At 70.3% G+C, this 114250-nt stretch carries 102 protein-coding genes (2 of these 102 cut by a window edge); 60 read left to right on the forward strand and 42 right to left on the reverse strand.

What is annotated here, in order from left to right; genetic code table 11:
* The 3 genes from AC1DZA_RS01050 to AC1DZA_RS01060 all read right to left on the reverse strand — a co-directional run.
* On the reverse strand, positions 1–2626 hold the 5' portion of the coding sequence (locus tag AC1DZA_RS01050) for an aminotransferase class III-fold pyridoxal phosphate-dependent enzyme (RefSeq protein ID WP_476771350.1). It extends 344 nt beyond the left edge of the window; 2626 of the gene's 2970 nt are visible here — the first part of the coding sequence; the start codon lies at positions 2624–2626; its stop codon lies beyond the left edge, outside the window.
* A gap of 333 nt (positions 2627–2959) precedes the next feature.
* The gene (locus AC1DZA_RS01055; protein WP_476771351.1) at positions 2960–3802 is read right to left on the reverse strand and encodes a tryptophan-rich sensory protein; all 843 of its coding nucleotides are present in this window, start codon (positions 3800–3802) and stop codon (positions 2960–2962) included.
* A 141-nt stretch (positions 3803–3943) separates the two neighbouring features.
* A complete protein-coding gene (locus AC1DZA_RS01060) occupies positions 3944–4978 on the reverse strand; it encodes an FUSC family protein (protein ID WP_476771352.1) in 1035 nt (344 codons plus the stop codon).
* A gap of 109 nt (positions 4979–5087) precedes the next feature.
* Here AC1DZA_RS01060 and AC1DZA_RS01065 point away from each other — a divergent pair, with 109 nt between their 5' ends.
* A complete protein-coding gene (locus AC1DZA_RS01065; protein ID WP_476771353.1) occupies positions 5088–5876 on the forward strand; it encodes a transglutaminase-like domain-containing protein in 789 nt (262 codons plus the stop codon).
* A gap of 34 nt (positions 5877–5910) precedes the next feature.
* On the opposite strand, the gene AC1DZA_RS01070 is transcribed toward AC1DZA_RS01065, so the two are convergent.
* Complete coding sequence (locus tag AC1DZA_RS01070) at positions 5911–6558, reverse strand: NAD(P)H-binding protein (RefSeq protein WP_476771354.1); 648 nt, start codon at positions 6556–6558, stop codon at positions 5911–5913.
* A gap of 212 nt (positions 6559–6770) precedes the next feature.
* On the opposite strand from AC1DZA_RS01070, the gene AC1DZA_RS01075 reads away from it, so the two are divergent.
* Both AC1DZA_RS01075 and AC1DZA_RS01080 read left to right on the forward strand, forming a co-directional pair.
* Positions 6771–7220 (forward strand): Hsp20/alpha crystallin family protein, encoded by a 450-nt coding sequence (locus AC1DZA_RS01075; RefSeq protein WP_476771355.1) that lies wholly within the window; start codon positions 6771–6773, stop codon positions 7218–7220.
* A 102-nt stretch (positions 7221–7322) separates the two neighbouring features.
* Entirely contained in the window at positions 7323–9020 is a 1698-nt protein-coding gene (locus AC1DZA_RS01080) for a DUF885 family protein (protein WP_476771356.1), read from the forward strand.
* Between the two features lie 30 nt (positions 9021–9050).
* On the opposite strand, the gene AC1DZA_RS01085 is transcribed toward AC1DZA_RS01080, so the two are convergent.
* The gene (locus tag AC1DZA_RS01085) at positions 9051–9329 is read right to left on the reverse strand and encodes a hypothetical protein (RefSeq protein WP_476771357.1); all 279 of its coding nucleotides are present in this window, start codon (positions 9327–9329) and stop codon (positions 9051–9053) included.
* 99 nt (positions 9330–9428) lie between these two features.
* Here AC1DZA_RS01085 and AC1DZA_RS01090 point away from each other — a divergent pair, with 99 nt between their 5' ends.
* Positions 9429–9917, forward strand: coding sequence for a nucleoside deaminase (locus AC1DZA_RS01090; protein WP_476771358.1), 489 nt, complete (start codon positions 9429–9431; stop codon positions 9915–9917).
* 194 nt (positions 9918–10111) lie between these two features.
* Entirely contained in the window at positions 10112–11407 is a 1296-nt protein-coding gene (locus tag AC1DZA_RS01095; protein WP_476771359.1) for a serine hydrolase domain-containing protein, read from the forward strand.
* A gap of 26 nt (positions 11408–11433) precedes the next feature.
* On the opposite strand, the gene AC1DZA_RS01100 is transcribed toward AC1DZA_RS01095, so the two are convergent.
* Positions 11434–12462 carry a LacI family DNA-binding transcriptional regulator gene (locus AC1DZA_RS01100; RefSeq protein ID WP_476771360.1) on the reverse strand — a complete coding sequence of 343 codons (1029 nt, stop codon included), beginning with the start codon at positions 12460–12462 and terminating at the stop codon, positions 11434–11436.
* Between the two features lie 170 nt (positions 12463–12632).
* On the opposite strand from AC1DZA_RS01100, the gene AC1DZA_RS01105 reads away from it, so the two are divergent.
* The 4 genes from AC1DZA_RS01105 (at position 12633) to AC1DZA_RS01120 (ending at position 17853) form a co-directional block, all read left to right on the forward strand.
* Positions 12633–13925: an ABC transporter substrate-binding protein gene (locus tag AC1DZA_RS01105; protein ID WP_476771361.1), complete on the forward strand. Its 1293-nt coding sequence runs from the start codon at positions 12633–12635 to the stop codon at positions 13923–13925.
* Positions 13926–14051: 126 nt separating this feature from the next.
* Entirely contained in the window at positions 14052–14984 is a 933-nt protein-coding gene (locus AC1DZA_RS01110; RefSeq protein WP_476771362.1) for a carbohydrate ABC transporter permease, read from the forward strand.
* On the forward strand, positions 14984–15910 hold the full coding sequence (locus AC1DZA_RS01115; RefSeq protein ID WP_476771363.1) for a carbohydrate ABC transporter permease: 927 nt from the start codon (positions 14984–14986) through the stop codon (positions 15908–15910). Before AC1DZA_RS01110 ends, AC1DZA_RS01115 begins: the two co-directional genes overlap by 1 nt.
* 2 nt (positions 15911–15912) lie before the next feature.
* Positions 15913–17853 carry a glycoside hydrolase family 127 protein gene (locus AC1DZA_RS01120; protein ID WP_476771364.1) on the forward strand — a complete coding sequence of 647 codons (1941 nt, stop codon included), beginning with the start codon at positions 15913–15915 and terminating at the stop codon, positions 17851–17853.
* Between the two features lie 71 nt (positions 17854–17924).
* On the opposite strand, the gene AC1DZA_RS01125 is transcribed toward AC1DZA_RS01120, so the two are convergent.
* The 5 genes from AC1DZA_RS01125 to AC1DZA_RS01145 form a co-directional block, all read right to left on the reverse strand.
* On the reverse strand, positions 17925–18953 hold the full coding sequence (locus AC1DZA_RS01125; RefSeq protein WP_476771365.1) for an SDR family oxidoreductase: 1029 nt from the start codon (positions 18951–18953) through the stop codon (positions 17925–17927).
* A 29-nt stretch (positions 18954–18982) separates the two neighbouring features.
* Positions 18983–19381 (reverse strand): hypothetical protein, encoded by a 399-nt coding sequence (locus tag AC1DZA_RS01130; RefSeq protein WP_476771366.1) that lies wholly within the window; start codon positions 19379–19381, stop codon positions 18983–18985.
* A gap of 83 nt (positions 19382–19464) precedes the next feature.
* Positions 19465–21756, reverse strand: a complete 2292-nt coding sequence (locus AC1DZA_RS01135) for an immune inhibitor A domain-containing protein (protein WP_476771367.1) — start codon at positions 21754–21756, stop codon at positions 19465–19467.
* Between the two features lie 229 nt (positions 21757–21985).
* Positions 21986–23107, reverse strand: a complete 1122-nt coding sequence (locus AC1DZA_RS01140) for a flavin-containing monooxygenase (RefSeq protein ID WP_476763068.1) — start codon at positions 23105–23107, stop codon at positions 21986–21988.
* 112 nt (positions 23108–23219) lie between these two features.
* Positions 23220–24839: a LuxR C-terminal-related transcriptional regulator gene (locus AC1DZA_RS01145; protein ID WP_476771368.1), complete on the reverse strand. Its 1620-nt coding sequence runs from the start codon at positions 24837–24839 to the stop codon at positions 23220–23222.
* Between the two features lie 107 nt (positions 24840–24946).
* Between AC1DZA_RS01145 and AC1DZA_RS01150 the strand changes: the two genes are divergently transcribed.
* The 6 genes from AC1DZA_RS01150 to AC1DZA_RS01175 all read left to right on the forward strand — a co-directional run bounded on the left by AC1DZA_RS01150 (position 24947) and on the right by AC1DZA_RS01175 (position 30326).
* Positions 24947–25909 carry a GlxA family transcriptional regulator gene (locus AC1DZA_RS01150; RefSeq protein WP_476771369.1) on the forward strand — a complete coding sequence of 321 codons (963 nt, stop codon included), beginning with the start codon at positions 24947–24949 and terminating at the stop codon, positions 25907–25909.
* Positions 25910–25979: 70 nt separating this feature from the next.
* The gene (locus tag AC1DZA_RS01155) at positions 25980–26804 is read left to right on the forward strand and encodes a potassium channel family protein (protein WP_476761322.1); all 825 of its coding nucleotides are present in this window, start codon (positions 25980–25982) and stop codon (positions 26802–26804) included.
* A gap of 46 nt (positions 26805–26850) precedes the next feature.
* Positions 26851–27372, forward strand: a complete 522-nt coding sequence (locus tag AC1DZA_RS01160; protein WP_476761321.1) for a metallophosphoesterase family protein — start codon at positions 26851–26853, stop codon at positions 27370–27372.
* Between the two features lie 121 nt (positions 27373–27493).
* Positions 27494–28492 (forward strand): type I glyceraldehyde-3-phosphate dehydrogenase, encoded by a 999-nt coding sequence (gene gap / locus AC1DZA_RS01165; protein ID WP_476761320.1) that lies wholly within the window; start codon positions 27494–27496, stop codon positions 28490–28492.
* Between the two features lie 147 nt (positions 28493–28639).
* Positions 28640–29596, forward strand: a complete 957-nt coding sequence (locus AC1DZA_RS01170; RefSeq protein WP_476761319.1) for a DMT family transporter — start codon at positions 28640–28642, stop codon at positions 29594–29596.
* 46 nt (positions 29597–29642) lie between these two features.
* Positions 29643–30326: a VOC family protein gene (locus AC1DZA_RS01175; protein WP_476761318.1), complete on the forward strand. Its 684-nt coding sequence runs from the start codon at positions 29643–29645 to the stop codon at positions 30324–30326.
* Between the two features lie 29 nt (positions 30327–30355).
* Here the strand turns inward: AC1DZA_RS01175 and AC1DZA_RS01180 are convergent, their stop codons facing one another.
* Both AC1DZA_RS01180 and AC1DZA_RS01185 read right to left on the reverse strand, forming a co-directional pair.
* Positions 30356–31396 (reverse strand): NAD(P)H-dependent flavin oxidoreductase, encoded by a 1041-nt coding sequence (locus AC1DZA_RS01180; protein WP_476761325.1) that lies wholly within the window; start codon positions 31394–31396, stop codon positions 30356–30358.
* A gap of 26 nt (positions 31397–31422) precedes the next feature.
* Positions 31423–31593 (reverse strand): hypothetical protein, encoded by a 171-nt coding sequence (locus AC1DZA_RS01185; RefSeq protein WP_476761317.1) that lies wholly within the window; start codon positions 31591–31593, stop codon positions 31423–31425.
* A gap of 135 nt (positions 31594–31728) precedes the next feature.
* On the opposite strand from AC1DZA_RS01185, the gene AC1DZA_RS01190 reads away from it, so the two are divergent.
* Complete coding sequence (locus tag AC1DZA_RS01190) at positions 31729–32280, forward strand: dihydrofolate reductase family protein (RefSeq protein ID WP_476761316.1); 552 nt, start codon at positions 31729–31731, stop codon at positions 32278–32280.
* Between the two features lie 65 nt (positions 32281–32345).
* On the opposite strand, the gene AC1DZA_RS01195 is transcribed toward AC1DZA_RS01190, so the two are convergent.
* A complete protein-coding gene (locus tag AC1DZA_RS01195) occupies positions 32346–33440 on the reverse strand; it encodes a LacI family DNA-binding transcriptional regulator (protein WP_476761315.1) in 1095 nt (364 codons plus the stop codon).
* 225 nt (positions 33441–33665) lie between these two features.
* Between AC1DZA_RS01195 and AC1DZA_RS01200 the strand changes: the two genes are divergently transcribed.
* The 5 genes from AC1DZA_RS01200 to AC1DZA_RS01220 all read left to right on the forward strand — a co-directional run bounded on the left by AC1DZA_RS01200 (position 33666) and on the right by AC1DZA_RS01220 (position 38481).
* The gene (locus AC1DZA_RS01200; protein ID WP_476761324.1) at positions 33666–34544 is read left to right on the forward strand and encodes an ABC transporter substrate-binding protein; all 879 of its coding nucleotides are present in this window, start codon (positions 33666–33668) and stop codon (positions 34542–34544) included.
* Positions 34545–34633: 89 nt separating this feature from the next.
* A complete protein-coding gene (locus AC1DZA_RS01205; protein ID WP_476761314.1) occupies positions 34634–35422 on the forward strand; it encodes an amino acid ABC transporter permease in 789 nt (262 codons plus the stop codon).
* The gene (locus tag AC1DZA_RS01210) at positions 35419–36189 is read left to right on the forward strand and encodes an amino acid ABC transporter ATP-binding protein (RefSeq protein ID WP_476771370.1); all 771 of its coding nucleotides are present in this window, start codon (positions 35419–35421) and stop codon (positions 36187–36189) included. Before AC1DZA_RS01205 ends, AC1DZA_RS01210 begins: the two co-directional genes overlap by 4 nt.
* The gene (locus AC1DZA_RS01215) at positions 36189–37241 is read left to right on the forward strand and encodes a Gfo/Idh/MocA family protein (RefSeq protein ID WP_476761312.1); all 1053 of its coding nucleotides are present in this window, start codon (positions 36189–36191) and stop codon (positions 37239–37241) included. The genes AC1DZA_RS01210 and AC1DZA_RS01215 overlap by 1 nt, the downstream gene beginning before the upstream one ends.
* Positions 37242–37305: 64 nt before the next feature.
* Positions 37306–38481, forward strand: coding sequence for an NAD(P)/FAD-dependent oxidoreductase (locus AC1DZA_RS01220; RefSeq protein WP_476771371.1), 1176 nt, complete (start codon positions 37306–37308; stop codon positions 38479–38481).
* Positions 38482–38491: 10 nt separating this feature from the next.
* Here AC1DZA_RS01220 and AC1DZA_RS01225 read toward each other — a convergent pair whose 3' ends face one another.
* Together AC1DZA_RS01225 and AC1DZA_RS01230 are read right to left on the reverse strand one after the other, a co-directional pair.
* Complete coding sequence (locus AC1DZA_RS01225) at positions 38492–39406, reverse strand: NADP-dependent oxidoreductase (RefSeq protein WP_476761310.1); 915 nt, start codon at positions 39404–39406, stop codon at positions 38492–38494.
* 216 nt (positions 39407–39622) lie between these two features.
* Positions 39623–40822 carry an FAD-dependent monooxygenase gene (locus AC1DZA_RS01230; protein ID WP_476761309.1) on the reverse strand — a complete coding sequence of 400 codons (1200 nt, stop codon included), beginning with the start codon at positions 40820–40822 and terminating at the stop codon, positions 39623–39625.
* Between the two features lie 106 nt (positions 40823–40928).
* Here AC1DZA_RS01230 and AC1DZA_RS01235 point away from each other — a divergent pair, with 106 nt between their 5' ends.
* Complete coding sequence (locus AC1DZA_RS01235) at positions 40929–41492, forward strand: TetR/AcrR family transcriptional regulator (RefSeq protein WP_476761308.1); 564 nt, start codon at positions 40929–40931, stop codon at positions 41490–41492.
* Between the two features lie 185 nt (positions 41493–41677).
* Complete coding sequence (locus AC1DZA_RS01240; protein ID WP_476771372.1) at positions 41678–45478, forward strand: rhamnogalacturonan lyase family protein; 3801 nt, start codon at positions 41678–41680, stop codon at positions 45476–45478.
* Positions 45479–45499: 21 nt separating this feature from the next.
* Here AC1DZA_RS01240 and AC1DZA_RS01245 read toward each other — a convergent pair whose 3' ends face one another.
* Both AC1DZA_RS01245 and AC1DZA_RS01250 read right to left on the reverse strand, forming a co-directional pair.
* A complete protein-coding gene (locus AC1DZA_RS01245; RefSeq protein ID WP_476762141.1) occupies positions 45500–46321 on the reverse strand; it encodes an NAD-dependent epimerase/dehydratase family protein in 822 nt (273 codons plus the stop codon).
* A 26-nt stretch (positions 46322–46347) separates the two neighbouring features.
* Positions 46348–47064: a hypothetical protein gene (locus tag AC1DZA_RS01250; protein WP_476762140.1), complete on the reverse strand. Its 717-nt coding sequence runs from the start codon at positions 47062–47064 to the stop codon at positions 46348–46350.
* 15 nt (positions 47065–47079) lie between these two features.
* Between AC1DZA_RS01250 and AC1DZA_RS01255 the strand changes: the two genes are divergently transcribed.
* Positions 47080–47874, forward strand: coding sequence for an NADPH-dependent F420 reductase (locus tag AC1DZA_RS01255; protein WP_476771373.1), 795 nt, complete (start codon positions 47080–47082; stop codon positions 47872–47874).
* A 6-nt stretch (positions 47875–47880) separates the two neighbouring features.
* Here the strand turns inward: AC1DZA_RS01255 and AC1DZA_RS01260 are convergent, their stop codons facing one another.
* Positions 47881–48996 carry an epoxide hydrolase family protein gene (locus AC1DZA_RS01260; RefSeq protein WP_476771374.1) on the reverse strand — a complete coding sequence of 372 codons (1116 nt, stop codon included), beginning with the start codon at positions 48994–48996 and terminating at the stop codon, positions 47881–47883.
* A 57-nt stretch (positions 48997–49053) separates the two neighbouring features.
* Here AC1DZA_RS01260 and AC1DZA_RS01265 point away from each other — a divergent pair, with 57 nt between their 5' ends.
* A complete protein-coding gene (locus tag AC1DZA_RS01265) occupies positions 49054–49779 on the forward strand; it encodes a M23 family metallopeptidase (protein ID WP_476771375.1) in 726 nt (241 codons plus the stop codon).
* Positions 49780–49814: 35 nt separating this feature from the next.
* Here AC1DZA_RS01265 and AC1DZA_RS01270 read toward each other — a convergent pair whose 3' ends face one another.
* Positions 49815–50786 carry a DUF2510 domain-containing protein gene (locus tag AC1DZA_RS01270; RefSeq protein WP_476771376.1) on the reverse strand — a complete coding sequence of 324 codons (972 nt, stop codon included), beginning with the start codon at positions 50784–50786 and terminating at the stop codon, positions 49815–49817.
* Positions 50787–50923: 137 nt separating this feature from the next.
* Between AC1DZA_RS01270 and AC1DZA_RS01275 the strand changes: the two genes are divergently transcribed.
* Complete coding sequence (locus AC1DZA_RS01275) at positions 50924–51388, forward strand: pyridoxamine 5'-phosphate oxidase family protein (protein ID WP_476771377.1); 465 nt, start codon at positions 50924–50926, stop codon at positions 51386–51388.
* 167 nt (positions 51389–51555) lie between these two features.
* Complete coding sequence (locus AC1DZA_RS01280; RefSeq protein WP_476771378.1) at positions 51556–52833, forward strand: hypothetical protein; 1278 nt, start codon at positions 51556–51558, stop codon at positions 52831–52833.
* 79 nt (positions 52834–52912) lie between these two features.
* Here AC1DZA_RS01280 and AC1DZA_RS01285 read toward each other — a convergent pair whose 3' ends face one another.
* Entirely contained in the window at positions 52913–53791 is an 879-nt protein-coding gene (locus AC1DZA_RS01285; RefSeq protein WP_476771379.1) for an SDR family oxidoreductase, read from the reverse strand.
* A 94-nt stretch (positions 53792–53885) separates the two neighbouring features.
* Between AC1DZA_RS01285 and AC1DZA_RS01290 the strand changes: the two genes are divergently transcribed.
* From AC1DZA_RS01290 to AC1DZA_RS01300, 3 genes are all read left to right on the forward strand, one after another.
* Positions 53886–54251, forward strand: a complete 366-nt coding sequence (locus AC1DZA_RS01290; protein ID WP_476771380.1) for a winged helix-turn-helix transcriptional regulator — start codon at positions 53886–53888, stop codon at positions 54249–54251.
* A 35-nt stretch (positions 54252–54286) separates the two neighbouring features.
* Positions 54287–54766: a DUF4190 domain-containing protein gene (locus AC1DZA_RS01295; RefSeq protein WP_476771381.1), complete on the forward strand. Its 480-nt coding sequence runs from the start codon at positions 54287–54289 to the stop codon at positions 54764–54766.
* A gap of 122 nt (positions 54767–54888) precedes the next feature.
* Complete coding sequence (locus tag AC1DZA_RS01300) at positions 54889–56652, forward strand: hypothetical protein (protein WP_476771382.1); 1764 nt, start codon at positions 54889–54891, stop codon at positions 56650–56652.
* A gap of 13 nt (positions 56653–56665) precedes the next feature.
* Here the strand turns inward: AC1DZA_RS01300 and AC1DZA_RS01305 are convergent, their stop codons facing one another.
* Entirely contained in the window at positions 56666–57121 is a 456-nt protein-coding gene (locus AC1DZA_RS01305) for a hypothetical protein (protein WP_476771383.1), read from the reverse strand.
* Positions 57122–57340: 219 nt separating this feature from the next.
* Between AC1DZA_RS01305 and AC1DZA_RS01310 the strand changes: the two genes are divergently transcribed.
* Both AC1DZA_RS01310 and AC1DZA_RS01315 read left to right on the forward strand, forming a co-directional pair.
* Positions 57341–57907, forward strand: coding sequence for a DUF1697 domain-containing protein (locus tag AC1DZA_RS01310; RefSeq protein ID WP_476771384.1), 567 nt, complete (start codon positions 57341–57343; stop codon positions 57905–57907).
* A gap of 26 nt (positions 57908–57933) precedes the next feature.
* Entirely contained in the window at positions 57934–58275 is a 342-nt protein-coding gene (locus tag AC1DZA_RS01315) for a gamma-glutamylcyclotransferase family protein (RefSeq protein ID WP_476771385.1), read from the forward strand.
* A gap of 62 nt (positions 58276–58337) precedes the next feature.
* Here AC1DZA_RS01315 and AC1DZA_RS01320 read toward each other — a convergent pair whose 3' ends face one another.
* Together AC1DZA_RS01320 and AC1DZA_RS01325 are read right to left on the reverse strand one after the other, a co-directional pair.
* On the reverse strand, positions 58338–59213 hold the full coding sequence (locus AC1DZA_RS01320; protein WP_476771386.1) for a hypothetical protein: 876 nt from the start codon (positions 59211–59213) through the stop codon (positions 58338–58340).
* On the reverse strand, positions 59210–59482 hold the full coding sequence (locus AC1DZA_RS01325; RefSeq protein WP_476771387.1) for a hypothetical protein: 273 nt from the start codon (positions 59480–59482) through the stop codon (positions 59210–59212). The genes AC1DZA_RS01320 and AC1DZA_RS01325 overlap by 4 nt, the downstream gene beginning before the upstream one ends.
* Positions 59483–59740: 258 nt before the next feature.
* Between AC1DZA_RS01325 and AC1DZA_RS01330 the strand changes: the two genes are divergently transcribed.
* Entirely contained in the window at positions 59741–60172 is a 432-nt protein-coding gene (locus tag AC1DZA_RS01330) for a DUF1761 domain-containing protein (protein WP_476771388.1), read from the forward strand.
* A gap of 192 nt (positions 60173–60364) precedes the next feature.
* Here the strand turns inward: AC1DZA_RS01330 and AC1DZA_RS01335 are convergent, their stop codons facing one another.
* A complete protein-coding gene (locus tag AC1DZA_RS01335) occupies positions 60365–60715 on the reverse strand; it encodes a nuclear transport factor 2 family protein (protein WP_476771389.1) in 351 nt (116 codons plus the stop codon).
* Positions 60716–60783: 68 nt separating this feature from the next.
* Positions 60784–61725, reverse strand: coding sequence for a hypothetical protein (locus AC1DZA_RS01340; protein WP_476771390.1), 942 nt, complete (start codon positions 61723–61725; stop codon positions 60784–60786).
* Between the two features lie 184 nt (positions 61726–61909).
* Here AC1DZA_RS01340 and AC1DZA_RS01345 point away from each other — a divergent pair, with 184 nt between their 5' ends.
* The 4 genes from AC1DZA_RS01345 (at position 61910) to AC1DZA_RS01360 (ending at position 65499) form a co-directional block, all read left to right on the forward strand.
* A complete protein-coding gene (locus AC1DZA_RS01345) occupies positions 61910–63031 on the forward strand; it encodes a sensor histidine kinase (RefSeq protein WP_476771391.1) in 1122 nt (373 codons plus the stop codon).
* A complete protein-coding gene (locus tag AC1DZA_RS01350) occupies positions 63028–63684 on the forward strand; it encodes a response regulator transcription factor (RefSeq protein WP_476771392.1) in 657 nt (218 codons plus the stop codon). Before AC1DZA_RS01345 ends, AC1DZA_RS01350 begins: the two co-directional genes overlap by 4 nt.
* 160 nt (positions 63685–63844) lie before the next feature.
* Positions 63845–64228, forward strand: a complete 384-nt coding sequence (locus AC1DZA_RS01355) for a YciI family protein (RefSeq protein ID WP_476771393.1) — start codon at positions 63845–63847, stop codon at positions 64226–64228.
* Complete coding sequence (locus AC1DZA_RS01360) at positions 64225–65499, forward strand: RNA polymerase sigma factor (protein ID WP_476771394.1); 1275 nt, start codon at positions 64225–64227, stop codon at positions 65497–65499. Before AC1DZA_RS01355 ends, AC1DZA_RS01360 begins: the two co-directional genes overlap by 4 nt.
* Here the strand turns inward: AC1DZA_RS01360 and AC1DZA_RS01365 are convergent.
* Positions 65483–66691, reverse strand: coding sequence for a DUF2510 domain-containing protein (locus AC1DZA_RS01365; protein ID WP_476771395.1), 1209 nt, complete (start codon positions 66689–66691; stop codon positions 65483–65485). The genes AC1DZA_RS01360 and AC1DZA_RS01365 overlap by 17 nt on opposite strands.
* A gap of 103 nt (positions 66692–66794) precedes the next feature.
* On the opposite strand from AC1DZA_RS01365, the gene AC1DZA_RS01370 reads away from it, so the two are divergent.
* Positions 66795–68141: a hypothetical protein gene (locus AC1DZA_RS01370; RefSeq protein ID WP_476771396.1), complete on the forward strand. Its 1347-nt coding sequence runs from the start codon at positions 66795–66797 to the stop codon at positions 68139–68141.
* 45 nt (positions 68142–68186) lie between these two features.
* Here AC1DZA_RS01370 and AC1DZA_RS01375 read toward each other — a convergent pair whose 3' ends face one another.
* Positions 68187–68660 (reverse strand): nuclear transport factor 2 family protein, encoded by a 474-nt coding sequence (locus AC1DZA_RS01375; protein ID WP_476771397.1) that lies wholly within the window; start codon positions 68658–68660, stop codon positions 68187–68189.
* A gap of 45 nt (positions 68661–68705) precedes the next feature.
* On the opposite strand from AC1DZA_RS01375, the gene AC1DZA_RS01380 reads away from it, so the two are divergent.
* A complete protein-coding gene (locus AC1DZA_RS01380; RefSeq protein WP_476771398.1) occupies positions 68706–69947 on the forward strand; it encodes a hypothetical protein in 1242 nt (413 codons plus the stop codon).
* Between the two features lie 14 nt (positions 69948–69961).
* On the opposite strand, the gene ppk2 is transcribed toward AC1DZA_RS01380, so the two are convergent.
* From ppk2 to AC1DZA_RS01395, 3 genes are all read right to left on the reverse strand, one after another.
* Entirely contained in the window at positions 69962–70777 is an 816-nt protein-coding gene (gene ppk2, locus AC1DZA_RS01385; RefSeq protein WP_476771399.1) for a polyphosphate kinase 2, read from the reverse strand.
* A 125-nt stretch (positions 70778–70902) separates the two neighbouring features.
* On the reverse strand, positions 70903–72699 hold the full coding sequence (locus AC1DZA_RS01390; RefSeq protein ID WP_476771400.1) for an acyl-CoA dehydrogenase: 1797 nt from the start codon (positions 72697–72699) through the stop codon (positions 70903–70905).
* 109 nt (positions 72700–72808) lie between these two features.
* Positions 72809–73519, reverse strand: a complete 711-nt coding sequence (locus AC1DZA_RS01395) for a hypothetical protein (protein ID WP_476771401.1) — start codon at positions 73517–73519, stop codon at positions 72809–72811.
* Between the two features lie 229 nt (positions 73520–73748).
* On the opposite strand from AC1DZA_RS01395, the gene AC1DZA_RS01400 reads away from it, so the two are divergent.
* From AC1DZA_RS01400 to AC1DZA_RS01430, 7 genes are all read left to right on the forward strand, one after another.
* Positions 73749–76193 carry a type I restriction-modification system subunit M gene (locus tag AC1DZA_RS01400; RefSeq protein WP_476771402.1) on the forward strand — a complete coding sequence of 815 codons (2445 nt, stop codon included), beginning with the start codon at positions 73749–73751 and terminating at the stop codon, positions 76191–76193.
* Positions 76190–77329: a restriction endonuclease subunit S gene (locus AC1DZA_RS01405; protein WP_476771403.1), complete on the forward strand. Its 1140-nt coding sequence runs from the start codon at positions 76190–76192 to the stop codon at positions 77327–77329. Before AC1DZA_RS01400 ends, AC1DZA_RS01405 begins: the two co-directional genes overlap by 4 nt.
* Before the next feature lie 155 nt (positions 77330–77484).
* On the forward strand, positions 77485–80571 hold the full coding sequence (locus AC1DZA_RS01410) for a type I restriction endonuclease subunit R (protein WP_476771404.1): 3087 nt from the start codon (positions 77485–77487) through the stop codon (positions 80569–80571).
* A 28-nt stretch (positions 80572–80599) separates the two neighbouring features.
* Positions 80600–81280, forward strand: a complete 681-nt coding sequence (locus tag AC1DZA_RS01415) for a M48 family metallopeptidase (RefSeq protein WP_476771405.1) — start codon at positions 80600–80602, stop codon at positions 81278–81280.
* 100 nt (positions 81281–81380) lie between these two features.
* Positions 81381–82637: an SIR2 family protein gene (locus AC1DZA_RS01420; RefSeq protein WP_476771406.1), complete on the forward strand. Its 1257-nt coding sequence runs from the start codon at positions 81381–81383 to the stop codon at positions 82635–82637.
* The gene (locus AC1DZA_RS01425; protein ID WP_476771407.1) at positions 82630–84627 is read left to right on the forward strand and encodes an ATP-binding protein; all 1998 of its coding nucleotides are present in this window, start codon (positions 82630–82632) and stop codon (positions 84625–84627) included. The genes AC1DZA_RS01420 and AC1DZA_RS01425 overlap by 8 nt, the downstream gene beginning before the upstream one ends.
* Positions 84628–84932: 305 nt before the next feature.
* Positions 84933–85145 (forward strand): hypothetical protein, encoded by a 213-nt coding sequence (locus tag AC1DZA_RS01430; protein ID WP_476771408.1) that lies wholly within the window; start codon positions 84933–84935, stop codon positions 85143–85145.
* A 131-nt stretch (positions 85146–85276) separates the two neighbouring features.
* On the opposite strand, the gene AC1DZA_RS01435 is transcribed toward AC1DZA_RS01430, so the two are convergent.
* Both AC1DZA_RS01435 and AC1DZA_RS01440 read right to left on the reverse strand, forming a co-directional pair.
* Positions 85277–86140: a copper chaperone gene (locus tag AC1DZA_RS01435; RefSeq protein ID WP_476771629.1), complete on the reverse strand. Its 864-nt coding sequence runs from the start codon at positions 86138–86140 to the stop codon at positions 85277–85279.
* 32 nt (positions 86141–86172) lie between these two features.
* Positions 86173–88008 (reverse strand): tyrosinase family protein, encoded by a 1836-nt coding sequence (locus AC1DZA_RS01440; protein WP_476771409.1) that lies wholly within the window; start codon positions 88006–88008, stop codon positions 86173–86175.
* A 153-nt stretch (positions 88009–88161) separates the two neighbouring features.
* On the opposite strand from AC1DZA_RS01440, the gene AC1DZA_RS01445 reads away from it, so the two are divergent.
* Positions 88162–89667 carry a DUF2868 domain-containing protein gene (locus AC1DZA_RS01445; protein WP_476771410.1) on the forward strand — a complete coding sequence of 502 codons (1506 nt, stop codon included), beginning with the start codon at positions 88162–88164 and terminating at the stop codon, positions 89665–89667.
* Complete coding sequence (locus tag AC1DZA_RS01450; protein ID WP_476771411.1) at positions 89664–91205, forward strand: DUF3482 domain-containing protein; 1542 nt, start codon at positions 89664–89666, stop codon at positions 91203–91205. Before AC1DZA_RS01445 ends, AC1DZA_RS01450 begins: the two co-directional genes overlap by 4 nt.
* Positions 91206–91305: 100 nt before the next feature.
* On the opposite strand, the gene AC1DZA_RS01455 is transcribed toward AC1DZA_RS01450, so the two are convergent.
* Together AC1DZA_RS01455 and AC1DZA_RS01460 are read right to left on the reverse strand one after the other, a co-directional pair.
* Positions 91306–92844: a DUF429 domain-containing protein gene (locus AC1DZA_RS01455; RefSeq protein WP_476771412.1), complete on the reverse strand. Its 1539-nt coding sequence runs from the start codon at positions 92842–92844 to the stop codon at positions 91306–91308.
* A gap of 108 nt (positions 92845–92952) precedes the next feature.
* Positions 92953–93228, reverse strand: coding sequence for a dsRBD fold-containing protein (locus tag AC1DZA_RS01460; RefSeq protein WP_476771413.1), 276 nt, complete (start codon positions 93226–93228; stop codon positions 92953–92955).
* Positions 93229–93446: 218 nt separating this feature from the next.
* On the opposite strand from AC1DZA_RS01460, the gene AC1DZA_RS01465 reads away from it, so the two are divergent.
* Complete coding sequence (locus AC1DZA_RS01465) at positions 93447–93692, forward strand: hypothetical protein (RefSeq protein ID WP_476761910.1); 246 nt, start codon at positions 93447–93449, stop codon at positions 93690–93692.
* Between the two features lie 307 nt (positions 93693–93999).
* Here the strand turns inward: AC1DZA_RS01465 and AC1DZA_RS01470 are convergent, their stop codons facing one another.
* A complete protein-coding gene (locus AC1DZA_RS01470) occupies positions 94000–94935 on the reverse strand; it encodes an NADP-dependent oxidoreductase (RefSeq protein WP_476771414.1) in 936 nt (311 codons plus the stop codon).
* Positions 94936–95044: 109 nt separating this feature from the next.
* Here AC1DZA_RS01470 and AC1DZA_RS01475 point away from each other — a divergent pair, with 109 nt between their 5' ends.
* Complete coding sequence (locus tag AC1DZA_RS01475) at positions 95045–95545, forward strand: MarR family winged helix-turn-helix transcriptional regulator (RefSeq protein ID WP_476771415.1); 501 nt, start codon at positions 95045–95047, stop codon at positions 95543–95545.
* 50 nt (positions 95546–95595) lie between these two features.
* Here the strand turns inward: AC1DZA_RS01475 and AC1DZA_RS01480 are convergent, their stop codons facing one another.
* A complete protein-coding gene (locus AC1DZA_RS01480) occupies positions 95596–95796 on the reverse strand; it encodes a hypothetical protein (RefSeq protein WP_476771416.1) in 201 nt (66 codons plus the stop codon).
* A gap of 316 nt (positions 95797–96112) precedes the next feature.
* Here AC1DZA_RS01480 and AC1DZA_RS01485 point away from each other — a divergent pair, with 316 nt between their 5' ends.
* A complete protein-coding gene (locus tag AC1DZA_RS01485; protein ID WP_476771417.1) occupies positions 96113–96748 on the forward strand; it encodes an NADase-type glycan-binding domain-containing protein in 636 nt (211 codons plus the stop codon).
* An 18-nt stretch (positions 96749–96766) separates the two neighbouring features.
* On the opposite strand, the gene qcrB is transcribed toward AC1DZA_RS01485, so the two are convergent.
* The 3 genes from qcrB to AC1DZA_RS01500 form a co-directional block, all read right to left on the reverse strand.
* On the reverse strand, positions 96767–98482 hold the full coding sequence (qcrB, locus tag AC1DZA_RS01490; RefSeq protein ID WP_476771418.1) for a cytochrome bc1 complex cytochrome b subunit: 1716 nt from the start codon (positions 98480–98482) through the stop codon (positions 96767–96769).
* A complete protein-coding gene (locus tag AC1DZA_RS01495; protein WP_476771419.1) occupies positions 98472–99794 on the reverse strand; it encodes an NAD(P)/FAD-dependent oxidoreductase in 1323 nt (440 codons plus the stop codon). The genes qcrB and AC1DZA_RS01495 overlap by 11 nt, the downstream gene beginning before the upstream one ends.
* 83 nt (positions 99795–99877) lie before the next feature.
* Positions 99878–100522 carry a DUF4232 domain-containing protein gene (locus AC1DZA_RS01500; protein WP_476771420.1) on the reverse strand — a complete coding sequence of 215 codons (645 nt, stop codon included), beginning with the start codon at positions 100520–100522 and terminating at the stop codon, positions 99878–99880.
* 174 nt (positions 100523–100696) lie between these two features.
* On the opposite strand from AC1DZA_RS01500, the gene AC1DZA_RS01505 reads away from it, so the two are divergent.
* The 4 genes from AC1DZA_RS01505 to AC1DZA_RS01520 all read left to right on the forward strand — a co-directional run bounded on the left by AC1DZA_RS01505 (position 100697) and on the right by AC1DZA_RS01520 (position 104569).
* On the forward strand, positions 100697–100912 hold the full coding sequence (locus AC1DZA_RS01505; RefSeq protein ID WP_476771421.1) for a hypothetical protein: 216 nt from the start codon (positions 100697–100699) through the stop codon (positions 100910–100912).
* Between the two features lie 420 nt (positions 100913–101332).
* Positions 101333–101551, forward strand: coding sequence for a hypothetical protein (locus AC1DZA_RS01510; RefSeq protein ID WP_476771422.1), 219 nt, complete (start codon positions 101333–101335; stop codon positions 101549–101551).
* Between the two features lie 89 nt (positions 101552–101640).
* Positions 101641–102987 (forward strand): hypothetical protein, encoded by a 1347-nt coding sequence (locus AC1DZA_RS01515; RefSeq protein ID WP_476771423.1) that lies wholly within the window; start codon positions 101641–101643, stop codon positions 102985–102987.
* Positions 102988–103162: 175 nt separating this feature from the next.
* A complete protein-coding gene (locus tag AC1DZA_RS01520; protein WP_476771424.1) occupies positions 103163–104569 on the forward strand; it encodes an HNH endonuclease signature motif containing protein in 1407 nt (468 codons plus the stop codon).
* Positions 104570–104659: 90 nt separating this feature from the next.
* On the opposite strand, the gene AC1DZA_RS01525 is transcribed toward AC1DZA_RS01520, so the two are convergent.
* Together AC1DZA_RS01525 and AC1DZA_RS01530 are read right to left on the reverse strand one after the other, a co-directional pair.
* Positions 104660–106861, reverse strand: a complete 2202-nt coding sequence (locus tag AC1DZA_RS01525; protein WP_476771425.1) for a glycosyl hydrolase 53 family protein — start codon at positions 106859–106861, stop codon at positions 104660–104662.
* Between the two features lie 171 nt (positions 106862–107032).
* Positions 107033–109150, reverse strand: coding sequence for a beta-galactosidase (locus AC1DZA_RS01530; protein WP_476771426.1), 2118 nt, complete (start codon positions 109148–109150; stop codon positions 107033–107035).
* Between the two features lie 197 nt (positions 109151–109347).
* Between AC1DZA_RS01530 and AC1DZA_RS01535 the strand changes: the two genes are divergently transcribed.
* The 5 genes from AC1DZA_RS01535 to AC1DZA_RS01555 form a co-directional block, all read left to right on the forward strand.
* Positions 109348–110655, forward strand: a complete 1308-nt coding sequence (locus AC1DZA_RS01535; protein ID WP_476771427.1) for an ABC transporter substrate-binding protein — start codon at positions 109348–109350, stop codon at positions 110653–110655.
* A 93-nt stretch (positions 110656–110748) separates the two neighbouring features.
* A complete protein-coding gene (locus AC1DZA_RS01540) occupies positions 110749–111732 on the forward strand; it encodes a carbohydrate ABC transporter permease (RefSeq protein ID WP_476771428.1) in 984 nt (327 codons plus the stop codon).
* Between the two features lie 144 nt (positions 111733–111876).
* Positions 111877–112704, forward strand: coding sequence for a carbohydrate ABC transporter permease (locus tag AC1DZA_RS01545; protein ID WP_476763095.1), 828 nt, complete (start codon positions 111877–111879; stop codon positions 112702–112704).
* 80 nt (positions 112705–112784) lie between these two features.
* Complete coding sequence (locus AC1DZA_RS01550; protein WP_159606313.1) at positions 112785–113801, forward strand: LacI family DNA-binding transcriptional regulator; 1017 nt, start codon at positions 112785–112787, stop codon at positions 113799–113801.
* Positions 113802–113982: 181 nt separating this feature from the next.
* On the forward strand, positions 113983–114250 hold the start of the coding sequence (locus tag AC1DZA_RS01555; protein ID WP_476771429.1) for a methylated-DNA--[protein]-cysteine S-methyltransferase. The gene runs 269 nt beyond the window's last position; 268 of the gene's 537 nt are visible here — the first part of the coding sequence; its start codon is at positions 113983–113985; its stop codon lies off the right edge, out of view.

A 114250-nucleotide genomic window follows, 5' to 3' on the forward strand; every position in this document is an offset into this window, starting at 1 on the left:
CGCGGAAGGCGTCGAGCACCGCGAGGCCGGCCGCGCTCGACGCCGGGCTGCCCCCGGTCGACGAGAAGAACGGGCCCTGGGACCCGAACCGCGCGGCGATCTCGCGGGTCGTGACGACCGCACCGAGCGGGTACCCGTTGCCTGCCGCCTTCGCGACTGCGACGACGTCGGGCACGACGCCCTGCTGCTCGAAGCCCCAGAACCAACGGCCGAGGCGGCCGTATCCGGCCTGCACCTCGTCGGCCACGGCGAGGCCGCCAACCTCGCGCACGGCCGCGTAGACCTCGGCGAGGTAGCCGTCGGGCAGCGGGATGCCGCCGGCGTTGCCGAAGAACGTCTCGGCCACGAACGCGGCGGGCGGGCGGTCCGATGCGGCGAGCCGGCGGATCGCGGCGGCGGCCTCGGGCGCGTAGCGCGCGGCATCCGCCCCTCGATGCGCGCCGCGGAACGGGTTGGGCGCCTCGACGACGTGCACCCAGTCGGGCCGGCTCGCGAGTGCGCCGGGGTTGTCGGCGATCGAGGTCGACACGGCATCGGAGGCGTACGTCCAGCCGTGGTACGCCTCGAGGACCGACACGACGTCGCGCCGTCCCGTCGCGGCGAGCGCGATGCGCAGGGCGAGGTCGACCGCCTCCGAGCCCGAGTTCACGAGGAACACGGTGTCGAGCGGGGCTGGCAGCATCGCGGCGAGTCGCTCGGAGAACTCGACGACCGCTCCGTAGTTGAAGCGCGAGTTGGTGTTGAGGGTGCGCAGCTGTCGCGTCACAGCCGCGGCGAACTTCGGATGCCCGTGGCCGAGGGGCGTCACGTTGTTGACCATGTCGAGGTACACGCGCCCGTCGGTGCCGATGAGGTGCTCGCGCCAGCCGCGCTCGATGCGCGGCGGGGCGTCGTAGTAGTGCTCCTGCACCTCGGCGAAGGCACGGTCACGACGGGCGACGAGCGCGGTCGCGTCGGCCGAGGGGTCGAGGTCCACGGATGCCGCGGGCGGCTCCCCTGCGCGGAGTCCGAGCAGCGGGGCGGGGTCGAGGGTCAGCGCGAGCCACCCCGGCGCGTACTCGGGACGCAGGAGGTGCGGCACGGGCGGCGCGCCGTCGCGCTCGACGCGGAGGCGGATGCGCGTGCGGGCCGGTGCCGTGCCGTCGACGGCGCCCTCTGCGACGAGGCGTGCGCCGTCAAGGGGAGCATCAGCGAGGGCCAGCGCGTGCGGCTCGGCGAACCACACGTCGATCCCGGTCGGGATCGTCGCCGACGAGACGGCCGAGTGGATGCGGCTCTCGGTCAGTCGCGCGGTTCCCCGCTCGAGCCACGCGGCGGAGGCCCCCGCGTCGAGCGCCGCGAGCGCGAGCCGGTCCTCGAGGCCGGGGTCGAGCCATGCGCCGGCGTCGACGTCATCGGACTCGATGGAGACGTCGAGGCGCACCGCCGTCGCCGCGTCGAACCCGGGGAGGGGCCGGAGCGTCGACGTCGCAGCGGTCATGTCGCTCGCCGCGTCGCCTGCCGCCGAGGGCGACTCGACGCCGATCGCCGCCGCGATCACGCCCGTCATCACCTCGATCGGCACCGAGGTCGCCTGCTCGAAGATCCGCCACTCGCGGTCGATGCCCTCTGCGGCATACGCGTTGTCGCCCCCGTCGAGCTGCACCTGGTGCTCGCCGCTGACCACGAGCACGGCGCCGCGCAGCACGACGAGCGGCCAGATCGCCGCGACCTCGGCGGCCGACAGCGGGCGCAGCGCGTGAAAGGCCGTGATCGCCGGGAGCACCGAGACCGGCTCTGCGCCCGCGTGGTGCAGCACCGACGAGACGGTGATCGCCGGCTCCGCGACGGCCCAGGTGCGCGTGACGTCACCGAAGTCGATGAGCCCGTCGGGGATCCGCATGCCGCGCTCCGAGGTGCAGACCACGTTGTCGTCGGTGAGGTCGAGGTGCACGGCCTGGCGCGGCAGGTCGGATGCGACGGCGGCGACGTGCGCCCAGGCCGCCGCCGCGGCATCCGTCACCCGCTGACGTTTCGTGGGGTCGGGGTGATGCCGGGCCAGGAGTTGGACGACCTCGAGCGCGAACCGCGGGTCCCACTGCAGTACGCGGTCGAGCCCCGGGTGGTCGAAGTCGGCGAGGGCGAGGCTCGTCTCGGCGGCGAGCCGTCCGAGTCGCGCGACGACCGTGGGGGAGAGATACGAGCCGCCCGTGAGGGTGCCGCCGGGGAGGTACGCGATGAGGCGGATGCCGAGCGGGCCCTCGCTCGTGTCGGCGAGGATCGAGCGCGGCGCGCCCGTGGCATCCGCCGTCGTCGTGGCGATGCGCAGGTGCGGGGCGGCCGACGCGATGCGCTCCGCGGCGAGCTCCTGGGCGGCGAGCTCCACGGCGGTGAAGGCGGGGTTCGTGACCTTCACGACGCCGATGGTCGCAACGCCGCCAGCGCCCGTGCCGACCTCGGCGGGCTGCGCGCGCGCGAGGAAGTTCTGGTCCTGCTGGCTGCCGAGGGGAGTGAGCTCGACGTCGAGGCCCCACGCCGTGCGCACGATCTCGACCACCTCGTCCGACGGCAGCTGCGGCGCGGGCAGCTCGCCGGCGTCGAAGAAGTCGAATCCGCGTGCTGCGACGCCCTCGCCCGGCTGCGACATGGTGCCCCTCTCCGCTTCGACGATAGCCACTCGCGTCGCCGCTCCGGCATGGCCGCCGAGGCGAAGTCGTCGTTGCCGGATCGCCGCGGGCGCGGGCGCGGGGCGTGGCAACTGAGGCGTTCGCCATCGGAGACATGATTCCCTTTGGAAAATCGGTGCCGAAGAGCCGAAGTGCCGAAGTGCCGAAGTGCCGAAGTGCCGAAGTGTGGCGGAAGGAATGATGTCGTGGAACGCGCAGCAAGCGGCTGGCGCCGGCCGCCCACGAGGCAGAAGGCGTGACGCTCGAGCGCGCGGCCGCTGGCCAGCGCGAGACCCGCGGAGTGAGCCGGGGCGCTACGAGCGCGCGGCCACCGCCCGGCGGCGCCGCAGCTCGACCGCCACACGGACGGCGACCGTGACGAGCACGACGGCGACCGTGGCAATGATCGCGGTCACGCCGACGACGGTCGACGCGGGCGCGTCGGTGAGGCGGGCGACGGCGATCCACGCGAGTCCCCAGCCCAGCGAGAGCGTGGGGGCGATGCGCCCGCGGTCCCAGACGGCGAGGGCGATGCCGATGAGCCCCGCGACGGCGACCACGACCACGGCCCACGTCTCGGGCGGGATGCCCCAGCCGTCCCAGCCGGTGGCGGTGAGGGCGGCGGTGACGTTCGCCGCCGTCGCCACCATCACCCAGCCGAGGTAGAGGCCGATGGTGCCGTCGGTCACGAGGGCGTCGAGGGCGTTCTTCGGCGGCATCGCGAGGCAGATGCGGAACGCGACGATGAGCACGATGAGCAGCGCCACGATCACCGGCACGCTGAGCCAGAGCAGGTCGAACTGGATGCTGAGGATCCACGCGGCGTTCAGCAGCAGCGACGCCGCCACCGGGTAGCCGAGCCGGCGGTGCCGGGCGTCGGTGCGCTGGCCGGGCAGGAACTGCCACACCGCGTAGGCGAGCAGCCCGAAGTAGATGACCGACCAGATGCTGAACGCGCCGGTGCCCGGTGCGATCAGGGTGGCGTCCGCCGCGAGCGCGCCGCCCGCGGCATCCTGAATCGGCTGCCCGCCCGCGGCGCCCGAGCCGATGAACGAGCCGATGACCGCCAGCACCGCGCTCACCGCCACCGTGAGCTGCCTCGCGAGGTCGCCGCGGGTGGTGCCGGTCGTCGTCGTGGTCGAGGACGTCGTGGTCATGGTCGCTCCTGCCGTCGTCTGGTGGATCCCGGTCGGGTTGCGTCGCCAGCCTAGGCAGGGGCTCGCCGCGCGCGCGTCGAACCTTCGGTTGATGCCGTCGCCGGTCGCCGTCGGCCATCCCGGCCGCGCGCATCCGCGCGGCTAGGCCGACCCGGCGCCGAGTTCCTCGCGGATGCGGCGCAGGTCTTCCATCAGCGAGCCCACGAGGATCCAGTGGCCCGACGTCGGCGGGGCGATGACGAGCGCCGACGTGAGCGCCGGCGTCTCGGACGTGACCGGCTCGGGCTCGGGCTCGGCGACGCGCACGGCGAGCCGCACGTCGTGCGCGACCCGGCGCAGCTGCTCGGCGATGGCGCGCACGGTCGGTTCCCGGTGCAGCGCGTCGTCGTAGTGGTCGGCGAAGGCCCGCGTCATGCCGATCAGCTGCGTGACGATCGGGCTCAGCAGGTCGAGCAGGTCGCGCAGCGCCGCGAGCTCCTCTCGGTGCGCCGACCGGCGGGGGTTCAGGGTGAGCGACTCCTCGCCGGCGTCGATCGCGGCCTCGGCGGCATCCCGCATCGGACGCAGCAGCCGCGCCTCGATCATCAGCGTCTCGACGTCGGCGGCCGCCTGCGGCCCCTCGAGCGCCGCCGCGAGTCGATCGACGGATGCCGCGAGCTCAGCGCCGAGCCGGGCGATGTGCTCGCGCGCGGGCGCCACCGCCACGGGTGGCACGATGGCCACGTTGACGACGATGCCGATGGCCGCGCCGATGAGCGTCTCGAGCACCCGATCGAGGGCGTACTCGGGCGAGGACGCGCCGAGCGCGAGCACGAGCATCGCGCTGATCGCGACCTGGTTGGACGTGCCCGGCGTCATCTTCAGCGCCCAGGCGACGAGCATGGCGATGACGATCGCCAGCAGGATGATCCAGGTGCTCTGCCCGAACACGAGCGAGATGCCCGTGGCGATCACGACGCCGAGGATCACCCCGATCGAGCGCTCGACCGCCTTGCCGAGCGACTGGTTCACGCTCGGCTGCACGACGAGCAGCGCCGCGATCGCGGCGAACACGGGCAGCGGCCCGGGGATCAGCCAGCCCGCGATGAGCCAGGCGGCGATCGTCGCGACCGCCGACTTCGCCACCTGCAGCAGCGGGACCCGCTTCGTGGCGCGCAGCGTGGCCGAGATGCCCATGCCCCTCAGGCTAGCCGCGCGCCGGAGGGCTGGGCAGATGGGTCGCCCGCGGGTGAGAATGGGACGGTGCCACCCGGCACGCCCTTCGAGGACGAACGAGGTGTCACGCATGCAGCGATCCGTCTCCGCCCAGCTCACCCTGCAGGTCGCCGCTCCGGCGCGGCTCGCGTTCATCGTCGCCGTGGCGGCCCGTCCGCCGGCCGAGCGACTCGCCCTGCGGCACGACGGCGAGGCGATCCAGCCCCGTGAGGTGACGGATGCCGCGGGCACGCGCATCCACGTCGTCGACGTCGCGCCCGGCACGGTCACGCTCGACTACGGCGCCACCGTCGAGGGGCGCGCCGACGCGGCATCCGGAACCGAGCTGGAACTGCTGGAGTACCTCCGGCCCAGCCGCTACGGCGAGGCCGACCGGCTCGCGCCGACCGCGCACGCGGAGTTCGCGGGGTTGGCCGGTGCCGACCTGCTCGCGGCCGTGAGCTCGTGGGTGGGCACGCGCCTCAGCTACGTGCCCGGTTCGAGCCAGCCGACCGACGGCGCGGTGCAGACGCTGCTCGCGGGCCGGGGCGTGTGCCGCGACTACGCCCACCTCGTGATCGGGCTGCTGCGCGCGCTCGACGTGCCGGCTCGCCTCGCCGCCGTCTACGCGCCGGGCCTCGACCCGATGGACTTCCACGCGGTCGCCGAGGCGCATGTCGACGGCGCGTGGGACGTCGTCGACGCCACCACGCTCGCGCCGCGGTCGACGCTCGTGCGCATCGCGACCGGGCGCGATGCCGCCGACACGGCGTTCCTCAGTTCGTACGGCGGCAACGTGACGCTCGAGTCGATGCTGGTCACGGCGGTCGCCGACGAGCTGCCCGACGACGACGTGACGCGCCTCGTCCGGCTCGGCTGAACGGCAGCAGTGAGTCTCGCGCGCTCGGGCCGGCTCAGAGCGAGGCCAGCGCCTCGTCGATGGGATCGTCCCCCGAGACGAGCTCGAACTGGGTGCGGGATGCCGCGCCCGAGGTGAGCAGGGCGGCGATCGTCGCCGCGACATCCGCCCGGGGGATCGAGGCGCGAGGCACCGTCGTCGCGGCACGCACACGCCCGGTGCCCGGCTCGTTCGTGAGCCCGCCGGGCCTCACGATGGTCCAGTCGAGGTCGCGCTCGCGCACCGAGGCATCCGCTTCGCTCTTGGCACGCAGGTAGAGCTGGAAGACGTCGTCGGACTCGGCGTCGAACTCGTCGGTGGCGATGGCCGAGACGACGACGAGCCGGGGCACCCCCGCAGCCTCGGCGGCGTCGGCGAGCAGGATCGCCGCGTCACGGTCGACGGTGAACTTGCGTTCGGCCGAGCTGCCCGGGCCGGCGCCCGCGGCGAACACCGCGGCATCCGCGTTCTTCAGCACCTGGCCGACCTCGTCGACCGACGCGTGCTCGAGGTCGAGCACCACGGCGACCGCGCCGGTGGCGTCGACGTCGTCGCGATGGTCGGGGTTGCGGATGATCGCCACGGGTTCGTGGCCGGCCTCCGCGAGCAGGCGTTCGAGGATGAGGGCGATCTTGCCGTGACCTCCGGCGATGACGACGCGCATCGCCCCAGTCAACGCGGTGAGCGCCGCTGCCGCAAGCGCTCCGGGCGGCGACACAGTGACGATCGGGCACCCCGAATTCCGGACGGATGTCACGCGCTGCGCTCTTGGCACTCTCGCGGTGCGAGTGCTAATCTGAACCTACTTGAGCGAGATCGACTCAAGTCTTGGACACCGGCCCGAAGAGGGCCGCGACACAGGGAGGAATGCCGATCATGGCCATGTACTGGGACCCGTTCCGTGACCTCGACCGCCTCGCTGCGACCATGCTCGACTCGAGGCAGGGGCCGCGCGTGATGCCGATCGACCTGCACCGCGATGGCGACCACTACGTGCTGAACGCCGACCTGCCGGGCGTCGACCCCGGCTCGGTCGACGTCGACATCGACGGACAGCTGCTCACCATCCGCGCCGAGCGCACGCTCCGCTCCGACGAGCAGGCGCAGTGGCTCGTGCGCGAGCGTCCGAGCGGATCGTTCCTGCGCCAGCTCACCCTCGGCGACGGGCTCGACACCTCGGGCATCAGCGCCCACTACGAGAACGGCGTGCTGAGCGTCGTCATCCCGGTGAGCGAGCAGGCGAAGCCGCGCAAGGTCGAGGTGCAGTCCGTCTCCCGTGGCGAGCAGGCCGTCACGGCCGGCCGCGGCAACGGCAGCGGCAGCTGACGCGACCGACCAACCCGGGGAGCCCGCACCGCCGCCCGGCGGGGCGGGCTCCCGCCATGTGCACCGCCGTTCCCGTCGGTGGCCGGGTCTAGCGTGGAGGGCATGACGTCGCTCGCAACCGACCTCGCACGACTGGGCGCCGAGTTCTCGGAGTGGCGCGACGCCACCTCGTTCCGCACGTCCGACGACATCCCGCGCGTCGAGCGCCCGGCCGGGTGGCTGCCGCGCTTCGACCGTGCCGCGATCCACGAGTTCACGCTCACGCTCGCCGGCTTCGCCGACCGCTGGAAGGCAATCGACGCCGAGGGGCTCGGCGCGCTGCCCGTCGGCACGCAGGTGGACCACCGGCTGCTCGGCGCCGCGTTGGCGCGCGTGCACTGGGAGCTCGAGGTGCTCCGCAACTGGGAGCGCGACGCCGTGTTCCTCACGTCGCAGGTGCTCGGTCCGTGGTTCGACCTGCTGCTGCCGCCACCGCCGTTCGACGAGCGGCGACAGGCCGACCTCGTCCGCGTGCTCGAGGCCATCCCCGCCGCCGTCGAGCAGGCGATCACGAACCTCGAGCGCGCCGGCGTCGCGACCCTCGCCCGGGTGGCGGCGGCCGACCTCCACGAGATCGGCGCGCGGCTCGAGCGCTCCGTGGCCGAGGTCGTGCCGCTGACGGATGCCACGACCGCCGCCGCGCTGCGGGCCGCGCAGCCCGGGGCGAGCGCGGCCCTCGAGCGGTTCCGAGGCTGGCTCGCGGCATCCGCCGATCGGCTCGGGCCCGACGTGCCCGTCGGACGCGAGGCCTTCACGTGGTACCTGCGCCACGTCGCGCTCGTGACGCACGATCCCGAAGAGCTGGTGCGCGCCGCGATGCAGGACGCGAACCGCAGCATCGTGGCCGAGGTGGCGACCCGCGCCCGCCTCCGCGACGTCGCCGAGCCCCCGCTTGCCGCCTCAGCCGAGGCCGAGTCGACGGCCGAGGCCGCCGCGGAGGCCGAGGTGCGCGCCTTCTACGAATCCGCGGGCCTGCTCTCCCAGCCCGAGACGCTGCGCCGCTACCGCTTCGCGCCGACGCCGCCCTACCTCGAGCCCCTCGCGTTCCTCGGCGTGAACGACGACCTCACGAGCGTCCGTCGCGTGGCGGACGACGCCACCTCGTACGTGCCCGAGCCGTCTGCCGAGCTGCCCTACTTCGACGCGGCGAACGCGCGCGACCCGCGCCTCGGCATCATCCACGAGGGCGCGCACAGCCAGCAGCTCGCGCTGTCGTGGGCGCAGCCGAATCCGCTGCGGCGGCACTTCATCGACTCCGTCGCCAACGAGGGCATCGCGCACTACAACGAGGAGCTCATGCTCACGGCGGGGCTCTTCGCCGACGCCCCGCACTCGCAGGTCATCGTGCACAACTTCATGCGGCTGCGAGCGTTGCGTGTCGTCGTCGACGTGAACCTCGCCACCGGGGCGTTCAGCCTGCCCGAGGCCGTCGACTTCTTCGTGCGCATGGTGCCGATGGACGTCGGCACCGCCACCGAGGAGACCGCCTACTACGTGGCGACGCCCGGCCTCGCGATGTCGTACCTGGTCGGCAAGCACGAGGTCATGCGGCTGGTGGCGGATGCCGCGGTCGCGGCCGCGCTCGACGGCGCCGAGTTCTCGCTCCGCGAGCTGCACGACGTCGTGTGGCGCAACGGCAACGTGCCGATGTCGCTGCTGCGCTGGGAGCTGCTCGGCGACCGCGGCGACGTCGACGCGCTCGATGCCGCCGGCGCGTGGTGGGAGTCGGCGCCCGGGGGTGCGGGGGTCAGCGGGAGCTGAGGTCAGCGGGACCGAGGCAGGCGGGGCGCGTCAGAACGCGACGCCCTCCGCCGCGTCGGGGCCGTCCACGTCGGACTCGTCGGGGTCGGTCGCGGCTGGGCCGGTCGCGTCTGTGCGGGTCGCATCCGGGCCGGGGGCGTCCGGGTCGCGCTGCGACGCGGCATCCGGATCCTCCTCGGGCTCGAACGTCGTCGGCTCGCCCGCGCCGACGCCCACGCCGTCGGGTTCGTTCGGGATCGTGCCCTCGCCGCCGAGGCCGTCGGGCTTCTTCGTGCCCTCGGGGTCGTGGTGCGCGGTTGCGTCGCTCATGGTGTCCTCCCCTGACCTCCTCACGATCACACGCCCGTCGGCGCGCCGGCGCGGGGTTGACACGCACGACAATGGACTCAGCGACGAGGGAGGGCCCGCATGACCGACGGAACCGTGGTGACCGAGGCCGACCTGGCGTGGCTCCGCCGATGCGTGGACCTCGGCACGGCCGCCCGCCAGCGTGGTGACCACCCCTTCGGGTCGCTCGTCGCCACCGCCGACGGACGCACCGTCGAGGCGATGAACTCGGTCGTCACCCACGCCGACCCCACCGGGCACGCCGAGACGAACGTCGTGCGTGCCGCGGCATCCGTGCTGCCCGCCGAGGTGCTGGCGACGAGCACGCTCTACACGAGCACCGAACCCTGCGCGATGTGCGCCGGCGCGATCTACTGGAGCGGCATCGCCCGGGTCGTGTACGCCCTCGGCGAGGACGGGCTGCGCGACATCGTCGCCGAGCAGGAGGGCGTGCCCACCATGGCGCTCCCGTGCCGCGAGGTGTTCGCCCGCGGCGGCCGGCCCGTCACGGTCGCCGGCCCGGCCGACCTGCCCGAGGCCACGACCTTGCACGACGGCTTCTGGGGCTGAGGGCGCCCCTCGGACGGGAGGAGAACTGCGCCGGAGGAGGTCTCCACCCCGCATCCCGTCCGCCCGCGGCGCAGATCTCCTCCTTCGGCGTCAGCGCCGCGGGAACGGCCAGCAGTCGCCCGGAGCAGGCCACGGGTACCCCCCGAACGGGCCGAAGTGTTGCGGTTTCGATTTGCGCGGCGGGAGACTCGCGTATGTCGAGTTCACGGCGCGCACCGGTGTTCGCGAAGGTCCTGGTGGTGGCATCCGCGTTCGTACTCCTGACAGGATGCACCACGGGCGGCCCCTCATCATCGACGGCCCCCGGTTCCGGCGGCCCGCCGACGCAGGCGGCCGACCCCGCGAACCTCGAGACCTCCGATCCCGAGAAGGCCGAGGCCGTGATGGCGATCGTGCGCGACTACATGGAGGAAGCGCACCTCAAGGCGGTCATCGTGCGCGTGTCGGTCGACGGCGAGGAGATCGTCAGGGCGGCCGAGGGCGAGTCGATGACCGGGGTGCCGGCCACGCCCGACATGCACTTCCGCAACGGCGCCGTGGCGATCTCGTACGTCGCGACGCTGATGCTGCAACTCGTCGACGAGGGGAGGATGACGCTCGACGACCCGGTGTCGAAGTACCTGCCCGACCTCCCGCATGCCGACGAGGTGACCGTGCGCCAGCTCGCGCAGATGACCTCGGGCTACCAGGACTACGTGCTGGGCAACGACGCGTTCGCCCAGATCGCCTACGGCGACGTGTTCAAGGCGTGGTCGACCGAGGACCAGCTCGCGCTCGCCGTCGACAAGCCGCTCTGGTTCGAGCCGGGCACCAACTGGGCCTACGCGCACACCAACTACGTGATCCTCGGGCTGGTGCTCGAGGAGGTCACCGGGATGCCGCTCGAGGACGCCCTGCAGCAGAGGGTGCTCGACCCACTGGGCCTCGCGGACACGGTCGCCTCGCTGACCGCCGAGATCCCCGAGCCGGCGCTGCACGCCTACACCTCGGAACGTCGATCCTTCTTCGACATCCCCGCCGGCACGTCGTTCTACGAGGACTCGACGTACTGGAACCCGTCATGGACGATCAGCCAGGGCGCCATCGAGACGAGCACGATCGACGACCTGCTCGAGAGCGCGATCGCGATCGGCACGGGAGAGCTGCTCTCCGACGAGTCGTACGCGGCGATGACGTCGACCGACCTGCGGGGCCGGACGACCGCGATCGACGGGTGCGTCAACTGTCGGCCGCTCGACGAGTTCGCGACGTACGGGCTCGGGTTGTGGATCTCAGGCGACTGGCTGCTGCAGAATCCGCTCTTCTACGGCTACGCGGCGGTCAACGCCTATCTGCCGTCGGAGAAGGTGGCGATCGCGGCCGCCGTCACCTATGACGAGGAGGCGTTCGACAGCGAGGGCGGGTATTCGAACGGCGGAGACGAGCTGTTCCGGAGGATCGGTGCCTACCTCGCGCCCGACGACGCGCCGCCGGTGCGGCCGGGGCAGTAGCGACCCCCGAGCGCTCCGCAACCGGCTCAGCGCCGCGCGATGGTCGAGCCGCGGATGACGAGCCGCACGGGCAGGTACTCGGTGCCCGAGCGCAGCTCGTCGTCGAGGGCGGTGAATACGCGCTGCGCCGCGGTGCGCCCGAGCTGCTGCAGGTTGGCGTCGATGCTCGTGAGCTCGGGGCGCGAATTGGTGGCGAGCACCTCCCAGTTGTCGTAGCCGATGACGGCGACGTCGTCGGGCACGCTGCGGCCGAGGTCGCGGAGCGTGTCGAGCACGCCGCGGGCGATCTGGTCGGAGCCGCACACGATGCCGTCGACCTCGGGATGCTGCGCGAGGAGCATCGCCGCCGCGTCGCGGCCCCAGTGCTCGCTCCACGCCGAGAACATCGGCTCGCCGACCAGCTCGAGGCCGGCGGCCTGCAACCCGTCGCGCACGCCGAGCAACCGGTCTTGCGCCGCGGCGTAGGCCGGGTCTCCGGTGATGTGCGCGATGCGCGAACGACCGCACGAGACGAGATGCTCGACGGCCAGACGCCCGCCGGCGAGGTTGTCGGGCGTGATCGACAGGTCGGCGGGGTCGTCGGACGGGGCGTAGGCGTACACCACCGGCACCGGCAGGTCGTGCCCGAGCGACGGCCGCGGGTCGGTCTGACGGCCGACGACGATGATCCCGTCGACCCTGCGGTTCAGCAGCGCCTTCAGGTGGTGCTGCTCGCGGATGGCGTCGCCGCGCGCGTCGCAGAGGAACACGTTGACCTGGCCGGCGCCGAACGCGTCCTCGGCGCCCATGAGGATGGGGATGACGAACCGGCCCTCGAGGTCGCTCGTGAGGAGGCCGACGGTGCCGGTGCGCCCGGCGAGCAGGCTTCGGGCGAGCTGGTTGGGCGTGAACGAGATCTGCTCGGCGGCCTCGAGCACCCGACGGCGGGTGGCCGGCGCGACCTCGTCGCGGCCGTTGATGGCCTTCGACGCGGTGGCGATCGAGACGCCGGCGAGCTTGGCGACGTCGCTGAGCGTCGACGCCCGCCCGCTGCCCGGGTGTTCCCCTCGCGCCATCGCGGCCCCCTTCCGTGTCGGAAACGTTACCGGATTCTGCTCTTGACGCCTCCGGATTCCCCAGAGTAACGTGCCGAAAAGCATTTCGGAATTTTCGCAGCACCGCTGAGCCGGAGTGTCGCAGCACCGGGCTTCCCCAGCCCGCTCAACGACGAGTCAGAGGAGAGACCATGAGCAGCACCACCCGCCGGATGCGAAGAATCGCCGGCGTCCTGGCCGCCGGCGCACTGCTGGTCGGCGTGTCCGCCTGCGCGGCCGACAGCGAGCCCGCGAGCAACCTGTCGGATGCCGGCCCCGAGGGCGTCGACGACGGGTCGACGCTCACCCTCTGGACCCGCGCACCCCTCGAGAAGCAGGCCAACCTGCTCGTCGACGCCTACAACGAGAGCCACGAGAACCAGGTCGAGCTCACCGTCGTGCCGAACGACGACTACGTCGCCAAGGTCGGTGCCGCGGCGGGATCGAACGGCCTGCCAGACCTCTTCGCCGCCGACATCGTCTACGTTCCGAACTGGGTCGAGCAGGGCCTCTTCCAGGACCTCACGGCGAACATCGACGGCCTCGACTTCAAGGACGAGATCAACCCCGGCCACCTCTCGGCCGGCACGGTCGACGGCAAGGAGCACGTGCTGCCGTTCGTGCTCGACCTCTCGATGCTGTTCTGGAACAAGGAGCTCGCGACGGAAGCGGGCCTCGACGCCGAGGCGGGCCCCGCGAACCTCGAGGAGTACGCCGAGTGGGCGAAGGCCATCCAGGCGCTGAACAAGCCCGACACCTACGGCACCGCCACGGGCCTGAACTGCGGCGGATGCCTCGTCTTCACGTGGTTCCCGAGCGTCTGGGCCGACGGCGAGCAGGTCATGAACGAGGACGGCACGGAGTCGCTCCTCGCGAGCGACACCGCGAAGGAGATCTACAGCACTTGGAAGGACCTCTGGGACTCGGGCGCCGTGCTTCCCTCGTCGCAGGACGAGGCCGGTCCCACGTGGACCGCGGGCTTCACCGAGGGCAAGGTCGGGCTCATGTTCTACCCGGCGACGCTGCTCTCGTCGACCCCGTTCGAGGCCGGCGTCTCGGGCATCGTCGGCCCTGAGGGCGGCGCCTCCACGTTCGTCGGCGGCGACGGCATCGGTATCTCGAAGGACTCGAAGAAGTCGGCGCAGGCGTGGAACTTCCTCAACTGGATGATGTCGGAGGAGGCCCAGGTCGGCGTGCTCGCGAAGGACAAGGACGTCGTCTCGCGCGGCGACCTCTCGAGCAACGAGTACTCCGACGCCGACCCGCGCCTCGTCACGATCAACGAGGTGGCCGCGAACGGCGACACCCCGGTGGCGATCCACTTCCAGGAGGCGTTCAACGCGCCGAACAGCCCGTGGCTGACCCTGGTGCGCGACGCCGTTCTCGGCGACGGGGCATCCGTCGACGCCGACAACGACGAGATCACGGCGGTGCTCTCGCAATAGGACGGATGCGGGCAGCCGGCGCCGATCGCGAGGTCGGCGCCGGCCGCCCGCACGAGGCGCCACCCCGGCACCACGCAGGCACCCCGGCACCACGCAGGCACCCCGCACCACACGAAAGGCCCGACCATGACCGCCCTGGCCCCTCCCGCCGAGACGGCGTCGCCGCCGAGGCGCTCTACGCGCCGCAGGCGCCGTGCCACGCACGGCGGCGCGATCGCCGGCTGGCTCTACGCCACCCCGACCGCGCTCTTCGTCCTCCTCCTGTTCGTGCTGCCGCTGCTGCTCGTGCTGCAGATGTCGGGCTCGGACTGGCCGCTGCTCGGCGGCAACCAGGGCTGGAACATGCCCGACAACTACGAGGACGCGGTGACGAACCGGTTCTTCACCGACTCGGTCGTGTTCACCCTGAAGTACACGATCCTCACCACCGTGATCCTGCTCGCCCTGGCGCTCGGGCTCGGCCTGCTCGTGCAGGAGTCGTCGCGGTGGAAGGGGCTGCTGCGCACCTCGTTCCTCATCCCGAGTGCGCTCGGACTGGCATCCGCGTCGCTGCTCTTCTACGTGCTCTACTCGCCGATCGCCGGGCCGTTCGCCGACCTCATGGCGGCGTGGGGCTTCACCTTCCTGGGCACCCCCGACGGCGCCCTCTGGTCGACCATCTTCCTCATCGTCTGGCGGTACGCGGGCTTCTACATGCTGCTCATGCTCGTGGGCCTGCAGGGCATCCCCGACGACGTCTACGAGGCCGCCCGCATCGACGGCGCCTCACGGTGGCAGACGTTCCGCAGCGTGACCCTGCCCCTGCTGCGGCCCACGCTCGCGCTCACGACGGTGCTCTGCGTCACGGGCTCGCTGCTCGCGTTCGAGCAGTTCTACATCCTCACCAAGGGCGGGCCCGATAACTCCACGATCACGATCGTGCAGCTCATCTACAGCGTCGCGTTCCAGGGCCCGAACAACCTCGGCGTGGCCGCGGCGCTCTCGGTGATCGTGCTGCTGGCCCTCGTCGTCATCAACGTCGCGCAGATCCGCGCGTTCAGCAGGAAGGCCGAGGACTGATGAGCATCGACACCGCGCCCGACACCACCCGGGCGATCGTGACGGATGCCGCGGCGCACGGCCCGCGCAGCCGGTATGGCGTGGCGCGGAAGCATCCGCCGACCTCGTTCGCGGGCATCGCACTGCGCACCCCCTACTGGGTGGTCACCGGCGCGCTCGCCGTGCTGTTCCTCTACCCGCTGATCTGGACGACGGTGGCGTCGTTCTCGCCGCGGGCGGGCACGAACCAGGTCGACGGCTGGGGCCTCGGCAACTACGTGACGCTCGCGAACTACCAGGCGGGCATCTGGGTCTACCTCTTCAACTCGGTGTTCGTGTCGCTGCTCACCGTGGCCCTGACCCTCGTCATCTCGCTGCTCGGCGGCTACGCGTTCGCGCGGTTCTCGTTCCCGGGCAAGAACGCGCTGTTCCTCGCGACGCTCGCGATCCTGATGGTGCCGTACACGACGCTGTTGATCCCGCTCTACGTGCTGCTCAACCTGGTCGGGCTGTCGAACTCGCTCGTGGGCGTCGCGCTGGTGCTCACGATGTTCCAGCTGCCGTTCTCGATGTTCATGATGCGCATCTCGTTCGAGGCCGTGCCCCGTGAGCTCGACGAGGCGGCCATGGTCGACGGATGCTCCAGCTTCACGGTGCTCTGGCGTGTGCTGATCCCCGCCGTGAAGCCGGGCCTCATCACGGTGGCGCTCTTCGCGTTCCTCGCAGCGTGGAACGACTTCATGGCGCCGCTGATCCTCATCAACGACTCGAACAAGATGACGCTGCCGCTGGCCGTCTCGAACCTCCGCGGGCAGGTGCAGGGCGTCGTCGACTACGGCGCCACCGAGGCCGGCGTGGTCGTGCTGGCCGTGCCGTGCATCCTGCTCTTCCTGATCCTCCAACGTCACTACGTGCGCGGCTTCATGTCGGGCGCCTTCAAGGGATGACCATGACGCTCACCACCAACACCACCACCACGACCCATGCGGTGCCCGTCGCGCCGAGTGCGGGAGTACTGCGCCCGCTCGGCCTCGACGAGGTGACGATCACCGGCGGGTTCTGGGGCCGCCGGCAGGCCGTCAACGGCACCGCCACGATCGACCACATCGGCGCGTGGCTCGAGCGCGAGGGCTGGCTCGCGAACTTCGACCTCGCGGCATCCGGAGCACTTCCAGAGGGACGCCGCGGCCGCGAGTTCTCGGACTCGGAGGTCTACAAGTACCTCGAGGCGATCGCCTGGGAGATCGGCCGTCGCGACGCGGTGGGCGAGCCCGCGGACGAGCTCGAGGCGCGGTTCCGTGCGGTCGTGGCGCGGGTCGCGGCGGCGCAGGAGCCCGACGGCTACCTGAACACGCGGTTCGGGCGGCCCGGTCAGGGCGCGCGCTGGTCGGACCTCGAGTGGGGCCACGAGCTGTACTGCCTGGGACATCTCTTCCAGGCGGCCGTCGCCCGGGTGCGCACGCGCCCCGATGCCGACGACGGCCTGGTCGGCATCGCCCGCCGGGCGGCCGACCTCGTGTGCGGGGTCTTCGGCGCCGGCGGCGACGAGCGCATCTGCGGGCACGCCGAGGTCGAGGTGGGCCTCGCCGAGCTGGGCCGCGCGCTCGGCGAGCCGCGCTACGTCGAGCAGGCCCGCCTGTTCGTCGAGCGGCACGGCCGCGGCACCCTGCGCGACATCGAGTGGGGCCGCTCGTACTACCAGGACGACGTGGCCGTGCGTGAGGCCGGCGTGCTGCGCGGGCACTCGGTGCGCGCCAACTACCTCGCGGCCGGGGCGGCCGACGTCGCGGTCGAGACCGGCGACGACGAGCTGCTCGGTGCGCTCGACCGGCAGTGGGAGACCACTGTGGAGCGTCGCACCTATGTGACCGGCGGGCAGGGCTCGCACCACCAGGACGAGGCGTTCGGCGAGGACTGGGAGCTGCCGAGCGACCGGGCCTACTCCGAGACCTGCGCGGGTGTGGCCTCCGTGATGTTCAGCTGGCGGCTGCTGCTCGCGCAGGGCGACCCCCGCTTCGCGGACCTCATCGAGCGCACGCTGTTCAACGTGGTCGAGACCTCGCCGTCCGAGGCTGGAACCGCCTTCTACTACGCGAACACGCTGCACCAGCGTCGCCCGGGCGCCGTGGCCGACGCCGACACGGTGTCGCCGCGGGCGCAGTCGTCGTTGCGCGCGCCGTGGTTCGACGTGTCGTGCTGCCCGCCGAACACGGCCCGCACGTTCGCGAGCCTCGCCGCCTACGTGGCAACGGCGGATGCCTCGGGCGTGCAGCTGCACCAGTACGCGCCGGCCGCCATCCGCACCACGCTCGAGACCGGCCAGGAGGTCGCGCTCGAGGTCGCGACCGAGTACCCCCGTTCGGGCGCCGTGCGCGTGACGGTGCTGACGGATGCCGCGGAGCCATGGACGCTCTCCTTGCGGGTGCCGGCGTGGGCGGCGGGCGCGCGGCTCACCCTGCGGCCCGCCGGCGCCGACCTCGTGCAGGCGCAGGACGCGGAGCCGGGAATGGTGTCGTGGACGCGCGCCTTCGCCGCCGGCGACGTCGTCGAGCTCGAGCTTCCGGTCGAGCCGCGGTTCGCCGCTCCCGACCGCCGCGTCGACGCGGTGCGCGGATGCCTCGTGGTCGAGCGCGGCCCCGAGGTGTTCGCCCTCGAGTCGGTGGACCTCGTCGGCACGCCGCTCGCGGCATCCGACTTCGCCGACCTGCGGGTCGACCCGACGGCCGGCCTGCGCGACGCCGCGGGTCCCGAGGGCGGCGCGGGCGTGCTCGCCACCATCGTGGATGCGCGCACCGGCACGCGGGCCGAGGTGCCCCTCGTGCGGTACCACGAGTGGGCCGAGCGCGGGCCGTCGCAGATGCGGGTGTGGGTGCCGGTCGTGGGGGCGTAGGGGCGGGGAAGCGCGCCCCGACGCCGCCGGGCGTCGCGGCACCCGGCCTCCGGCGGGAAGGGCCCAACGCCTCAGGGCTTGACGAGCCCGAGCTCGAGGAGGCTCCGCGCCGAGGCGAGGATCGCCTCCTGCGGGGTGCGCGGGTTCCAGCCGAGCATCCGGGTGGCCTTCTCGTGCGAGGCGCCGCGCGCTCGCCGCAGCTGCGGTGCGATGGCGCGCAGCTCGGGGCTCACGAAGGCGCCGGCCCGCACGAGCCAGCGCGGCAACGTGCGCGTCGGCACGTGCCGGGCGTCGGCGCCGAGGTGACGGCGCAGCAGCATGGCCATGTCGTGGAAGGAGATCGGGTCGCCGGCGACGGCGAGGAACCGCTCGCCCGCGGCATCCGGATGCCGCATCGCGAGCACGTGCAGGTCGGCGACGTCCCGCACGTCGACCCCCGTCGTGGTCCCCGGCGGCACCGCGGGCACCTTCCCGTTCAGCAAGCGCAGCAGCACGTGGATCGACGTCGAGAAGTCGACGCCGAGCGCGGGCCCGAAGATGACGACGGGGTTCACCGTGGCGAACTCGAGGCCCGCGCCCTCGCGCTCGATGAACTCCCACGCCGCCCGCTCGGCGAGCGTCTTCGACTGGATGTACGGGGTGAGGTGCGGCGCCGTGAGGTCGGTCCAGTCCACCTCGGTGAACGGGCGGCCGGGGTCGGTGCCGTAGCCGATGGCCGCGAACGACGACGTCTGCACCACGCGTCGCACGCCCGTGTCGCGGGCGGCCCGCAGCACGCGCAGCACGCCCTCGCGGGCCGGCTCGATGAGCTCGTTCGCGTCCTTCGGCTGGCGAACGGGCAGGGGGGATGCCACGTGCAGTACGTACCGGGTGCCGTCGACCGCGTCGAGCCAGCCGTCGTCCTGCATGAGGTCGGCGACGACGAACTCGATCCCCACGGGATCCTGCCCGCCCGCACGCACGAGATCGCGGACCTCGCCGGCCCGGTCGAGCGATCGCACCGTCGTGCGCACGCGGTAGCCCTCGCGCAGGAGCGCGACGATGCAGTGCGCGCCGACGAAGCCCGTTCCGCCGGTCACGAGCACGAGTTCCCCGCTCATCCAGCCCCCACGGGTGGGACTCTACTCCGTCAGCTCGCGACGCCCGGTGGGGACTGCGGCGGGGCGCCGGAGGGCGCCAGCCAGATCGCGGGCGCAGGCCAGGCGATGCCGTACGAGGCGAGCACGAGCACCGTGAACGCGTAGATCATCACGGCCATGGTGAGGCATCCGAGCACGATGCCGACGATGGGGAGGGGCGCCCGGCGACGCCCGAGCGAGCGGTACCTCGATGCCGACATGCCGCCGAGCCAGACGGCCAGCGACCCGAAGAGCACGAGCCACGCCGTGCGCTCGTACTGGCCCTCGAGCGGCACGAAGAAGCAGGTGAGCGTGGTGATGACGCCGATGCCGACGGAGGACCACCCGAAGAACCGGGCCCAGCCGAGGCCCTCGGCTGCGTCGCCGCCCCATCGCATCCACTCGCTCATCGGCTCGATCATCGCACGCCGGCCGGGAACGCGAGTGGGCCCGCCTCCGAGGAGACGGGCCCACCGTGGTGCGAGCGGTTCGGCTACTGCGGGTTGACGACGTCCACCGTCATGGCGCCGCCGGTGACCTGGCTGGTCACCGTGGCGGTCACGCCGTGGCCGGCGACGAGGACCCCGCCCAGCGGGTTGAGCGGGCTCATGAACGCGTCCTTCACCGCATCCGTGAACGTCGCGGTCTGCTGCCGCTGCGTGCCGTCACCGACGACCGCCGCGGCGGACTCCACGTGCTGGTTCTTGCCCTTGCCGACGAGGACCTCCTTGTGCAGCGCGACCTGGTCGATCGCCTGGATGCCGAAGGTGGCGTCGTACGGCTGGCGCCGGTTGCTCGGCTTGGTGCCGTCGGGGTAGGTCATCGGCACCACGCCGGCGTCGATCGGCAGCGCGAGGCCGTGGCCCTGGTGGTCGATCGTGTTGTTGTCGGTGTAGGTCTCGTCGACCGCCCACACGAGCATGCCGTCCTGGAACGGGAAGCGCTCGACGTGGTCAGGCGCCGTGTACGGCTTGTCGAACTGGTAGGGGCCGTTGCGCAGCGTGTCGTCGTAGCCGACGTAGGTGCGGTTCTCGACCAGGTAGTAGGCGTCGCCCGAGCTGACCTCGGAGCCGGTGCTGATCTTGAAGCCTCCCGCGGCGGTCCAACCGTTGGCGCCGCCCTCGACGCTGTCGCTCAGCACCGTGGTGCCGCCGCTCTTCACGACGATGTCGTCGAGGAATGCGCCGGCGAGGTGCACGCCGCCGTCGGACTGGTAGCGGAAGCGGAACAGGGTGTTCGCGTTGCCGCCGGGCACCGAGTACTTCAGCGTCGTCCACTTGCCGTTCGACGTGTCGGAGAGGCTGCCGACCGTGATCCAGTGGGCGCCCCCGTCGGTCGAGTACTCGCCGTAGAGGTAGTCGAAGCCGGCCTCGATGTCGTACCAGGCCTTCGCCGAGACGGTCGCGGTCTTGACCTTCGACAGGTCGAGCGTGCGCTCGAGCGTCGTGTTCAGGTCGTCGGCGCTCGAGGTCCACCAGGCGTGTCCGCCGTTCGGCGTCACGTAGTCGTTGGTGACGGGCGCGTCGGGCACGTCGACGACGAGGGCCTGGTCCTGGCCGTCGGCCTGGAGGGCGGCCGGGCTCAGCGTGTAGGAGCCGCTCTGGCCGGGGTCGACCACCGAGTAGTCGAGCCAGCCGAGCTGGAGCTTCTCCCACGGGCCCATGTAGCCGGGCGTGGTGCCGATGTCCTCGGTGCCGTGGTTGAGCCACGAACCGCTCGACATGAGCGTCCAGAAGGCGGTCGAGTTCTCGCCGCCGTTCGTGTCGTAGAAGTCGGGCAGCCCGAGGTCGTGGCCGAACTCGTGCGCGAACACGCCGAGGCCGCCGTTCTCCGCCTCGACCGTGTAGTCGCCGATCCAGAAGCCGGTGTCGCCGATCTGCGCGCCGCCGAACTTCGCGCCGTCGGGACCGGTGGTGCCGTAGTCGGTCGAGTTGACGTACCAGCGGTGCGACCAGATGGCGTCCTCGCCCTGCGCGCCGCCGCCGGCGTCCTCGCCCTCGCCGGCGTGCACGGCCTGGAAGTGGTCGAGGTAGCCGTCGGGCTCGTCGAAGTTGCCGTCGTTGTCGGCGTCGTAGCGGTCCCACACGTCGAACGACGCGAGCTCGGCCTTGATGTCGGCGTCGCTCTTGCCAGCCGCAACCTGCGCGTCGTACCAGGCGTTGCCGGTGTCCTCGATGAACTGCCAGGAGCCGCCGAAGTCCTCGACGGTGTTGTCGCCGTAGGTCGAGGCGTTGCCGGGCACCGTCACCCAGTCGCTGACCTCGCCGTCGATCGTGTAGTTGCCCGACGACTGCTTCTCGTAGAAGTCCTTGAACGACTCGCCGTCGCCGAAGAAGAGGTCCTCGTAGGTGCCCTGGTTGAAGTCGGGCTGCCAGTGGGTGCTGTTGTTCACCGTGCGGTCGGGCTGCGGGATCTCGTTGTGCAGCGGCCCGGGCGTGGAGCCGAGCTTGCCGGCGGTCTGGTCGCCGAACTGCGAGAGGATCGTGAACACCCGGTCGGTGCCGGTCACGGCCGCCTGGTAGTACTTGTCGGTGTCGAGCTGCACGACGCCGTCTTCGCCGGGCGAGGCCTGGCCCGAGAGGATGAGCTTCTGGGCGGCCTTGCGGCGCTGGTTCTGCCGCTCGGTGAGCGGGCCGGGGCGGTTGTCGAGCCGCTGGGCCGCGGCCGTGTCCGAGGTGGGACCGTCGGCGGGGGCGGCGACGGCTGCAGGCCCGAAGGCCGCACCCGCCATGACCGTCATGCCCGCCGCCGCGACGGCGACCATGCCGCGCATACGTCGATTCACGAGTTCTCCTTACATGGAAATGCGCCCGGGATCGCCGGGCACGGTGCGGGAAACCTAACACCGGCGTCCCCCTCGGGGAAGAGGTTGACCTCGGTCATGTTCCGAAACGACCCGAATCGTTATCGGGCGCTGCATCCGCGTCGCACCACCTGCGAACGACGCAACGAATCCGAGGGCGCGACCTCTTGTGCAGATCCCGCCCCCGGGTGAAAATACGCGCCGATTCCGATCAGGCGGCGACCTCCGGTGCGGCCTCAGCCGCGACCGTCGCCGCCGCACGGCCGCCGAGCAGCGCGTCGACCACGAACGCGGCGTCGCGGTCCATGCCCATCAGGGTCTCGGATGCCACGGAGTACTGGAACGGCATGCCCACGAACCCGAGCCCGCGGCATCCGCTCGCCACGCCCCGCACCTCGATGGGCAGCCCGTGCACGTCGACGACTCCGTCGACGTCGATCCAGTCGAGCTCGGGTCGCGACCCGGTGCACCAGACCACGGTGGCCGCGTCGATCGCCGTGCCGTCGGCGGTGACGGGGCGCCCGGCCTCGACGCCCTCGATGCGGCCGACCTGCACGACACCGGCGCGAGCCAGGTCCTTCAGCGAGTTGCGCACCAGCATCACGCCATGGCCGGCGCCCTCGGCCCTGGCGGCCCGGCCCTTCTCGGTGTCGATCGTGATCCCCCGCAGCCGGCGGATGAAGATGCCGGTCATGAGGTTGCCGATCGGACGGTCGATGTCGATGGGCACGTGCCCCGGATGCCGTCCGGCGAGCGTCACGGCATGACCCGCCGCCGCGGCCTCGAGCGCGACATCCGTGCCCGAGTTCGCCGCGCCCACGACCAGCACCGGCCCCTCGGCCAGCTGCTCCGCCCCGCGATAGTCGAGCGAGTGCAGCTGCCGGGTCGACGGATCGAGCCGAGCTGCGAGGTCGGGCGTGACCGGCCGGCGGTGCGCGCCGGTCGTGACGATCACCCGCGAGGCGAACACCTCGCCGCCGTCGCCGAGCGCCAGGCGGAACCGGCCGTCGGCGCCGCGGCTCAGCGACACGACGCGGACGCCCGTGCGCACCGGCAGGCGGAAGTGCGCGGCGTACCGCTCGAGGTAGTCGCCGAGCTGCGCGCCGGTCGGATAGCGGAACCGGCCGATCTCGATCGGCAGCCCGGGCAGGCTGAGGTACCGACGCGGCGTGAACAGGCGCAGCGAACGGTAGCGCTCGCGCCACGCGTCGCCGACGCGGGCGTGCTCGTCGAACAGCTCGAAGTCGACGCCGCGGTCGGCGAGGTGCGTCGCGACCATGAGCCCCGCGGCTCCGGCGCCGATGACGGCGGTGTCGATGACGGTGGTGGACATGAGGGCCTCCTGGAACATCCGAGTCGCTGATGCCCGCGACGCTACGGATGCCGCGGCGCGGCCGCGTCGGCAGAAATGACCAGTTCCCGTGGTGCCTCGGGTGGGCGCCGGCTCAGGATGCCGCGGCGAGCCCGTGCTCGAAGGCGAACGCCGTGGCGCCCGAACGGTTGGCGAGCCCGAGCTTGCCGAGGATGTTGCTCACGTGCCGCGCGACCGTGCGTTCGCTCAGGAAGAGCTGCTGGGCGATCTGCCGGTTGGTGCGCCCGCCCGCGATGAGCCGAAGCACCTCGACCTCCCGCCTCGTGAGGCCCGCGGATGCCGCGGCCGCCGGTTGCCCCGCCGCACCGGCGAGGCGCTCGAGCCGGTCGAGGTCGGCGACGGCGCCGAGGTCGGCGAGCACGGTGCGCGCCGCGTCGAACTCGAGCTGCGCCGCCTCCTCGTCGCCGGCCGCGCGGCTCGCCCGGCCGAGCAGCACCCGGGTCACCGCCGACTCGTAGGGCGCCTCGAGCTGACGCCACGCGGACCACGAGCGGCGGAGGAGCGGGAGCGCGCGGTCTGCGGCATCCGCATGCAGGAGCAGGCGGGCGTCGGCACGATCGGCCTGCGCGCCGAGGTAGGCCGTTCCCAGCAGGTCGGCCATGGCGCGGAGCTCGGCGGCGGCCCGGGTGGCGACGGCCGCGTCGCCGTGCTCGACCTCGAGCTCGACCTGTGCCGCGAGCAGCTCGGCGCGGATGCTCGGCACCGGCCCGGACTCGAGCGCCCGCACGAGGCCCGACCTCGCCGCCGTCAGGCGACCCTCGTCGCGTCGCAGCCGCGCGAGGCCCGGCTGCACCTCGCGGCCCAGCTCGGCGGCGCGCCGGTACGCAGCCTCGGCCTCGGCGCGCCGGCCGGCCAGCCGGTGCAGCTCACCGACGCCGTAGTAGGCGTTCTCGAGGGTGAGCGCGCGGCGTTCGCGCTCGCACACGACGGCGAGGGTGGCGGCGGCCTCGTCCCACTCGCCGAGCAGCTGCAGCACGGTCGCCCGGTGCACCGAGCATTCGCCGCGGAACAGCTCCAGGCCGCGCTGCGCGTCGCACCACTCGCTCAAGTCGCGGGTCCACACCCGTGCCCGGTCGATGTCCCAGCGGTCGATGCAGCTGGCGATGACGCCGCAGTACGCCGGGCCGGCCGCGCGATCGCCGACGCGCCCCGACGAGACGGCGAGCATGACCCGGTCCATGGTGGCGAAGCCGTCGACGACTCGTCCGCTGAAGACGAGCGACCGCGCCAGCGACATGGTGGCCAGCACCTCGACGTCGAGGTCGCCCGCAGCCCGGGCCGACGCCGCGGCCCGCTCGCAGAGGCCGACGGACTCCTCGATCCGACCCTGCGCGTAGGCGGCCGAACCCTGCGCGAGCGCGAGCACGGCGTCGCCGAGCGGCGAGGGGTCGCCCATGCCGCCGAGCTCGGCGAGGCGCGACATCCACGCCATGGCGCGCACGCCCTCGCCGCGGTCGGCGAGCGTGAAGCCCAGCCAGAACACGCACCGCATCGCGGCATCCGTCTGACCGGCGTCGGCATACGCCTGCTGCGCGGCGTCCCACGCGCGTTCGCACTCGCCGTCACGGCCGATGAACCAGGCGGCGAGCCCCAGTTCGTCGAGCTCGGCGGCAGTCAGCGCGTCGCGACGGGCGCTCAGCTCGTCGTACGTGGAGGTCCAGTCGGCGACCTGCGCCGGGCCACCTGTCGGCATGTGGCCATTGTGCGCCCGACGCCCGACCTCGGCAAGGACCGGCGGCACGCCCGCTCGCCCTGCCCACGGGCTGGCGGGATGCTTGCGCAGCGTGCCATTCTGGCCGGATGACGCGCAGGCATCACCGGGTCGCCGTGCTCGTGCTCGAGGGCGCCAAGCCCCTCGACGTCGGCATCCCCGCACAGGTGTTCACGACCCGGCAGAGCATGCCGTACGAGGTGCGCGCGTGCGGCGCTGCACCGGGACTCGTGACCGGCGGCGACGGCCTCTCGTACCATGTGGCCGACGGACTCGAGGCGCTCGAGTGGGCGGAGACGGTCTTCATCCCGGGCTACCGGCACCCCGACCGCGAGGACCCGCCCGGCTCGGTCATCGATGCGCTCCGCGGCGCGCACGAACGGGGTGCCCGGCTCGCCGCGATCTCGACCGGCGCGTTCGCGCTCGCCGCGACCGGGCTCCTCGACGGACGCCGGGCCACGACGCACTGGCACTACACGAAGGCGCTCGCGGCGCGGCATCCGCTCGTGCACGTCGACGAGAACGTGCTCTTCGTCGACGAGGGGCGCGTGCTCACCTCGGCGGGCGCGGCATCGGGCCTCGACCTGTGCCTGCACCTCGTGCGACGCGACCACGGCGTGGCCCTGTCGAACCACGTCGCGCGGCGGCTCGTCGCGGCGCCGTATCGCAGCGGCGGCCAGGCGCAGTACGTGCCGCGCAGCGTGCCCGAGCCGCTCGGCGCGGTGTTCGCAGCGACCCGTGAGTGGGCGCTGGTGCGCCTCGAGCAGCCCCTCACGCTCGCCGACCTCGCGCGGCACGCGAATGTGTCGCCGCGCACGTTCTCGCGACGCTTCCTCGAGGACACGGGCTCCACCCCCATGCAGTGGATCCTGCGCGCCCGCGTCGACCTCGCCCGCGAGCTGCTCGAGCGCACCGACCTCGGCATCGAGCAGATCGCCGACCGCGTCGGCCTCGGCACGGGCGCGAACCTGCGGCTGCACTTCCACCGCATCCTCGGCACCTCGCCGAGCGAATACCGGCACACGTTCGTGCAGCCGGGGGAGTCGGGGTGATTCGCACCCGCCCCGCTGTGCGCCGTCGTGGCGGACGGGCCGCACGGGTGCGGCGTGCCACAATCCACGCATGGCCAAGGCGGCGCGGAGCGAACTGAAGAGCACCGGATACGAGATCTTCATCGGCGTGCTGTCGATCCTGTCGATCGTCAACCTGGTGCTCATGTACGCCGTCGACGACGAGGCGCTGACGACCGTGATCTGGGTCATGAACGTGCTGTTCAGCGGCATCTTCCTCGTGGACTTCACCTATCGCCTCGCGACCGCGCCGAGTCGCAGCGGGTACTTCTTCCGGCACTTCGGGTGGGCCGACCTCCTCGCCAGCCTGCCGTTCCCGCAGTTCAAGGTCCTGCGCCTGTTCCGCGTGGTCCGCGTCGTCCGCCTCATGCGCCAGGTCGGACCGCGCACCATCTGGCGCACGCTGGTGAAGGATCGGGCCGGGAGCGCGCTGTATGCGCTGCTCCTCATGGGCGTGCTCGTGCTCCAGTTCGGCAGCCTCACGATGCTCTTCCTCGAGGAGCACGCCCCCGGCGCGAACATCACCACCGCGTCCGATGCGCTCTGGTACACGCTGGTCACCATCTCGACCGTCGGCTACGGCGACTACTACCCGACCACCAACCCCGGCCGGATCGCCGGCGTCGTCATCATCATCGTGGGCGTGGGCATCTTCGGCACCTTCACCGGCTACCTGGCGAACCTGTTCCTGGCTCCGCGGAAGGAGGATGCCGACGAGCCAGCGCCCGCATCGGGGACTGATGCTGAGGCTGGTGCGGCTGCGAATGCCGCAGACGGGACCACGCTCGACGAGATCCGCGCGTTGCTCACCTCGTCGGAGGCGAACCTCGAGTCGATCAAGCTCCTGCTGGGCGGCCCCGACCGGCCCGCGGCCTGATCGTCGGACACTGCTCCGGATGCCGCCGGCGCGCCATGATGGGACGGTGGCGACGCGGCTCCTCCTCATCTCCGACACCCACGTGCCCGCTCGGGCCCGGCGGCTGCCCGACGACGTGTGGCGCGCGATCGACGACGCCGAGGTCGTGGTGCACGCGGGCGACTGGGTGGACGTCGCCACGCTCGACGCGATCGAGGCGCGGGCCGCGCGGCTCGTGGGCGTGGCCGGCAACAACGACGGGCCCGAGCTGCACAGGCGGCTGGGCGAGTTCGGCCGGTTCGAGGCGGGCGGCGTGCGGTTCGGCGTCGTGCACGAGACGGGCGCCGCGGGTGGCCGCGAGGCGCGCATGGATGCCGCGTACGCCGGCCCCGATGCATCCGACGGGATGGACGTGCTCGTGTTCGGGCACAGCCACATCCCGTGGGACACGACGACGCCCCATGGCATCCGACTGCTCAATCCCGGCTCGCCGACCGACCGGCGCCGGCAGCCGATGTGCACGATGATGACGGCGCTCGCCGACGCCGGGGTGCTGCGCGACGTGACGCTCGTGCCCGTGTCGCGCTGAGCGGATGCCGCCGCAGGGCGGCGCAGGCATGGCGCGAAGCTTGCGCACACTGTCGTTCCAGCCACTCGCCCGCAAGCAGCCGAACGACGATGGTGGAGGGGAACGAAAGGATCCACCCTTCATGACTCGCATCGCCGTCAACGGATTCGGCCGCATCGGCCGCAACGTGCTCCGCGCCCTCCTCGAGCGCGACTCCGACCTCGAGGTCGTCGCCGTGAACGACCTCACCGACCCCAAGGCGCTCGCACAGCTGCTGCGCTTCGACAGCACCGGCGGCCGGCTCGGCCGCCCCGTCGAGGTCGACGGCGACACGCTCGTCGTCGATGGTCGCCGCATCAAGGTGCTCGCCGAGCGCGACCCCGCGAACCTGCCGTGGGCCGAGCTCGAGGTCGATATCGTGCTCGAGTCGACGGGCCGGTTCACGTCGAAGCAGGCCGCGTCGGCGCACCTCGACGCGGGGGCCAAGAAGGTGCTGGTGAGCGCACCGGCCGACGGCGCCGACGTCACCCTCGCCTACGGCGTGAACACCGAGGCGTATGACGCATCCGCCCACACGATCATCTCGAACGCCTCGTGCACCACGAACGCGCTCGCCCCGCTCGCCAAGGTGCTCGACGACCTGGCCGGCATCGAGCACGGGTTCATGACGACCGTGCACGCCTACACGCAGGAGCAGAACCTGCAGGACGGCCCGCACCGCGACCCGCGTCGCGCTCGCGCCGCCGGCGTGAACATCGTGCCGACCACGACCGGCGCCGCGAAGGCCATCGGCCTCGTCCTGCCGGGCCTCGACGGCAAGCTGTCGGGCGACTCGATCCGCGTGCCCGTGCCCGTCGGCTCGATCGTCGAGCTCAACACGACGGTCGCCCGCGACGTCACCGTCGATGAGGTGCTCGCCGCTTACCGCGCGGCGGCCGAGGGGCCGCTCGCCGGCATCCTCGAGTACTCCGAGGACCCGCTGGTGTCGTCGGACATCACGGGGAACCCGGCCTCGTCGATCTTCGACGCCGCGCTCACCCGCGTCGACGGCAAGCACGTCAAGGTCGTCGCCTGGTACGACAACGAATGGGGTTTCTCGAACCGCGTGATCGACACGCTGGAGCTGCTCGCACAGGGCTGATCGGGCGCGATAAGCGGATGCCGCGGCGGCAGCGTCGCGGCATCCGCTGCGTCGTCCCCGACGCCCGGCCGTGCGGTTGGCGGGATTTCGCGCGCAGTCGGCAGGCGCAGGTCGGCCGCTGTCGGCGGCAGCCGCCAGAATGAGCTGGTGACTCGTCGTGGGCTGATCCTCTTCGTCGCGCTCGGCATCGCGTGGGGCATCCCCTACCTGTTCATCAAGGTCGCGGTGAGCGAGCTCGATCCCGGCATGGTGGTCCTCGGGCGGTCGGCGCTGGCCGCAGTACTGCTGCTGCCGCTGGCGTTCTTCCGCCGCGAGGTCTGGTCGGTGGTGCGTCGGTGGAAGCCGATGCTCGCCTACACGATCGTCGAGATCATCCTCCCGTGGTACTTCCTCAGCTCGGCCGAGCAGCACCTGCCGTCGTCGACCGCGGGCCTGCTGCTCGCCACGGTGCCGCTCGCCGGCGTGGCGATCGCGTTCCTGATGGGGCGCCCCGAGCGGCTCTCGCGCGTCAACTGGCTCGGCATCGCCCTCGGCATGCTCGGCGTCGCGGCCCTCGTCGGCCTCGACATGGCCGGATCCGACCTCATCGCCGTCGCACAGATGGCGGTCGTGGTGGTCGGCTACGCGCTCGGTCCGGCGATCCTGTCGCGGTGGATGTCCGATTTGCCGGGCGTCGGCGTCGTCGCCGTGTCGCTCGCGGCAACCGCCGTCGTGTACGTCCCGTTCGTGCTGTTCACCGGCGGGTGGCCGACCGAGGTGCCGTCCACGGCGGTCATCGTGTCGGTCATCGTGCTCGCGGTGGTCTGCAGCGCACTCGCGTTCCTGCTCATGGTCGGCCTCGTCGCCGAGATCGGGCCGGTCAAGGCGACCACGATCACCTACGTCAACCCGGCGGTCGCGATCATCGCCGGCGTGGTGGTGCTCGGCGAGCGGGTCACGATCTGGACCATCGTCGGGTTCGCGCTCGTGCTCGCCGGCTCCTACCTGGTCACGCGGAAGCGGCACGACGCCGTCGTCGCCGAAGGGGCCGAGGCCGCCGCGGCGGAGCAGACGGGCGCCGAGTCGACGTCGGCCGAGCAGACGGGCGCCGAGCGGGCGACGTAGTCGGCTGGTTCTTGCCCGTGTCGGCGGTGCCCGACACCATGGGGTCATGGACGCCGAGCCGATCACTCCCGAGCAGTTCCACGCGGCCGCGGGCGTCGACGACTGGCGGGTGCTGTTCTGGGGCGCGCACGCGTTCTTCCGGGCGACGTCGTACGCGCAGGGCGCCGCCCTCGTCGCCACGATCGCCGAGCTGGTGGCGCCCACCCGGCACGACCCCGACGTCGACCTGCGCCGCGAGGGCGTCGCGGTGAAGCTCATCACCCGCGGCATCCGGGACCTCAGCGAACACGATGTCGACCTGGCGCGTCGTATCTCGGAGGCGGCGGGCGACCTCGGCCTCGAGGCCGACCCGTCGGTGCTGCAGGTCGTGCAGACCGCCGTCGCCTCGCCGCCGTCGGCCGAGGTATCCCCGTTCTGGGCCGCGGTGCTCGGCTACGTGCGGCCGAACGACACGCATCTCGTCGACCCGCTGCGGCGCAACTCGTCGTTCTTCCTCCAGCCCGAAGACCGGGTCGCCCCCGGCCGCGGCCGCATCCACGTCGACGTGTGCGTGCCCCACGACCAGGTCGAGGCCCGCATCGCGGCTGCGCTCGCCGCCGGTGGTCGCCTCGCCGACGACTCGAACGCGCCCGAGTGGTGGACGCTCGCCGACGCCGAGCAGCACGGCGTCGACGTGACGACGTGGTGGGGGCGCGACAGCACGCGCCTCGAGGAGGCGCGCGACGGCTGACGCTCGACCGCCGACCGCCCCTGTGCGCGTCAGTCGGGAAGCCCGGCCACGAGCTCCTCGAAGACCGCACGCACGTCGTCGTGCTTCGCGAGCGGCGCCGACTGGCCCATCCACAGCGACTGCAGGTCGCCCCGCCCCTGGCGCACGGCCTCAGCGCGGAACTTGCCCGTCAGCCAGTTCTGCACCGGGAACGGCGCGATGGTGCCGGATGCCTCGATCTCGCGCACGACCCGGTTGCGCGCTCCCCGGGCGAGCCGACCGCTCATCGCGCGGGTGAGCACCGTCTCATGGGCCGCGGTGCTGCCGATCGCCGCACGGTGCGCGTCGTTCGTGGCCGACTGCCGCGTGCGGAGGAACGCCGTGCCCACCTGCACGCCGGCTGCGCCGAGGGCGATGGCCGCGGCGACGCCCCGCCGATCCGCGATGCCGCCCGCCGCGATGACCGGCACGGACACCGCGTCGGCCACCTGCGGGATCAGTGAGATCGACCCGATGAGCGACTGCTCGGCCGGACGCAGGAACGACACCCGGTGCCCGCCGGCCTCGAGCCCGGTCGCCACGATCGCGTCCACGCCGCTCGTCTCGAGGGCGACCGCCTCGTCGACCGACGTCGCCGTGCCCACGAGACGGATGCCGCGCGCCCGCGCGCGCTCGACCACCTCGGCGGGCGGCACGCCGAACACGAAGCTCGCCACCGCAGGGCGTGCCTCGAGCACGGCGGCCCACTGCTCCTCGAACGACGGGAGGTACGCGGCCGGCGGCTCCGTCGGCACGGGCAGGCCGACCTCGTCGAAGTACGGGCGCAGTGCGCCGACCGCCGCCGCGAACCCACCAGGTGCGAGCGGTGCGTCGGCCGCGGCATCCGCCTCGATGGGCAGCCACACGTTGAGGTTGAACGGTCGGCTCGTCGCCGCACGGATCGCCGCCGCGGCCTCGCCGATTCGGCCCGCGTCGAACCCGTAGAGGCCGAACGAGCCGAGCCCGCCGAGCCCGCTCACCGCCGCGGTGAGTTCGACCGACGACAGCCCGCCGAAGGGGCCGAGCACGATGGGGTGGTCGATGCCGAGCATCGTCGTGAGCTCGGCCGAGCGATCCGTCACGTCAGTCCTCCGGTCTCTCCGTCCACGGTGCGCCGGGCACCGCAGTTCCAGCAGGTGCCGCCCTCGATGAGCGCGCCGCACTCGGCGCAGGTCGCGGCCAACCAGCACACGGCCCCGTCGAGCTCTCCGCCGTGGCGAGGCTCGTCCTGCTCGGGGTCGGGTCGCATGATTCCACGCTACGCCCGCGGACGCGACCCCGGCCGAGACGAGTTTCCCGGCGATGTCGATCTGCCGCGGCATCCGTTCGACGTCCAGAATGAGAGGCGGACCGCCCGCCTCGAACGATCAGCGAAGGAACCATCATGCGCACCCTCATCGTCACCGAGTTCATCACCCTCGACGGCGTCGTCGACTCGCCCGGCGGCGGCGAGCACCCGCGGGCCGGCTGGACCTTCAAGGAGGTGCCGTTCGTCGCGGACGCCTACGAGATCAAGGGCCGCGAGCAGGTCGAGGCGGGCGCGATGCTCATCGGCCGCCAGAGTTACGACGAGTTCGCGCCGGTCTGGCCGAAGATGGCGGAATTCGAGGACTACAACGCCATGCCCAAGTACGTCGTCTCGACCACGCTCAGCGATCCCGAGTGGAACAACACCTCGGTGCTGCGATCGCTCGACGAGGTGGCTGAGCTCAAGCAGGGCGACGGCGGCAACATCCTCGTGCACGGCAGCCCGACGCTCGCGAAGGCGCTGGGCGAGGCCGGCCTCGTAGACCGCTATCACCTGCTCGTCTTCCCCGTCGTGCTCGGCGAGGGCAAGCGCCTCTTCAGCGGGCACGAGCAGGGCACGCTCAAGCTCGTCGAGCACGAGGCCTACTCGAACGGCGTGGTGAAGTCGGTCTTCGACGTCGAGCACTGAGCCCGTGCGCGGGTGACCTCACCTGAGCCGAGCGGATGCCGCGGGCGCGGGCTCGCGGCATCCGCTCAGCGCTGCGCCGGCGGCGCCACCGAGTCCCGCTCGATGAGGTGCTGGGGCAGCGTGCGGGTGACGACGGGCCCGCCGTCGCCGCCGATGCGCCGGATGAGCAGGCGCGCCGCCTCGGCACCGATCTCGTGGATGGGCTGCGCCATCACCGTGACCGCGGGCGTCGTCACCGCCGTCCAGTCGGCGTCGTCGAACGCGACGAGCGACAGGTCGTGAGGGATGCTGCGGCCGAGGGCTCGGGCGGCACGGAAGACTCCGAGCGCGATGAGGCTGTCGGAGGCGACGATGGCGGTGATGCCGCGGTCGCGGTCCTCGAGGAGGCGCCGGGCGAGCGGCTCGACGCCCTCCTGCCGGGCGTTCAGGTGCACGAATGACTCGGGGTCGGGCACGCCGGCGCCGTCGAGCGTCTCGATGAAGCCCTGCACGCGGTCGGCGACCGAGGACGAGCCGAGCGCGTCGCCGCGACGGTAGCCGCCGGGGTGGCGGATGGTCGAGATGAACGCGATGCGACGGTGGCCGGCCGCGGTGAGCAGGCCCGTGAGCTGTGCGGCGCCGCGATGGTTGTCGGCGATGACGGTGTCGACCTCGAGGTCGGGCGCGGCCCGGTCGAAGAGCACGAGGGGGCGGCCGGCGTCGATGATCGTGCGCAGGTTGTCGAGGTCGACGGATGACGCGGGCGCGACGAGCAGCCCGTCCACGCGCTTGGCCAGTTGCACGCCGATGGCCTTCTCCTCGGTCTCGGCCTCCTCGTCGGAGTTCGAGAGGATCAGGTCGAATCCGGCGGCGTTCGCGACATCCGCCGCCCCCCGCGTGGCCTGGGCGAAGAACGGGTTCTCGATGTCGCCGACGACGATGCCGAGCGTGTTCGAGCGGCCGGTGCTCATGGTGCGGGCCAGCGCATTGGGGCGGTAGCCGAGCTGTTCCGCGGCCGCCTGCACGCGGTCGCGCACGGCCTCGCTGACCGCGCCGTAGTCGCCGAGCGCGCGTGCGGCCGTGGCCTTGGAGACCTTGGCCGCGGCCGCGACGTCGCTCACGGTCACCTCGCGTCGGCCGTTGCCGTTCGCCTGGCCGTGGCCGTTGGGGGGTTCGCCCACCGCTCCTCCAGCAAAAGTGAGAAAAGTGTTGACGCGAGCGGGAATCGTCGCGTACTGTCCCAGAAAACGCATTGAGACCGGTCTCAACCTACCGGATTGAGACCGGTCTCAACAAGATCAGATCCACACGGCCGTGATTCGCAGCACGCGAAGCCGCCAGGCCGCAACGGGATACCCGCAACCGCAGCACCGCACGACAATCACCGCAACGAGAGGATCATCGTGATCAACCGCACCACCTTCCGCCGGGCCGGCATCGCCGCCGCGGCCGCGGCGGCCGCCCTCGCCCTCGCCGCCTGCTCCTCGGCCGGCGCGAGCACGGGCGGCGCGTCCGCCGAGGACAACCCCTACCACCTCATCACCCCGGGCCAGATCCGGGTCGCGAGCCTCGGCGACGCGAAGCCCTACACGTTCACCGACGAGAACGGCGAATTCACGGGGTTCGACGTCGAGCTCTTCACAGATGTCGCCGACCGTATCGGCATCGACGACGTCGTGTTCACCGGCCAGGACTTCTCGGGCCTGCTCTCCGCGGTCGCCAACGGCCAGTTCGACGTCGGCGTCGCCGCCATCGGCATCACCGATGAGCGCAAGCAGACCGTCGACTTCTCCGACGGCTACCTCGCGGGCTACCTCACCGTGATGTCGAGCCCCGACGCGAACATCTCCGACGAGGACGACCTGGCCGGCAAGCGGCTCGGCGTCGTGCAGGGCACCCTGCAGGAGGCGTACGCGGTGAAGCACTTCACCGACACGGAGCTCGTGCGCTTCCCCGACAACAACGCCGCCATCTCGGCCGTGAACAGCGGCGCGATCGACGCCCACTTCCTCGACTACGAGGCGGCGAAGGAGTACTCGGCGCAGTACGGGCTCGAGAACGCCATCGACATCCCCTCCTTCGACGCGCCCGCCGGGTTCGCCATCGCGAAGGGGAACACCGAGTTCAAGGCGGCACTCGACGAGGCGCTCGCCGCCGCCATGGAGGACGGCACGTGGAAGGAGCTCTACCAGAAGTGGTTCCCGGGCTCGCCGATGCCCGAGCAGTACCTCCCCAAGGCCGAGCAGACCTCGGCTCCGACCGAGTCGGAAGCCCCGGCACAGTAGCCGGGCCCGCGGTGCGGGTCGGCCGTCGGCCTCGCACGTCGGCCCGGTCGGCCCGCACCGCCCCACCCCTCCTCTGAAGGAAGCGAACCATGGACTGGCTCGACAACATCATCACGACCTTCTTCGACTTCGATGCGATGCTGCAGGTGCTCCCGCAGCTGTTCGCCGTCGGACTCGTCAACACGTTGGTCATCTCGATCTGGGCGACCGTCATCGGCATCGTCCTCGGCATGGTCATCGCCATCATGGGCATCTCGCCCTCGCGGTGGCTGCGGATCCCCGCGCGCATCTACACCGACATCTTCCGCGGACTGCCCGCGATCCTCACGATCCTGCTCATCGGCCAGGGCTTCGCCCGGTTCAGCCAGCAGATCTTCGGGCCCTCGCCGTACCCGCTGGGCATCCTGGCCCTCAGCCTCATCGCGAGCGCGTACATGGGGGAGATCTTCCGGGCCGGCATCCAGAGCGTCGACCGCGGTCAGCTCGAGGCCTGCCGGGCCCTCGGCATGAGCTACGGCAAGGCGATGCGGCTCGTCGTCGTGCCGCAGGGTGTCCGCCGGGTGCTCCCCGCCCTCGTCAACCAGTTCATCGCCATCGTGAAGGACTCGAGCCTCGTGTACTTCCTGGGGCTGCTGGTGTCCGAGCGCGAGCTGTTCCGCGTCGGGCAGGATGCCGCGGTGCTGACGGGCAACCTGTCGCCGCTCGTCGCGGCCGGCCTGTTCTACCTGGCCATCACCGTTCCGCTCACGCACCTCGTGAACTACTTCGACAACCGCTTCCGCACCGGACGGCGCAAGGCCGCGCCGCCGAAGAGCGGCCTCGACGAGGTCGAGGAGCAGAACCCGACTCCGACGCTGACCTACGGAGAGAACTCATGACCTACACGTCCCCGATGCCCGTCACCGATGGACACTTCTACGCGGGCTCGAGCCTCGAGCTCATCGACCTCACCATGGCGTACGGCGAGATCGACGTGCTCCGCGACGTCAGTCTCACGGTCGCGCCGGGCACGACGACCTGCATCATCGGGCCCTCGGGTTCGGGCAAGTCGACGCTGCTGCGTGGCGTGAACCGCCTGCACGAGCCGAAGTCCGGCGACGTGCGACTCGCCGGCGAGAGCGTGCTGACCCAGAAGCCCGACGCCGTGCGCAAGCGCATCGGCCTGGTCTTCCAGCACTTCAACCTCTTCCCCGACCACACGGCGGAGCAGAATATCGCACTCGCCCTCCGCAACGTGAAGGGCCTTTCGAAGGCCGAGTCGGTGCGCATCGCCCGCGAGCGACTCGACGAGGTGGGGCTCGCCGAGCGCGCCGACCACCGGCCCCGCGACCTGTCCGGCGGCCAGCAGCAGCGCGTGGCGATCGCCCGGGCGCTCGCCATGGAGCCCGAGGTCATGCTCTTCGACGAGGCCACGAGCGCCCTCGACCCCGAGCTCGTGAAGGGCGTGCTGAACCTCATGGCGGGCCTCGCACAGCGCGGCATGACCATGCTCGTCGTCACCCACGAGATGGGCTTCGCCCGCAAGGTCGCCGATCAGGTCGTCTTCATGGACGAGGGTCGCGTGGTCGAGTCCGGCAAGCCCGGCGACCTCTTCGACCGTCCGCAGAGCCCCCGCCTGCAGCGCTTCCTCTCGGAGGTGCTGTGATGACGGATGCCGCGCGCCGCCCGATCCGCGCGGCCGTCATCGGCTTCGGCGTCTCGGGCCGCATCTTCCACGCGCCGTTCCTCGCGGCGAGCCCCGACTACTCGCTCGACGTGATCGTCACGCGCGACCCGTCGCGGCGGGCGGCGGCCGCGGCGCGGCATCCGCTGGCCCGGGTCGTCGCGACGCCCGAGGAGCTGTGGGCGGATGCCGCCGAGCTCGACCTCGTGGTGATCGGCTCGCCGAGCGGCACGCACGCCGCCCTCGCCGATTCGGCTCTCGACGCCGGGCTCGACGTGGTCGTCGACAAGCCGTTCGCCGTGACCGCGGAGGAGGGTCGTGCACTCATCGCGAAGGCCGAGCGCCTCGGCCGGCGCCTCACCGTGTTCCAGAACCGGCGGTGGGACGGTGACTTCCTCACCCTGCGCGAGCTCGTCGGTGCGGGCGCGCTCGGCGAGGTGCGCCGCTTCGAGTCGCGGTTCGAGTGGTGGCAGCCCGAGCCGGCCGCGTCGTGGAAGACGGAGGCGACGGCCCGCGAGGGCGGCGGCATCCTCTACGACCTCGGCACGCACCTCATCGACCAGGCGATGCAGCTGTTCGGGCCGGTGTCCGACCTGTACGTCGAGCTCGCCCGCCGCCGGCGCGAAGCCGCGGCCGACGACGACGTGTTCCTCGCGCTCGAGCACGCGTCGGGCGTCACCTCGCACCTGTGGATGAGCGCCGTCGCGCCCCTCTTCGGACCGCGGTTCCACGTGCTCGGCTCACGCGCCGGCTACGCGACCTGGGGGCTCGACGTGCAGGAGCCGTCGCTGCTCGCCGGCGCGCTGCCCACCGATCCCGGGTTCGGTGAGACGCCCGAGGCACGCTGGGGCGTGCTCGGCGCCGACGGCGACACCCGCCCGGTGCCGACGAAGCGCGGCGACTACGGCGAGTTCTACCGGCTGCTCGCGGTCGCCCTGCGCGACGGCGGCCCGCTGCCGGTCGACCCGGCCGACGCCGTCGCGGTGCTCGAGGTGATCGAGCACGCGCACGCCGCGGCATCCGTCACCGCCTGACGCCCGTCACCGCCTGACGCCCGTCACACGACCTGACTTCATGACAAGGAAGAGAACCATCAGCATGCCCACCACACAGTCCACCCGCGTCGTCGTCATCGGCGGGGGCATCCTCGGCGCCTCGACCGCCGCGCACCTCGCCAGAGGCGGCGCCCAGGTGACACTCGTCACCGCCGGGTCGCTCGCCGACGGCGCATCCGGCCGCTCGATCGCCTGGCTGAACTCGTCGGGCGACCGCTCGGCCGAGTACCACTACCTGCGCCTGCTCGCGCTGGACCGCTACCGCACGTGGAGTGTGCGCCACCCCGAGAGCCGGGCGTACCTGCGGTTCGACGGCGCACTGAAGTGGGCCGCGCCGGGCGAGAGCTTCCGCGAGACCTTCGGGTTCGAACGCGCCGGCGGCTACGACGCCGTCTGGATCGACCGTGCCGACGTGGCCGCGATCGCGCCTGACGTGAACCCCGACGCGGTCGCCGACGAGGGCGCGATCTTCAACCCCGGCGAGGGCTGGGTGAGCCTGCCCGACCTCATCGCGGCGCTGGTCGAGGAGGCCATGGCCGACGGCGCGCGCGTGATCGAGCACGCCGGCGACGCCCGCGTCAACGTGCAGGACGGCTCGGCGACCGGCGTGGTCCTCGGCGATGGCACGCGGGTCGCGGCCGACCGGGTCGTGCTCGCGACGGGTCCCGCGGTGCCGGCCCACCTGGCGACCCTCGGGGTGACGGTTCCGGATGCCACGCCCGCGGCGTTCGTGCTCTTCACCGACCCCGTGGACGTCGAGGTGACGACCGTGCTGAACACGCCGCGCGTCGCGATCCGCCCGACGCCCGACGGCCGGCTCGTGCTCGACGCCGACTGGGCGGAGCAGTCGATCGTCGTCGGTGACGACGGCGCGCTCACGGTACCCGAGGAGTCGGTCCAGGGGCTGCTCGACGAGGCCTCGAAGGTGCTCGCGGCCAACCCGCGGCTGACCGCGCAGCGAGTCGGCGCCGGCCTGAAGCCGATCCCGGGCGACGGCGAGCCGGTCGTGGGCGCGGTGCCCTCGGTCGACGGCCTGTACGCCGTCTTCACGCACTCGGGCGCGACGCTCGGGCTCATCCTCGGCGAGCTCCTCGCCGAGGAGATCCTCACCGGATCGCCGTCGCCGGTGCTGACGTCGTTCCGTCTCGACCGGTTCGGGGCAGATGCCGCGCCTGCGGCCGTGCCGACCGGCGCGTGGGCGCCGGTGCCGCAGCGGTAGGGGCGCGAGGTCACGCCACGGCGATGATGGTGGAACCCCGCACCCGAGTGCCGGGCGCGAACGCCTCTGCGGCGTCGGCGAGCGATCGGACGGCGCCGACGAGGGGCTTCAGCCGCCCGTCCTGCAGGCGCCGGGCCAACTCGGCGAGCTGGGCTCGGTCGGGCTCGACGACGAAGAAGATCGCCTGGCCGTCCTCCGGTTGACGGGGTGGCGGGGCCGCGATGGTGATGATCCGCCCCCCGGGTCGCAGGACGTCCAGGGACCGCTCGAAGACCTCGCCGCCGATGACGTCGAACACGAGGTCGACCGGGTCGAAGGCCTCCAGCCGGTCGGACTCCAGGTCGACGAACTCGTCGGTACCGAATGCGAGGACCGAGTCCTCGTGCTCGGCGCGCCCGGTTCCGATGACCCGCGCGCCGACCTCATGTGCGAGCTGGACGGCGATGGAACCGACCGCACCACCGGCCCCGTGGATCAGCACGGACTGTCCCGTCTCCAGGCGGCCGTGCTGGAACAGCCCCTGCCACGACGTGAGTCCCGAGATGGGCACGGCGGCCGCCGTGACGAAGTCCACGTTCGCGGGCAGGGGAGCGAGGTTCCGCGCCTCGACCGCGGTGTACTCGGCGAGCGCGCCGTTGCGCGTCCAATCCGCCAGCCCGAACACGCGCTGCCCGACGGTGAGCCCGGTGGTGCCGTAGCCGAGCTCGGCCACGACCCCGGCGAGTTCGTGGCCCGGCACGCTCGGCGTGCGGTCGCGTCCGGCGCGGTCGGTCCAGGTCGCGGGCCAGGTGAGTTCGCCGGTCGTGAATCCCGCAGCGTGCACGCGCACGATGACGTCGTTCTCGGCGGCGTGCGGGTGGGGGAGGTCGGTCAGGGTCATGCCCTCCACGCCCTGGCCCTGCTCGGTCACGATGACGGCCTTCATGAGATCCTCCTCCGGCTGCGCTGTCCGTCGTCTCGCTCTGTAATGGGTCGGCGGGCGAAAGCTCGAACGCTACTCCGCGGCTGCAGCGGCGGCAATGACCGCGGGCGCGCGCGTCACTCGAGCCGAAACAGTTTCTCCTCCCCGAAACCGGTGCCGAAGTGCCGAAGTGCCGAAGTGCCGAAGTGCCGAAGTGACACCATCGCGCGGCATCCGTCGTCACACCCCGACGGCGTCGTACGCGGGCAGCGGCACGTCGTGCCGGCTGCTCATGGCCTTCTCGACGACCGTGAGCAGCGGCCGGCGCGCCGACAGGCGGATGTAGCCGTGCAGCACCCGGATGCCGAGGCGCGACTTCGGGGTCGCGAACGAGCCCGATCCGGGCGGCAGCTCGCGTCCGGCCTCGATGTGCGGCGCCATCTCGCGCTCGTACGCCTGCAGCGACTCGACGGCCTGGCCGTCGGGGCGGCGGCCGAGCTCGCTCGCGAGGAGGTACGCGCCGATGAGCGCGAGCGCGGTGCCCTGGCCGCTGAGCGGGGAGGTGCAGTAGCCGGCGTCGCCGAGCAGCACGACGCGACCGCGCGAGAGCTCGGGCATGTGCACCTGCACGAGCGCGTCGAAGTAGAACTCCGACGTGGTGTCGAGTGCCGCCGAGAGCGCCGGCAGATGCCACACGCCGTCGGCGAGGGCCGAGCGCACGAGCTGCTTCTGGGCTTCGACGTCGCGGCGGTCGGGGAGGTCGTGCTCGCCGAACCACGTGACGATCGCCTTCGAGCGTCCGGGTGCGGCATCCGGCCGGATCATCACCATGCGGCGCCCCGGCAGGATGTCCATGAGCGACCAGCCGTCGAGGGGCTCGGGCTCGGGCACGTCGAAGAACGAGGTCACGCCGCCGAGCGAGCGCACGTAGTCGGCCTCGGGCCCCCACACGAGACGACGCACCTTCGAGTGCAGGCCGTCGGCGGCCACCACGAGGTCGAACCGCTCGGGGCCGCCATGCTCGAACGCCACGTCGACGCCCGTGTCATCGAGGGAGAGCGACGCGATCGACTCCCCGAATCGCAGGTCGACACGCCCGGCGACGATCTCGAAGAGCACGCGGGTGAGGTCGCCGCGCAGGATCTCGAGGTCGGCGACCGGGCCCTGGCCGCCGAACATCTCGACGCCGAGCTCGGCGAGCGTGCGGCCGCGGTCGTCGACGTAGCGCATGCCGCGCTGGGGGAGCTGCGCGGCGGTGATCGCCTCGAGCAGGCCCAGGCGTGCAGCCGCCTCGCGCGAGGTACCGCGCAGGTCGACGAGCTGCCCGCCCGGCCGCAGGTCCGGGGCGAGTTCGACGACCGTCACGTCGTGTCCGCCGTCGCTGAGTGCGTGGGCCGCGGTCAGGCCGGCGATGCCGCCGCCGGAGATGAGCACCTTCATGATTCCTCCTCGGAGCCGTTCGCCGCGTTTGCGGCTGAGCTTGATAGTACGGGCGTATGAGACGTATGTCTAATACAAATGTACAAACTCCGATATGATGGATCCCATGGGCAATCGTGAGGACCTGCTGGACGGCGCACGGCGCTGCATCATCGAGAAGGGCTACGCCCGCACCACGGCGCGCGACATCGCGGGTGCGGCCGGCGTGAGCCTGGCCGCGATCGGCTACCACTTCGGCAGCAAGGAGGCCCTCATGTCCGAGGCGCTGCTCGGCACCGGCATCCAGATCGGCGACGCACTGGATGTCGCGCTGCGAGGCGCCCCGAAGGCCGAGCTGCTCGGACGCATCTGGGATGCGTCGCTCACGGCGTTCAGCGACCAACGGCAGCTCCTCGCCGCGAGCATGGAGAACCTCGCCCAGATCGACCGGATCCCGGTGGTCGCCGAGCGGCTGCGGGCCGCGCAGTCAGGCGCGGTCGACGGCATCGCCGAGCTGCTCGCCGAGGAGCTTCCCGGACTCGGCGACGACGACCTGCGAGCGCTCGCCGCGTACTACTTCGCGCTCGTGAACGGCCTGGCCGTCGTGTGGCTGATCGACCCGTCCATCGTCCCGTCGGGTGCGCAGCTCACCCGGCTCCTGCCGCCCCCGAGCGACGTGGTCGACGCGTAGGAGCACACAGCGCGTCGAGCCGCCGGCCCTTCGATCGCGTGCAGGGCTTGACGCGCGGACTCCTCGCGGGTGAGGATTGAGACGATTCATCGAGAAAGCGCTTTCCCGCGCCTGTCTCGATGGAGTCGCCCGCGGCGAGCACGGACGCTGCCGACCAGCACAGCACACGATCGAAGGAGATCCACGTGGGTCCACACGTCCGAACTGCCCGCGCGCGGCCGATCATCGCCGCGCTCGCCGGCGCCGCGCTCGTCGCCGGCGCCGCCCTGACCGCCGCCCCGGCCGTGGCCGCCGAATCCGACGTCGACCTCGCCTTCGACTTCGGCGGTCCGGCCACGCCGGTCGCAGCCGGCTGGATCGGCGTCCACCCCGGCACCGCCTACTCCGCCGCTGCGGGCTACGGCTTCACGACCGCACCTGCCTCGAACGGCTTCCGCGACCGCGGCGGCGACGACCTCATGGCGCGCGACTTCACGATCGGGAACACGCAGGCGTTCGCCGTCGACGTGCCGAACGGCACCTACGAGGTCACGACGTGGGCCGGCGACCTCATCGCCAGCAACGGCACGAACTTCGACATCGAGGGCACCGCCTATGCAGGCCCGCGCACCACCACCGGCAACGTGCACGAGGCGTACTTCCCCGCGATCCAGGTCGCCGACGGGCAGTTGAGCATCCGGGTGACGGGTGGCGACGGGCGCATCAACGGCATCCGTGTGCAGACGCCGCTGGCCGCACCCGCGGGGCTCGCGGCATCCGCCGTCGACGCGACGGACGAGACGATCACGCTCGGCTGGCAGCCGGTTCCGGATGCCACGGGCTACACCGTGTTCCGCTCCGCGCCGGGCGGCACCCTGGCCGAGATCGGCACGGTGCCCGCGCCCGCCGACGGGGCGGCTCCCGCCTTCGAGGACGCCGACGTCGAGCTCGGCGAGAGCTACGACTACGCCGTCGCCACCCTCAAGGGCGACCGCGCGTCGCGCCAGTCCGACCGCGTGACCGTCGCCGTCGTCGACGCGAGCGTGCCCCTGCCGGCCGTGCCCACGGGCATCGCGACGACCGCGATCGACCGCAACTCGGTCACCCTCGCGTGGGCCGACGCCGGCGACGCCGTGCAGTGGAAGGTGTTCCGCTCGACGCGGGCCGACATCCCGTTCGAGCAGGTGGCGACGGTCAGCGAGCCGACCTTCACCGACACCGACGTGCTGACGACGCGGCCCTACCTCTACCAGCTCGTCGCGCAGAACGCGGGCGGTTCGTCCGCGGCATCTGGTGCGTACGCCACCGAGGTGGCGACCACGCTCGTGCGCCAGGTCGAGTATCTCGACCGCGCGCCCGTGGCCGTGAAGACCGACGACGGCGTCTACCTCGGCTGGCGGCTGCTGGGTCTCGACGACCGCGACCTCGGCTTCAACGTGTATCGCGACGGCGTCCGGATCACCGACGAGCCCATCACCGACACGACGAATTACGTCGACGCCGACGGCACCGCCGACTCGACCTACCTCGTCACCGCGCTGCAGGGCGAGGGCGACACGGCCCGCGAGGTCACCGTCGCCGACGACTTCGGCGTGTGGAGCGACCAGTTCCTCGACATCCCGCTGACCAAGCCGGCCGACGCGGTGCTGCCCGACGGCAAGACGGTCACCTACTGGCCGGGCGACGGCACGGTCGGCGACGTCGACGGCGACGGGGAGTACGAGCTCGTCTTCCTCTGGAACCCGTCGATCTCGAAGGACAACTCGCAGTCGGGCTACACCGGCAAGGTGTACGCCGAGGCCGTGGAATTCGACGGCACGAGCCTGTGGCGCATCGACCTCGGCGTGAACATCCGCGCCGGAGCGCACTACACGCAGCTCGAAGTGTTCGACTTCGACGGCGACGGCCGCTCGGAGGTCGCGTTCAAGACGGCCGACGGCACGGTCGACGGCGTCGGCAACGTGATCGGCGACGCGACGAATGACTACCGGAACGCGTCGGGCTACATCCTGAGCGGGCCCGAGTACCTCACGGTCTTCGATGGGCAGACCGGCGCGGCGATCGACACCGTCGACTACAAGCCCGGCCGAGGGTCGGTCAGTGCGTGGGGTGACGCCTACGGCAACCGGGTCGACCGGTTCCTGGCGGGCGTCGCCTACCTCGACGGTGAGCACCCCTCGCTCGTCACGAGCCGCGGATACTACACTCGCACGGTCATCGTGGCGTGGGATCTCGTCGACGGCGAGCTCGTCGAGCGCTGGACGTTCGACTCCAACGTGGCCGGCAAGGAGTACGAGGGCCAGGGCAACCACCAGTTCGTGCCCGCCGACGTCGACCGCGACGGCCTCGACGAGATCGTGTTCGGGGCGCTGACCATTGACGACGACGGCACGCCCCTCTACAACACGAAGCTCGAGCACGGCGACGCGCTGCACGTCGGCGACTTCGTCACCGACCGTGCCGGCCTCGAGGTGTTCGGCGTGCACGAGCACCCCGCGGGCAACGGCGGCGTCATCGCGTCGATGCGCGACGCCGAGACCGGCGAGGTCATCTGGTCGAACTCGGGCGACAAGGACACCGGACGCGGGACCGCGGGCGACATCGACCCGAGCCACCCCGGGGCCGAAGCGTGGAACATCGGCGGCGACTACGCCTGGAATTCGCCGACCGGCACCCTGAAGTCCGCCTCGGGCGAGGTGCTGTCGACCGACATCCCGGCGGCGAACTTCGTCACCTGGTGGGACGGCGACCTCCTGCGCGAGATCACCGACCACGACTACTCCGAGGCGAACGCCTCGGGCGTGCCGACGATCTCGAAGTGGGACCCGGCGGCCGAGAAGGAGGTCGAGCTGCTGCGCCTCGACGGCACCCTCACGAACAACACCACCAAGGGCAACCCCGTGGTGCAGGCCGACCTGTTCGGCGACTGGCGCGAGGAACTCGCGGTGCGCCTGGCCGACGGCAGCGGCATCCGCATCTACACGACGACGGATGCCACGGACACGCGCATCCCGACGCTGATGCACGACGCGCAGTACCGCGTGGGCGTGGCGGGGCAGAACTCGGCGTACAACCAGCCGCCGAACCCGTCGTTCTTCATCGGCGAGGGCATGGCCGAGCCGCCGGCGGCGTCGATCGCGTACGTCGGCGCTCCGGCTGCCGACGAGACCGCGCCCGTGGTCGCCGGACTCCCGTCGGGCACGGTCGTGGCGGACGCCCCGCTGCAGTTGGCCGTCACCGCCGACGACCCCGAGAGCGGCATCCGCTCGCTCGAGGTGACGTTCGACGGCGAGGCGGTCGCGCCCGACGCGGCGGTGGATCTCACCGGGCTCGCCGGCGAGCGCACCGTCACGGTGCGGGCGATCAACCACGCGGGGCTCGTCACCGAGTCGTCGAGCACGATCCTCGTCGTGCCCGCCGACGGCGCGGCATCCGCCCCGGGTCGTGGCACGCTCTCGAACACGAGCGGCTGGGAGTACGGCCTGCACGACGGCACGTACGACGTGGTCATGAACCTGTGGCGGGGCACGCCGGGCAGCATCTTCCGCCTCTACGAGAACGGCGTGCTCGTGGCGACGAAGGTGCTCGGCGACACCGCCGGCATGAGCCAGACCACGGGCGTCTCCTTCGAGGGCAAGCCGAACGGCACCTACGTCTACACGGCGGAGCTCATCAACTCCAAGGGCTCGACGGCGACGACGTCGACGACGGTCAAGGTGACGGATGCCGCGCCCGGCACGCCCGTCGTCAGCACCGACCAGCGCAAGGGGGCGAGCTCCTTCACGGCCACCGCCAACCTCTGGTGGGGCACGAACGCGACCTCCTACCGCTTCGAGCTCGACGGGGTCGTCGTCGGATCGGGGTCGCTCGTCGCGGCCACCCCGTCGGCACAGGTCGCCTCGGTAAAGCTCTCGGGCGTGGCATCCGGTGCGCACACGCTCGTCGCGGTGTTCGCGAACGCGAACGGCGAGACGGCGTCGAAGCCGGTCACGGTGACGGTGAAGTAGCGGCTGCTCATCCGGTGGGCGTCACCCCCAGGTCTCGCCCACCGGATGCGCGTCGTCGGTGAACACCCCGCCGAGGGGGCCGTACGGCGCGAGTGCCGCCGGTGCGGTGCCGTCCGCGATGCGGGAGGCAGACCGCGAGTCGTCTTCGGGCCGGTAGCCCATGGCGTGCCCGGCCTCGAGCGAGAACCACCCGTCGGCGTTGTCGGAGACGCCCCAGACGAGGTGGTGCCGGCCGTCGTCGAGCACCGCGGCGGCCTCGATGAGACGGGTCATGTCGCCCGGCGAGAGCCACTGGGCGGCGCCACGACGGTCGCCGGCCTCCGACGTGAAGGCGCAGATGCGCGCGCTGACGATCGACATGCCGAAGCGGTCGGCGTAGAGGCTGCCGAGTGCCTCCATCGCTGCCTTGCTCACGCCGTAGAACGTGTCGGGACGGGGAAGCAGGGGCGCGTCGGATGCCGCGTCGACCGCGGGCGCGAATCCGACGGCGTGGATCGAGCTGGCGAGCAGCACCCGGCGCACCCCGGTGTGGCGGGCCGCCTCGAGCACGCGCTGCGTGCCGTCGATGTTGACCCGGAGCAGGTCGGCCCACGGCCGCTCGGACGAGAGCCCGGCGAGGTGCACGACGGCGGATGCCCCGGCCAGCACCTCGCGCATGCCGGCGTCGTCCTCGATCGCGACGTCGTGCCAGGTCGCACCGTCGGGCAGGTCCATGCCGCTCGGCACCGGGGCCGTGTCGACGAGGCGGAGCTCACGCCCCGGCCGGCCGAGCAACGGCACGACCTCGCGCCCGATGCGTCCGGCGGCGCCGGTGATGACGATGGTCTCGGTCTCTGCGGGCAACGTCGCGGTCCTCTCCTGGATGGGCCTCACCAGTCGGCGTACTCCACATGCTCGACGGTGATCCCGTCTTCGGAGTCGACCACCGCCCGCGTGCCGTTGGGTCCGAACAGCCGCAGGTCGTACTTTGTGGCGTCCATGTACACCGTGTACCCCACGTCCGTGTCGAACGGCAACTCGGCGATGACCTCGCCGTCGGGCGTGATGAGCTGGGCATGGTCGGTGGTGACGGCCAGCCGCGTGGGATAGGTGCCGTCGGGCAGACGCACGGACTCGAGCGCGTCGGCGGCGGTCTCCGCGACCGCGGCGTACTCGCGTTCGGTGGCGGCCTGCTCGGCCGCGATCTCGGCACTCGACAGTGTCGGCTCGGGCGGCTCGAGGCGCTCGGAGAAGACGAAGAGGAACGCGAACTGCAGCACGCCGAAGAACGTGAGCACGAGTGCGATCGCGGAGACCACGAGCCCGGCGACGCCGATGGCGGGCGCGGGCCGGCCACTTCGCCGAACGCGCACGACCGCGACGATGGCGGCCGCGAGCCCGATCGCGGCGAGCAGCGCGCAGACGACGATGGTCACCGGGTCGGCAAGGAACAGGTTGACGGAGCCCAGGATCGCGAGGATGCCGAGCACCAGCGAGGTCCACGCGAGCGCGGTGGTGCCCCGCGGAGACCCGACCGGGGCAAGTGTCGGCGTGGGTGCTCCCGGCGCGGCGGGGTCGCGGGTCGCTTCGGGCTGCGGTGCCGACATCGAGGTGGCCTTCGGGTGGGGTGGGTCGGAACGCTCCGGCCCGCTTCGGATGAGCCTCGCATCCCGCGCGGGTTCTGCGGAAGGCCCAGTCTGAGGGATGCCGCAGAATTCGCGTGGACCGGGAACACCGCGAACAGGCGCACCGTTGGCCAGAGCATGACGACACTCGGAATCATCGGAGCAGGACACATCGGCAGCCAGGTCGCGCGGGCCGCGATCGCGAACGGGTACGAGGTGGTCATCGCCAACTCGCGCGGCCCCGAGACGCTCGCCGACCTCGTGGCCGAGCTGGGCCCGAAGGCGCGTGCGGCGACGGCGACGGATGCCGCGGCGTCGGGTGACGTCGTGGTCGTGACGGTGCCCTTCAAGGCCTTCGACGCGATCCCGGTCGAGCCGCTCGCCGGCAAGGTCGTGATCGACACGAACAACTACTACTGGGAGCGCGACGGCCACGTCGCAGAACTCGACGAGGGCCGCAACACGGTCACCGGGATGCTGCAGCAGCACCTCCCCGAGAGCCGCGTCGCGAAGGGCTTCAACCACATCACCGCTCGCGACATCACGACCGACGGCACTCCGGCCGGCACGCCCGGCCGCCGCGCGCTGGCCACGGCGAGCGACTTCGCGGATGCCGCGGAGTTCGTGACCGACCTCTACGACCGCTTCGGCTTCGACACCGTGAACGTCGGGCCGCTCGCCGAGAGCTGGCGGGTCGAGCGCGACCAGCCCGCGTACTCGGCCGGCGCGCAGACCCGCGACGAGCTCGTCGCCAACCTCGCGCGCGCCGAGCGCACCGTCACCGCGGCGTAGAGAGCCTCAGCCCAGCGTGGCGACGAACGCCCGCACGCGCTGCGCGAGCTCGGCGGGCACCTCGCCGATGGCGAAGTGCCCGCCCTCGTCGAGGCGGTCGAACTCCCGCAGGTCGAGATAGTGGCGGCGGGCGATCGACTCGGGGTACGTGCCCTCATGGCGCTGGATGTAGACGGCCGCCGGCACCGCCGTGGGCGGGATGGGGTCGGGCTGGTCGGCGCCCTCGTAGTACGGGCGGAACGACGACCCGATCGACTGGGTCACCCAGTAGATCATCGCCTCGGTGAGGATGCGGTCGCGCGAGATGTGCCGCTCGACCGCAGCCGGATCGCCCGGCGGGGTGTCGCTCCAGCCGACCAGCTTCTCGGCGAGCCACGCGAGCAGCCCGGCGGGGGAGTCGTTGAGCGCGACGGCGAGCAGGTCGGGGCGGGTCGCCTGGATGTGCCCGTATCCGCCGTCGGGTCCGTGACGGGCGGCGAGGTCGTCGAAGAACGCGCGCTCAGCGGCATCCGTCAGCGTCTCGCGTTCGTCGCCGGTGGGGAAGTGCGCGTGCGTCGCGACGATGCCTGCGACCTGCTCGGGGTAGCGGGCGGCGATGAGGTCGCTGACGTTCGCCGTGACGTCTTCGCCGTAGGTGACGTAGCGCTCGTAGCCCAGCACGTCGGTCATGAGGGCGTGCATGGTCGCCGCGAGTCGCCGCTCGGTCATGGGGCCGTCGGCGTACGGCGACGAGAAGGCGAACCCCGGCAGGCTCGCGACGACGACGTCGAAGTCGGGCAGCTGGTCGGCGAAGTCGAGCTGGAGCGCGAAGGTGTGCGGCCAGCCGTGCATGACCAGCAACGCCGGGGCATCCGCCTGCGACGAGCGAAGGTGCACGAAGTGCACGTCGGCGTCGTCGATCTCGGCGATGAACTGCGGATGGCTGTTGAGCCAGGCTTCGCGTGCCCGCCAGTCCCATCCGAGCCAACTGTCGACGAGCTCGCGCAGGTACGCCGCGTTCATGCCCGAGGCGGGGGTGCGCGGCGAGTCGGGGAGGAGCCTCGTGCGCGCCAGGCGCTCGCGCAGGTCGTCGAGCACGTCGTCGGCGACGTGGACCTCGAATGGCTGAACCGTGGTGACCATGCGCCGAAGCTACTCCGGGCTGCCGACATGCGCCCGCGACGGCTACCCTCGCTCACCATGGAGTACACGCTCGAGCACCCGTTCGTCGTCGACTTCCCATTGCGCGGCGACGGTTGGATGGCCGTCACGACCCCCGCGCACCGGGTACCGAGTCACGGCACCGACCTGCTGGGGCAGCGATACGCGTACGACCTGCTGCGGGTCGACCGACGCAGGGGCGTGCACTTCCACCCGGCGAGCACGCTGCGCGGCGAGCTCTTCGGCGGGCGCACGCGCGAGAGCTACGCGTGGGGTGCGACCATCCACGCGCCATTCGACGCCGAGGTCGTGCGCACGGCCGACGGCATGTCCGAGCGGCAGTGGATCCACCCGGCGCGCGAGCTCTGGCACCAGCTGAGGAACGCCGCGACGTTCTCGCCCGAGAAGCTGCCGTCGATCCTCGGCAACCACGTGATCCTGCGGCACGCCGACGCCGACGCCGACGCCCACGCCGACGCCGACGGCGTCTTCGCCGCCCTCGTCCACCTGGCGCCCGGTACCGTCGCGGTCGCCGAGGGCCAGCGAGTACGCGTCGGCGACGAGCTCGGACGTGTCGGGCACACCGGCAACTCGACGTCGCCGCATCTCCACTTCCAGCTCATGGACTCGCTCGACGCCATGACGGCTCGCGGCATCCCGTGCGCGTTCCGCAGCTATGAGGTCGAGCGCGACGGCGGCTGGGTTCCGGTCACAGACGGCATCCCCGGGCGCCGCGAGCGCATCCGCTCGGTGCAGGCAGAGTGATCGGATGCCGCGAGCAGCCCTCGCGGCATCCGGAATCACTGCAGGTTCGTGAAGACCGCGTCGTCGTAGTCGAAGCTCGGCGCGATCTGCATGGTGAGCGAGTTCGGGTCGGCGACCGACCACGCCGACTGCCAGGTGACTGACTGCCCGGGCAGGATCACGGTGGTCGGCGGCACGCCGATGTCGCCGCTCTCGGAGACGTCGAAGATCTGGCTGCCCTCCTGGCCGCCCGACGCGAGGCGGGGATACGGCAGCGGCTCGAGGTTCTCGGTCGAGTTGTTGGTGATCGTGATCGTGAAGACGAGGTTGCTCGCGAGGTCCGCGCCCGCCGCGTACTCGCTGGGCGTGTACGGCTCGGGCGCCGAGACCGTGAGTTCCACGTCGTCCTCCCACACCATCGTCTGCCCGAAGGACAGCGTGTCGACGGCGTCGGGCGCGGGCTCCTCGGCGAGCGGCTCCTCCGCCGCTTCCTCGGCGGACTCGGATGCCTCGGCGATCGCCCCGTCGATGTCCTCGAACGCCTCGTTGAACGAGGTGGAGACGACCGTGAAGAACACGACCACGGCCACGACGGTGCCGACGACCGACAGCGCCAGGCCGGTGATGGCCGGCCACTTCGCGCCCTTGAGGAACAGGGCGACGATCGACAGCACGAACGCGATCGGCAGGAGCACCCATCCGACGACGAGTGCGCCGGGGATGCACGCGAAGATGAAGCCGATCGCCGCGACCGCCAGGGCGATGATGGCGAGCACGTGCGGCTTGCCGGCGGGTGCAGCCGGAGCGGCATCCGCCGTCACGACCGTGCTCGTCGCGCCGGGCCCGTACACCGGCTGCGCCTCGCCCGATGCGTATGCGGGCGCCGTGGGATCGGCGGTCGTGGCGGCGGGCGCCGCGGCAGCGGGTGCGGTGTGATCCGTCCAGGCATTCCCGTCCCAGTATCGGAGCGTTCCGCTGCCGGACCCGTCGTCGTACCAACCTGCAGGAGTCCCCGGTGCATCGCTCATGCGTTCGATGCTGGCAGAGGATGGCACGCACCGGCCAGGAAAGCTGTACCCCAGATCGGGGTACAGGCGGGGATCGCAGTCGGGCCCCACGCGACGTCCGCGTGACGCCCGCCCGCCTCGCGACTACCGTGAGCGGCATGGACGTTTCGGTGTGGAATCGCGACCAGGCTGCGGCCGCCGCCCGGCGGGTGGTCGAGGACAATGACTACCTGACCCTCGCGACCGCCGGCGCAGAGGGCACGCCGTGGGCGACCCCGGTGTGGTTCGCCGCCGACGGACTGGCGCAGTTCTTCTGGGTGTCGCGGATGACTCGCCGGCACTCGCACAACATCGAGGAGCGTCCAGAGGTCGCGCTCGCGATCTTCGACTCGACGACGCCCGTCGGCGAGGCGGAGGCGGTGTACGTCCAGGCGCTTGCCGGTCAGGTCGACGATGCCGAGTTGGGGGCCGCGCTCGCCGTGTTCGCTGGGAAGTCGGCGGCACGCGGCATCCGGGTGTGGGACGAAGCGGATGTCACGGGTGACGCGCCGCATCGCCTCTACGTGGCGCGCGCGACCGAGGTCTTCGTGCTCGATCCGAACGAGCAGCGGGTGCGGATCTGATCGGTGCGGAGTCGTTTCGCGCGTCGGTGTCGGCGCCGCGAGCGGCGCGCGGTCGGGCGGCGAGCCGGGTGCGGCATCCGTGCCTGCGGTCGTAGCATCGGGGGAGCGCGCGACGTCGGCTCCATGGCGGTGCCGGCGGTGTGCGAGCCCCCGCCCCCGGAGCCCCAGTGACCATACCCGCTGACCACGACCTGCCCAGTTTCGTCGTGCCCACCGACGCGTTCGAGCATCGCCCACGCCGGCATATCGCACCCGGCGACGGCCTGCGACCGCGGCGCCTGGCGGCCGCGCCGCCCGAGTCCGAGCCCGGGCCTGAGCACGGGCCTGCGCGCGAGCCGGAGGCTGCGCGCGAGCCCGAGGCGGCGGCCGACATCCAGCGCTACTACCTCTGCTGCATGGAACCCGACGGCGAGTTCGTCGAGGTGATCGTCGCCGTCTCCGATGCGGGACGGCGCCGGTACTTCACGACCGCCGACGGTCGGCGCTTGACCGAGGTCGAGGAGGACTACTTCGACCTCCTGCGCGAGAGCGGTGCACGCTCGATGCTCGAGCTCGACGACCGCGAGATGGGCGAGCTCGAGGCGGAGCTGCGGTTCGTGCGCTCGGTGCGCGGCCGCGACCCGCTGCTCGAGATCGAGCCGCCCGATGAGCCGGTTGAGGCGCGCCTCACACAAGTGGATGAGGCACACGCTTCGGGTGCCGCGCAACCGCCAGGGCCGGTTGCCCCCGAGGACGAGACACCGTTCGAGCCGGTTGCACCGCCGCCGCCTGAACCCCCAGTGACGGATGCCGCTCCGCCGGGGCATCCGGCGACCGAAACCGAGACCGCGACCACAACCGATGACGATGACGACGCGGGCGACCTGCCCGACTGGACGATTGAGGAGTTCGAGGCCGTGATGATGGGATCCACGACGACGTACGAGCAGGTCGCAGCCGAGGCATCCGCCCCGACCGGCGACGAACCGCAGGTCGCGCTCGACGCCATCGCGCAACCGTTGCTCGACGCCGTCGCGCAGGTGTCGCTCGCCAAGGGCATCGCGTTCGTCGCGCACCGCGGCCAGGTCGACCGGGTCGGCGCCGCGTACATCGATCACCCGGGCCGCGTCGCCGAGCGCTTCGACCCGGTGCACGACCCGATCGCCGCGGCATCCGCGTGGCTGCACGACGTGCTCGAAGGCACCGTCGTGACGGCCCAGGAACTCCTCGAGGCGGGCGTCCTTCCCGAGATCGTCGAGGTCGTGCACCTGCTCACGCGCACGCCGGATGTCGCCGACGACGAGTTCCACGCCCGCATCCGGCGTCACCCCGTCGCGCGCCGCGTGAAGCTCGCGGCGATCGACGACAACGCGGCGCCCTGGCGCACGCGCCGCCTCGACTACGAGACCCAGGTGGTGCTCGCCGAGCGCTACCGGCACGCCCGGGAGCTGCTCGGCGAGGACTGAGCCCGGTTCCGAGCGCCGCCGGCGACGGCGGGGCTGGCTGTCGGCCGCCCCGCCGCCCGCCGCTTTAGGCGACCCGCGATCAGGCCGCCGACTGCTCCTGCGCCGGCACGGCCGCACGAAGCCCGTCGACGAGCGGGGTCGTCGGGTGGCCGATGAGGCGCGACAGGGTGCCGGTCGGCACGTCGAGCACGCCGCGGCGGATCGCGTCGTCGATGCCGGCGACGAAGGCGGCCGTGCCGGCGTCGAGCCCGACCGACTGGAGCGCCGCCACGTGCTCGTCGGTCGTCAGGCGGGTGTACTCGACCGGACGGTCGACGACCTCCGAGGCGGCCGCCGCGAGCTCGGCGTAGTTCCACGCCGCGTCGCCGCCGAACTCGTAGACCTGGCCGAGGTGGCCGTCTTCGAGCAGCACGGCCGCGTCGCCGGCGGCGAAGTCGGCGCGGGTGGCGCTGGCCACGCGACCGTCGGCCACGGATGCCGCGATGCTGCCGGTCGAGGCCGCACGCGCGACATCCGCCGCGTAGTTCTCGGTGTACCAGTTGTGGCGCACGATCACGGCGGGAACACCTGATGCGGCGATTGCCTCCTCGGTGGCCTTGTGATCGGCGCCGAGTGCGTAGTCGGCGGTGGCCGCCTGCGGTGCGCTCGTGTAGACGAGCTTCGCGACGCCCGCGGCCTTCGCCGCGTCGATCACGTTGCGGTGGCCGGCGAGGCGCGAGCCCGGCTCCGAGCCCGAGATGAGCAGCACGGTGTCGACGCCGTCGAGGGCGACCGCGATGGTGTCGGGACGGGCGTAGTCGAGCTCGACGGTGCGGATGCCGCGTGCCGCGACGTCCGCGAGCTTCGAGGTGTCGCGCGCGCTCGCGACGAGATCGTCGGGCTGGGCGCCGCGCTCGAGCAATGCGTCGACGACGAGGCGGCCGAGCTGGCCCGAGGCTGCGGTGACGAGGATGGTCATGATGGTCCTTCCGATTGCGTACATCGAGGGCCAACCGGATGCCGCTCGCCAACCTTCCCGAGATCGTGTACCCACTTTGAAGTAAGGTACAAACATGGTGGTAAGTCTTGCGCAGATCCGTGAAACGTCCGGCGAAGTGTTCACCGAGGGATGCCCTACGCGCGTCGTGCTCGATCACATCATGAGCAAGTGGGGCGTGCTCGTGCTGCTCGCGCTCACCGACGGCACGCACCGCTGGGGAGAGCTGCGCCGCGAGGTCGAGGGCATCAGCGAGAAGATGCTCGCGTCGACGCTACGCACGCTCGAGGCCGACGGGCTCGTCGAACGCCGCTCCTACCCCGAGGTGCCCCCGCGCGTCGAGTACTCGCTCACCGACCTGGGGCGCGACCTGATGGACCGAATGCTGCCCCTCGTCGAGTGGGTCGCGGCGAACGCGGGTCGGGTCATCCCGGTCGGATAGCCTGTGCGCGTCCTACATCGCATCGAGAGGCCCCGATGACCAGCCAGCCCACGCCTGCCCAAACCACCCCTGCCCAGCCGACCCTTGCCCAGCCGGCCCTTGTCCAGCCGAATCCCTATGCGGCCGTGTCGCCGGCCGGATGGCACCTCGAGCCGGGCTCGAATCGCTATCGCTGGTGGGACGGGTCGAGCTGGGGTGTCTACCACGACCAGATGCCGGCCGGGTATGTCGGGCCGGTCGCCCGAGTGGCCGTCGTTCCGTCGTCGGCGACGAACGGCTTCGCCGTGGCCGCGCTCGTGCTCGGCATCTGGGGCTTCCTCGTCACGTGGATCCCGTTCCTCATCGGCCTGGTGCTCGGCGGCCTGCCCGATCTCCTCGCGGTCGTCTTCGGCATTCTGGGCATCGTGCGCGCGAACGCCTCAGGTGGCCGTGGCTTCGTCATGGCCCTGATCGGCCTCATCCTCGGCGGACTCGCGTTCCTCTCGTTGTTCGTGGGCGCAGGCACGCTCTGGTAGCCCGCCCCGCGCAGCCTTCCCTGCCCGATCGGGCACACTGCACGCTCGCAGAGCGTGGCCGCGGTTAACCTCGCACTGAGGAGGACGGGCGGGCCAGCCGTCGGCGACCCGTCCGCGAGAGGATGCGGCATCGCAGGGTCGGCGACGACGAGGCCGACGAGACCGGCCGGCGCATCGGGAACGGCCGACCGGCTTCCGCCGTCGTGCCCGCGGTCGGCGTCGCCACTGATCGCGAGGCGGCGCCGCTCACCCTCGCCGGCGTGCAGCGCGTCGCCGGAAATCGCGCGGCAGCGGAGCTCGTGGCATCCGATGGGGTGTCAGCCCGCGCGGCCGGCGGCATCGTGCGCCTGCAGCGTCAGCCGGTCGATGCCGGCGTCGACGCGGATGCCCCGACCGATGCGCAGGTGCAGACACCGGGTCAGCAACCGGCTCAGACGCCCACCCAGGCTCCGGCGCAGCAGCCGACCCAGACGTCGGGGCAGCAGCCCGCGCAGGGCGTGCCGCAGCAGGGAGCGGCGCAGCCGACGACCGCCGCGCCGCGCGACGTCGACACGACCGACGTGCCCTATCCGCCCGCCCGGCCGAGCATCCAGGTCGTGCGCGGCACACCCGTCGTCGTGGCCGGGGCCGCGCCGCCGGCCGCCGAGACCGCGCCCGTGCACGGCATCGACACCACGATCGAGTTCTGGGGCGTCGCCGGGGTCGCCGCCTACGTGGACCAGCTCGTCGACGGATGGCGCACGCGCCGCGCCGCGCAGGGGCAGGCCGTCGACGTCGCCGCGACGCGAGCGTCGTTCGTGACCGACTTCGACGAGACGATGCAGGGCTGGTACCAGCGCAGCAGCTTCAGCACGCCCTTCGCAGGCCTCGACGCTGCGGTCCTTCGCCAGCTCAATGGGAGACGCACACGGCTCGCGCAGGCCGTCGCTAACCGGCGCGTCGTCGAGAACGGCCGACGACGCCCGCTCACGGCCGATGAGCGCAGCGCACAGCTCGAGGCCGAGCTCGTCGTCGAGCGGCAGCTGTTCGTCGACAAGATCGTGTCGCACCTCACCGAAGGAGCCTGGGGCTGGATGCTCGAGCGGCGCGAGCACCTCGACTTCACCACGGTCACCCAGCGCGGTGTGCGCGAACTGCGGAACTTCACGCCCGGCGCCCTGCCGAACGTCGACGCCGTCGCCCTCGTGCGTGGTCGACTCGCCGCGCGCAACCGCGCGCTCACCGACCCCGAACGGGCTCGGGCCATCTCCCAGGCGGAATCGGCACTCCGGCGTCGCACCCGCGACCCGAAGGCGACGCTGGATTCCGCCGGCGAGGAGGCGGCGGTCGTCGCCGCCGAGACCCGCAAGTTCGGCGGGCAGCAGCAGGTCGACGCCGCCGTGCGGGAGGCGGCGATCGACATCGAGGAACGCGGCTGGGAGAACGTGCACGAGCTCGACGCGAACGGCCGGCCCGCGTGGGGCTCGGTGTGGGGACGCAACAGCATCGGGGTCATGACCACGACGGCCATCTTCGTGCTGTGGCTCATCGACACGTACGGCGCCGGGTTCACGGCCGACAACTACGGCGGTCACGGCGGCGGCGGCTTCGCAGGGCGCGGGCGCTCGCTCGATCTCACGATCCCGCAGCGCCGCGCCGACGGCTTCTTCGACGCAGCCCAGGCCATCACGTTCGCGCTGGCGATCGACCGGGCCGCCTCAGCGATCGGCGTCGAGTGGCGGGTGATCTACGACGACTTCTCGGTCGCGCGCGCGGTGAACGAACGGCTCGGCCAGCGCCGCATCATTGAGGTCGCCAACACGAGCCGCGGTCGCACGGGCGACATCACGAACATCAACTGGCACGGGCCGCTGGTGAACCACTTCCACCTCGACCTCGCGTTCTGAGCACCTCGCGGCGTCAGCCCCCGTTCGCCCGCTGGTCGACCGCGCGCCGCAGGCGGTCGACGTCGAGTTCGAGCAGCTCGAACGTCTCGCGCAGCCGCCCGGCGGCATCCGGATGCTCCTCCTCGAGGCATTCGGCCAGCAGCAGCCCGTCCTTGCTCACCTCCGTCAGCGACGCCATGAGCGAGAGGACGGCGGATGCCGGCAGCGTCATCGTCCCTCCGGACTCCGAGGCATCGGTCACTTCGCCGACCTCCACGGCGTAGAGCAGCGCACTGCCGAGCGCCGCGCGCTCGCGCGCGCATCGAGCCGTTGCGGCATCCGTGTCGTCGCCGAACACCTCCGCCGGTACCCCGGCGCTCTCGAGGTAGGTGTCGACCTCGCCGTCGGATGCCACGATGCGCATGATCTCGGGCGAGTCAGCCGTCGTGATCGCGATCGTCGCTTCGAGCCCGGTTGATTCGTCACTCATCTCGATCGTCCCCTTCGGCCACCCGCTCCACCAGACGTCGGGAATCTACTCCGGGTGGCTCGGCGCGGCAACGGCCGACGATCGCGTCGGCGATGCTTTCCGGTCGGAAACCTCCGGCACTTCGGCACTCCGGCACTTCGGCACCGACTTCTCCGAGAGAACGCATTCGTTGACTTCGAGCGCTCGCGGCATCCGCTCGGCTCTGGTAGTCAGGTGCACATGGCCGCACCGCACGTCGCGCTGCTGCGTGGCATCAACGTCGGCGGGCGGAATCCGATTCGCATGCCCGAGCTCGTCGAGTGCTTCAGCGACGGCGGCTTCCGGGACGTCGTCACCTACCTGCAGAGCGGCAATGTGCTGTTCCGGCCCGGCGGCGGGGGTCGCCGCGGCGGCCGGAAGCTCGAAGCCGACGTCGAGGCGATGCTCGAGGAACGGTTCGGGATGCCGCTGCTCGTCGTGATCCGGTCGCGTGACGAGCTCGCCAAGACGATCGAGGCCGCCCCCGCCGATCACGGGTCCCCGAAGCTGCGCAGCGACGTCTTCTTCCTCAAGCACCCGCTCACGGCCGAAGCGGCGCTCGCCGAGATGCCCGAACTGCGCGAGGGGGTCGACGCGGTGGCGGCCGGACCGGGCGCGATCTACTTCTCGCGGGTGGCCGCGCGGGCGACGAAGACCCGCATCCAGAAGTTCATGGCGATGCCGGTCTTCCAGCAGGTGACCGTGCGCACGTGGGGCACCTGCACCAAGCTGCTCGAGAAGCTCGACGAGATGGAAGCGGCCGCCTGACTCCTCGCGGCCGCTACCCTCGACGCATGCCTGCGACCGAACGCCTCTTCAGCTACGGCACCTTGCGCCTGCCCGCCGTACAACGCGAGCTGTTCGGCGCCGAGTTGCCCACGTCGGCCGACGCGCTCGTCGGGTGGCGGCTCCGGATGCTGCGCATCACCGATCCCGACGTGGTCGCGTTGAGCGGCGAGGCCGAGCACCCCATCCTGGAGCGGACTGACGACCCCGCCGATCGCGTCGACGGGGCCGTGCTCGAGGTGACCGCTGCGCAACTCGCCGCCGCCGACGACTACGAGGTCGACGACTACCGCCGGGTGCGGGCGCAGCTCGCGTCGGGCGGCGACACCTGGGTGTACGCGGCGGGTTGATCATCGCGGCGCACCTTCTCGTCCGCGACCCGCGGACATTTCGGCATGAGGTCGGGCCCCGTTCAGCGCCGGCGGCGTCCTTCTTCCCAGCTCACGAGCCCGGTGAGCACGACCAAGGCGAGTCCGACCCCGATGAAAGCCCAGGTGAACTCGGCCGATCCGATGTAGCTGACGGGCTCGACGTCGTCGTCCTCGTCGCTCTTCGCGCTCGCTCGTCGCTCAGCAGCTTCGGCGGCCGCGTCGTCGAGCTGCGCTTGCAAGTAGACCGCGCGAAGTTCCACCGGCCAATCCGTCGGGGGTGGAGTTGCCGGGAGTTCGACGCCGATCCACTCGTCCCTGTCGGCATCGTCGCTCGGCTGGGTCTCGGAGCTCGATGAGCCCGCGCTCGTTTCCCCAGCGCTGTTGTCGGGCGCGCCCTCGACGAAGGGGAGCGCGATCGCGACCAGCCCGATCGAGAGCGCCACCACGGCTGCACGAAGGGCCCACGCCCTGCGCTGCGTGAGCACGCCGACGTACAGCACGAGCGCGTCGACCCGCTCGGCCATTCGCAGGTCTCGAGGTGTGGAAGTCGGCAGCGTCGCCCCGCTGGTGGTGTCGCCCACTCGGGGATACACGAACGACGTGTAGTACGTCGAGAGCAGCACCGCGAGGCCCAGGAACACCGGGGTGATGATGGCTCGAAGGGGCAGCGCCTCGCCGGTGGCGGAATAGACGAACCCGAGCAAGCCGGTGTAGATCGCGAGCAGCGCGGTTGCGGCGCCTTGCAACACCGTCACCGCATTCTTCGCCCGGTCGGTAGCCCCGGTGATGACGGTGAAGAGCGTGTCCTCGAACGCCGCATCCCGCTCATCGCGGAACGTCTGGTTCGCCGCCCGGATCTTGGCGGCGGGGTCGGTTTCCTCCGCTTCGTCGTCGTCGGCGACGCCGGTGGCGCTCACAGCGGCCTCTTGTAGAGCGGAGGATTCTTGGGACGCGGCGGATGCACCTTCGGCTTACTCCGGTTCACCCAGCTCTCGGCGGCATCGGCTCGAACGACGTCAAGCTCGACCGGTGCCCCGGTGACCAGATGCCCCGCTCGGGCAACGAGCGGATCCTCGTCATCGGCTTCGACGTGTATCCACACCCTGTTGCCGCGCACGAACTCGCGTCGATCGCAGAGATCGTCTTCGACCTCGCAGAAGATGCGATCCTCGACCTTCTTGGCCATGGGAACCCCCCCCCCCCCCGGGTTACGCGGATTCTGGCAGCGCGGGAATCGCGCGGCAATACCTGAGGAACCCCCAATACGCGCCACACGGTGATGAAGTGCTCACAGCCCCGAGCGCATGCCGCGGCCGCGAACCCGCGCGCACGGTGCGGCGCGCTGCGGACGGCCGGCACCACGGCGGGAGTACGCTCTCGCCCAGCGACGACGCCGCAGCGCGGCGCGGCGATGCGCGGCCTCGGCCGCGGCGAGGAGGCGGAGATGGTCCCCGAGATCAACACCTGGGCGGTGCTGGTGGCGACGGCGTCGAGCATGGCGGTCGGCGCCATCTGGTACGCGCGGGGTGTGTTCGGCACCCGATGGGCGAAGCTCGCGAACGTGGACCTGGACCGTCCGGGCGCGAGCGCCGTGATGCCACTCATCGTGACGGTGCTCGTGAGCTTCGTCACGGCGTGGGTGCTCGCGGGCGCCACGAATATCGCGTGGCACTTCTACGGCGGCGGGTACCTGGCGGCGGCGCTGCTCACCGCGGTGATCCTCTGGGCCGGCTTCACCGCCGCTCGATTCATCACCCACGACGTGTTCGAGGGCCGCCCGTCATCCCTCACCGTGATGAACATCGCGCACGAGCTCGTCACGATCGTCATCATGGCGATCATCATCGGCGTCTGGCCGCCCGCCGGCACCGTCTGACCGTCGGCGGACGCGGCCAGAGCGAACCGCGCCCCAACGCTGCCCCGGGGCATCCGCAGCGCTGAATCGGCACATCATCCCTTGTCGAATCCTTCGGTACTTCGGTACTTCGGTACCGATTTCGAGGGAGCGTTGCTCTCACGCCTCCGCGCCGCTGGCACCGCACCCACCCGGTCCCAGCCCGCAGGCTCTTCACCCCTGCGGGTCGACCGCCCCACCGAAGTAGACCTCGACGGACTTCACCCGGCCGTCCTCGACCTGCGATGCCTCGGCGTTGCGCCAGCGCACCCCGTCGACGCGGTACTCGTACCGGTGAAGCACCACCCCGTCGATCTCGGCGATCTGCAGCGTCTCGGATGGCTCATCGAAGTGGTCGGCGGTCGGAAAGCAGCGCTCCAGCCAGGCGGCCTTGTCGAGGTGATCGTCCTGCGGGCTGGTGAAGACGAAGTCGTCGGCCATGAGCGCCTCGGCTCGCGCGCGATCCTGCTGGAGGAACGCCTGCATGAACGACCTGACCACCGCGACGCTGCTCGGCTCCGACATGCGGCGATGCTACGTCGCGTGCGGCCGACCCACAACGGGGTCGAGAGAGCGGATGCCGCGAGCCACCGCTACCGACCTGACGCCGTACGCCCGCGGCTGTGCCGCAGCACGGCGACCGCCGCGACCGCCGCGAGTCCCCCGAGCGCCACGGCGACGGCCAGCGTCTCGCCGTCGGGCCGAACGACGCTCTGCCCGCGCATCGCCTGCCAGATGACGAGCAGCACCACCGCGGTGTAGGTCGCTCCGGCCGCGGCGAGCAGGCGGGCGCGGGTCGTTTCGTCCAGGTGTGTCCATCGCAGCAGCGCCCAGGCGAGCAGCGGCAGGAGCTGCAGCGCGTGCAGCCCGACGAAGTGCCCGATGCGCAGGTCGCCGTGCTCGAGGCTCCAGCCGGTGATCGGCATGCCGGCGCCGCCATCCGCCGCCCCGACGGTGTGCCCGCCCGAGTCGTTCCAGCCCTTGTTGAAGATCATCGTCAGGGCGGCGAGCATGCCGAGCACGCTGATGCCGATGCCCCAGCGCAGCCCCGCCGCCAGTCCCGGGTCGAGGCCGCGCTGCCGCAGCACGAGCACGCCGGCGGCGATGGTCGCGATCACCACGAGCGACACGATGCCGCCCATCGCGTAGAAGACGGCGGCATCGAAGTCGGTCGCCTCGTTGTAGTGGCTGGTCGTGCCGCGCAGCACCTGCATCTCGACGAGCGCGATCTCGGCGACGAGCGCGACGGTGATGACGGAGCTGAGCACGGCGAGCAGCCGATCGTGGCCGCGCACGTACGACAGGATCCAGCGCAGCGTCAGCAGGTACACGGCGATCGAGAACGCGAACTTGGCGGGTTTCATCCAGGCAGGCGCCCCCGTGAGCACCGTCGGATCGACGATCAGGCCCACCAGGGCGATCACCAACGCGGCGGCACTGACGCCGGCGCCGACCGCGAGCACGGCGCGTGCCGCTGTCGCGGTCGAGGGCGGACGGGAGGAAGAGCGAAGCGGAGTTGCGAGTGAAGTGGTCATGCCCCGATGCTCCGCGCGCGGCATCCGGCCGTCATCGCACCGCGGAACGCCTCGTTCTCGTACCACGGGACGAGGCGCGAACCCGTCCGATACGGTTTCGTTGAGGCGAAGCCCGGCCATTGCCCACCGAGTCGAAGGCGACGGCAGAACCCTAGCCCGAGGCGAGGCCCGAGAGGAGCGACGCATGACGCGAGCTTCAGTTGCGGCGGGTTCACGGGTCACCGACCTCGTCTACGCCGGCGCCGCCCTCGTCGCCGCGGTCCTCGCCATAGTGAACGCACAGTTCAACCCGGCGGTCGTCGTGGCAATGCTCATCGCCCTCGTGCCGTGGGCGCTGCTCGTCTTCGGCGTCGAACTCCCCCTGCTCGCGTTCGCGGCGCTCGCGATCATCCCGGTCATCCCCGTCATCGCGCTCTCCGAGATCGGCGCGGCCCTCTTCCTCAGCCTGGCGGCCGCGAGCCGGCTCGCCAGCAGAACCGACGACTGGTGGCTGATCGGCTCGGTCACCGCCGTCATCATGGCGCTCCCGTTCGTGCCGTTCCTGTTCGGGGTCGAGTGGGATGTGGGCGCGATCTACTTCGCGTTCGGCGGCGCGTTCGCCGTGCTCATCGGCGTGCTCCTGCGGCGCGCAACTCGGCTGGCCGACGAGCTGCGCGCCGCCGAAGGTGAGCTGGCGGATGCCGCGGCACGCGAGGAGCGGCATCGCATCGCGCGCGACGTTCACGACCTCGTCGCGCACTCGCTCACCGTGGTCGTGCTGCATGTCGGCGGGGCCCGGCGGGTGATCCGCTCGAATCCGGATGCCGCTGAGGCGGCCCTCATCGAAGCCGAACGGGTGTCGCGCGAGAGCCTCGACGCGATTCGCGGCGCGGTCGGGATGCTCCGGGATGACGATGAGACCGAGTGGGCTTCGCTGGACCTCGAGCGACTCGTCACGACCTACCGTTCGGCGGGGCTTCCGGTCGAGCTGCGCATCGTCGGAACCCCCGAACCCCTGTCGCTGCCCATCCGGCTCACGCTCTACCGGGTGGTGCAGGAGGCGCTGGCCAACGCCGCCCGGCACAGCGCGCCCGGGGGATCCGCTGCGGTGCAGATCACAATCGACGATCACGCCGTGATCGCACGGGTCTCGAACGGGTACACGCCGGCAGGCGCGACGGATGCCGGTACCGGCCTGAGTCCCGACGGCTATGGGCTCGTCGGACTCCGGGAGCAGGCCGCCTCGCTCGGCGGCGAGCTCAGCAGCGGACCAGAGGGCGATTCGTGGGTCGTCGAGTGCCGGCTTCCCGTCGGAGGTGCCGCGTGAACGCGCCCCTTCGGCTCCTGCTCGTCGACGACCAGGCCATGGTGCGGGCCGGTCTCGCGCTCATCCTCGGTGCCGAGCCCGACATCGACGTGGTTGCCGAATGCGCCGATGGCACTGGCGTGCTGCCGGCCGTTCGTGCGCACCGGCCCGACCTCGTGCTCATGGACGTGCGAATGCCGCGGATGGACGGCCCCGAGGCGACACGGCAGCTGCGCGCGGCATCCGACGCCCCTCCCGTGCTCGCCCTGACGACGTTCGACGACGACGCCGTGCTCTGGGGCGCGCTGACGGCCGGGGCCGCGGGCTTCGTGCTCAAGGACAGCCCGGCCGAGGACCTGATCGCGGCGGTGCGTGCCGTCGCCGCCGGGGGCGCCTGGCTCGACCCGCGGGTACTGCCGCGGGTGCTGGCGCGGGCGAAGGAGCGCGCGCCGTCGTCGGCAACGGCGAGCCGAGCGCTCGAGCAGCTGACCCCGCGCGAGCTCGAGGTGCTGCGCCGCATCTGCGACGGGGCGAACAACCGCGAGATCGCGGCGCAGCTGCGCGTGGGGGAGCGCACGGTGAAGTCCCACGTCTCGGCGATCTTCATGAAGCTCGGCGCCCGCGACCGCGCCGCGGCGATCATCGCCGCCTACGACGCGGGCCTCCGCTCGTAGTCGCGTCTGACGGCCCCGCCTGTCGATCGACCAGCCGCTCGGTCGTCATCCCAATACAGGCCGACATCCGGCTGACTCCCGAAGCGGAGCGAACGAGGATGACCCCCGCGACGGCGGTGCGCGAGTACCCTGTCGCTGGATCGGGTCGAGGAGGAACACCATGCGCTACACACTGCTGCTTCACTACCCCGAGATGACCGCCGACGAGCTCGGTGACGAGGCGCTCGCCGAGGGCCAGCAGGCCTTCACCGCCTACGCCGCCACGCTGCATTCGGCGGGTGTGCTGCTCAGCGCCGAAGTACTGCAACCGTCGTCGAGCACGACGACCCTGCGTGCCGACGGCGACGCCCTGCAGGTGCAGGACGGCCCGTTCGCCGACACGAAGGACCAGCTCGGCGGCACGTTCGTGATCGACGTGCCCGACCTCGACACCGCGATCGAGTGGGCGAAGCAGGCTCCCTCGATGAACTACGGCGCGGGCGGCGTCGAGGTGCGCCCGGGCGCCGTGTACACGGTCGACGGCGTGTGGACTTCCAACGAGTGAACGCCGATGGCGCGCGGGCGGCGGCTGCGGCATCCGTCGAGCTGGTCGCCCGCGCGTCGTACGGGCGGCTGATCGCGCTGCTCGCGGCGTCGTCGGGTGACCTCGCGCTCGCCGAGGACGCCCTGGCCGGCGCCTTCGAGCAGGCGCTCACGAGGTGGCCGGATGCCGGTGTGCCCGACAATCCCGAGGGGTGGCTGTTGACCGTGGCCCGCAATCGCCAACGCGACGCGTGGAAGTCGGCCGAGCGTCGCCTCACCGCACCGGTCGCTGACGACGCCGAGACTCCGGCCGCGGCATCCGTCGACCCCTTGGCCGAGCTCGATCCGTTCGCGATCGGCGACAAGCGGCTGGAGCTGCTGTTCGTGTGCGCGCATCCGGCGATCGACGCCGCCGTGCGCACGCCGCTCATGCTGCAGGTCGTGCTCGGATTCGAGGCGTCGCAGATCGCCACGGCGTTCGCGGTGCCGCCGGCGGCGATGGCCCAGCGGCTCGTTCGGGCGAAGCGCCGCATCCGCGACGCGCGCATCCCGTTCGCGGTGCCCGACCGCCGCGCCATGCCCGAGCGGTTGCCCGCCGTACTCGAGGCGGTCTACGGATGCCACGCCCTCACGTGGCGCGCACCGGCTGACGCTCCCGACTCGATGGCCGGCGAGGCGCAGTATCTCGCGGTGACCCTCGCCGCCCTGCTCGAGCACGAGACGGAGGCGTGGGGCCTTGCGTCGCTCGTGACGCTGTCGCTCGCGCGGCGGGGGAGTCGGCGTGGCGCCGCTCCCGCGCCGGGCCTCGAGCGGGGCTCGTTCATCCCGCTCGACGAGCAGGACGCGTCGACGTGGGACGCCGCGCTCATCGCCGAGGGAGAGGAGTACCTCCGTCGTGCATCGGCGCCGGGGCGGCCGCCGGGCCGCTTCCAGGTCGAGGCCGCCATCGAGGCGGTGCACTGCGATCGCCGTCGCACGGGCGTGACCGACTGGGCGGCGCTGCGCACGCTCTACGTCGCGCTCAACGCGGTCGCCCCGAGCCTCGGTGCGAAAGTCGCCCTCGCCGCGGTGATCGGGCGCGTCGACGGCGCCGCGGCCGGGCTCGCGGCGCTCCCGGAGGAGCCCGAGACGTCGACGTTCCAGCCCTGGTGGGCGGCGCGCGCCGACCTGCTGGCCCGCGCGGGGCGCAGCGCCGAGGCATCCGACGCCTTCGCCCGTGCCGCCGAGCTCACGGATGACCCGGCCGTGCGCACCTACCTGCTGGCCCGCCGGGATGCTACGGCGCGTTCGTGAAGGTCGCGCTCGGGTAGAGCAGGTTCGGAGCCGCCTCCATCGTGAGCGAGCTCGGGTCGTCGAGCGACCAGGCGACCCGCCAGCTGACGGATCCGCCAGGTTCGATCGTGGCGGCCGGCGGGAAGCCGACGTCGTCGGCGGGGTTGAACACGTCGCTGCCGACGTCGAAGACCTGGCTCACCTCCTGGTCGCCCGACGAGAGGGTCGGAAGGGGCAGCGGCTGCAGGTCGGCCGTCGAGTTGTTGGTGAGCGTCAGGGTGAACACGACCGCGTTCGCCTTCGTCGCGCCGACCGCGAAGTCACTCGGCGTGTACGGTTCGGGCACCGAGACCGTGAGGGCGACGCCGTCGTCCCAGGTCATCGTCTCGCCGAACCTGAGGTCGCCCGCCGCCGGTGCCGCGGGCTCCTCGGGTTGCGCAGGGTCGGGCACCGGGAACACCGGCACGTCGGGAACCGCATCATCGATCCCGCTGAAGAGCTGGCCGACCGCCCCGAGGAGCAGCGTCACGAGCATGACGATGCCGACGATCGCGGCGATGATCGAGACGACGAGCCCGGTGATCGCCGCCCACTTCGCGCGGCGCAGCGACAGGCCGATGAGCGACAGCACGAACGCGGCGACCACGAGGATCCACGCGACACCCGTCGCCGCCGGGATGAACATCAACACGAGGCCCGCGATCGCCACGACGAGCGCGATGATGCCCACCACGTTCGGCCCGGGGTTCGAGGGCTCGGTGAACGGATGCTGCGACAGCGCCGTCGTGGGGCCAGCGGCGTAGCCCGCCATCCCCGGGTCGGCGCCCACGCCCGCGACCGCGGCTGGGCTCGCGGCTGGGCTCGCGCCCACCGCCCCGGCTGCGAACGGCACGGTCGGCGCGTCCGCCGGGTACCCGCCCGAAGCGTCCCACCACCCCGCCGACCCGGCCGGGGCGCCGCCATACGGTGACCCCGCGGCATCCGACCCTCGAGACCCCCAGACGAACGGAATCGTCGGACCGGTGGCCCCGACGGGCTTCGTCGCCGCGGCATCCGTCGCCTCGGTACCGCCCGACTCGACCCCGACCTGCGACACGGGCTCGCCCGAGGCGCCCGGCGCCACGTACTCCGTCCAGGCCTCGCCGTCCCAGTACCGCCGCCCGCCGGACCCGTCTTCGTACCACCCCGCGGGCGCCCTCGTCGGGTCGCTCATCTCTCGATGGTGACAGAGCGGGCGCGCCGCCGCACCGGTCGAGTTCCCAGCGTCATCTGCAACCCCACAGCCGCCACCCAGCGCCGCCCGTAGGATCGAACCCATGGCCGGATTCTGGGGCAGACGCAAGCGCGAAGATCCTGAGCTCGCAGCCCAGGACGCCGACCTGGCGAAGCGGGCGGGAACGGCGCTGGTCGCCGCCGACGAGCGCATCCGCGTCACGACCGACGAGCTCGTCTTCGCCGAGGCCGAGCTGGGGCCCGACGCGACCGCCGACCTGCGCACGGCGCTCACCGCGGTGCGGCAGCACCTGGGCGAGGCGTTCCGGCTGAACCAGCTGAACTTCGACGAGATCCCCGACACCGCTGAGGAGCTGCGCACCCGCAACGCGCGCATCGTGCAGCTCTGCGAGTGGGCGCAAGACCTGCTCGACGAGCGCACGGCAGTGCTCGCCGACAAGGTCGCGCGGGCGCGTCGGGCTCCCGAGATCATCGCCGGCGTGCGAGCGGATGCCGCGCGCCTGCGCGCACGCATCCCCCACGCCCGCGAGACGGTCGACCGGCTCGCGGCCCGCTACGCGCCCGAGGCGCTCTCCCAGGTGGAGGCGAACCCCGCCGAGGCCGAGCAGCTCCTCGGATTCGCCGAGCACAGCGCAGGTGTGGCCGAGCGTCGGCGTGAAGCCGGGCAGCGCGAGCAGGCCAACCTCGCGCTCGAGGCGTCGACCGAGTCGGTGCGCCGGGCGGCAGCCCTGCTCGACGCGGTGGAGACCTTCGAGGTCGAGGCGTTGCGCGCCGAGTCCACGCTGGCGGCCATCGTCGAGGACTCCCGCGGCGACCTCGTCGTCGCGCTCAAGGAGCCGCAGTCACCGGGCGTCAGCAAGGCGATCGCCGACCTGCAGGCCGCCCTCGCGAGCCTCCCGCGCGCCGGCGTCAACACCGACCCGTTCGCCCAGCTCGATCGCCTCCGCGAGGCGAACACGGCGCTGGATGCCGCGATCGCCGCCGCTCGTGAGCGTGCCGCCCGTCCGATCCCGCCGCTCGAGCACGTGCGCCACGCGATCGACGACGCCGACCGCCAGCTCGCGGTCGCCCGCGACGTCTTCGCCGGCTACCGCGGCTGGATCGGCGCGGACGCCCGCACCCGTCTCGCCGAGTCCGAGCGCATCCGCCTCGACCTCGACCGCTTCCTCGGCACGCCCGCGGCGCTCGTGACCGTCATCGACGAGGACCACCGCGAGCAGGCGATGCAGATGGCGCGGCGGGTCGCCTACCTCGCCGCCGAGGCGCTGCAGCTCGCGCAGCGCGACATCGACGCGTCGCGTCCGCAGGACCCGGGGCAGTGGGGCGGCCAGGGCTGGGGCGGCGGCCGGCGCAGCGGCGGCGGCGACATGATGGGCGGCATCCTCGGCGGCCTGGTCATCGGCAGCATCCTCGACGGCTTCATCGACTGAGCCAGCTGATCGAACTGAGCGGATGCCGCGTGGCGGGCGCCGCGCTCAGCGCGCCGGCTGCACGCTCGCAGGCTGCGCGCTCGCCGCTCGCCGGTGCGACAGCCGGTACACCGCGTGCCCGATCTTTAGCCCGAAGCCCGTCGAGCCGTGGGGGCCGTAGGGCTCGTAGGCGCGCATCTTCGTAATCCGCTCGCCGTCGGTGTCGATGACGAACACCTGCGGAAAGTCGAGGCGCTTGCTGCCCATGTTCAGCACATGATGGGTGGAGGTCTCGACGACGACCGAGGTGCCGGCCTCGTCGAAGAACCACCGCTCGATGTCGAACCGCATACTCTTCATCTGCGTGAACGCCCAGGCGAGTCCTTCGCGCACGGCCGCGATCCCCACCATGTCGGGATACGGGTAGTGCGGGTCGTAGAGCACGATGTCGTCCGACATCGACGCGGTCGCGGCATCGACATCGAGGGCCTGGACTCCCGCGAACATCGACTCGATGAGGTGCTGCACCGGTGCTGGCATGCGGCACACGCTAGCAGTCAGCGGGCCGCGAACTTACGATGGACCATGGTCGCGTTCCGGGTCGGGCGCAGTCGCCCTGCGCAGCACCTCGAAGTCCACGACGCCGAACTGGCGAGGCGGGCTGGACGCGCGCTGGTCGCCGCCGACGAGCGCATCCGCGGCACCGCCGACGAGCTCGGCTTCGCAGAGGCGCAGCTGGGACCCCAGTCGATCGCGCAGGCGGCCGACGCGCTGGATGCCGCCCGCCGGCGCCTGGGCGACGCCTTCCGGTTGCACCGGCTCAACCACGAGGCGAATCCCGGCACCGCCGACGAGATTCGGGCGCGGTACGCGCACATCGTGCAGCTGTGCGACTCGATCGATCGCGAGCTCGACGAGCAGCTCGGCGTGCTCGCCGATCGGATCGTGCTGGCGCGTCGTGCGCCCGAGCTCATCGAAGGCCTGCGAGCGGATGCCGCGGCGCTCCGCTCCCGTGTCCCGCATGCCCGCGCGACCATCGACCACCTCGCCGCCCGCTACGCGCCGGAGGCGCTCGCCGACGTGAACGGCAACGTCGCCGAGGCCGATCAGCTGCTCGGATTCGCCGAACACAGCGTCGGCGTCGCGGAGCGCCGTCGCGCGGCTGGTGAGCGCGAGCAGGCGAGCGTCGCGCTCGAGGCATCCGTCGAATCGGTGCGCCGAGCAGCGACCCTCCTCGATGCGGTGGAGACCTTCGAGGTCGAGGCGTTGCGAGCGGAGTCCACGCTGGCCGTGCTCGTCGAGGAGTCCCGTCGTGACCTCGCCGCCGCGCTCGAGGAGCCCCGCTCTCGCCGCGTCGCGGATACGATCGGTGAGCTGCAGGCCGCCCTCGCCGCCCTCCCGCCGGCCGGCGTCAACACCGACCCGTTCGCCCACCTGAGCCGACTGCGCGAGGCGCGCGAGGCGTTGGATGCCGCGATCACCGCTGCCCGCGAGCGCGCGACGGATCTGATTCCGCTGGTGAGCCACGTGCATCACGCGATCAGGGACGCCGACCGGCAGCTCGATGTCGCTCGCGATGCCATCGCCGGCCACTCGGGCTGGATCGGCGCGGAGGCCCTGGCACGACTCGCGGCGTCCGAGCGCGCCAGGATCGATCTCGGCCATTCCCTCGGCGGCTCCGGCTTCACGGCGACGATCACGGTGAAGGACCAGGATCACCGAGAGCAGCTCATCGCGATGGCCCAGCGTGTCGCGTCCCTCGCGGGCGAGGCGCTGCACCTCGCGCGGCGTGACCTCGACGCCCTACGCCACCGCCCAGCCCACTGAGCTGGTCGTGGCGCTCAGCCCTCGGCCTGCGCCTGATCGATCAGCCGCTGCGCGACATCCGGCACCGAATTCGTCCACGCCCGCGGCGGCCGCTCGTACCCGCTCGAGGCAGGTCGCGGCGGGATCACGACGTCGATGTGCTCGACGGGCCCCCACGGCACCTTCGAGAGGAGGTGGGAGATCATGTTGATGCGCGATCGCCGCTTGTCGTCGCTCTCGACCTCGTACCAGGGCGCTTCGGCGATGTCGGTGTGCACGAACATGGTGTCCTTCGCGCGGGAGTAGTCCTCCCACTTCGTGATCGACGTCACGTCGTTGGGGCTGAGCTTCCACCGTCGCATGGGGTCGTTCAGCCGAGACCGGAACCGCTCCTCCTGCACGACATCCGACACGCTGAACCAGTACTTCAGCAGGATGATGCCGTCTTCCACGAGCATCCGCTCGAAGGTCGGCGCCTGGTGCAGGAACCGGTGGTACTCCTCATTCGTGCAGTACCCCATCACGCGTTCCACGCCGGCGCGGTTGTACCAACTGCGATCCATGAGCACGATCTCGCCCGCCGCCGGCAGGTGCGACACGTACCGCTGGAAGTACCACCGGGTCTTGTCGCGAGCGCTCGGCGTGGGCAACGCCACGATGCGCGTGACGCGCGGGTTCAGGTACTCCATCACCCGCTTGATCGTGGAGCCCTTGCCCGCGGCATCCCGCCCCTCGAAGATCACCACGACCCGCGCGCCGGTGTGCTGCACCCACGCCTGCAGGTCCACGAGCTGCGCCTGCAGCGCCTTGAGTTCCCGCTCGTAGAGCTCCTTCGGCATCCGCTTGGCCATGCGCCACCCCCTCCGCTGCAGCCTACGGGCGGATGCCGCGCCGCGGCGCTGTGCGCGCCAACGCGTGCCGTTCGGAGAACAGCACGCAGTCGGTCCGCCGCACGTTCGTCGAGGTCCGAACGAGCTCAGACGCGCGCCCCACGGCGCACGACGCCGCCGAGCGCATCAGCGTCGAGGGCGAAAAGGTCGCGCGAGCCGGCCGTCGCGGCGCCGGCGAGGCCGGCCGCCTGCGGCAGCAGCTGCTCGGCGTAGAACCGGGCCAGCGGCAGCTGCGACTCCGCGATGCCGTCGGGGTCGAGTCCGCGGGCGGCGAGCGCCGACTTCGCCATGAGCCAGCCACCCAGCACGAGCCCCCAGATGCGCTGGTACGGGGTCGACCCCGACAACACGGCATTCGGGTCGGTGGCGCCGGTGCGGAGCATCCACACCGTCGTCTGCTCGAGGGTATCGAGCTGCGCTTTGAGCTGCGTGCGGATCGAGGCGAACTCGTCTCCGGCGGCCGCGAGCTCGTTATCGAGCTCGCGCATGGTGGCGATGAACTCGAGCACGGATGCCCCGTCGCGAACCGGGAGCTTGCGGCCCACGAGGTCGGCGGCCTGGATGCCGTTGGTGCCCTCGTAGATCGCCGCGATCCGCACATCGCGGTAGTGCTGTGCGACGCCGGTCTCCTCGATGAATCCCATGCCGCCGTGGATCTGCAGCGCCAGGGAGGTGAGCTCGTTGCCGAGGTCGGTGCCGAACGACTTGGCGATGGGCGTGAGCAGGCCGACGATCTCGTTCGCCCGGGCGCGCACCGCGGCGTCGGGGTGGTGCGTCGACACGTCGGTGTAGGTCGCGGTCAGCAACATCATGCGGCGCATCCCGGCGATGTACGCCTTCTGCGTCATGAGCATGCGGCGCACGTCGGGGAAGTCGATGATGGGGGAGTCTTGCGTCGCGCCGATCGCGCGGCCCTGGATGCGCTCCCGCGCGTAGTCGAGCGACTGCTGGTAGGCGAGCTCCGACACGGCGAGGCCCTGCATGCCGACCGAGAGGCGGGCGCTGTTCATCATGACGAACATGATGCGCATGCCGAAGTTCTCTTCACCGACGAGGTAACCGGTCGCATCTTCGTACGAGAGCACGCAGGTGGGCGAACCGTGGATGCCCATCTTGTGCTCGACGCCGACGGTGTGCACGCCGTTGCGCTCGCCGAGCGAGCCGTCGTCGTTCATGAGGAACTTCGGCACGATGAAGATCGAGATGCCCTTCGTGCCGGCCGGCGCGTCGGGCGTGCGGGCGAGCACGAGGTGCACGATCTGGTCGCTGAGGTCGTGGTCACCGAAGGTGATGAAGATCTTCTGGCCGGTGATGCCGTAGCTGCCGTCGGCGCGCTTCACCGCCTTCGTGGTGAGGGCCCCGACGTCGGAGCCGGCGTGCGGCTCGGTGAGGTTCATGGTGCCGGCCCACTCGCCGCTGACCATCTTCGGAAGCCACTGCCGCTTCTGCTCGTCGCTGCCGTAGTGGAGGAGCGCCTCGATCGCGCCCTGCGTGAGCAGCGGCGCAAGGGCGAACGCCATGTTCGCGGTCGTCATGAGCTCCTGGAGGGCGAGGCCGACCGTGCGCGGGAATTCGCCGCCGCCGAACTCCTCGGGCAATGGCACCGAGCCCCAGCCGGCGTCGACATAGGCGGCGTACGCCTGCTTGAATCCGGTCGCCGTGCTGACGGTGCCGTCGGGGTTCAGCCGCGATCCCTCGATGTCGCCGGCACGGTTGGTGGGTGCCACCACCTCGGCCATGAAGTTGCCGGCCTCGTCGAGGATCTCGGAGACCGTCTCGAGGTCAGCGTGCTCATACCCGGGGAGCAGCGCGACGGCGTCGTAGTCGACGACGTGCTCGAGGATGAAGGCGATATCGGCTGTCGGGGGTCGGAATGCACTCATGCCCGGCAGCGTAACTCCGCTTTCGTGGGCGGGTCGTGATCTCTGCGGGTTCCACGATACGCGTCATCGCGCCGCTCGCCGGTTTGGCAGCATCCCACAACGCGCCGCCTCATGGCGTCGAGGCGATCCTAGGTTGTCGACTATTGGGCGGTCCTGTTGGCGACGGCGCATGAAACCGGCTCGACCACGACGTGATCCCGGGCACCGCCGACGAGGTGCCCGCTACCTGCGCATCGTGGAGCTGTGCGAGCTGAGCGAGGACGAGCTCGATGAGCAGACCTCCGCCCTCGCCGAGTGGATGCAGCGGGCGCGGCGTGCGCCCGAGATCATCGCTGCTGTGCGACCGGATGTCGCGGAGCTCCGCTCCCGTATCCCAATTGCCTGCGCGACCATCGACCACCTCGCAGCGCATTATGCACCAGAGGCACTCGCCCACGTTCAAGGCAATGTTGGCGAGCCGGACCAGCTCCTCGGATTCGCCGAGCACAGCGTCGGTATAGCGGAGCGCCGCCGCACGGCCGGTCACCGCGAGCAGGCGAGCGTCGCGCTCGAGGCATCCGTTGAATCCGTGCGCCGAGCGGCGACCCTCCTCGATGAGGTGGAGGCCTTCGAGGTCGAGGTGTTGCGAGCCGAGTCCACGCTGGCCGCGGTCGTCGAGGAGTCCCTTCGCGATCTCGCGGCCGCCCTCGAAGAGCCCCGCTCCCGCCGCGTCGCGGACACGATCGGCGAGCTGCAGGCCCCCCCTCGCCGCCCTCCTACCACCCGCGCTCGGCGAGAAAAAGAGGGGACGGATGCCGGGATTGCCGCGGCCAGTGAACACGAGACGCGCATATGAAAATCGCCCGATTGCTGCCGTCTCAGCGAGCTCTCGGTCCGCAACATGCCCGATTCAGGGGACCTCAACACCAGCGCTGACCGATAGCCTTTGAGCCCATCGACCAACAACCGATTTCCACGCCTGGGTGGAGGAGTCAAGAAGCCAATATGACGCACGACGCAGCCAAATCGATAGCACAAAAGTCTGGTTCGCCGAGGGTCGTGAGGCGGTAGTGGCACTCAAGAAGTCCGACTTATATGGCTCGCTCTGGAAGAGCGCGGATGAGCTTCGTGGGGGCATGGATGCCAGCCAATACAAGGACTTCGTCCTGACGCTGCTCTTCGTGAAGTACGTCTCTGATAAGGCTAAAGCTGACCCGAATAGCCTGATCGAAGTCCCCGAGGATGGCTCGTTTGACGCCATGCTCAAGGCCAAGGGCGACAAAGAGATCGGCGACCGGTTCAACAAGATCATTGGCAGGCTCGCGGAGGCAAATGGTCTCCGAAACGTCATTGACCAAGCCGATTTCAACGATGAGGAGAAGCTCGGCAAGGGGAAGGAGATGCAAGATCGCCTCTCCAAGCTGGTCACTATCTTCAACGATCTCGACTTCCGCGGCTCCCGAGCCGAGGGCGATGATCTGCTCGGTGATGCATACGAGTACCTGATGCGCCACTTCGCCACCGAGTCGGGTAAGAGCAAGGGGCAGTTCTATACCCCCGCTGAGGTCTCCCGGATTCTCGCCAAAGTAGTGGGAATCAACGGAGAGACGCGCCAGGATCAGACGGTTTACGACCCCGCCTGTGGCTCCGGTTCACTGCTCTTGAAGGCTGCAGACGAGGCGCCGCGAGGGATGACGATCTATGGCCAGGAAAAGGACAATGCCACCTGGGCTCTCGCCAAGATGAACATGATCCTCCATGGCAACGAGATCGCAGAGATCGAAAAAGGCGACACCATCACCAGCCCGAAATTCACGGTCGGCAACAGCCTGAGGGCATTCGACTATGTCGTCATGAACCCGCCGTTCTCTACCAAGTCTTGGAGTAGTGGACTTGAGAACGACTACGACCGATTCGAGTATGGCCGGCCGCCGGAGAAGAACGGCGACTACGCCTTCCTCCTGCATGCGCTCAAGTCACTCAAGAGCACAGGTAAAGCAGCGATCATCGTCCCGCACGGTGTCTTGTTCCGGGGTAACGCCGAGGGCGCCATCCGCACCCGCCTTCTGAAGCAGGGCTTCATCAAGGGGATCATCGGCCTGCCCGCCAACCTCTTCTACGGCACTGGCATTCCGGCGTGCGTCGTCATCCTCGACAAAGAAAACGCCGTGGCACGCACAGGCGTCTTCGTGATTGACGCATCCAGGGGGTTTATCAAGGACGGCAACAAGAACCGCCTCCGCAGCCAGGACATCCACAAGGTTGTCGACACCTTCAACAAGCAGGTCGAGATCCCGCGCTATTCGCGAATGGTCCCGATGAGCGAGATCGCCGACCCAAGGAACGACTACAACCTCAACATTCCGCGCTATATCGACTCGTCGGAGCCGGAAGACCTCCAGGACCTTCACGCCCACCTGCACGGTGGCATCCCAGACCGCGACCTGGACGCCCTCAGCGGCTACTGGGACGCTTTCCCGCAACTCCGTAGTCACCTTTTCAAGCCAAACCGACCGGGCTACAGCGACCTGACGCTCGATGTGAGCCACGTGCAGCAGACCATACTTGACTCGAAAGAATTCCAGAAGTTCGCCGACGAGGCCCGTGGGCTCACTAATGACTGGTTTGACGCCTGGCGCCCGCGGCTGGCGGACATCGACGAGAACATAATGCCCTCGGAACTCGTAACCGAGATCAGCGATGACCTGCTAAGACGCTTTCGCCCTGTGCCGTTGCTCGACGAATATGACATCTATGAGCAGCTAATGACCTATTGGCATGAGGCCATGCACGACGATGTGTTCCTCGTGATGATCGGGGGCTGGATCGGTGCCGCCATGCCACGCGCGGCCCGCGTGATCGGCACGGATAAGAGCGGCAAGGCGAAGTTCGAAGAGGCGCACATCACTACAGGGAGCCGAACGTCCACAAAGCGGTACGTGATGGACCTCGTCCCGCCTGAGCTGGTCGTGCGTCGCTACCTCGCTGACGACCAGGCGAAACTGGACCAGCTTTTGACCGACGCCGAGGTTGCATCGCGCGCCCTGGAGGAGTACCTCGAGGAGCACGCCGCCGAAGATGGCTTGGTCTGGGATGCCGTTGAAGACGACAAGGTCACCCAGAAGTCCGTGACGGCGGCGTTGAAGGATGCGAAAGTCTCGGGCGACGACGAAGTGACCGGGGCACTGCAAGAGGTTCTGGCTTTGATGAAGGCGGAAACTGGAGCGAAAAAGTCTGTCAAGGAGGCGCTGGGAGCGCTCGAGTTGGCCACGCTGAAGAGGTACGGTGACCTGACTGAGCCAGAGGTCATCAGCCTTGTTCTCGATGACAAGTGGCGTGCGACTGTGGTGTCTCGCGTCGTCGAGGAGGTAGAGGCGCTTACGCTCGCGCTGGTATTTCGCACCCAGCAACTCGGTGGCCGTTATGCACAGACGCTGGCTGCCCTCGACAGTAAGTTGCGAGATTCGGAAGCGAAGGTTGCTCGTCAGCTCGCCGCTATGGGAATCGAATCATGAATGTCCTCGCGACGGAGCCCCTCGGCAAACTACTAAAGAGGCCCGCGACGTACGGGATTGTGAAGGCGGGTGCGTTCCGGCGGAACGGAATCCCCATGGTTCGTGGCGGAGACATCCGGCCTGGCAGAATCCTGGGTGATCTGCCGCGGGTTTCGGACGCGAAGAGCCAGGAGTATGCGAGAACGGTACTTCAGCCGGGAGATGTTCTGATAGCACTTGTTGGCTATCCCGGGAACACCGCCGTCGTTCCGGAGAACCTCAGAGGAGCAAACATCTCGCGGGCGGTTGGGCTGCTCCGCCCAGGTCCGGAACTTGATCCGAACTACCTGGCGCATTTCTTGAACTCACCGTTCGGGCGTCGAGAATTCTTGAAGCCGAGCGCCGGCTCCGCACAGATTGTCGTCAACCTCTCCGACCTGAATAAGCTTCAAATTCCGCTTCCAGCGCTACCTGAGCAGCACGCAATTGCCTCCTCGCTGTCGGATGTCGAGAACGAGGTCGATGCGGTGGAGCGCCTGATTGCAAAGAAAGAAGCAATCAAGCAAGGAATGATGCAACTCCTTCTGACTGGCCGCGCTCGCCTACCAGGGTTCGACGCACCTTGGACAACCAAGCCGTTTGGGGAGCTGCTGGCCTACGAGCAGCCCGGCCGATACCTCGTATCTAGTGTCGAGTACGTGGCCGCTGGTACCCCGGTCCTCACGGCCGGCAAAACCTTTGTTCTAGGCTACACATCGGAGCGTCGCGGAACATATGCGAGCGTACCGGTGATCATCTTCGACGATTTCACCACAGCATCGAAGTTGGTTGAGTTTCCGTTCAAAGCGAAGTCCTCGGCTATGAAAATGCTGTCTGCCCGCCCTGGCGTCAACCTGCGGTACATCTTTGAGCGGATGCAGCTCGTTGACTTCGTCGCTGTGGACCATAAGCGTCGGTGGATCGCTGAATACAGCAAGATTGAGATTGCGGTCCCCGAGCTTGCGGAACAGGACGCTGTCGCGGTCATCATGGAAACCTGCGATTCGGAGATCCGGCTCTTGCAAGAACGTCTCGCCAAGGCCCGCGACATCAAGACCGGTCTGATGCAGCGACTCCTAACTGGCCGCGTACGCATTGGTTCGGAGCCTGCCTCATGAACTCCGAGTGGGCGATTGCGCAGCTGGACACGTTCGTTCAAAAGTCTGAGCCACGAGGCCGGACATGAGCTGTCCGAGCAGGAAGCCCAAGAGTGTCTCGCCCCACTCAACGTCCTCGCTCGGCGGGTGGATCCAGCGGAAATGGAGTCCGTCTCGTGAGTAATGTCGGTCAGATCGAGCGAAAGGCGCAGGATCGAGTGGTCCAGCTGTTCACGCAGCATCTGGGCTACGAATACCTGGGTAACTGGGGGTCCCGCGAGGGCAACTCGAACATCGAGGTGGGCCTGCTGACTAAGAACCTCAATGCCCGTGGCTTTGACGACAACCTGATCACTCGCACCCTAGAGCAGCTAACCAAGGCCGCAGCCGTCGGCCCCGGCCACGATCTCTACGAGGCCAATCGGGATGTATATCGACTCCTCCGCTACGGAGTAAAGGTCAAGCCGGGAATTGGCGATCAGACTACGACGGTCCGGCTGATCGACTGGATCCATCCCGAGGCGAACCATTTCGTGGTCGTCGAGGAGGTCACTGTCCTAGGGCAGCACAACAAGCGGCCGGACATCGTGCTTTATGTGAACGGTATCGCGTTGGCGACCATCGAGCTGAAGCGATCGATCGTCTCGCTTTCTGAAGGCATACGCCAGACCATCGGCAACCAGAAGCCGGAGTTCATTCGTCCTTTCTTCTCAACTGTCCAGTTCGTGTTCGCGGGGAACGATGTCGAGGGACTTCGATACGGCGTCATCGACGCCTCCGAGAAATATTGGCTGGAGTGGAAAGAGCCGTCTGACATCGAAGATCGTCTGGATCGTTCGCTCCTTCAACTATGCAACAAGGATCGCTTTCTCGAGTTGATCCACGACTTCGTCGTCTTCGACGCAGGGGTCAGGAAGGGTCCACGCCACAACCAGTACTTCGGTGTAAAAGCTGCCCAGGAGCGCATCGCGATGCGCGAGGGCGGCATCCTCTGGCACACCCAGGGCTCGGGTAAGAGCCTCACCATGGTGTGGCTCGCGAAGTGGATCCGTGAGCACCAGGACGATGCACGAGTTCTGCTGATAACCGACCGAACCGAGCTCGATGAACAAATCGAAGAAGTCTTCAAAGGTGTAAACGAGCAGATCTACCGGACGTCGAGTGGCGCCGACCTGTTAGACACACTGAACAAGTCGCAGGAGTGGCTGATTTGCTCGCTCGTGCACAAGTTCCGGGCCAGCGATGACCAGAACTCTATCGATGAGGTTGGGGAAGACTTCATTAGGGAGTTGAACGCCGCAATCCCGAAGGAGTTCAAGGCGAAGGGCAACCTGTTCGTGTTTGTGGACGAGGCCCACCGCACCCACTCGGGCAAGATGCACCGTGCGATGAAGCAGCTCCTGCCCGAGGCAATGTTCATCGGCTTCACCGGCACTCCGCTGCTCAAGGCTGACAGGGCCACAAGCATCGAGACCTTTGGCTCGTTCATTCACACGTACAAGTTCGACGAGGCCGTGAAAGACGGTGTCGTCCTTGACCTTCGCTACGAGGCCCGAAGCATCGATCAAAATCTGACGTCGCCGCAACAGGTCGACAAGTGGTTCGAGATCAAGACCAAGGGCATGACCGACCTCAGCAGAGCCGAGCTCAAGAAGCGCTGGGGCACCATGCAGAAGGTCGTGTCCTCTGAGCCTCGGGCGAAACAGATCGTCAACGACATCCTGATCGACATGGAGACCAAGCCTCGACTGATGGATGGCCGCGGCAACGCGATCCTCGTCGGCTCGAGCATCTATCAGGCGAGCAAGTTCTTCGAGATGTTCGTGGCTGCCGGGTTCCAGGGCAAGTGCGCTATCGTCACGAGTTACGCTCCGAACGCGGGTGACATCGCCAAGGAAGACGCCGGCGAGGGCAAGACAGAGAAGATCCGTCAGTATGACATCTACCGGAAGATGTTGGCGGACTACTTCAATGAGTCTGAAGATGCCGCGATGGGCAAGGTCGAAGAGTTCGAAAAGGACGTCAAGAAACAGTTCGTCGAGAACCCTGGCCAGATGCGCCTGCTTATCGTCGTCGACAAGCTACTCACGGGTTTCGACGCACCTAGTGCAACGTACCTCTACATCGACAAGAAGATGAGCGACCACGGCCTCTTCCAGGCGATCTGCCGCGTCAACCGACTCGACGGTGACGACAAGGACTACGGCTACATCGTCGACTACCAGGACCTCTTCAATTCCCTTGAGGACGCGATCACCGATTACACGTCGGGGGCGCTCGATGGATACGAGAAGACGGACATCGACGGCCTGCTGACCGACCGTATCGCCAAGGCTCGCGAGGACCTCGACGAAGCCCTTGAGCGTGTTCGCGCGCTGGTTGAGCCTGTCGCGCCACCGAAGAACACGCTGCAGCACCAGCGATACTTCTGCGCAGTCGAGCCTGGCAACGCAGAGCAGCTCAAAGCCAACGAGCCGAAGCGAGTTGAGCTGTACAAGTCGGTCGCGGTCGCGACGCGGGCATTCGCAAACCTCGCGAACGAGATGACCATCGCGGGCTATACCGAGGCCGAAGCCGAGGCGATCCGCGGAGAGATCGCCTTCTACGTCAACGTACGAGCGGAGGTGAAGCTCGGGTCGGGTGAGGATGTCGACTTCAAGCAGTATGAAGCTGGCATGCGGTTCCTGCTTGATACCTACATCCAAGCCAGCGCCTCAGAAGTAATCTCAACGTTCGAAGACGCTGGCTTGATCGACCTGATCGTCGGGCTCGGGGCCGGTGCACTCGACAAGCTCCCTGAGGGCATCAAATCCAGCCCCGAGGCCGTTGCCGAAACGATCATCAACAACATGCGAAAGCTGATCATTGACGACCGGGCGCTCAACCCCAAGTTCTACGACAAGATGAGCGAGCTGCTCGATGCCATTATCGAGGAGCGGCGCCGGAACGCCATCGAGTATCAGCAGTACCTCGCTCGCCTTCTCAACGCCGCGACGCAGCTCGGCAGCAGGGAGTCCGGGTACCCCTATCCCGACTGGGCAAACAACGGGGCCAAGCGAGCACTCGTGGACTTTTTCGCCCCCGATGATGAGCTGGCCCGAGAAGTCGACCGAATCGTCCGAAACACGAAGCCAGACTCTTGGGTTGGCAACAGACTCAAGGAGCGAAAGGTCGAAATGGCCATCCGCGCTTCCCTGCCCGTCGAGTTCGGTGAGTTTGACGAACTATTCAATCTGGTGAAGGCGCGAGATGAGTATCGCTAGCGGGTACATCACTGTCCGCGGAATTAACGTGGATGTCGTCTACAAGGACATCAAGAATCTGCACATCGGCGTCTATCCGCCAATGGGCCGAGTTCGCGTCGCCGCGCCATCGCGACTGGGCGACGAACAGGTGCGGCTCGCCGTCATCCAGCGGCTGCCGTGGATCAAGCGGCAGCGCGAGCAACTCAAGAACGCGGCACGCCAGTCCGAGCGCGAGATGACGAGCGGCGAGTCTCACTACGTCTGGGGTGCCCGTCGCCGTCTCAAGGTCGTAGAGCGCCCTGGTCGGCCTCACTTCGAGCTTGAGGGGGAGCGCCTCGTTCTATATGTGCCGCCGGACACTTCCTCAGAGAAGCGACGCCAGCTTCTTGATGGGTGGTACCGCGAGCAACTTCGTCATGCCATTCCCGCGCTCGTGTCGCGGTGGGAATCGAAGCTTGATGTCAGCGTGCCAAGGTGGACGATCCGCCACATGAAGACCAAGTGGGGTTCATGCAATCGCGAGAGTCGGCACCTCTGGTTCAACGTCGAGCTTGCGAAAAAGCATCCAGACTGCTTGGAGTACATCGTCGTCCACGAGATGACTCACTACTTTGAACGAAATCACGGCGAAGTGTTTGCGAGGCTTATGGACAGCTATTTGCCTGACTGGAGGGCGCGTCGCGATGTGCTCAACGATTCGCCACTGGCTGAGGAAGAATGGGCTTGAAGATGGGAATCAGTCCCGAACGCGCTGACAGCCGTTGGCCCAAGACGCCGATCAGTCTCGAGCGAGTGGTGGCGCGCAAGTCGCCGTTGGAGGAGCGCCGATGAGCGAGGTTCGCATCGCAACCGCGCCACCAGCCACGCTCAGAGAAGTTGGGGCGACAATCGACCGGCTCCGGACGATCGTCCAAGACTCACATCTCAACTTCCTCGTCGGCGCAGGAACACCCAGCGCGTTCTTCGAGCGCTTGGGCAACATTGAGGTTGCCCTCACGGAGGTCAGCCAGTCGACGGCAGCGGAGGGCGAGAAGCAACTAGCTCGAGCGTCGATACAGGGCTACTTCTTCAGGCATGTGTTGTTGCCGAACTTGGAGCTCGTAGAACGGGCCGACAAGGCGACCCCCGTCCTGAAGTCCTACGCGACGTTCCTTCGGACACTCAATCGGATCCTCCTCGGGCGGCGTAGTTCCCTGCTCGGAAAGCACGTGAACATCTTCACGACCAACGTTGACCTGGCGTTCGAGGTCGCGCTCGAGCTCATGGGCATCGATTACACAGACGGCTTCGCGGGCAAGATATGGCCGAAGCTGGACATCGGGGAGTTCGGTACGCTGCGCCTGCGCCAGGGGCTGCGATTCGAGCATCGTTCGGAAATCCCTGTCATCGATCTCTACAAGATCCACGGATCCGCTGGTTGGAAACTCATCCCAGAGGGCGCTGATGACGCGGCGATCTACTACGACCACGGACTTGACCGGCTTCAAGCGGTTGGTGCTGCATTCGCGAAGGCCGAGGCAGAGCTCCTTTTGATTGACAAACCTGAAGATGTCGACTCCACTGCTCTGCTTGCTGCAGCGAAGGGAAAGCAACTGTCGCCGGACGGCCAAGCGTTCGCTGACGCCTACGCCAAGCTGCCGGTCGTCAACCCTGAGAAGTCGAAGTTCGCTACGACAGTCCTCAATCAAACGTACTACGAGCTGATTCGACGATTCGCCAATGAACTCGAGAAGGAAAACAGTGTCCTATTCGTTCACGGCTTCTCGTTCCGCGATGAGCACCTCCGGGATCTCGTGCTCCGGGCAGCGCGGCTGAATCCTACGCTTCAAGTGATCGTCTTCTGCTATTCGCGCGCCGACAAAGGCACGTACGAGCAGCTGATGGTAGACAGCGATATTAAGAACGGCAACATACTCTTCCTGACGCCGGCACAACCGGCCGAAGGGTCAACAGAAGCGTTCCTGACGCTTGATGAGATCGAGCGATCCTATTTCGCGCCGCTGATCGTCGATCAGCCTTCCCAGCCTGATCACGTGATCGAACTCGACGTGCGCGTTGATCCGAGGGCCGGAGCCAATGCTTGACGAGAGCGCGAAACTCCAGCGCGACGATGTATTTCGGATCGGTCGAGTGCTGTCGGTTGACGGCCGACGCGTCCGGATCACGGTTGACAAGCTGAAGAACAGCTCTCACCTGCTCTACAAGGGCGGCCTTGTTCGAAACGTTGCCGTCGCGAGCTACGTGAAGATCACAAAAGGGTTCGTCGAGCTCATCGCGAAGGTGGACGGCGAGCACATCGAGGAAGACATCGGCGCGAGCGGGATATATGCCCGCGCGGCTGATCGGCTTACACGCGTTCTCGACGTGAGCCTCGTGGGCTATCTCGAGCGAGGCAAGTTTGAGCGGGGGGTCCGCGAGATGCCCCTCCTAGACAATGAGTGCTTCATCCTGAGCGAAGAGGAGTTCGGGCGCATTCATGAGTTTGTGGGTGATGCGGATACCGCCATCACCCTTGGGACCCTAGCCATGGAACCCATGCAACAGGTCTCGGTAGGGGTGAATGCGATCTTTGCGAGTCACGTGGGCATCTTCGGTAACACGGGTAGCGGCAAGTCCTACACCCTCGCGAAGCTGTACCACGAGCTGTTCGAGAAGTACGGAGACCAGCCGAGCTTTCGCGAGACGTCCCAGTTTGTCCTCATCGACTTCAACGGGGAGTACGTCGATTCCCCCCTGGCAGCAGGTAACGGTCTGTCGACGTCGGTCATCACTTCGAAGAAGAACAAGGTCGAGTACGTCCTGTCGACGCGGACTGATTCTGGGGCGCGGCTGCCGCTCCCGATCTCGGCCGTCGAAGATCCTGGCTTCTGGACAGTCCTCCTCGATGCCACCGAGAAGACCCAGGCGCCGTTCATCGCCCGGGTGCTTGCAAGCGATTGGTGGGAGCGGCGGCTCGAGAATCCGGAAGACCTCCTCGATGTAATTGGCGAGATGGTCCTTCGCGCCACGCGCAGCAACGATGTTTCGATCGATCGCCAGACCGTCCTCAATCTCCTCGGTGAGATCCAGACTTGCTTAGGTAGCGCAGCTCCAACCGAGCTGGCCGAACTCATCGACAGTTTTCAGCGCGAACTGCATTACAACGCGACGTTGCGGAAGTTCTATTGGGGACAGTGGGGCCGAAGCCCATTGGATGCCGACAACGACCTTTGGCCGACCGTTACGAAAGATCGGATTAAAGCTCTCCCTATCGATTTCTCTTCGATCGAGCAGGGCATCGACCTAATCCGCTTCAAGATCGTCTTGCAGTACTACAGCGACATCATCAGCGGGTTCTCGAATCGTGAGCACCTGGGTCCGCTCATCAAGCGGATGGAGACTCGCATCCCCGACATAAAAAGGGTGGTCGAGGCGCGAAACGATCCGACTGACCTGCCCCCCCTGATCGTCGTATCCCTTCGCGATGTCAACCTCGCTATGCGCAAGGTCATTCCGATGCTGCTCTGCAAGCACCTCTATGACCGAAAGAAGGAGATTGATCCGAGCAATCAGCGATACCTGAATCTCATCATCGATGAGGCTCACAACATCCTGTCCCTCGAGTCAACTCGCGAGAGCGAGGCGTGGCGTGATTACCGACTCGAGACGTTCGAAGAGATCATCAAGGAGGGTCGAAAGTTCGGGGTGTTCTTGACGATCGCGAGTCAGCGCCCGCACGACATCTCACCGACGATCATCTCCCAGCTACACAATTACTTCCTGCACCGCCTGGTGAACAATCTCGACGTCCTCGCCGTCGAGAAGGCGGTGGCGTACTTGGACAAAGTCGCATTCGAGTCGTTGCCCATCCTGCCCACGGGCGCGGCGATTCTCGCCGGGGTCTCCGCCCAAGTCCCGGTAATCCTCAAGGTCTCAGCGTTGCCAACTGAGATGGTCCCAAACAGTCGCACGATGTCTGTATCGAAACTCTGGAACCAACCCCTCACCGATGGGGCTGGGAGGCCTTTGGATGCCGCAGCGCTACCGGTCGCGCAGGTAGAAGGCTACGAGCGTGTCCCTGTGGATGACCACTGACCGGCTAACTAGCAGCTGACTGGTCTAAGCAGCTCTTGGGGGCGAGACAGAACCCTGCGATTACACGCCACTCAGTGCATGGGGCCCCGGTATGTTCACCTGCCATGCCCGACATCGATGGGGTTCGCGTCTGACTGCGTCGGACTCAGCGAACTGGGCTGCGGACCTATGGCTACATCGTTGATTGTCATCGGTCAGGTCGGGCGGCTAGCTAGCATCTCGCGGCAAGACTACGGACAACGTGGATGAGTCGGCCGCTCTCGAGACGACCGCGGCGCGCCGTCGGGAGGGCCGACCGCGATCGAGTGCCGTGGACGGACGCCGACCTCGAGTGGGCCAGCCGCGCGACGGCGGCGGTCGTCGGGGAGCGGGCGAGCGCCGAGGAGTTCTTCGGGCGGCGCGCGCAGCTCGTGTTCGGGCGGATCGGCACGCGGCAGCCGGCCGTGACGCGCACGGTTCGCGGCATCCGGTGGCGACCGTGGGTGGGCGTCGTGACCGTGTTCGCGCTCGTCGCGTAGAACCTGGTCGTCTACGTCTGGCTGCTCGTGCGGCAGCTGGTGCTCCGCGGCGGCGCGACCGGGCCGGTTCGCAACCGCTGACACGCCCCTGGCCACCGTGGGGGAGCCGGACGACGAGCCTGCTCGCAGGCTCAGGCGACGACGGCCGCGGCAGCGAGCAGCAGGCCGGCGGCGCACGCCCAGACGCGGAGGCGGTCGCCGCGCCGCCAGACCTTCTCGCCGATGAGGAGGGCAGCGACGAGCACGGTGGCGACCAGCGGGTGGCCGGCAAGCGTCAGGACCGCCATCGCCGGGCCGCACGCCACCAGGCACACCGCGCCGTTGCGAAGGCCGAAGGTCGCGGCTGACGCGTAGGCGGCCGCTCCACGGAGGCGGATCGGCGAGGTGCGGCAGCAGCGTGCGAGGGCCCGCCGCTTGCTCGCGGTGAGCTCCCACATGGCCGCCGCGAAGATCGCGGCGACGAGCGTGGTGCGGGGCGAGGCGCCGGCCAGGAGATCGAGTGCGCCGATCGCCCAGCCCAGCGCCGCGATGGCCACGCCGAGCACTGTCCAGGTCGCCAGGTAGGCGGTCGCGAACGTCGCGACCATGACCGTGCGGCGGGTCGGGCGGCTCACCTGTGCGACGTACCGCACGGCCGGAAGCACGGTCGGCAGCATCATGGCGGCGACCATGAGCGTCCACATCGTGAGGAACGACAGCAGTCCTGAAGCGCCGACCAAGCCGCCCACGAATGCCGGCGCGGCGCCCGCGCCGGCACCGGGACCGGTGTCTGGGGGAGTCGTGAGCCCCGCGGCATCCGAAACGGCATGCCCGTGACCGCCGATGAACCACACATCCCGACCGGATGCCCCGCCCGACACGAGCGCGATCGTCACCCACGCGACCCACGCCACCGCGGCGACGGCGAGCAGCGCGCGTTCCTCGGGTCGACGGCCCGCCAGCCACGCGGCTCCCGCGCGCGGGATCGCACGCGTCGGAGCATCCGTCGTCGTCATGCCGCTCACTGCCGCATCCCCAACTCCCGCCTTCACCCGGCGAAGATGTCGATGCTGCCGATCGAGAGCTCGGGGTCGGGCGAGCGGTCGGTCGCCTCGCCGCCGAGGCGGAGGGTGATGCGGGCCATCGACGGGTCCCAGGTGCCGTTCGCGATCAGGTCCTCGACGAGCTCGGTGATCTCGAACGTGAACGAGAGGCCGTGTTCGGCGTCGGGCTGGTCGGCCCGCTCGGCGCCGAACGTGGGCAGGGTGCCGACGAAGCGTGCGGCCTCGGGCCGGTCGCCGTCGGGGTCGAGGAAGAGCTCGTAGATCCGGTCGGAATTGCGGTCGACCGAGATGTGCTCGACCCTGAGGAAGTAGCGCGTGGGCGGCTCCGGCGCGCGACGGTCTTCGGGCGCCCGTGGAACGGACGGTGGCGGCGGCGCGTCGAGCGGGAACTCCAGCGTGGGCGACTCGCCGGCCGTGAGGCGCAGTGTGCGATCGAGTGCGCCGATCCGCTGCATCCGGCGCGGTTGCGGCTCGGGAAGCGGCTCCCGCCGCCGCTCCGGCCCGCGCGGCGCACGGCCTCCACCGCCACCGCCATCGCCGCCGCCGCCGCCGCCAGGAGGCGCCGGAGGGAACACGCCGTTGAGCGCATCCACCCATTCGGGCTGCATGACGCCGAGCACGAACACGGGCGCGGGCTTCGAGAGGTCGTCGTAGGCGTACCCGAGCGGCGGGGTGTCGACGACGTCCGACGGATGCCACGGCTCGACGGTGCCGTCGGGCTCGAGGAACCGGAACGGCTCGCCGAGGTAGGCGCCCGCCGTCTCGTCGCGACCGAGCCCCTGCGTCACGCGCCAGAGCTCCCACAGGCGATCGATGTTCGCGTGGTGCAGCCAGAAGATCGGGTCGCGACCGGCGACGGCGGGATCGAGCATCTGCCCGCCGACGGCGTTGTGCACTGAGTTGTGCGGCGATCGCTCCAGTTGGCCGGTCCCGCCCGCGGCCACGTGGGTCGGCGGAGTCTGCTCGCCGCCGAAGGTCACGTTGGCCTGGGCGTCGAACAGGCCACTGAACTGGAGGTTGCGGTCGAGCCATCCGGCCGTGTCGAGCGATGTCGGAGGGATCAGCGTGTCGACGAGCGTGCGAAGCGGGTCGTGCAGGTGGTTCAGCGCGCCGTCGGGCCGCAACCGCGAGCGGAACGGATGCGGCAGGAACGCCGTCGCCGGCCGGTGATAGTTCCAGTACGGCAGGGCCCAGGTCGCCTTGGTGTCGTCGTCGACCTCGTCGAGCTCGGCGATGACGTCGATGAGGATGCGCTCGAAGTGCGCGAGGTAGATGCGATGCCATGGCAGGAAGTACCAGGTTCCGTGCTGACACTTCGCGAGCAGCGGATCGTTGGTGGCGAACGGCGTGCCGTGCAGGGCGGCCTGGTAGTCCCACCGCTCCGGCGGCGTGCGGGCGGGGTCGCGCAGGGCACCGACCGCCCGTTCATACGCGTCGACGAACGGATGCCACGGGCCATCCGCCGGCTGCAGGGCCCAGATGTCCTCACGGATGCGCGGGGTCGGCGCGGGCGTCGGCGCTTCGGCGGCGGCCGCGATCTCGTCGAGCCGTTGCACCGTGAGCGGCCCCACGTCGGGGATCGGGTTGGCCACGCCGAGCTCCTCGACCTTGAAGGTCACGACCGCGGCGGCGGTCTCGCTGCCGTAGTCGGAATCGGCGCCGTGCACCGGAAGCACGTCGGGTCGCCAGATGAGCAGCGCGGCCTGCACCTTGCCGACCGCTGGGTCGGTGCGGTGCTGCGTCTGCGAGAGGCGTTCGGGCCCGCCGCCCGCGATCTGCTCGAGCAGGTCGTCGCCGGCGAAGAGTTGCGATGTGAGCACGATGGTCCCCCGTCTCTGCGTCGGGGCGGGGCGCGGCGGGCATCGTCGCGAACGCGCTCCGATCGGGGGCAGACTACCGCCGTGAGGGCCGCGCCGTCCCGGGGTCAGCCCTGATTCCCGGCTTCCTACCGAGCGCGGCATAGAGTGGCGCTCATGCACGAGTCGGCCGCCCTCGACACGACCGCGGCGCGCGCCGTCGAGACGGCCGACCGCGATCAGGTGCTGTGGACCGACGCCGACCGCGAGTGGGCCAGCCGCGCGGCGGCAGCCGTCGTGGGGGAGCGGGCCAGTGCCGAGGAGTTCCTCGGGCGGCGCGCGCAGCTCGTGCTCGAGCGGATCGGCACGCGCCAGCCCGCCGTGACGCGCACGGTGCGCGGCATCCGGTGGCGGCCGTGGGTGGGCGTCGTGACCGTGCTCGTCGCGTTCGTGTTCGGCGTGCTCATCGACCGCATCGGCGGCGGCTCCAGCATCAACCTGCTCGCGCCGCCCGTATTCGCGCTCGTCGCGTGGAACCTCGTCGTGTACGTCTGGCTGCTCGTGCGGCCGCTGGTGCTCCGTGGCCGCGTGGCCGGTCCGCTCCGGTCCCTGCTCATCCGGCTCGCGGCGGTGCGCGGCAGCGGCGACAACAACCGAGCGGATGCCGCGACCGCCGCCCGCCGCACCGTGCTCGCCGCGCTCCCCCGCGAATGGGCACGCGTCGCCGCGCCCCTCTACGGGGCGCGCGCCGCGCGCGTGCTGCACCTCGCCGCGGCGGCCACCGCACTCGGCGTGATCGCCGGCCTGTACACGCGCGGGCTCGCGTTCGAGTACCGCGCGACCTGGGAGAGCACGTTCCTCGGCGCCGAGCAGGTGCACGCGCTCCTGTCCGTGACGCTCGCTCCCGGCTCGTGGCTCACCGGCATCCCGGTGCCCGACGTGGCCGCGATCGAGGCCATCCGGGCGCCCGCGAGCGAGAACGCCGCGATGTGGATGCACCTCATGGCCGGCACGGTCGCCGTCGTGGTGATCATCCCGCGGCTCGTGCTCGCCATCGTGGCCGGCCTGGTCGAACGCCGCCGCGCGAAGAACGTCGCCCTCCCCCTCGACCAGCCGTACTACCGCCGGCTCGTCGCCGGGTGGGTGGGCGAGCCCACGCGAGTGCGCGTCATCCCCTACAGCTACACCCTCACGCCCGAGGCGCGGGCCGGGCTCGAGGCGCTCGTCGCGCGCGCCTACGGCAACGCCGCCGCGACCATCGACGCTCCCGTCGGGTGGGGCGACGACGAGTGGGTAAGTCCGGCGACGGATGCCGCGGGCACGGGTTCCACGGGCGCCGTCGAGATCCGCCTGCCGCTGTTCAGCCTCACCGCCACGCCCGAGAGCACGGCGCACGGTGAATTCCTCGACGCGCTCGGAGCGGGCGGCGGGCGTGCCGCGGCATCCGGAACCACCGTCGTGCTCGTCGACGAGTCCACGTTCGTGGCGCGCTGGGGTGCCGGCGACTCGCGCCGCGAGGAGCGCCGTGCCCTGTGGCGCGAGCTGATCGAGGCGCACGGCGGCGTGCCGGTGTTCGTCGACCTCGCCGACCCCGACCTCGCGGCGGCCGAGGCGCAGCTCGCCGATGCGGCACCCGCTCACGACGGCGACGCGACGACCCCCGACTCGGGGCGGCGGCGATGAGCGAGCACGCGGCATCCGCTGCGCTGAACGCGCCGCAGCCGAGCAGCCGGCCCGGCATCGGCACCATCCCCGGCCTCGACGCGGGCGCCGTTTCGCTCTCGCTCATCTCGCACACCAACGCGGGCAAGACGACGCTCGCGCGCACGCTGCTCGGACGCGACGTCGGCGAGGTGCGCGACGCCCCGCACGTCACCGCCGAGGCGACGCCGTACCCGCTCGTGCAGACGGCCGACGGCGACCTGCTCACGCTGTGGGACACCCCGGGCTTCGGCGACAGCGTGCGACTCGCGCGCCGGCTGCGGCAGGACCGCAACCCCATCGGGTGGTTCCTGTCGCAGGTGTGGGATCGCTACCAGGACCGCGTGCTGTGGCTCAGCCAGCTCGCCGTGCGCAACGTCGCGGAGCAGGCCGACGTGGTGCTCTACCTCGTGAACGCGGCCGAGGCGCCCGCCGACGCCGGCTACCTCGACTCCGAGCTCGAGGTGCTCGAGTACATCGGCAAGCCCGTGCTCGTGCTGCTCAACCAGACGGGTCCGCCGCGAGAGCGTGCCGTTGAAGACGCGGATGCCGCGCGCTGGCGTGCGGCGCTCGCGTCGTCGGGGCACGTGCGCGAAGTGCTCGCGTTCGATGCCTTCGCCCGCTGCTGGGTGCAGGAGTTCACGCTGTTCGGGGCGATCGAGCCACTGGTTCCGGATGCCTCGCGGCCGGCCTTCGCGCGATTGTCGGCTGCCTGGCGCGACCTGCGCATGGACGAGTTCTCCGCGGCGATGGCCGCGCTCGCCGGGCCGATCGCGCGGGCCGCCGTCGAGCGCGTGACCCTGACGCCGCCGTCACCGAAGTCGGAGTCGCTCGCCTCGCGCGTGGGCGGCTCGCTCGGCCTGCCGAGTCCGGGGCGAACGCAGGCCCGAACGGATGCCACCGATCGCATGGCCAAGCGCCTGCAGGCCGACCTGCGGCAGGGCACCGAGCGGCTCATCGCGATCCACCGGCTCGAGGGGCGAGCCGCCGACGAGGTGCTCGAGCGGGTGGCGGGCGACATCCGCGTCGACGCGCCGCTCGACACGACCCGCACGGCCGCCGTCGGCGGCATCGTCTCGGGCGCGCTCACGGGGCTCGGCGCCGACCTCATCGCCGGCGGCCTCACGTTCGGTGCGGGCATGGTCGCCGGCGCGATCCTGGGTGCCCTCGGTGGCGCGGGTGTCGCCCAGGGGGTCAACGTGGTGCGCGGACGCGACGAGTCGAGCCTGCGGTGGGAGGAGGCATTCCTCGACGGACTCGTGACCTCGGCGGTGCTGCGCTACCTCGCCGTCGCGCACTACGGCCGCGGTCGCGGCGCCTGGCGGGAGGGCGAGTATCCGCCGCACTGGCGGCCGATGGTCGTCGAGGCGGTGGTGGCCGAGGGGGATCGGCTCGCCGTGATCTGGTCGCGTCGCGCCCAAGGCGAGGAGACGCTGCAGCGTGAGCTCGAGGAGGTGCTCGGCGACATCGCGCTGGGGCTGCTCGACGACCTCTACCCGGGCGCGCTCGACGACGAGTGATTCGTTCACGGCCACTGACTGAGGCAACGAAGACACCCACCTAACCAGGGGCCTGTCCTGGTGACTGAGGGCACCAGAGTTGATCAGGTCTGCGCGCGCGTTACTGCGATGGATCGTTCAGAACCCAATACAAGGTGTGAGATTCCGGGTAGGGCGGCCGCCGCGATCGCGCTGTGAACGCGTCGACGAGCTCGTGCTTGATGATCAATGGTGCATCTTCCACGGGAACAGCCGCCTGCAGCAACGGTTCGAGTCGCGCCTGAACCTCGCCGATCAGCACATCGAGGTGATCGGACACGGTATCGATGAGCTCCGCGAATTGCTTGAGGAGCGGCAGCGGGAGCGGCTGTGAAAACGTCCATCCCGAGACGAGGCGACTTCCGTCGGCGCGCTGGATCACCATCGGCAGTGTCACGGTCAGCGAGCTCTGCGAGTGCGCGACCACCATATTGCGATACTCCCGGATTCGCTCATCCACTGATCGGAATCGCTCTGGGATCTGCATGTAGTCGCTTAACGGGCTGCGGACATTGGAGGGGAAGAACGCCCGGCAGTAGGACATGACCGCGGAATCCACGAGGAATCCCACCGTCTGGTCGAGATCGTCAGCTTCGATGCGATCCAGCGCAAGCTCGATTGCGAATGCTGCCGGTGACAGGTCGGCGCCGGCGAAGTGGCTGAGCTCGATGAACAGTCGCGAATCATCGCTATCTGGCAGGAGCAACAACTGAACGGCGGACCCCTCGTCGAGGTCGGTAGGGCTCGTGCCAGCAGAACCGACCTTCCTGTCTGCGACTTCCATTCGCCGTTGCTCTGGTCGAGCTGGTGCGACGATCGTCGCTCGGCGGCCCTCGGCATCGGTCGGTGAGGCGGCGCCGAGCACTTGGCAGCGTTCGAATCCATACTCGGACCAGAGTGCGGCCGTCCAAGCCGAGACAGCGGCGTCGATCAAGTCTTCGCGATGCTTGTACGGGACATCGCCAGTCGGTGAAGGCGAGTTGAGGAGTGCAGCTGTGACCGGGTGCGAACGGAGGTCGAGCGATGGGGATGCTGTCGCGAGACGGGACATGCGTCGGAGGAGTTCGTCGCACTCCTCGGCGCGTTGCGCTCGTCGCTCAGCAACGGTGGGAAGCGCCGGATTCAACCGTTTGTACCTCGGACGCGCGACGTCGTAGCCAAACTCCTCCGCTCCGACGAGCGTCGTATACGGATAGCACTCGAAGAACGTGACGCTGTCGGAGGCACTAGGTGCAGTGTCCCCGGCGTACACGTACCCGAGTCGCTCGAAAGCCTTCCTGATCGTCACTCCGCCCTGCCATGCGCGAGAGAGATTGGTCGCATTCGCGCCGACGCCCCAACGCATGTACCGCTGCGCGACCTCCCGCTCGCAGTCGCGCATGCCAGTGTCGTTCAGGACGATGAGCGGCGCGTCGATCGCGATCACGTCGCCGGGCTGCGACCGCTCATGCACCCAATCCACGACGGCATCGATGCCGCGCGCCCAACCCGCGTCGACGACCTGACCGCTCGCCGCGAGCTGGACGAGTCCAGTCTCCTTGGCGGCCTTACGCTCGGTGCCCTCGCCCCATGCGAGGTCGACACCGAAGAACGAGCGGGATCGAGGAGCGCTGGCCTTCATGCGTTCACGGTAGCGGCACCGTTCATCACCGTTCGTCCGTCGGCACGTTTGATTGAGCCGGAAGAAGGTGCAGGGGTCGGATGCCGCGCATCCGCTTGCTCCCAATGCCTATCGGTGCAGGTGTGCCTGCTCGCCGGTGGCGCCGCTGATGTCCCGCTCCGTCGTGTGCAGCAGTCGCTCGGCGAGGTTGCGCAGCGCGCGGGCGACCGCGAGCTCGTCGCCGATCTCGGGCACACGCGGATCGTGCGGATTGCGCTGCGCCGTGCCGACGCCCGTCACCACGTGGCCCGCCGGCGTGCTCAGGGTGAGGTTCGCCAACGTGCTGTCTTCGTCTTCGTCTTCGTCGATCTCGACGGTGATGCTCCACTGCTTCGTCGCAGACATGGAACTCACCACCTTCCGGTCTGGTTCCACGGGTCAGCGTAGTCACCTGTCGCACGCGCGGCGAGGGTCGTCTCGGTAGGTACTGGCCAGCGGCATCCGTGACTTCAGTAGCGTGCCGCCGCGACCTCGGTAGTCGCTGCCGATTCGCGGGAACGCTCGCGAGAGGAGTGTGGTCTCAGGCGAAAACGCCACCACACTCACCCGAAGGGAACGGAACCATGGACCTCGCAAACGGGTACCTGGCCCACACCATGCACGAGCAGAACCTCGCTGCGGCTGACCGCATCAACGCGTACCGCCGCCGGGTTGCGGAGCGTCGTGCGCTCGAGGCGCAGTCGGCGTCGACCGCGTCGACCGAGATCGCGTCGGCCGCACCCGACCGCTCCCGCTGGGACCGCATGGTCGCAGCGTTCACCCCGAGCGGCTCGCACGGGCACCCGGCCACGCTCCCCAGCCGGCCGTGACGGCCGAGCCCACCCAGCCACCGACAACTCACTGACTTCTTCGACCGAAAGGAGGTGCGCGATGTTCGCGACCATGATCCTGCTCGGACTGCTCGCGGCGACGGCGGTCACGTCGTCGCTGGTGCAGTTCCGCCGCGACGGCTACCGCCGCACGCCGGCCATCTAGCCGATGCGCCGATGTCTGCACACGCCGATGCCTGCAACGCCGAACGGATGCGCCCGCCATGGGCGCATCCGTTCTGGCGTCTGGGTGGCGACGGCGGATGCCGCGTGCTCCGGGACTACCGCCGTCGCCGTCGCCCTCGCCTTAGTGCGTGGGCGTGAGCACGACCTTGCCGCGGAGCTCGCCGGCCTCGCCGAGGGCGTGCACGGTCGTGAGCTCCTCGAGCGGGTAGTGCGCGCTCACGTCGACCCGCAGCTCGCCGGCGTCGACGAGCTCGCCGAGGTGCGCCAGCTGGGCGGCGTCGCTGCGCGTGAGGATGCTCACCGTGCGGAGGTCGGTGCCGGGCGGCACCTCGCCGGGCGTGGTCGTCGAAACGAAGACGCCGCCGGGCTTCACGAGCGAGACAAGTGCCGCGGTCTGCTCGGGCGACGTGCGCACGAGGTTCAGCACGACGTCGACCGGCTCGGTCACGGCGTCGATCACTGAGGTCGTCGTGTAGTCGATCACCTGCGACGCGCCGAGTGCGGTCACGGCGTCGCGGCTGCGGGCGCTCGCCGTGGCGATCACGGTCGCGCCGGCCGAGGCGGCGAGCTGCACGGCGAAGCCGCCGACCCCGCCTCCGGCGCCGTTCACGAGCACCCGCTGCCCCGCGCGGACGTCGGCATGCTCGACGATCGCCTGCCAGGCGGTGAGCCCGCTCGAGGCGAGCGCCGCGGCATCCGGAAGGGGAATCGAACGCGGTGCGGGCGCGATCAGCTCGGCGGGCACGATCGCATAGTCAGCGGATGCCCCGGGGCGGGTCATCGGGAGGAACGCGACGATGTCCTGGCCGACGAGCTCGGCCGAGACCCCCTCGCCGACGGCGACGACGGTGCCGCTGACGTCGATGCCCGGCACGTGGGGCAGGTCGACGGGGAACACCTCGGTGAGGTAGCCGGCGCGGATGGAGGCGTCGACCTCGTTGAAGGTCGTGCCCGCGACGCGGACGAGCACCTCGCCGGGGCCCGCCTCGGGGCGGGTCAGGTCAACGGCCTCGAGCACGGTCGGCTGGCCGTAGTGGGTGAACTGGATGGCGCGCATCTGTGGTGTTCCTATCTCATTCGAATTCGAACTAACTGATACTCGTCACAACCGGCGCCGTGCCGGTTCTATTTCCAATTCGAACAAATTTCTGCCGTAGGATTCGGGCATGCCAGACGTCGTCATTCCCCCGGCCCTGCCGCCGGAGTTCGGCGTCTACTTCGCCCTGCTCGAGGTCAGCGCGCTCGTACAGCGCGGCGTCGAGGGTCAGCTGCGGCGCGACGGCGGCCTCAGCTTCGTGCAGTTCCAGATCCTCGCGATCTGCGGCGAGGACCCGTCATCGCCGAAGAGCATGACCGACCTGGCCGACCGGCTCGTGCACAGCAAGAGCGGCCTCACCTACCAGGTCGGGCAGCTCGCGAAGGCCGGGCTCGTGGAGCGGGTGCCGTCGCCGCGCGACGAGCGCGGCGTGAACGTGACGCTCTCGCCGAAGGGCGCCGCGCTGCTCGAACGAGTGCTGCCCGGGCACGTCGAGGTGGCGCGCGAGGTGCTCGTCGACGCGCTCGACGACGCCGACCGCGACGAGCTCACCCGGCTGCTCGGCACGGTCCTGCGCCACATGCGTTCGCGGCCGCGGCGGTCGGCGCGGCGGGCGTCGCCGCCCTCGTGACGTCGGTCGGGGGCGTAGGCCGCGTGCGCGGCTAGTTTTGACGGTCGGGCTTACTCCTCGACGCCGGGGTCTCCGCCGTCGAGGCCGCCGTCGGTGGAGTCGGTGAGCGGCTCGGCGTTGCCGGGCGCCGCAGGCTGGTCGCTGTCGGGCGTGTCGCCACCGGGCTTCGAGTTCTTGGAGCGGTCGAGTGCGGCCTCGTCGAGGTCGGCCTGCTCGGGCGTGCCGCCGTTCGGCGTGGTGGAGTCGGTCATCGGTCGTCCCTCCGTTCCGATGGGCGCGCGCGTCGCGTCCTGGTTCCACTCTCGTGAGCACGCCCGGGCCGCGGCAAGGGCTTGACGGCAGCGCGGCGCCAGCAGGCGCGGTGGGCAGGCTTGCCGAGTCATCCGCTCCGCCATACCCTCAGCCTCAGGAGGACGCATGGCGGATGCAGCGCAGGAGACGGATGCGTCGGAGCGCACCGACGGCGAGTCAGCCGAGGAGAAACGCCAGCGGAAGCGGCGCGCGCGCAGCAGGGACATCACCGAGAAGGTCACGATCGGCATCCTCGTCGGTGCGGTCGGCGGTGCCGTGGCCGGCATCATCCTCGCCATACTCACGCCGTGGGTGGTTGACCAGATCGAGGGACCGACGTGCGACGACACCGAGGACCTGGTCGCGGTCTCCCCGATCTCCGTCGGAGCGACAACGTGGTTGACGGAGGAAGAAGAATCCGGCAACGTCATCGTGCACGAACCGCGTCGCGCGGTCGATCACGACTCGGGCACGTCGTGGGTCGAGGATGCCGAAGATCCCGCCAATCCATACGGACGCGGAGAACAGGTCCGATTCGAATTCGACGAACCCGCCGACCTGCAACTCATCTGCGTCGTCAACGGCTACGCGAAATCATGGGATCTGTACGAGGCCAACGCCCGTGCGCGGCAATGGACGGTCGACACGGAGCAGGGGCAGCACGTCGCCGTGCTCGCCGACAAGACTCCGAACACGTACGCAGGGTTCCAGAAGCTCGAGTTCGAAGCCGGCACCACGGGGCACGTGACGCTCATCATCGAGACCACGCGCGCGGGACTCGGGGACGACGGCTTCCGCGACACGGCACTCAGCGAAGTCGAATTCTGGGCCAACGGCAGCACGACGGCGGCCGCTACCCCGACGACTACACCGCCGACGATGATGCCGATCGAGCCCAGCGGCGGAGGATGAGCCGGCTGCATCCCGAGCTCAGTGTGCTTCGACCTGCTCACGCGAGGCGGCCGCGGCATCCGGCTCCGGCGCCCCCGCGGCATCCGCCAGCTCGCCATGACCAGACCCTGCCGGCAGTTCTGCCGGCCCCACCACGACCCGGTCCTCGAAGAAGAACCGCGAGAGCCGCACGCGCAAGCGCTGCGCGACGGTGACCCGCCCGCGCTCGTCGGGAGCCAGCGTGAGCACCCGCGGGGCATCCGGAACCGCGATGCGCCAGCGCTCGGCCTCGCTGATCGGGCGGTGCACCTCGATGTACTCGCCACCGGGCAGGCGCACGATGCGGCCGGTCTCGTAGCCGTGCAGGAGCAGCTCGCGGTCCTTCTTCTGCAGCGCCAGGCACACGCGGTGGGCGATGAAGAAGCCGAGCACCGGCCCGAGCACCACGAGCACCTGCAGCACGAGGATCACGCCCTCGAACGTCAACGAGAAGTGCGTGGCGATGAGGTCGGCGCTGCCCGAGAGCCAGAGCACGCCGTAGAACACGACTGCGGCGACGCCGATGCCGGTGCGGGTCGGCGCGTTGCGCGGGCGCTCGAGCAGGTGGTGCTCGCGGTGGTCGCCCGTGATCCACTCCTCGACGAACGGGTAGACGGCGACGAGCAGCAGGTACGCGGTCACGACCGCGAGGGGCACGAGGATGGCGAGCGTCCAGGTGCGGTCGAGCCACTCGAACTCCCAGCCCGGGGGCACGAGCCGCAGCGCGCCGTCGAGGAATCCGGTGTACCAGTCGGGCTGGCTGCCCGCGCCGGCGCTGCCCGAGTCGGCGGGGCCGTAGAGCCAGATCGGGTTCACGGTGACCGCCGCCGAGACGAGCACGAGAAGCCCGGTCACGATCGCGAACAGCCCGCCGGCTCGGGCGGCCGCGACGGGCATCGGGTCGCCCACGACGTTGCCCTCGGTGCGCCCGAGGCCCGGGAACTGCGGCGGCTCGTGCTGCCACGCGGCGAGCCCGCGCAGCGCGACGAGCAGGATCAGCAGCGCCGGGAACACCGCCACGTGCAGCGGGTACAGGTGCTCGATGACCTCGCCCGGGAACTCGCCGCCGAAGAGCAGGTACGACAGCCACGTGCCCACGACCGGGATGCCGAGCGCGATGCCCTCGGTGATGCGCAGGCCAGTGCCCGACAACAGGTCGTCGGGCAGCGCGTAGCCGCTCCAGCCGGTGGCCAGGGCGGCCACGAAGATGAGGAACAGCAGCACCCACATGCCCCGCCGCGGCCGCCGGAACGCGCCCGTGAAGAACGTCGTGAGCAGCTGCATGATGATCGCCGCGGGCAGCAGCAGCCCCGCCCAGTGGTGCGCCTGCCTGATGAGCAGCCCGCCCGGCAGGTCGAACGTGATGAACATCGTCGACGCGAACGCCTCCGACACCGTCGCGCCGTGCAGCGGCAGGTACGCGCCCGTGTACGTCGTCTCGTCGCTCGAGGGCGTGTAGAAGAACATCAGCAGCACGCCGGTGACCATCAGCACCACGATGCACGCGAGGGTCACCACGCCGAACAGGTTCGTCCAGTGCCGCGGCACCGTGCGCCGACGAGCCTCGGCTTCGACGTCGCCGACGCGGTGGCCGAAGAAGGTCAGGTTCCGGATGCCGCGGGCGAGCCGGTCGCTCACGGAGGGCCGCGGCATCCGTCGCTCAGTGGTCAGCGGTTCGTCGAGCGTGGGCTCGGCGTGCCGGCGGTCAACGGGCATGGGGAACACCTCCTGAGACGAACGCCTCGCGCGGCTGCTGCACCGAGAGCAGCGACACGATGTCGCGGCCGAGCACGAACGCGGTGAGCCACACGACGAGCACGCGGATCTTGCGCTCCCACGTCGGGATGGCCAGCACGTGGTAGCCGCGGTGCATGAGCCAGGCGAGCCATCCGGTGATGACGAGGTTCTTGTACTGGAAGATGCCGCGGCCGAGCCCGAGCGTCGCGACGACGCCGAGCGAGTCGTGCCGGTAGTCGCGCGGCTTCTCGCCGTGCAGGGTCGCGGCGATGTTCGCGGCGAGGCGCTTGCCCTGCCGCACCGCGTGCTGCGCATTCGGCACGGTGAGGGCTCCGGATGCCGCGACGGCGAGATCGGGCACCGCGGCATTGTCGCCGGCGGCCCACGCGTCGGGCACCGGGTTATCCGCCGTGCCGACCTGCAGGTCTGCCCGCACGATGACGCGGCCGCGCTCGTCGGTGGGAAGGTCGGTGTGCTTCGCGATCACGGGATGCGCGGCGTTGCCGGCCGTCCAGACGATGAGGTTGGCGTCGAACTCCTCGCCGTTCGAGAGCACGACGTGCCCATCGACCGCCGACATGACGCGTGCGCTGAGGTGCACGTGGCCGCCGCGGGCGCGGAGCGAGTCGACGACCCAGCGGCCCGGGGCATCCGTCACCTCGGGGAGGATGCGGTCGTTCGCCTCGACGAGGTGGAACGCGAGCTCCGAGAAGCGGATCTCGGGGTACGACTTGAGCAGCGCCGTCGCGAGCGACAGCAGCTCGCCGAAGCCCTCGACGCCCGAGAAGCCGCCGCCCACGAACGCGAAGGTGAGCAGGCGCCGGCGGTCGGGTCCGGGCTCCATGACCGACGCGCGGTCGAATGCGGTGAGCAGGCGGTCGCGGATGGCGACGGCCTCCTCGACGTGCTTCATGCCGATCGCCACCTCCTCGGCGCCGGGGATGGGCAGCACGCGGGTGACGGCACCGGCGGTGACGACGATGAGGTCGTAGTCGACGGTGAAGTCGGGGCCGTCGGCCGGGCGCACCGTCACGGTCTTGTCGGCGTGGCTGATCATGGTCGCGCCGCCCGCGATGATGCGCGTGCGCTTCAGATGGGACCGCAGCGAGACCGCCGCGTGGCGCGCCTCGATGGATCCGGCGGCGACCTCGGGCAGGAACGGCTGGTACGTCATGTACGGCCGCGGGTCGATGATCACCAGCTCGGCCTCACGCGGCTTGAGGCGCTTCTCGAGCTTCCACGCGGTGTAGAACCCGGCGTACCCGCCGCCGACGATCACGATCCTGCGCATGTCCCCCTCCTTGTGTCTTCATCAGTTAAGACACCGGAGGGGGGTGAGTTGTGACAGGTTCGGGGCTGCTTCTTCGCCGGCCGTCAGCCCTGCTGCACCGCGCTCACGGTGAGGAACTCGGCGGTGCTCTCGCACGCCGGCACGGGCTGGCCGGTCGACACCGTGACGGGCGTGAAGCTGTGCGGCGGATACACGAGCCAGGCGGCGCCCTGCGCCACTGGGCAGTCGGGGAGCGGGCCGCCGTCGGGGTCGATGTTCACGGCGGTGAGCGGTGCGGTAACGGATGCCCCGGGCTCGAGCGTGAGCGTCTGCGGGTCGTCGTCGCCCACCCGGGTCGCGGCTTCGCCGATCTCGACGCCCGACGCGTCGACCACCGAGACGCCGGGTGCTCCGCGGAGCTCGCAGGAGGTGCTCCCCGTGTTCGTGAACACCACGTTGTAGTGGAGGTGGCCCGCGCTCGAGTCGACGGACTGCACGTCGACCTTCAGGGCGGCGTCGGCGCACTGGCCGGCGGGGGCGTTGGGGTCGACGCTGGCAGGGGCTGTGGGCGTGGCCGGTGCGGTGGGCGTGGCGGTCTGGGTGGGCGTCGCGGGGGTCGCCGGCGGAGTGGTCGGCGTGGTGCCGCCGCCGGTGCAGGCGGTGAGGAGCAGGGCGAGCGCGGTGGCGGCGAGTGCGGCGGCGGTGCGGGTGCGTGTGCTGGCGGTGGCGGTTCCGGCGATGCGGGTCACGGGTTCAGGCTATGGCGGTTACCCGGTGCCCGGGAGTGCGGCTCGCCGGGCGGGACGGGCGCTATACCCGGCCATGCCGCGCCGGACGCATGCGCGCAACCCGGTGCGGCGCGGCATCCGTCGCACTACCCTGACTGGCGAACGGGCTGCACCAACCCGGCGAGGAGGTCGAGCATGAGCGACAGCAGGGGACGCGACCAGGACCCGCCCGACGAGCGCGGGTTCGCCGACAATGCGAACGAGCAGGCGCGCCTCAAGGAGGAGCACGCCCGCGAGCTCGGCGTCGACCCGTTCTGGGAGGGCGCGAACATCACCGAGAGCGATGGCCCCGACCTCGAGGGCGGCGACGACCTCGACCTCGGCGGCGGACACCGCACGCCGCGCGACTAGCGGCGTCGGCGGCATCCGTCGCATCTGCGTGACGCCGTCACAACTTCGCGGCCTGCAGGGTCGTAACTCGTGACAGGTCCGGTCGAGTCGTGAGAGAAGAGCGGGAGCACTGGGTTTCAGGCGGCCTCCATCCCCCATCGGAGGTTGCGCCAAGCAGACCACGGCTGGTCCCACCCGCCACCGAGACCTGATCACCACGGATGCCGCATGGGCGGCCCGTGCCGTCGGCGCGGCGGCATCCGCTCAGCGTCTGAGGCATCCGCCTCGCCGTCTGAGGTGGCCGCGCACCGTCTGAGGTACCTGCCGGCCGGCGTGCGCGTGAAACATAGGGCACCCGCCCGATACGGCGACCCCACCTCAGCGAGGAATCTGATCTCAGCGGCCGGAACATGACCGCGAAGGCCCGAAGGGATCGGCACCATGGAACTCGCATACGTCTTCGTCGCACAGACGCTCCAGACCCACGACGAGCTCGCCGCAGCTCGCGTCAACGAGCAGCGTCGGATCGCCGCCGAGCGTCGCGCCGATGAGGGCGAGCGGTCGTTGCAGCGGCACGGCCGGGGCCTGGGGCACCGGTTCGCCGAGTGGCGGCACGGGCGCCAGCACGACCCCATCCAGGGGCTGCCGGTCGCGCACTGACAGGGCGGGTGCTCACGAGTCCGAAGCTGCCCGAAGAGGGGTGGTGCGCGCCCTCGCCGAGCGAGGCCGAAGTCGAGTAGCCTCCGCTCATGGGACGCACGATCGTCGCAGCGCTGCGGCAGGTCATCGATGACTTCGCCGACGCCGGCAGCACTGACCCGGTCGCGGTGTCCGCGAGCACCGAGCTCGGGCTGGCCGTGCTCCCGCTGCTCGCGCTCGTGGGTTCGTTGACGGCTGCGGTCTGCGTCGGGTCGCTGGTCGTCGGATGGCTGCGCAGGCCCGATCGCGGCACGAGCCTTGCGGTCACCGACCCCGAGACGGCGGGGCTGCTTCCGGTCGGGTTCGTCTCGGGCGCCGCCGCGGGGCGGTGGCTGCCGGCGACCGTCATGATGCTGGCGGCGAACGGGATCATCGGCATCGAGGATCGGCGCGGCATCCGGAGCGGTGATGGGGAGGCCGCTGGCGTGGCGGACGCGGCGGGGCAGGCCAAGGACATCCACCTCGTGTACGACGGCGAGTTCCCGTTGTCAGTGTTCCGCACGGATGCCGAGGCGGGCGATCGCTCCGACGGGACCCTGCTCGCCATGCTCGCGCCGGGGCTCTCGGGCGGGTCGCTCATGCTGCGGCCCGGGGCGAGCGTCGATATCGACCGGGTCGTGAAGGACAACGGGCCGCTCCTGACGGTGACCCGCGAGGGATTCCGCGACGCCGCCGACTGGTATCGCGAGCGGCGCCCTGGCGGCCGGCTCCGGGCGGCGACCATCGGCGGCATCGCCGGCCTGGCCTTCGGCCTGCTCGCGCTCAGCTTCGGCGACGATGCCACGAACTCCATCGCCTGGAGCGCCATCCTCATCGGCGGGGTGTCGCTGCTCCTGCGCGTGTTCCTCCCGCGCTTCATCCCGCTGAACGACGCCGGACTGCACCTGCGAGAACGCGCCAACGAGCTCCGCGAGGTCGTCGCGGGCACGGAGGTCACGACGGCCGCGATGGGCCAGAAGCTACTGCCCTGGGCGGTGCTCTTCGACGAGGCATCCGTGCTGCGCCGCTTCGCCGAGGAGTCGGAAGCGTCGGATGACCCGCCCGCCTGGTATCGCTCGACCGCGCCGTTCTCGGCCGAGCGCCTCACCTCGTGCCTCACCATCGTGTCGACGCAGCTGTCGCAGCCCATCGTGGTCGGCGGTGGGGCGCTCCGTCGGAGCGAGGACTCGCGGTTCGGCGTGCCGATGATCGGGGACACCCGGTGGGGATGGGGTGGCGGGTACTTCGCGGGCGACGGCGGAGGGGCGTGGGCGTCCGGCTTCGGAGGCGGCGACGGGGGCGCGTTCGGCGGCGATGGGGGCTTCGACACCGGCGGCGGCGGTGGCTTCGGCGATGGCGGCGGGTTCGGCGGCTTCGACGGCGGCGGTGGGGGAGGAGACGGCGGCGGGGGGAACTGAGTCAGCGGGGGGAGCTGAGTCGGCGGCTGGTGACTGAGCCGGCGCGTCCGATTCGACCGACCGGTTCGATGAGGTCACTCGTCCTCCACAGGCCGCGATTCACCCACCGAATACACAGGCTGACCGGCGCTTTTCAGGCCAGCTCGATGTCAGTGGTGCCCGCGAGAATGGTCCTATGACCGGCATCCCCGACGCGCTCGAGCAGCTCCGCTCGAGGCTCTGCGACGTGCTCCGGTTCGATGAGGCGTCGTGCCTGCCCGACGACGAACTCCTCGCCGTGGTGAGCGCGCTCGAGGCGCTGGGTCGCGTCGTCGATGCGAGTCGAGCGGCGTGCGCGGGCGAGGTCGGCGAGCGCTCGCGCGTCGAGCTCGGCGACCAGCGCCTCTCCACGCGCCGTGGTTGCCGGTCGGCCGCCGAGCTCCTCGAGCGGGTCACGCAGGTGTCGGCATTCGAGGCGCGACGCCGCATCTCGCTCGGGTCGGGCACTCGGGCGCGCGTCGGCTTCTCGGGCGAGCCGATCGAGCCCGAGTTCCCGCAGGTCGCTGCGGCGCTCGCCGCGGGAGAACTCGGGGCGGATGCCGCGGGCACGATCATCCGCGAACTCGACCGAGCGCGTCCCAACGCCGACCCGGTCGAGTTCGCGGCCGCCGAGCAGGCGCTGGTGGGCGAAGCGCTCGGGCGAGGCGACGGCGGCCCGGTCCGCTGCACCTCCGACGAGCTGCAGGTCCAGGCGCAGGCGTGGTCAACGTTCCTCGACCAAGACGGCCGCGAGCCCGACGAGCGGGCGATGCGCCGCCGCGGGCTCCGACTCGGTCGGACGCGTGATGGACTCGTGCCACTCACGGGCGAGCTCATGCCCGAGGTCGCGGCGAGGCTCACACGACTCTTCGATGCGCACCTCTCGCCTCGCGCCGGCCTCAGCTTCCACACCGACGACGAGCGCGCGAGCTTCGCCGAATCGGGCGAGCAGCGCACCGCCGATCAGCAGCGCCACGACGTGCTCGCGGCGGCGCTCGACACCGCCGCCCGGTCGGGCGAGCACCCGACCATCGGAGGTGCCGCGCCGACGGTGCTCGTGAGCGTGCGAGCCGCCGACCTCGTGGCCGACCGCGGCGTCGCGCACGCTGACGGTCTCGACCTTCCGGTCTCGCTTCGGGCGGCGCGGCACATGATCTGCACGGGCGGCACCCAGTCGGTGGTCTTCGACGACGACGGCCGCATCATCCGGCTCGGTTCCCCCGAACGTTGCTTCACGCCGCACCAGCGCCGGGCGATCACCGTGCGCGACGGCGGATGTCTCATTCCCGGGTGCTCCGTGCCAGCCGCCTGGTGCGAGATCCACCACGTCATCCCCGACGCCGACGGCGGCCCCACGCATCCTGACAACGGCGTGCTCCTCTGCTGGTTCCATCACCGCACCATCGACACCTCGGGGTGGGCCATCCGGATGCTGCGGGGCGTGCCGCACATCCGCCCTCCCGCCTGGCTCGACCCGGGCGGGGATTGGCGCCCCGTGACGAAGTCCCCGACGCGGCTCGCCGATCAGCGCGACCGGCGGCGGGAGAAACAGCCTGCGGCGTGATGGGTGAAGGTGTGGCGAACACGCGGGTGGGCGGACGCCACGTGGCATCCGCCCACCCTGGAGGGGCCGCAGTGAGAAGGCGACTCGGCGCTACTTCACGCGCTTCAGCTTCTTCACCGCCTTCTCGACGAGCTTCGTGGCCTCCTTCACGTCGGACTTCGACGCGGTCGACCCCGCCATCACGACCTCGCCGATCGCCACCGCCTCGTCGAGCGTCGCCAGCGAGGCATCCGTGTAGAGGGCACGGTCGATCGATGCCGCAGCGGCGAGCGCCGCCGCCAGGCCGGTCGTGTCGACCGGCACCGCCGCCGACGCCGCCACGAGCCGCACGTCATCGAACACGCCCCACGCACCGGCCGACAGTGCGAACGACGCCGCGATCTCGACGACCCCGTCGGCACCCACGACGACGTTCGGCACCACGGCGGTGTGGAACTCGTTCCACGCCGTGAACGACAGCGGCGCACTCACCGTGCCCGTCGCCGTCGTCGCGGACAGCACGCGCGAGTCGCTCGCGGGCGAACCCGTGCCCTGCGTCGTCGCCTGCAGCGAGTAGGTGCCCGCCGGCACGCCCGTGATGCGCTGCGTGGCCGACGCCGTGTAGGCGGTGCCGTTCCAGAAAGTGACGGCGTAGTCGCCGTCCGACGCGTCACCCGTCTGGGTCCGAGCTGCCGGCCCCGTGAGGGTCCACGCGCCCAGGTCAGGCGACTCGAACGACCCGTTCTGCACGAGGTTCGCCGCGAGTACGGTGACCGACGCCTCCACGGCGAGCCCCGTCGAGGTCGTGCCCGGGATCGTGTACCCGCCCGGCCCCCGGATCCACGACACGGCCTTCGACCATGTGACCGACGGATGCTCCGCGGTGCCGTCGTTGTAGGTGACGGTGATCGTGGCGGGCAACGACACCGGCGCGCCATCCGTCACCGACAGCGCGACCTGCTCGACCGACACGATCTCGCGCGGAGCCACCGCGCCCGTGCGCGCGTACTCGAACGTGCGCAGGGACTCGACGGGCGTGCCGTCCCACGCGACGAGCGCCTGGTTGTCCCACGCCGACCCGCCGTAGTACTCGCCCACGTGCACCGGGTCGTAGTCGGATGCCGCCGACGTCGCCCAGCCCGACCCGTCGCGCTCCCACAGCAGCCGGTTCGCCTCGACTTCCGAGGGCAGACCGACCGGAAGCCAGGCCGGCTCCCAATAGAAGACCCCGATGCCCGCGTCGCCGACCGCCGAGACGGCGGCGATCACGTCGCGCAGTGCGGTGGCCTGGCCCTGCACGCTCGCGGGGTACTGGTCGGTGATGGTGTCGGCGCCGATGACGTTCGGGTAGCCGTCGCCGTCGTCGAGCGTGCGCGCCCACGACGTCTCGGCGACCATGACCTGCTTGCCGTACGTGCTCGCGATCTGCGACAGCACCGCCGTCAGGTTCTCCGTCGTGCCGTGCCAGTACGGGTAGTACGAGCTCGCGAACACGTCGTAGTCCACGCCGAACGACGCGAGCCCCGCGGCGTAGGTCGCGTAGCGTCCCGGCGTCTCGGGGTTCGTGAAGTGCACGGCCACGAGCGCGTCGGGCAGCACCTCGCGCACCGCCGCACTGCCCGCCGACACGAGCGCCGCGAACTGCGCGTCGATCGCCGTGCCCGCACGGGCGTGGCCCGCGATGCCGTTGTTCGTCTCGTTGCCGACCTGCACCATCGACACGTCGACGCCGGCGTCCTCGAACGACTGCAGCGCATCGGCCGTGAAGTCGTGCAGGGCCGTGACGGTCTCAGCATCCGAGAGACCGGCCCACGCCTTCGGCGCGAGTTGGCGCGCCGGGTCCGCCCAGAAGTCCGAGTAGTGGAAGTCCGCGAACACGCTGAGCCCCGCGGCGGTGGCCCGCTCGCCGATCTCGACCGCGCGTGCGACATCCACGTTGCCGCCGCCGTAGCCCCGGCCCGAGGCGTCGAACGGGTCGTTCCACACGCGGATGCGCACCGTGTTCACACCATCGTCGGCGAGCACGTCGAACAGGTCGGCCGGCGCACCGGCCTCGTCGCGGAACACCACGCCGCTCTCCTCGAGCGACAGCACGCTCGAGACATCCACGCCGTTCACGAAGTCGGGCGCGAGTCCGTCGACCTTCTGCACGAAGATGCCCGCATCGACGGGGCCGTCGCCTGGGGCGGTCGGCTCCGTTGCCCCGGTCGATTCGGATGCCACGGCCGCCGACGCGCCCGCGGGCACCGCGACCAGGGTGGCGAGTGCCGCCGCGAGTACGACGACCCCCGCTCGTCTGAACTGTCTCTGCACGATCCGTGCTCCCTCTGGGTTCGGCAGCCTCGAGGGTCGCCGCCCGTGAGGGCGAACGGGTCCGCGACGCTGCGGTGTCGTTCCGTCCGGGTGGACCGAACGCGGTGGTGCTGTTGGGTATGGAGTTGTGGGTGGCGGTGGTGGCCGTGGCGAGCGGCGGCGGTGAGCCGGTCAGCCCGCGACGCCCGCGACGCCGCCGTCGCTCGCGAGCCGGATGACCCGCGTCGCGCCCGCCCGCACGAGCGTCGCGGCATCCGTCGCGGCGCCGGTCGCGACATCCGTGCCCGGCGCATCGATCACGGCGTCGCGCTCGGCGTGGTTGATCGCGACGAGGTAGCGCGTGCCGTCGTCGGCGACGCGGATGACTCGCTCGAGGCCCGTCGGCGGCGGCACGACCACGAGTCCGGCGTCGGCGAGCACGTCGTCGATGAACGCACCGAGCGTCGCCCCCTCGAACCGCGTCGAGAGATACCAGGCCGCGCCGTCGCCGAGCGCGTTGCGGGTGATCGCCGGCCGACCGGCCGCCGGTCCGTCGATGAAGTGCTCCACGGATGCCGCGCCCTCGAGCACGATCTCGTCGGACCACACCGTGCCCGCAGCCCCGCCCGTCACGGCCACGCGGCCGCCCTCGCGGAGCGGCTGGAACTCCTCGATCGTGAGGCCCAGCACGTCGCGCAGACGCCCCGGGAACGGTCCCGCCGGCACCGAGTCGAACTCGTCGACGATGCCCGAGAAGTACGACACGGCGAGCGTGCCGCCGCCCTCGACGTAGCCGCGCAGGTTCGCCGCCGACGCCTTGTCGAGCAGGTACAGCGACGGCGCGAACACCGCCGCGTAACCCGACAGGTCGTGCGACGGGTGCACGAAGTCGACCGTCACGCCGAGCTTCCACAGCTCGGCGTAGAACGCCTCGAGCCGCTCGCGATGCGAGAGGTCGACCGACGGCCGCCACTCGAGCTCCTGCGCCCAGAACGACTCGGTGCTCCAGACGATGGCGACGGATGCCTCGACGCGGCTGCCGCGCAGCTCCGACAGGTCGCCCACCAGATCGCCGAGCGCGACGACCTCGTTCCACACCCGCGACGTGCGCCCGGCGTGGGGGAGCATCGCGGAGTGGAACTTCTCGGCGCCGAACCGGCTGGCCCGGAACTGGAAGAACATGATCGCGTCGGCACCGCGCGCGAGGTGCGACATGCTGTTGCGGGCGAGCTCGCCCGGCCGCTTCGCGACGTTGCGCGGCTGCCAGTTCACGGCCGACGTCGAGTGCTCCATGAGCACCCATGGCTTGCCCGCCGCGAGCGAGCGGGTAAAGTCCGCGTCCATCGCGAGCATCACGTGCGCGTCGGCGCGCGAGGCGGTGAGGTAGTGGTCGTTCGACACGAGGTCCACCTCGGGCGCCCAGCGCCAGTAGTCGATCGCCGGGCAGCTCGTGGCCATGAAGTTCGTGGTGATCGGCTGCGTCGCGTGCCGGCGGATCGCGTCGCGCTCGAGCACGAAGCACTCGAGGAGCGCGTCGGAGCTGAACCGCTTGAAGTCGAGCTGGTGCGCCGGATTCGAGACGCTCGCCGACTGCCGCGGGGCATCCACCTCGTCCCAGGCGCCGTACACCTGGCCCCAGAAGGTCGTGCCCCATGCGGCGTTGAGCGCATCGAGCGATCCGTAGCGGCGCTCGAGCCAGACGCGGAAATTCGCGACGGATGCCTCGTCGAAGCTCTCGGCGACCGGCGCCCCGTACTCGTTGTGCACGTGCCACATCACGACGGCGGGGTGCTGTGCGTATCGCTCGGCGAGCTTCTCGGCGATGGCCGCGGCCGCGCGCCGGTACTCGGGGGAACTCGGTGACACGATGCCGCGCGAGCCGAATCCGAGCATCACGCCCTCGCGGGTCACGGGCCGCGCCTGCGGGTACGCCTTCCAGAACCAGGCCGGCGGCACGGTCGTGGGGGTGCCGAGGTCGACGTCGATGCCCGCTCCCGCGAGCAGGTCGAGCACCTCGTCGAGGAACGAGAAGTCATACGCGCCCTCGCGCGGCTCGAGCAGCGCCCACGAGAAGATGCCGACGCTCACCAGGTTGACGCCCGCCTCGCGCATGAGCTCGATGTCCTCGAGCCAGGTCTCGCGCGTCCACTGCTCGGGGTTGTAGTCGCCGCCGAAGCGGATCGCCGAGGTGCCGGGAATCCAACCGCTGCGCGCGGCGGCGTCCGCGGCGGCATCCGGTGCGGTGGCCGTGGCCCCAATGGCGGCGGCATCCGGTGCGGCATCCCTGTGCGGCGCGGTCTTCGAAGGCATGGAGCGTTCTCCCTTGAAACTGTGTGCGGTCACAGTTGTAACACAGCAATGGCGCGCCACGCCATCCACAGACTCAGGAGTTGACACAAAAGCTGGCCTGTGCGTTACTGGGATCGCTCACAGGCACAGCGCAGTCCTTCTCGATCGCGCACCGCCCACGGGCCATCCGCAATCACAGCTTTCGACAAGGAGGACGAATGCGTGCAGCATTCCGCACCGGCGCCATCGCCGCCGTTGCAGCCGCGGCGCTGATCATGACGGGCTGCTCGGCCGACACCGGCTCAGGAGGCAGCGCCGACGACCCGGTGGAGCTCACCTACTGGGCCTGGGCGCCCAACCTCGACAAGGTCGTCGACCTCTGGAACGACCAGAACCCCGACATCCAGGTCACCGTCAACAAGCAGGACGGCGGCGACCCCGCCATCACCAAGCTCCTCACGGCCATCAAGGCCGGCAGCGGCGCGCCCGACCTCATCCAGGCCGAGTACCAGAAGATCCCCACGCTCGTCTCGAGCGACGCGCTCGCCGACCTCGCGGGCACCGACGCGGCCGACCTCTCGGGTGACTTCCCCGACAGCGCCTGGGACTCCGTCACCCTCGGCGGCGACGCGCTCTACGCGATCCCGCAGGACACCGGCCCCATGATGTTCTTCTATCGCGACGACATCTTCACGCAGCTCGGCCTCACCGTGCCCACCACGTGGGACGAATACGCCGCGACCGCTCGCGCCCTGCACACCGCAGACCCCACGAAGTACCTCGGCACGTTCTCGTCGAACGACGCCGGCTGGTTCGCCGGGCTCTCGCAGCAGGCGGAGGCCGAGTGGTGGTCGATCGACGGTGACGCCTGGGGCGTCGGCATCGACGAGGAACCCACCCAGCAGGTCGCCGACTACTGGGGCGGCCTCGTCGAGGAGGGCGTCATCGACAACAAGCCGATGTACACCCCCGAGTGGAACGCGGCCCTCAACGACGGCACCCAGGCCGGCTGGCTCGGCGCCGTCTGGGGCCCGGGCGTGCTGAGCGGCAACGCCGCCGACACCGCCGGCCTCTGGAAGGCCGCGCCGCTGCCCAACTGGGGCTCCGACGTGTCGAACGGCAACTGGGGCGGCTCGTCCACGGCGGTCACCTCGCAGTCGAAGCACGTCGACGCCGCGGTGAAGTTCGCCACCTGGCTGAACACCGACCCCGAGGCCGTGCAGGCGCTCGTCACCGAGACCGGCATCTACCCCGCGTCGACGGATGCCGCGGCATCCGCCCTCACCGATGCGCCCGAGTTCTTCAGCAACCAGCCCGATTTCTACGACGTCGCCGCTGAGGCCGCCCAGGCCGTCGCGCCGTTCCAGTACGGACCGAACGTGAACGTCGCGTTCAGCGCCTACAACGACGAGTTCGCGAAGGCCGCCGAGTCGAAGACGCGCCAGGCATTCCTCGACGCGGTCGCCGCCATGCAGCAGATCACCGTCGACGACCTCGAGTCGAGCGGCTTCACCGTCGCAAAGTAGCCGACGGCGAGGGGGTGCCGGATGCCGGTGCCCCCTCGTCCCGGCCACGAGCCCCTCGCTCAGGCCAAGGACAGGACCAGGAAGGACCCGACGATGACCGCAACGGTCGAAACCCGGCCCCCGCGCGGCAGCACCGACCGCAGCGCCACCCGGCGCAGCGCCGGCCGCCGCAGCGCCACGCGACGCCATCTCACGCCGTGGATGATGCTCGCCCCCGGCATCGTGCTGTTCACGGTGTTCATGGCGGCGCCGATCCTCTACACGGTCGTGCTCTCGTTCCAGAAGGAGATGGTGAAGGGGCTCGGCCTCGGCTCGGGCTCAAAGACCCGCACCTTCGCCGGGTTCGAGAACTACGTCGCCACCCTCACCGACCCCGAGTTCCTCGCGAGCGTCGGGCGCGTGCTGCTCTACGGCGTCATCCTCGTGCCGACCATGCTCGGCCTCGCGCTCCTGTTCTCGCTGCTGCTCGACGCCCGCCGCACGGGCGCGAAGGGCTTCTCGCGGGTCTCGATCTTCCTGCCCTACGCCGTGCCCGCGGTCATCTCGTCGCTGCTCTGGGGCTTCCTCTACCTGCCGGCGGTCAGCCCGTTCTACTGGATCTTCGAGCAGCTCGGCTGGGACGACGTGCCGTCGCTCCTCTCGCCGGGGCTCGTCATCTTCGCGATCGCGAACATCGGCCTGTGGGGCGGCGTCGGCTTCAACATGATCGTGATGTACACGTCGCTCAAGGCGGTGCCGACCGAGATCTACGAGGCCGCACGCATCGACGGGGCATCCGAGCGCCAGATCGCCCTGCGCATCAAGGTGCCGATCATCATGCCCGCGCTCATCATGACCGCGCTGTTCTCGATGATCGCGACGCTGCAGGTGTTCGCCGAGCCGACCACCCTGCGTCCGCTCACGAACAGCCTCTCGACCACGTGGTCGCCGCTCATGTACGTGTACCGCGACGCGTTCACCCGCGACGACATCTACTCGGCGGCCGCGACCTCGGTGATCATCGCCGTCGCGACGTTCGCCATCTCCTTCTTCTTCCTCCGCGTCGTGCAGCGACGCGCCTTCGGCCAGGAGGACTGAGCCGTGACCATCACCAACCAGACCCGTGCGGTCGTGCTGCCCGAGCTCACCGAGGCATCCGAGGATCGCGGCGCCCTTCGTCGTGCCGGGCGCCGCGGTCGCGGAGGTGCCGGTGGTGCCGCCGGCGCAGGACGAGACCAGCGGATGCCGCTCGCCCCCGGCTCCACGGCCGTGCTGCTGCTCGGCGCGCTCTACTGCCTGCTGCCCGTCGCCTGGGTCGTGATCGCCTCGACGAAGGACGCCTCGGAGCTGTTCTCGACGTTCACGTTCGCGCCCTCGACCCACCTGTGGGACAACATCGTCGAGCTCACGAACTACCGCGACGGCCTCTACTGGCGGTGGATGCTGAACACGGCGATCTACGCCGGCTTCGGCGCGATCGTGTCGACGTACGTCTCGGCGCTCTCGGGCTACGCGCTCGCCAAGTACACGTTCCCGGGCAAGGGCGTCGTGTTCAAGGTGCTGCTCATGGGCGTGCTCGTACCCGGCGTGATCGTCGCCATCCCGCAGTACCTGCTGCTCGCGCAGGTCGGCCTCACGAACACGTACTGGTCGGTGCTGCTGCCGCAGCTCATCAGCCCCTACGGCATCTACCTGGCCCGCATCTACGCGGCGGCCGCAGTGCCGACCGACATCATCGAGTCGGCCCGCACCGAGGGGGCGCGGGAGCTGTTCATCTTCCACCGCATCGCCCTGCCGATGATGGGGCCGGGACTCGTGACGATCTTCCTGTTCCAGTTCGTCGCCGTCTGGAACAACTTCATGCTGCCGTACATCATGCTCGGCAACGACGAGCTGTTCCCGATCACGGTCGGGCTCTCGGGTCTGCTCAACCAGGGTGCGTCGCTGCCCGCGATGTACACGCTCGTGATCACGGGCGCACTGCTCTCGGTGATCCCGTTGATCGTGCTCTTCCTCGTGCTGCAGCGGTACTGGCGCGTCGACCTCGCGGCCGGCGCCGTGAAGGCGTGAGCGGGGCGGATGCCGCGGGCGGCGGCACCGCACGGTCTCGTTCGCCGCGCGGCGGCGCCGGGCGCACCTACACTGGCCACGTGAGCGAGCACGCGCCCAAGCGGCGACCGACGATCGAGGACGTCGCCCGTGAGTCGGGCGTCTCCCGCGGCACCGTCTCACGGGTGCTCAACGGCGGCCACTGGGTGAGCCCGACCGCCCGCGAGGCCGTCGAGCGCGCGATCAAGAAGACCGGGTACCGCATCAACCCGCACGCCAGGAACCTCGCGACCGCTCGCGCCAACTCGATCGCGTTCCTGCTCACCGAGTCGCAGGACCGCCTCTTCGAGGACCCCAACTTCTCCACGCTCATGCGTGGCGCCGCCGACGCGCTCGCCGAACGTGACCTGCCGCTCGTGCTGCTCATGGCCGGATCCGACGACGAGCAGCGGCGCGCGACCGAGTTCATCATGGGCGGCCACGTCGACGGCGCGCTGCTCGTGTCGTCCCACCGGGGTCGCGAGGGCTTCCTCGCCGAGCTCGTCGCCGCCGAGGTGCCCGTCGTGGCGTGCGGGGTGCCGCTCGGGTACGAGCGCCGCATCGGCTACGTCGCCGCCGACGACCTCGAGGGCGCCCGCGACCTCGTCGCCTACCTGCGGGACGCGGGACGCAACCGCATCGCGACCATCACCGGACCGCCCGACACCTCGGGCGGCATCGGCCGCCTCGAGGGCTACCGGCAGGAGCTCGGCGACGCGTTCGACGAGCGCCTCGTCGCCGAGGGCGACTACTCGCGGGCGAGCGGCATGCGGGCCATGGCCGAGCTCCTCGATCGCGTGCCCGACCTCGACGCGGTGTTCGTGGCGAACGACGTGATGGCCGCCGGCGCGCTCGACGTGCTGCGGGAGCGCGGCATCCGAGTGCCCGACGACGTCGCCGTCGCGGGCTTCGACGACGCGCCCATCGCGACGCGCGTCTCACCCGAGCTCACCACGATGCGCCAGCCGTTCGAGCGCATCGCGCACGAGATGGTGCGCATGCTGCTCGACGTCATCGACGGCCGTCCGGCCGGGCGGATGACGCTGCCCACCGAGCTCGTGCGCCGCGCCTCGGCGTAGCCGCGCGGGGCCCTCAGGGCGCTGTCCCAGCGACGAAAACGCAGGATATTCGGACGTATGGGTCCGTATACGGACTCATGTCGCTGAATCTCATGCGTTTCGGGCCCACCGGCGACGCAGAGGTCCGATTCCCGCCACCGGATGCGGCGCGCGGATGCCGCGGCGGGGTGAGGATGGAGGCATGACCCGCCGCCACGCCACGCTGCCGACACCCCTCGGCGACCTGCTCGTCGTCGCCGACGACGCCGGGCCCGACGGGCACGGGAGCGCCGGGCTCACCGGCGCGTACTTCCCAGGCCACTGGCACCCACCGGCATCCGGAACCATCGGCGACGAGGTCGACGCGCATGGCGACGCGCTGTTCGAGCGGTTCGCGGCGCAACTCGGCGAGTACCTGGCGGGCACGCGCACCGCGTTCGACCTGCTGCTGGCGCCCGACGGCGACGCCT

The sequence above is a fragment of the Agromyces sp. P2_B3 genome, from assembly GCF_056404815.1.

Excerpts from the sequence above, each read along its gene's own strand:
- AC1DZA_RS01090 (WP_476771358.1), top strand. The coding sequence starts at position 9,429 with ATGACCGACGGAACCGTGGTGACCGAGGCCGACCTGGCGTGGCTCCGC.
- AC1DZA_RS01125 (WP_476771365.1), bottom strand. The coding sequence starts at position 18,953 with ATGAGCGGGGAACTCGTGCTCGTGACCGGCGGAACGGGCTTCGTCGGC.
- AC1DZA_RS01540 (WP_476771428.1), top strand. The coding sequence starts at position 110,749 with ATGACCGCAACGGTCGAAACCCGGCCCCCGCGCGGCAGCACCGACCGC.
- AC1DZA_RS01520 (WP_476771424.1), top strand. The coding sequence starts at position 103,163 with ATGACCGGCATCCCCGACGCGCTCGAGCAGCTCCGCTCGAGGCTCTGC.
- AC1DZA_RS01095 (WP_476771359.1), top strand. The coding sequence starts at position 10,112 with ATGTCGAGTTCACGGCGCGCACCGGTGTTCGCGAAGGTCCTGGTGGTG.
- AC1DZA_RS01230 (WP_476761309.1), bottom strand. The coding sequence starts at position 40,822 with ATGAAGGTGCTCATCTCCGGCGGCGGCATCGCCGGCCTGACCGCGGCC.
- AC1DZA_RS01535 (WP_476771427.1), top strand. The coding sequence starts at position 109,348 with ATGCGTGCAGCATTCCGCACCGGCGCCATCGCCGCCGTTGCAGCCGCG.
- AC1DZA_RS01380 (WP_476771398.1), top strand. The coding sequence starts at position 68,706 with ATGGTCGCGTTCCGGGTCGGGCGCAGTCGCCCTGCGCAGCACCTCGAA.
- AC1DZA_RS01425 (WP_476771407.1), top strand. The coding sequence starts at position 82,630 with ATGCTTGACGAGAGCGCGAAACTCCAGCGCGACGATGTATTTCGGATC.
- AC1DZA_RS01105 (WP_476771361.1), top strand. The coding sequence starts at position 12,633 with ATGAGCAGCACCACCCGCCGGATGCGAAGAATCGCCGGCGTCCTGGCC.
- AC1DZA_RS01205 (WP_476761314.1), top strand. The coding sequence starts at position 34,634 with ATGGACTGGCTCGACAACATCATCACGACCTTCTTCGACTTCGATGCG.
- AC1DZA_RS01420 (WP_476771406.1), top strand. The coding sequence starts at position 81,381 with ATGAGCGAGGTTCGCATCGCAACCGCGCCACCAGCCACGCTCAGAGAA.
- AC1DZA_RS01460 (WP_476771413.1), bottom strand. The coding sequence starts at position 93,228 with ATGTCTGCGACGAAGCAGTGGAGCATCACCGTCGAGATCGACGAAGAC.
- AC1DZA_RS01315 (WP_476771385.1), top strand. The coding sequence starts at position 57,934 with ATGCCTGCGACCGAACGCCTCTTCAGCTACGGCACCTTGCGCCTGCCC.
- AC1DZA_RS01345 (WP_476771391.1), top strand. The coding sequence starts at position 61,910 with ATGACGCGAGCTTCAGTTGCGGCGGGTTCACGGGTCACCGACCTCGTC.
- AC1DZA_RS01515 (WP_476771423.1), top strand. The coding sequence starts at position 101,641 with ATGGGACGCACGATCGTCGCAGCGCTGCGGCAGGTCATCGATGACTTC.
- AC1DZA_RS01295 (WP_476771381.1), top strand. The coding sequence starts at position 54,287 with ATGACCAGCCAGCCCACGCCTGCCCAAACCACCCCTGCCCAGCCGACC.
- AC1DZA_RS01250 (WP_476762140.1), bottom strand. The coding sequence starts at position 47,064 with ATGTCGGCACCGCAGCCCGAAGCGACCCGCGACCCCGCCGCGCCGGGA.
- AC1DZA_RS01185 (WP_476761317.1), bottom strand. The coding sequence starts at position 31,593 with ATGCGACCCGACCCCGAGCAGGACGAGCCTCGCCACGGCGGAGAGCTC.
- AC1DZA_RS01260 (WP_476771374.1), bottom strand. The coding sequence starts at position 48,996 with ATGGTCACCACGGTTCAGCCATTCGAGGTCCACGTCGCCGACGACGTG.
- AC1DZA_RS01190 (WP_476761316.1), top strand. The coding sequence starts at position 31,729 with ATGCGCACCCTCATCGTCACCGAGTTCATCACCCTCGACGGCGTCGTC.
- AC1DZA_RS01210 (WP_476771370.1), top strand. The coding sequence starts at position 35,419 with ATGACCTACACGTCCCCGATGCCCGTCACCGATGGACACTTCTACGCG.
- AC1DZA_RS01115 (WP_476771363.1), top strand. The coding sequence starts at position 14,984 with ATGAGCATCGACACCGCGCCCGACACCACCCGGGCGATCGTGACGGAT.
- AC1DZA_RS01085 (WP_476771357.1), bottom strand. The coding sequence starts at position 9,329 with ATGAGCGACGCAACCGCGCACCACGACCCCGAGGGCACGAAGAAGCCC.
- AC1DZA_RS01235 (WP_476761308.1), top strand. The coding sequence starts at position 40,929 with ATGGGCAATCGTGAGGACCTGCTGGACGGCGCACGGCGCTGCATCATC.
- AC1DZA_RS01225 (WP_476761310.1), bottom strand. The coding sequence starts at position 39,406 with ATGAAGGCCGTCATCGTGACCGAGCAGGGCCAGGGCGTGGAGGGCATG.
- AC1DZA_RS01145 (WP_476771368.1), bottom strand. The coding sequence starts at position 24,839 with ATGCCGACAGGTGGCCCGGCGCAGGTCGCCGACTGGACCTCCACGTAC.
- gap (WP_476761320.1), top strand. The coding sequence starts at position 27,494 with ATGACTCGCATCGCCGTCAACGGATTCGGCCGCATCGGCCGCAACGTG.
- AC1DZA_RS01290 (WP_476771380.1), top strand. The coding sequence starts at position 53,886 with ATGGTGGTAAGTCTTGCGCAGATCCGTGAAACGTCCGGCGAAGTGTTC.
- AC1DZA_RS01445 (WP_476771410.1), top strand. The coding sequence starts at position 88,162 with ATGCACGAGTCGGCCGCCCTCGACACGACCGCGGCGCGCGCCGTCGAG.
- AC1DZA_RS01450 (WP_476771411.1), top strand. The coding sequence starts at position 89,664 with ATGAGCGAGCACGCGGCATCCGCTGCGCTGAACGCGCCGCAGCCGAGC.
- AC1DZA_RS01505 (WP_476771421.1), top strand. The coding sequence starts at position 100,697 with ATGAGCGACAGCAGGGGACGCGACCAGGACCCGCCCGACGAGCGCGGG.
- AC1DZA_RS01545 (WP_476763095.1), top strand. The coding sequence starts at position 111,877 with ATGCCGCTCGCCCCCGGCTCCACGGCCGTGCTGCTGCTCGGCGCGCTC.
- AC1DZA_RS01215 (WP_476761312.1), top strand. The coding sequence starts at position 36,189 with ATGACGGATGCCGCGCGCCGCCCGATCCGCGCGGCCGTCATCGGCTTC.
- AC1DZA_RS01365 (WP_476771395.1), bottom strand. The coding sequence starts at position 66,691 with ATGAGCGACCCGACGAGGGCGCCCGCGGGGTGGTACGAAGACGGGTCC.
- AC1DZA_RS01080 (WP_476771356.1), top strand. The coding sequence starts at position 7,323 with ATGACGTCGCTCGCAACCGACCTCGCACGACTGGGCGCCGAGTTCTCG.
- AC1DZA_RS01470 (WP_476771414.1), bottom strand. The coding sequence starts at position 94,935 with ATGCGCGCCATCCAGTTCACCCACTACGGCCAGCCGACCGTGCTCGAG.
- AC1DZA_RS01370 (WP_476771396.1), top strand. The coding sequence starts at position 66,795 with ATGGCCGGATTCTGGGGCAGACGCAAGCGCGAAGATCCTGAGCTCGCA.
- AC1DZA_RS01330 (WP_476771388.1), top strand. The coding sequence starts at position 59,741 with ATGGTCCCCGAGATCAACACCTGGGCGGTGCTGGTGGCGACGGCGTCG.
- AC1DZA_RS01455 (WP_476771412.1), bottom strand. The coding sequence starts at position 92,844 with ATGAAGGCCAGCGCTCCTCGATCCCGCTCGTTCTTCGGTGTCGACCTC.
- AC1DZA_RS01155 (WP_476761322.1), top strand. The coding sequence starts at position 25,980 with ATGGCCAAGGCGGCGCGGAGCGAACTGAAGAGCACCGGATACGAGATC.
- AC1DZA_RS01075 (WP_476771355.1), top strand. The coding sequence starts at position 6,771 with ATGGCCATGTACTGGGACCCGTTCCGTGACCTCGACCGCCTCGCTGCG.
- AC1DZA_RS01130 (WP_476771366.1), bottom strand. The coding sequence starts at position 19,381 with ATGAGCGAGTGGATGCGATGGGGCGGCGACGCAGCCGAGGGCCTCGGC.
- AC1DZA_RS01270 (WP_476771376.1), bottom strand. The coding sequence starts at position 50,786 with ATGAGCGATGCACCGGGGACTCCTGCAGGTTGGTACGACGACGGGTCC.
- AC1DZA_RS01310 (WP_476771384.1), top strand. The coding sequence starts at position 57,341 with ATGGCCGCACCGCACGTCGCGCTGCTGCGTGGCATCAACGTCGGCGGG.
- AC1DZA_RS01100 (WP_476771360.1), bottom strand. The coding sequence starts at position 12,462 with ATGGCGCGAGGGGAACACCCGGGCAGCGGGCGGGCGTCGACGCTCAGC.
- AC1DZA_RS01475 (WP_476771415.1), top strand. The coding sequence starts at position 95,045 with ATGCCAGACGTCGTCATTCCCCCGGCCCTGCCGCCGGAGTTCGGCGTC.
- AC1DZA_RS01435 (WP_476771629.1), bottom strand. The coding sequence starts at position 86,140 with ATGACGACGACGGATGCTCCGACGCGTGCGATCCCGCGCGCGGGAGCC.
- AC1DZA_RS01305 (WP_476771383.1), bottom strand. The coding sequence starts at position 57,121 with ATGAGTGACGAATCAACCGGGCTCGAAGCGACGATCGCGATCACGACG.
- AC1DZA_RS01150 (WP_476771369.1), top strand. The coding sequence starts at position 24,947 with ATGACGCGCAGGCATCACCGGGTCGCCGTGCTCGTGCTCGAGGGCGCC.
- AC1DZA_RS01285 (WP_476771379.1), bottom strand. The coding sequence starts at position 53,791 with ATGACCATCCTCGTCACCGCAGCCTCGGGCCAGCTCGGCCGCCTCGTC.
- AC1DZA_RS01175 (WP_476761318.1), top strand. The coding sequence starts at position 29,643 with ATGGACGCCGAGCCGATCACTCCCGAGCAGTTCCACGCGGCCGCGGGC.
- AC1DZA_RS01405 (WP_476771403.1), top strand. The coding sequence starts at position 76,190 with ATGAATGTCCTCGCGACGGAGCCCCTCGGCAAACTACTAAAGAGGCCC.
- AC1DZA_RS01465 (WP_476761910.1), top strand. The coding sequence starts at position 93,447 with ATGGACCTCGCAAACGGGTACCTGGCCCACACCATGCACGAGCAGAAC.
- AC1DZA_RS01375 (WP_476771397.1), bottom strand. The coding sequence starts at position 68,660 with ATGCCAGCACCGGTGCAGCACCTCATCGAGTCGATGTTCGCGGGAGTC.
- ppk2 (WP_476771399.1), bottom strand. The coding sequence starts at position 70,777 with ATGGCCAAGCGGATGCCGAAGGAGCTCTACGAGCGGGAACTCAAGGCG.
- AC1DZA_RS01510 (WP_476771422.1), top strand. The coding sequence starts at position 101,333 with ATGGAACTCGCATACGTCTTCGTCGCACAGACGCTCCAGACCCACGAC.
- AC1DZA_RS01390 (WP_476771400.1), bottom strand. The coding sequence starts at position 72,699 with ATGAGTGCATTCCGACCCCCGACAGCCGATATCGCCTTCATCCTCGAG.
- AC1DZA_RS01140 (WP_476763068.1), bottom strand. The coding sequence starts at position 23,107 with ATGTCCACCACCGTCATCGACACCGCCGTCATCGGCGCCGGAGCCGCG.
- AC1DZA_RS01480 (WP_476771416.1), bottom strand. The coding sequence starts at position 95,796 with ATGACCGACTCCACCACGCCGAACGGCGGCACGCCCGAGCAGGCCGAC.
- AC1DZA_RS01065 (WP_476771353.1), top strand. The coding sequence starts at position 5,088 with ATGCAGCGATCCGTCTCCGCCCAGCTCACCCTGCAGGTCGCCGCTCCG.
- AC1DZA_RS01325 (WP_476771387.1), bottom strand. The coding sequence starts at position 59,482 with ATGGCCAAGAAGGTCGAGGATCGCATCTTCTGCGAGGTCGAAGACGAT.
- AC1DZA_RS01355 (WP_476771393.1), top strand. The coding sequence starts at position 63,845 with ATGCGCTACACACTGCTGCTTCACTACCCCGAGATGACCGCCGACGAG.
- AC1DZA_RS01220 (WP_476771371.1), top strand. The coding sequence starts at position 37,306 with ATGCCCACCACACAGTCCACCCGCGTCGTCGTCATCGGCGGGGGCATC.
- AC1DZA_RS01110 (WP_476771362.1), top strand. The coding sequence starts at position 14,052 with ATGACCGCCCTGGCCCCTCCCGCCGAGACGGCGTCGCCGCCGAGGCGC.
- AC1DZA_RS01275 (WP_476771377.1), top strand. The coding sequence starts at position 50,924 with ATGGACGTTTCGGTGTGGAATCGCGACCAGGCTGCGGCCGCCGCCCGG.
- AC1DZA_RS01495 (WP_476771419.1), bottom strand. The coding sequence starts at position 99,794 with ATGCGCAGGATCGTGATCGTCGGCGGCGGGTACGCCGGGTTCTACACC.
- AC1DZA_RS01265 (WP_476771375.1), top strand. The coding sequence starts at position 49,054 with ATGGAGTACACGCTCGAGCACCCGTTCGTCGTCGACTTCCCATTGCGC.
- AC1DZA_RS01060 (WP_476771352.1), bottom strand. The coding sequence starts at position 4,978 with ATGGGCATCTCGGCCACGCTGCGCGCCACGAAGCGGGTCCCGCTGCTG.
- AC1DZA_RS01335 (WP_476771389.1), bottom strand. The coding sequence starts at position 60,715 with ATGTCGGAGCCGAGCAGCGTCGCGGTGGTCAGGTCGTTCATGCAGGCG.
- AC1DZA_RS01180 (WP_476761325.1), bottom strand. The coding sequence starts at position 31,396 with ATGCTCGGCATCGACCACCCCATCGTGCTCGGCCCCTTCGGCGGGCTG.
- AC1DZA_RS01340 (WP_476771390.1), bottom strand. The coding sequence starts at position 61,725 with ATGACCACTTCACTCGCAACTCCGCTTCGCTCTTCCTCCCGTCCGCCC.
- AC1DZA_RS01055 (WP_476771351.1), bottom strand. The coding sequence starts at position 3,802 with ATGACCACGACGTCCTCGACCACGACGACGACCGGCACCACCCGCGGC.
- AC1DZA_RS01530 (WP_476771426.1), bottom strand. The coding sequence starts at position 109,150 with ATGCCTTCGAAGACCGCGCCGCACAGGGATGCCGCACCGGATGCCGCC.
- AC1DZA_RS01070 (WP_476771354.1), bottom strand. The coding sequence starts at position 6,558 with ATGCGCGTCGTCATCGCCGGAGGTCACGGCAAGATCGCCCTCATCCTC.
- AC1DZA_RS01300 (WP_476771382.1), top strand. The coding sequence starts at position 54,889 with ATGCGGCATCGCAGGGTCGGCGACGACGAGGCCGACGAGACCGGCCGG.
- qcrB (WP_476771418.1), bottom strand. The coding sequence starts at position 98,482 with ATGCCCGTTGACCGCCGGCACGCCGAGCCCACGCTCGACGAACCGCTG.
- AC1DZA_RS01120 (WP_476771364.1), top strand. The coding sequence starts at position 15,913 with ATGACGCTCACCACCAACACCACCACCACGACCCATGCGGTGCCCGTC.